This window comes from Dactylosporangium sp. NPDC005555 (assembly GCF_040605635.1).
GTDB lineage: Bacteria > Actinomycetota > Actinomycetes > Mycobacteriales > Micromonosporaceae > Dactylosporangium.
The window spans coordinates 1-113662 of record NZ_JBEXDG010000030.1; the positions used below are offsets into that span (position 1 = coordinate 1).

Below are 113662 nucleotides of genomic sequence, written 5' to 3' on the forward strand. Positions count from 1 at the left end.
AGATTCGTCTTCTTCCTCAAAGAGTGATCAGGTGGCCGCCCCGCTGTTGTCCCCCAGAAAGGGTGACAAACCAGACCCAGACGTTAAACGCCAAGACTTGAACGAGTTGCGCAGCAGGTGCACGATGCACGTCTGCACCACCGTCTTCGGCCACACGGTGGTGACCGCGTCGGGCAGGCCCTTCAGACCGTCGCAGACGACGATGCACACGTCCTGGGTGCCGCGGTTGCGGATCTCGGTCAACACACGGAGCCAGAACTTGGCGCCCTCACCGTCGCCGTGACCGCCGGCCCACATGCCCAGGATGTCGCGGTGCCCGTCCACCGTCACGGCGAGGGCGACGTAGATCGGCCGGTTTGCGACCTGACCATCGCGGATCTTGACCTGGATCGCGTCGATGAACACGACCGGATACACCCGATCGAGTGGCCTGGACTGCCACTCACCCATCGAGTCCAGGACCCGGTCGGTGATCGTGGAGATCGTCTCCTTCGACACGTCCGCGCCGTACACCTCGGCCAGATGCGCCGAGACCTCCCCGGTCGTGAGCCCTTTCGCGGTCAACGACAGCACCAGGTCGTCCACACCGGACAGCCGCCGCTGCCGCTTCCGCACGATCTGCGGCGTGAACGACCCGTCCCGGTCCCGCGGCACATCGAGCTCGACCGGACCGGCCTCGGTCAGCACCGTCTTGGCCCGCCGACCGTTGCGCGCGTTACCCGACGTGCGCCCCGCACGTTCGTGCTTGCCCGAGCCGAGATGCGAGTCCATCTCGCCCTCCAGCGCGGCTTCCAGGACCCGCTTCGTCAGCTGCTGCAACAGGCCGCCCTCACCAACCAGGCTCACACCCCGGGCCCGGGCCTGCCCAGCCAGCCGGGCGATCAGATCGTCGTCGACCAGACCCGCCAGGTCGGCGCCTCTCGCCGGCGGCTGCACATCAGGATCTGCGGTCATCGTCATCTCGGTGTCCTCTTTGTCTGAGTTACACCGTTAAAATTACAGTCCCGCCGACAAGGCGCCTTGATCAACAGTTAGTGAAAGACCGAGGCTAACAAAGCGGACGCTGCGGTACCGAGATCAGTAGTCACGACAGTTGCGGAGCAGTTGCGTTCTTTGATCGGGCGGCGATCCGGACTCGCCGACGGCGGCAGATAGCAGGGTCAAGTCGGCTGGATGCTCTGTCTTTGTTGGCTATGTCGGCTTGCGAGTGATGCGGTATTCGAGGGTGAGGAACGGTAGGCCGAACAGTGTGAAGGCGTGGTCGGCGTAAAGCTCGCCGTTGCTGACGTAGACGTCGAGGGTTTCGGTGAATCCGTGGACGGCGAGGGTGGTCAGGTCGCGGGTGTTTGCGTCGATGTAGCTGAGGTAGTGCCCGGTCTGCCCGTCACTGCCGCGGCTGGTGAGGCGGAGCCCGCCGTCGGCGCGCTGCTGGGGTGCGAGTGTGGCGGTGAAGTTTGCCTGGGGGAGTGGGAAGCCGACGCTGACGTAGCCGCGGTCGTTGTGCCGGTACGTGGTGTAGATGCCCACGTAAATTGGTTCCCCGGTGAGTGCGTTGCTACGTATCCAGCCGCGGGTCGACACAGCCGGACTGTCAGGCGCCGTGATCGTGTCAATGCGGCTGTGTACGCCCTGTTGTGCCTCCCGTTGGTTCATAGGTACGTTCGCTTGTCCGAGGGGTCGGGCGACCAGGGCGCGGTAGAGCAGGTAGCCGGGTCGGACCCAGGCGCGCCACCGCGGCACGATGTCGAGGGTGAACCGGGTGGTGTGCTCGTAGAACTCTCGCACGAGCGGGGCGACGGCGGTTGGATCGAACGTCGGCCCGGCGAGGGCGTCGAGGTCGGCGACGATGCCGACATCGGGGGTGGCCTCCTGGTATGTGCCGCCGGTCGCTTCGGCGAGTTCGCGGATGTATCCGGTGCCGACGTATCGGGTACGCGCCTCGAGCGGCACCACGAACGGCAGCCGTTCTGCGGGTACCTTGTCCGCTACGAGTGCCACCTGTGGCTCTCGGAACAGCACCTGTGACACGGTGCGGAACGCGATGACGGTCGCGGCCGCGACCTGGGCTGGCGGCTGGTTGCGCATCGCAGTGCCGACAGCGAGGCCGACGACTGGGCCGAGTGCGACCTTCTGCGGGCGGACGCCCATCGCCCCGGCGACCGTGCCGCTGGCGACACCTACGGCCAACGGGTTTGCACCGGCCTTACCGGCGACCCATCCGATCGGCGCTGCCAGTGCTCCGCTTGCGGCGATTCTGGACCAGACGGCGGGGATTTCGTTTGGCCGCTGGCGGGCCCTGGCCGCCGCGTCAACGGTCGCCAGAGCGGCGGCGCCGAGCAGTGCCCCCTTGACTGCATGACGCGGTCCTCGATGTGCACTGAGCGTCGCGCCGGCCAGGGCTCCCATCGCCGCAGCGAACCCGACAGCTTGCACCCGCTTGGCATCCACGGCGTCTGTTGTACACGCTGATGCCGTCGAACCGCATGTGTATACATGGCGGCCTACTACAAACCTGTGCCTCGAAGACCGTTGACCCACAAGGCATGTTTGATCATGAGGTCTGGGTTGCCGTGGTCCACGAGCAGTGGAGCTCCGATGAGCGGTGGCGGCGTGCCGGGCGTTGGTAGCGCGTCGCACAGAGGTGACAGAAACGCATGCGCGCCAGCACCGCCACTGGTGCAGTAGGTACGGACATCAAGGATGACTGGCGGGATGGGTAGCCAGGCGCCATCAGCCAGAGCTGCGTAGATGGCGTCGATGGCCCGTGGTGCGTGCCGCGGTGAGGTAGGACGGCGACCTCGGCGAAGCTGCGGATCCAGCCGCGGGTCTGGACGCCGCCGACGGTGACGGTGTCGATGCGGCTGCGGACGCCACGCTGTGCCTCGCGCTGGGTTCATCGGCACGTTCGCCTGCCCGAGCGGCCGGGCGACGAGGGTGCGGTACAGCAGATACCCGGGCCGCACCCAGGTCCGCCACCGGGGCACGATGTCGAGCGTGAACCTGGTGGTGTGCTCGTAGAACTCCCGCACCAGCGGGTGCACCCGCGACGGGTCGAACCCGGGCCCCTCGATCGCGTCGAGGCTCGCGACGATCCCGACGTCGGGCGCCGCCTCGCGGTACTCGCCGCCGGTCGCCTCCGCGAGGGCCCGCACGTAGCCGGTCCCGACGTACCGCGTCCGGGCCTCGAGGGGCACGACGAACGGCAGCCGCTCCGCCGGCACCCGCTCGGCGAGGAGGCTGACCTGCGGGTCCCGGAACACCAGCTGCGACACGGTCCGGAACGCCACGACGCTCGCCGCCGCGACCTGCGCCGGCGGCCGGTCGCGCATCGCCAGCCCGACGGCCGCGCCGACGACCGGCCCGAGCGCCACCTTGTGCGGCCGGATGCCCATCGCCCCGGCCGCCGCACCGCTCGCGATCCCGACGGCGAGGGAGCTCGCGCCCGCCTTGCCCGCCGCCCATCCGGCGGGTGCGGCGACGGCGCCGCTGGCCGCGATCCGTGACCAGACCGCGGGGATCTCGCCCGGGCGCTGCCTGGCCCGGGCGACGGCGTCGACGGCGGCGAGGGCACCCGCGCCGAGCAGGGCTCCGGTCACCGTGCCGCGCCGCCCGCGGTGGGCGCCGAGGGCCGCACCGGCCACCGCGCCCATCGCCGCGGCGAACCCGATTCCCTGTGCCCGCTTCGCATCCATGGCGTCTGTTGTACACGCCGAGCCGCGCCGCCCTTGCAGTGAAGAAAAATAGTCTGATTTTTCGGAAATACGCATTTTGTCGTGCAGGTGCCATAGCGTCCCGCTGGAGTAGATCAACCAAATCGCATCAGGACCAGGGGCATGATGTCGCCGACGAACTTCCGATCGCATCGTTTGGCGGCTGCATGCGTCGCCGCGTCATTGCTCGCACTGATCGGGCTGTCCGCACCCGCCGCGGCGGACCCCGGCGGCACCGGCCGCGGCCCGCTGAGCACGGCGAGCGCCGGTCCTTCGCCACGCACCGGCGAGCACGCCGAATCCCGCGCCGGCAAGCCCAGCGGGACACCGGGCCCTGGCAGATCCGGCAGCGGCAAGCCCGGCGCCGCCGGCACGAGCACGGCGGCCAAGAGCACGGCAAGCACGAGCACGGCAACCAAAAGCGCGGCAGGCAACAGCGCGGCCGCCGGCGCCGAGGTGCGGAAGGGGCGGGCCGGCGCAGGCAGCCCGGCCGCCAAGTCCCCGTCGGGCGACGCCGCCGGCAGCGACGCCGCGGGCAGGACCGTCCACGGGTTCGCGCGGACGCTGTCGACCCACGCGCGGCCGGCCGCGCCCAGCCTGGAAGCCCCGCCACCGCCGCCCGCACCCTGGCACGGCAAGGGCCGCCCGGCGCCCCGCGACTCGGTGACCGTCGAGGCGACACCGAGCCCCGGCGGGGTCGGCGCGGCGATGTCGCCGACCATCACCTCGATCGTCGAGACCACGACGACGTTCACGGTCGCCTGGACCTCGGTGCCGGGTGCCACGGAGTACCTGGTGAGCGTCAACGGCAACGGCATCCTGTCCTGCACGGTCAGCCCGTGCACGTTCTCCAACCTGATCTTCCCCGGGGTCAACCGGGTGCTCGTGTACGCCTACGTCGGCGGCTCGTACCGGGCCAGCGCGATCTGGCTGGCGCAGCTGCTGACCGTGCCCGGCCTGCCGCAGGTGTCGACCGCCCGGACCGGCACGGCGATCACGGTCAACTACCTGCCCGCCAGCGGTGAGACCGGCATCGACGCCTACGAGGTCGAGGCCACGGTGTCCGGCAGCAACCCGGTGGTCACCGTGCCCTGCACCACGGCCACCGCCAACTCCTGCGGCTTCACCGGGCAGGGCGGCACGCAGTACCAGATCAAGGTGCGGGCCCACAACAGCGTCGGCTGGTCGAGCTTCCAGACGACCTCGGTCACCGTCCCGCCGGTGCCCGTCGCGCCGGCCGCGCAGGCCACGGTCAGCGGCACGACCGTCACCGTGACCTGGACCGAGGCGCCCGGCGCCACCGGGATCACCGGGCACACCGTCCTGGTCGACCGGACCGACGGCGGCCCGGTCCCCGTCACGTGCGTCGCCGTGCCGCCGCCCTCGATCGGCGACCCGGCCGGCTGGGTCAGCGGATCGTCGTGCACCGTCACCGGCGTCTTCGGCGCCACGTACTCGGTCGAGGTCCGCAGCTACAACGCCACCGGCCCGTCGTTGGCCGGCACCACCACGGCGGTGCTCGCCGACGCGCCCGCGGCGCCGACCGTGACGGCGTCGGCCGCAGGCACCACGATCACCGTCGGCTGGACGCCCGGCGGCGACGGCGGCGCGGCGATCACCAGCTACGTGGTGACGCTGGTCCCGCAGAGTGCCCCGATGTCGCCGACGCTGACCTGCACCCCGCCGGCCGGCCCGCCCACCCCACCGGTCGGCTGCACCGCGACCGGCGTGCCCGGCGAGACGTACGACGTCGCGGTCGGCGCGGTCAACATCGCCGGCACCTCCACCGCCGGCACCACCACGGTCGCGGTCGCGGCGGTCGCTCCGGCCGCGCCGTCGGCCACCACCGTCGTGTCCGGCACCGGGATCACGGTCAACTGGACCCCGAACGCCACCGGCGGGACGGCGATCACCGCGTACCAGGTGACCGTCACCAGGCAGGGCATGCCCGCGACGGTGCTGACCTGTGCCCCGGCCACCCCGACCGGCACCACCTGCACCACGACGGGCGCGCCCGGCTCGGTCTACGACGTCGCCGTCACCGCGACGAACAGCGCCGGAACGTCCCTGGGCGGCACCACCACGGCGACGGTGGCGGCGGTGGCGCCGTCGGCGCCGACCGTGACGCCCACGGTCGCCGGCAGCGTGATCACGGTCGCGTGGACGCCGAACTTCAACGGTGGCGCGGCGATCGCCGGCTATGTGGTGACGGTGGTCCCGCAGAGCGCGCCGATGTCGCCGACGCTGACCTGCACCCCGCCGGCCGGCGCGCCGACGCCGCCGGTCAGCTGCACCGCGACCGGCGTGGCCGGTGAGACCTACGACGTCGCGGTCGCCGCGGTGAACAGCGCCGGCACGTCCACCCCGGGCACCGCCACCGTCACCGCCGCCGCGGTCGCCCCGGCCGCGCCGACGGTGACCGCCGCGGCGTCCGGCACCACCGTCACGGTCAACTGGAGCCCGAACGCCACCGGCGGGGCGGCGATCACCGCGTACCAGGTGACCGTCACCCGGCAGGGCACCCCGGCCACCGCGCTGACCTGCTCGCCGGCGAGCCCGACCGGCACGACCTGCACCACCACGGGGGTGCCCGGCGCGACCTACGCCGTCGCCGTCACGGCGACGAACAACGCCGGCACCTCGACCGCCGGCACCGCCTCGGTGACCCTCGAGGCCGCCGCCCCGGCCGCGCCGGCGGTGACCGCCTCGGTCGCCGGCGACCTGGTCAGGGTGAGCTGGACCGCAGGGGAGACCGGCGGCGCGGCGATCTCGTCGTACACGGTGACGGTGGCCCGCTCCGCCGGCGCCGGCCCGGCCGCACCCGACTGCGTCACAGCGTCGGCGCTCGCCACGACCTGCCGGTTCGCCGGTACCCCCGGCGCCGGCTACACCGTCTCGGTGACCGCGGCCAACGCCAAGGGCACCTCACCGGCCGGCACGGCGACGGTCTCGATGCCGGCGGTCACCGCACCGGACGTGACCGTCGTGCCCGGCGACACCACGATCGACGTGACGTGGACGGTGCCCGACCCGGCCGGCGCCGTCACCGGGTACACCGTGACGGCGACCCCCGCGACGGGCGCACCGCTCACCGCGACGGTCACCGGCGGCTCCGTCACGAGCCGCACCCTGACCGGCGCGACCAACAAGGTCACCTACCAGGTGACGGTGACCGCGGTGGTGGCCGCGGGCGCCGTGACGGCCAGCGCGCCGGTCGCGGTGACACCGGCGGCGCCGGTGACGGTCCCGGCGACCGTGCCGCCGGCGGCCACCGAGGGCGACCTCAGGTCGAGCGCCGGCACCTCGCTGCCGAGCGCGGGCCAGCCGACCGTCCTGGTCGGCACCGGCTTCGCGCCGCGGACGTGGGTCCAGCTGGTGGTCTACTCCACCCCGACCCCGCTGGGCACCGCCCTCACCGACGCGACGGGCTCCTTCAGCAAGCAGGTGACGGTCCCGGCCGGCCTGACCGGCGAGCACACGTTCGTCTCGCTGGGCACCGACCCGACCGGCGCCCTGCGGGTGCTCAAACTGGAGGTCACGGTCGGCGCCGCCGCAGCACCCGGCGGCACGACGCCGGCCACCGGCGGTGGTGGCCTGCCCGTCACCGGCCCGCCGGTCACACTCCTGCTGCTGGCCGCCCTGGCCCTGATCGTGGCCGGTGCCACGACCCGGGCCGCGGGCAGCGACCTGCTCACCGACCGGCTGCGCGTCCTGCCCTTCCGCCGCCGCTGACCGGAAACACCGCTGTCCGGAAACACCGCTGTCCGGAGACGCCGCTGACCGGAGACGCCGCCGGCCGGACCTCGCACTGGGTCCGGCCGGCGGTCGCGTTGCGTGCCCGCGCTGTCAGTAGCGGGCGGCGTACGTGGTGGGGGGCTCGCCGAACATGGCGGCGAAGTCGCGGCTCAGGTGGGCCTGGTCGACGTAGCCGAGATCGGCGGCGAGGCCGGCCCAGTCGACCGGGGCGCCCGGCGCGGCGGCAAGGGTGTCGGTGACCTCCCGCAGCCGGAAGCGGCGCAGCAGCCACTTCGGGCTGACGCCGACGTGCTCGGCGAACAGGCGTTGCAACTGCCGCACGCCGACGCCGCACGCCGGCGCGTAGTCGTCGACGCGGCGCAGGTCGGGGGTGGTGGCGGCCAGGTGCACCCACACGGCGACGGTGTCACCGGTCGGATCGGGTGGTGGGAGGCGGGCCGCGAGGAACGCGTCGGCGGTGGCGGTGTCTCCCGGCGGCACCGGCGGAAGCGGGCCGAAGACCGAGGCGGCGGGCACGGTCCGGTCGGTCAGGGAGCTCACCGGCGCGTCGAGGAACCGGCGGAACGCGCCGGGCACGAACGCGACCCCGAGCACCCCGCCGGCGCCCGACAGGATCCGGGCGAAGTGACGGCGGTGGACGCCGCGCAGCAACGGCTCGCCGTCGGTGGGAAACGTCAGCTGCACGCTCGGCGACGGTGGCAGCAGCTGCCGGTAGTCCGGCTGCCCGGTCAGGTCCCAGGTGGCCCACCAGGAGCGGGCGACGACGCCGTCCAGGGCCGGAGACGGTGGGGCGGAGCCGTGCCGCTGGAACGCCGACCACGCGCCGGCCAGCTCCCTCGGATCCCGCACGAGGACCAGGGTAGCGTCGCGTTTGTCCAAGACCGGGCGCGGCGGGGACCCTACCGTTGCGGTGATGGACGGACATCTGCTGATCGGCGTCGCCGCGCCGGTGACCTTGAAGATCGTGGACGGCATCGACGACCTCGGCGCGCCGACGCCGTGCGCGGGGTGGGACGTGCGGGCGCTGGTCAACCACCTGCTGCACTGGTCGCCCGCCCTGGAAGGGGCGGCCCGGAAGGAGGCGGTGGACCCGGGGCCGGAGACCGACCTGACCGGCGGCGACTGGCGGGCGCCGCTGCGGACCCGGATCGAGGCGACCGCCGCCGCGTGGGCCGCCCCCGGGGCGTGGGAGGGCGTCACGCGGATGGGCGGGCCGATGGAGCTGCCCGCCGATCTCGTCGGCGGCATGGTGCTCGGCGAGCTGGTGCTGCACGGCTGGGACCTCGCCCGCGCCACCGGCGTCGAGCCGCACTTCGACGATGTCGTGCTGCTGCGGGTGTACGAGGAGGTCGCCCGCTCCGCCGGCATGGGCCGCGAGATGGGCGTGTACGCCGCGGAGGTCCGGGTCCCGGCGTCCGCGCCGCCCCTGGCCCGCGCCCTGGCCCTGAGCGGCCGGGACCCGTCCTGGACCCCGTGACGGACGGGGACGTGGCGGTCACTCGGCGGGGGAGGGCTCCGGGGACGCGGCCGGGGAGACGGTCGCCGACTCCGACGGGGAGGCCGACGGGGACGCGGACGGTGACTCGGACGCCGAGGGCGAAGCGGACGCCGAAGCCGACGTGGACGCGGACGCCGGCGCCGATGTCGACGGGCGGGTGGTGCCCGGCCGGGTCGCCGGGGGTCTGGTCGCCGGCTGGGTGTGCGGGGCCGGCGACGTCGACGTCACCGGCGGCGCCGGGGCCTGGGTCGTGACGGAGGGGACGGGGCTCGCGCCGGCGGTGGCGGTCTGCAGCGTCCCGCTCGACGGGGGCCGCCCCTCCGCCTGCGGCTGGCCGAGGACGGCGACCGCGGCGAACGACACGATCCCGGCGACGACCGACCCGACCGCGGCCCGGATCGCCCAGCGCCGCCCGCGCCCGGGAGCCGGCTGCTCCGGGTGCGGCCCGCGGGCGGCACGGGAGGAGCGCAGATCGACCAGGGTCACATCGTTGAGGTGCGCGGAGGAGCGGGACTGCACCCCGAACGGCAGCCGGGCGAGGACGGTCCGGGTGTGCGCGCCGGCGGGCCGCACCCAGGGCCGGGGCGCGGCCGGCGGACGCGGGGCGGCGGGGTCGCGGCGCAGGCGGACCGGGGGGAACGCCCGGGGCAGCGCCGACGGGCGGCGGACCGAGAACGGCAGCACGGAGAACGGCAGCGCCGACGCGCGCCGCGCGGGCGACAACGGGGCCGGTCCCACCGCGGCGTCGCCGGCCGACATCGTGTACCAGGCGGGGAGGTCCACCCTGGTGCCCGCGATCCGGGCGAACGCCAGGGCCGCCTCGTCGCTGCTGGGCCGCAGCACCGGGTCGGGGTCCAGGCACCGGCCGATGGCCGCGGCCAGGTCGTCGGGCAGGTCCGCCACCGTCAGGGCGGACCCGAGGAGCTCGCCCAGCGCGTACACGTCGAGGCTGACGTCGTGCGGGTCGTCGCCGCGGCGGTCGGTGAAGCCGAACACCTTCGCGCCGACGTCGGTGAGCGCGACCTTCGTGGCGCTGAGCGCGCCGTGCGTGACCCACTGGCCGTGCGCGTGGGCGAGGGCGGCGCCGACCTCCGCGCCGACCTGGGCGGCCTCGCCGGCGGTGAGGGGGCCGTCGAGGAGCCGGTCGGCGATGGTCGGGCCGTCGATGTACTCCATGACGACATACGGCACGTCGCCGCGGTCGGGCAGCTCGACGGTCCCGACGTCGTAGACGGCGGCGACTCCCGCGTGGGTGAGCCGGGCGGCGGCGCGGCCCTCGGCGAGGAACACCTCGGCCAGCCAGGCGCGGTCGGCGCGCAGCAGGCGGACCGCGACCTGGCGCCGCAGGAGCTCGTCGTGGCCCTGCCAGACCTCGCTGGTGGAGCCCGCACCGATCAGCCGCTCGAGCCGATACCGGCGTTGCACCATCATCGCGACCCGAGGTTCCTCACTGCTCGACCGGTGGTCCGCCCCAAGTATGCCGACCTCACGACCTCAAACGCCCTGATGAGACCGGAACGTTGCCAGAACCGCCCGAAACCTAACCCTCACCTAACCCTGGGCCTTGCGGCGGCGGGCGCGGGCGGTGGGCGGGGTGTCGGCGGCGAACTGGTCGACGACGGTGCACGCGTCGGCGAGGGGGTCGTGCTCGTCGACGCGGGTGGCGGCCTTGCGCAGCAGCGAGCGGAACAGCTCGCGCTCGGGCTCGTCCAGGGCGCTGAGCATGCGGGACTCGACGTGCGCGAGCTTGCCCTGCAGCTCGCACATGGTGGCGCGGCCGGCGTCGGTGGCGACGATGCGCCGGGCCCGGCGGTCGGCGGGGTCGGGGCGGCGCTCGATGAGGCCGGCCTCCTCCAGGTCGTCGAGCAGGTAGGTCATGACGGTGCGGTCGACGCCGAGCTTGTTGGCCAGGGCGAGCTGGGTGCCCTCGGCGCCGGACGCGGCGGCGGCGAGCACCTGATAGCCGCGGGGGCCGCCGGGGACGCCCGCGATGACGTGCGCGGCGCCCTTCGCATATGCCCGCAGCATGACGCCGAGCGCCCAGCCGAGGTCCGACTGGAGCTCGTCGCGAACCTCCGGCGCCTGCGTCATGCAGCAATGATAAGCGGCTCACTCACTCTTGCGGGAAGATGTTCTGCTGTGCAGACTATCTTCAAGACAGCCGAACACTAGTGGGGGTCAGTTCCATGCACCTGTTCCGTCTCGACGCCAGCATCCGCACCACCGGATCCGTCAGCCGCGCGCTCGCCGACACCGCCGAGCAGGCCTGGCTCGCCGAGCACCACGACGCCGTCGTGACCCGCCGCGACCTGGGCGTCCAGCCGCTGCCGGCCGACGCGTGGAGCAGCCTGGCCCGGGCCGCCGTCGACCCGGGCGCGCCGCCCGCCGACGAGGCCCGCGAGCTCGTGGACCGTCTCGGCGCCGAACTGCTCGCCGCCGACGCGTTCCTCTTCGCGGTGCCGCTGTACAACTGGAACCTGCCCGCGCAGGTCAAGAACTGGATCGACCTGATCGTGCTGCACCCCAGGCTCGGCCTGCACGGCGACCAGCCCCTGGCCGGCAAGCCCGCGGTCCTCGCGCTGAGCCGCGGCGGTGGCTACGGGCCGGGCACCCCGAAGGAGGGCTGGGACCACGTCACGCCCTACCTGCGTCGCGTGTTCGGCGAGGTGTGGGGCCTCGACCTGCACGTCGCCGAGGCGGAGCTGACCCTCGCCGAGGTCACGCCCGCGATGGAGCCGCTGCGCGGCCTGGCCGCCCAGTCGTTGAGGAGCGGCCACGAGCAGGCGGCCGCGCACGGTGTACGGGTCGCGGAGCTGATCCGCGTCTGACCCGCGTCACATGGGGGGCAGGTTGCCCGTGACCTCGATGGCGGTGGTGATCAGCGACTGCAGCCGGGCGGTGAGAGCGAGCAGCAGCTGGTGGGCGGCCGGGCCGGAGTGCGCGGCCGCCTCCCGGAGCGTGTCGAGGTCGATCTGCAGCTGCGACAACTGCCCGGGAAGGTCGCCGGCCAGGTCGCCGCCGCCGGAGCCCAGGGCGCCGGCCATGTCGGCCAGGCTGACCCCGTTGGCCTCCAGGGCCTTGATCGCGGCGATCCGGTCGGCGCAGTCGGAGCTGTAGAGCCGGAAGTTGCCCGCGGTGCGCTCGGCCGGCTCGATCAGGCCGAGCCCCGTGTAGAAGTCCACGGTGCGGGTGGACACGCCCGCGAGGTGCGCGAGCTCCCCGATCCGCAGCAGTCTGGACACCAGCCAACCCTACAGTGTCGCGTGTTAGTCTCCGCGAATGGTCTTCAAGAGCCTGAAGCGCGCGTTCGGTGTGGGTGGCCCGACCGTCGACACCGTCCTGGACAGCCCGGACGTGCAGCCGGGTGGATATGTGCAGGGCCAGGTCCGTTTCGCCGGCGGCGACCACGAGGTCGAGGTCGAGCGGATCAACGTCGCGCTGCAGACCCGCGTCGAGGTCGAGGGCGCCGACAGCGAGTATGACGCGACGGTCGAGTTCCAGCGCCAGCAGCTGACCGGTGGGTTCCGCCTCGGACCCGGCCAGCAGCACGCGGTGCCGTTCCAGCTGCCGGTGCCGTGGGAGACCCCGATCACGCACATGTACGGCCAGCGCCTGCACGGCATGACGATGGGCGTGCGCACCGAGCTCGAGGTCGCCCGGGCGCTCGACAAGGGCGACCTGGACCCGATCAACGTGCACCCGCTGCCGGTGCAGGGCGCGATCCTCGACGCGTTCAACCAGCTCGGGTTCCGGTTCAAGGGCGCCGACCTGGAGCGTGGCCGCATCCACGGGGTGCACCAGACGCTGCCGTTCTACCAGGAGATCGAGTTCTACGCCGCACACCAGTACTCGAGCCGCGTCAACGAGGTCGAGATCACTTTCGTCACCGACCCGCACGGCACGACGGTGATCCTCGAGTTCGACAAGCGCGGCGGCTTCATCACCGAGGGTCACGACCAGATCAGCCGCTTCCAGGTCGGTCACGCCCAGGCCGCGGGGGTCCACTGGCCGGCCGAGGTCGAGGGCTGGGTGCGCCAGGCGACGGAACGCCGGGGCTGGCATTTCTGAAAGCAAGCACCCGACCGGTACCGTTAGCGGCACATCACAGTTTGACCGTCGGACGCGGGAGGCCCGGGCATGCGAGAGCTCGTCGTCGTTGGTGTGCGGGCTCAGACCTGGCAGAGCCGTCCGATGGTGCTGCTGAAGGACGAGCAGACCGGCCGCCACCTGGAGTTCGCGGTCGAGGGTGGCCCGCGTGACATGGTCGAGCCGGTCAGCGCCGAGCTGTTCCAGCGGGCGCTGACCGCGCTGCGCGCCCCGCTGCGCGCGATCGAGGTCGTCGCCGCGCACGGCCCGTTCCAGCTCGTGCTCGGCGACGGCATCCGCGTCCCGGCCGCGCCCCTGGAGGCGATCGCGCTCGCCCGCCACTGGCGGGTGCCGATCGTGACCAGCGAGGAGCTGCTGTCGCAGGCGTCCGTCGCCGCGCCCGAGGGCGCCACGCAGCCCCTCGACCTGACCGCGCACATGGAGAAGCTGCCGTCCGGCCGGGCGACGCTGCTCATCCGCAAGGGCGCCGAGGCGGGCGCGGAGTTCGCGCTCGACGGCGAGATCTGCGGCTGCGGCCGCGACTCCGCCAACCAGATCGTCCTCGACGACAACACGGTGTCGCGCAAGCACGTCGAGTTCCACCGCAACCCGAGCGGTTTCGGCTACTCCACCCTGGACATGGGCAGCCTCAACGGCACGTATGTCAACGGCGAGCGGGTCAAGAGCGCCACGCTGAAGGACGGCGACGAGGTCCAGGTCGGCAAGTTCACGCTGTCCTACCAGCTGCGCTGACCGTCCCCCGCACCGGCCTTCCGCACCGGCTTCCTCACCAGGCTGACGGGTTGTAGTCCTTCAGGAAGCAGCCGTAGAGGTCCTCGCCCTGCTCGCCGCGCACGATCGGGTCATACACCCGCGCGGCGCCGTCGGTCAGGTCGAGCGGGGCGTGGAAGCCCTCCTCGTGCAGCCGCATCTTCGTCGGGTGCGGGCGCTCGTCGGTGATCCAGCCGGTGTCGACGGCGGTCATCAGGATGCCCTCGGTGAGCATCTCCTCCGCACTGGTGCGGGTCAGCATGTTGAGCGCGGCCTTCGCCATGTTCGTGTGCGGGTGGCCGGGTCCCTTGTACCGGCGGCTGAACTGGCCCTCCATCGCCGACACGTTCACCACGTACTTGCGCCGCGCGGGCGCCGCCGCGAGCGCCGGCCGGAGCCGGCTGACGAGGATGAACGGCGCGGTCACGTTGCACAGCTGGACCTCGAGCAGCTCCAGGGGGTCGACCTCGTGCACCCGCTGGGTCCAGCTGTTGACCGACGCGAGATCCGGCACGAGCCCACCGGCGTCGATCGCGGTCAGCGCCGCGATCCGCTCCGGCGTCGCGGACCCGGTGGTCAGCGCGAGTGCCGCGAGGGCGTGCGGCGGGATGATCGCGGCGGGACCGGCCTCGAGGGTCAGCTCGGCGTGCGGGTCAGCCTTGTGGAACGTCAGCATCTCCGGCAACGGCCCGGAAAGCTCCACGGGGACCGACTCGGCGGCCACCAGGTGCGCGTAGGAGCCTGCCGCCCGCTTCACCGTCTGCGCCGCGTTGTTGATGAGGATGTCGAGGGTGCCCTGCGCGGCGACGTCGTCGGCGAGCGCGACGACCTGCGCCGGGTCACGCAGGTCGATGCCGATGATCCGCAACCGGTGCAGCCAGTCCGCACTGTCGGGCATCGCCGCGAACCGGCGCACCGCGTCGTTCGGGAACCTCGTCGTGATCGTCGTGTGCGCACCGTCGCGCAGCAGCCGCAGCGCGATGTACATGCCGATCTTCGCCCGCCCGCCGGTCAGCAGCGCCCGCCGCCCCGTCAGGTCCGTCCGCGCGTCCCGCCGCTGCCGGTTGAGCGTCGCGCACGTCGGGCACAGCTGGTGGTAGAACGCGTCGACGTCGACGTACCGCTCCTTGCACGTGTAGCAGGACCTGGCCCGCAGCAGCTGCCCGGCGCTCGCCCCGATCGTGGGCGAGACCAGCGCGACGCCCTGTGTCTCGTCGTCGATGCGGCCGGGCGCCCCGGTCGCGGTGGCCGCCGTGACGACGCGGTCGGCCTCGGTGATCGCCGCCCGCCGGTCGCTGCGCCGTTGCCGCTTGACGCTCTTGTACAGGTGTGACGTCGCCCTGCGGACCCGTTGCACGTCGGGGTGCTCGGGCGGGAGGTCCGACAGCTCGTCGAAGACCGCGAGACAGATCGCCAGGCGCTCGGGGTCGACCCCGGGCCCGAACGGCACGCCCTCGCTGTCGACCCCGGCCACCAAGCCGTCGTCGAGCGTGCCCGCGCCTGCCGCACCCGCGTCGGTGGCTTCGCCGGTCGCGGTGCCGCCGGACGCGGCGTCGGACGCCCGGGCGCCGTCGAAGGCGCCGCTCAGGTCGTCGGCGTGGTCACCGGAGGGGGCGGGGGCGGACGGGTCGACCCTGGGGGAGGGCGCGTCGGCCCTGGCCGCGGGGGCGGAGACGAGGGTGGGGTCGTGCGGGGTCACCCCGGAACTGTACGCGAAACGCCGAACGGGCCCGGGTGGCGCCATTGCCGCCCCGGACCCGCCGCTGCCGCGACGTCCGCCGTCCCCCGTTGTACTTGCCGGTGGCCGCCGCGCTGCTTTCGACACTATCCAGTAAACCCGATGATTCGGCTATTTCGGACAAATTAGCTCTTCTCTGCTCGAACGTGTCTGGCCAGGGGGATCAGCAGCGGGGCGGCGAGGACGATGACCAGCGGAGACAGCAGAAAGCCGATCCGCGGGCCGGTCGTGGCGTCCAGGATCGCGCCGTCGACGGCCGCGCCGGTGGCGGCGCCGACCGAGAACGCGGTCGCCACCCAGGCGAACGCCTCCGCCGCGGTCCCGGCCGGGGCGATCCGGTCGACGGTGACGAACGTCGCGGCCAGGAACGGGGGCAGGAACAGACCCGACAGGACGGCGAGGAGCAGGAGCAGGACCGGGGACGACGGGGTCAGCAGCAGCGGGGCGTAGCCGAGACCCAGGCACAGCGCGAGCAGCGGCAGCCGCCGCCCGTCGACCTTGACCCTGGTGTTGACGAGGCCGCCGATGAGGGCACCGGTCGCCTGGGCCGCCAGGATCCAGCTGGACCAGCCCCGGCTGCCGACGGACTCCGCGTAGTCGATGACCGCGACGGGAAGGCTGCCCACCCCCGTACCGACGAGGACGACCGCGACAAGCAGCAGCCGGAGCCGGCCGGAGCGCAACGCACCGGCCCAGTGCCGCTCGGCGTGCTCACCGCGCCATCCACGGACGACCGGGGTGGTGACGAACCAGAGGGTGCCGAGCAGTTGCAGGGCGGCGGTCACGTAGAGGCCCGCGACGGGGCCGCCGGCCGCGACGGACGCACCCGCGACGAGCGGCCCGAAGATGAAGATGAGCTCCTGCACCGCGATGTCCAGGGTGTACGCCGTGGGCACCTGCTCCTCGTCGAGCAGCGACCGCCACAGGACACGCAGCCCGGCCTCGAACGGCGGGGCGCCGAGCCCGGCGAGGAGCGCGGCGAGCAGACCCGCCCACAGCGGCACGCCGGAGGCGAGGAGCAGGAACCCGGCGGTGGACACGGCGGCGCCGGCCAGCATGACGGGTGGCTGGCGGAGCCGGTCGGCGACGCGGGCGAGGACCGGGCCGCCGACCGCGATCCCGGCGGTGTACACGCCGACGAGCGCCCCGGCCGCGCCGATCGACAGGGTCTCGCGGGCGAAGAGCAGCAGCGCGACAGGTGCCGCGCCGAGGGGCAACCGGCCGAGCGTGCTGGCGGCGAGGACCCTGGCGACCTGTGCGGTCCGCAGCACGACGGTGAGCATGGAAGGGATCATGCGCGGCGGGCGTGGGCCGGGTCCAGACGGGTATCGCGGTGTGACGCTCATGACGCACCCTCAGGGGAGGCACGGATGGCACCGCACATCGTGGTGGTCGGCGGCGGGTTCGCGGGATTCCGCGCCGCGCGGCGGCTGGCCCGGACGTCCCGCGGCCGGGCACGGATCACGCTGCTCAACCCGACCGACTACTTCCTGTACCTGCCGCTGCTGCCGGAGGTCGCGGCCGGGGTCCTGGAGCCGCGCCGGGTGGCGGTGTCGCTGCCCGCGGCGCTGCCGGGGGTGCGGGTCGTGCTCGGGGAGGCGGTCCACGTCGACCCGGACCGGCGCGAGGTCCGCCACCACGACCCGGAGGGCCGGGCCGGGGTGCTGCGGTACGACCGGCTCGTCCTGGCCGCGGGCAGCGTCAACAAGCTCCTGCCGGTCCCGGGGATCGCCGAGCACGCGCACGGCTTCCGCGGCATCCCGGAGGCGCTGTACCTGCGCGACCACCTGATCCGGCAGGTCGAGCTGGCCGCCGCGACGGACGACCCGGCGGAGCGTGCGGCCCGGCTGACATTCGTGGTCGTCGGCGCCGGGTACACCGGCACGGAGGTCGCCGCGCACGGCCGGCTCGCGGTCCGCGAGCTGCTGCGCCACCAACCGGCGCTCGACGGGGCGCAGGTCCGCTGGCTGCTGCTGGACACCGCGCCGCGGGTCCTGCCGGAGCTGTCGCCGCGGCTGTCCCGCACCGCCGACCGGGTGCTGCGCGACCGCGGTGTCGAGGTCCTCACCGGGTGCACCGTCGCGGAGGCCCTCGACGACCGGGTGCGGCTCACCGACGGCCGGGTCCTGCCGACCCGGACCCTCGTCTGGTGCGTCGGCGTGCGGCCCGACCCGCTCGTCGAGGACCTGGGCCTGCGCACCGAGCAGGGGCGGCTCGTCGTCGACGAGTACCTGACGGTGCCCGGGTATCCGGACCTGTTCGCCTGCGGCGACGCCGCCGCCGTGCCCGACCTGACCCGGCCCGGCCGGCTGACCCCGATGACCGCCCAGCACGCCGTGCGTCAGGGGGCGCTCGCCGCGCACAACGTGGTCGCGTCGTTCGGGATCGGGCGGCGGCGCCGGTACAAGCACAACGACCTCGGCTTCCTGGTCGACCTCGGCGGCCCGGACGCGGCGGCGAACCCGCTGCGCATCCCGCTGTCGGGTGTGCCGGCCAAGGCGGTCACCCGGGCATACCACCTCATCTCGCTGCCGGGGAACCGGGCCCGGGCCCGGGTCGCCGCCGACTGGCTCCTCGACGTCGTCGCCGGGCGGCCCGCGACCGGCTTCGGACTCCTCCCGGACACCTCGCTTAAAGCCGCCATAAATGCGCGTTAGGCGAGATTTGCAAATCGCAGAAGGGCTCGTTAAGCGCAGCTCAGATACGTTTTCCACACCCGCGAACAATGGTGTGGAAGGTAGTTTCCGATGCGTAGATCCGTGCTCTATCCGCTGGTTGCCCTGGGTGCGACGGCCGGGACCCTGTGGTTCGGCTCGCCCGCGTCCGCACACGGATACGTGTCGTCCCCGCCGAGCCGGCAGGCACTGTGCGCGCAGAAGAAGGTCGCCGACTGCGGCCCCATCCAGTACGAACCGCAGAGCGTCGAAGGGCCGAAGGGGCAGAAGAACTGCAACGCGGGGAAGCCCGAGTTCGCGGTCCTCAACGACAACGGCCGCAACTGGCCGGCCACCTCCGTCGGCTCGTCGGTCACGTTCAACTGGGTCCTGACCGCCCGGCACTCGACGAGCACCTGGGACTACTTCATCGGCAACACGCGTATCGCGCAGTTCAACGACGGCGGCAAGCAGCCGAACGCGACCGTGTCGCACCAGGTGAGCCTCGCCGGGTACTCGGGGCGGCAGACGGTCCTCGCGGTGTGGAACATCGCGGACACGGTGAACGCCTTCTACAACTGCGTCGACCTGCAGATCGGCAGCGGCGGCGGCGGTTCGACGCCCACACCCACCGCGACCGCCTCACCCAGGCCGACCACCACGACGGCGTCACCGAAGCCGACGGCCACCGCAACCGCCTCGAAGACCCCGACCAAGGCGCCGACCACCACGAAGCCGCCCGCGCCGAGCGGCGCCGCCTGGGCCGCCGGCGTCACCTACCGGGTCGGTGACACCGTCACGTACGACGGCCGCAGGTACCAGTGCCGCCAGGCCCACACGTCGATCTACACCTGGGAACCGATCTACACCCTCGCCCTCTGGCTGCCGGTGTGACCGCCGTGACCCGTGTCCTGCTCGCCGCCCTCGTCGCCTCGGCGCTGCTGCTCACCGGCTGCAAGGACGTCGGCGCCCCCGCGGCCCCCGCCGCCGCCGTCCCGCAGGGCGTCGCGGCCGTCGCCGAGGGCCCGCACAACGCGTACGACGTGCTGTTCCTGCAGATGATGATCGGCCACCAGCGGCAGGGCCTGGAGATGCTGAAACTCGGCAAGACCAAGGGCGTCCGCGAGGACGTCGTCAACCTCGCCGGCGCCGTCGACGTCACCGAGGCCGAAGAGGTCGACCGGATGACCGGCTGGCTCACCGGCTGGAACGAGCAGGCCACCGGCAGCGACGACCACAGCAGCCACGCCGCGCACGGCGGTCAGGCGGCCACCGGCGAGGAACAGCTCCAGGCCCTGCGGGACGCGTCCGGCGCCGACTTCGAGATGAAGTTCCTCAACCTGCTCATCGCCCACCAGCACAACGCGGTCGAGATGGCGCAGCAGATGAGGACCAACGGTCAGAACACGACCGTGAAGCAGTTCGCGGAGCGCATCGAGCTGTCCCGCACCCAGCAGATCCAGCAGATGCTGGTGCTGGTCAGCGGCTGACACGCTGCGGCCGGCATGTTCGAACGGGCCGGACGAGGGGAATCAGACCCTCGTCCGGCCCTACCTGTCGAAAGGATGCCCGCCATGTCTTCCGAAGCCACCAGCCGTTGCCCGGTCTGCGACGCGAAGGTCCACGTCAACGCCGGCGCCCCCGCCCCCTCGCACCACGCCGACGGTGCCTCCGGCCAGTGCGCCGGGACCGGCAAGCCGACCCACTGAGCACCACCGGGTGATCGGCCGCACGCAGGTCTTTCACCCGATTTGTGACGACGGCCGGCGGCGGTACCAGCGGCAACATCATCGGCATGTTGCACCTCGACCCTGACAGCGTCCTCGTCACGACCGCCGCCGAACTCCAGACCCGCCACCTCGAGCGCGATCCCGACGACCCGGCCCGCTGCGGCGCCTGCGGCGCGCTCCTGCCCTGCCCCGTCGAGGCCGCGGCGGCGCTGGTCTGCCGCGCCGGCGGCCTGTGGCTGGAGGGCGACACGCTCGTCGACGCCCTGGAACCCCCCACGCAGTTGATCGCGATCCTGCCCGCTGCCGTGTAGATCGGTTACGCCCGCGGCGGAACGGCCGTCGCAGTGGTATTGGCGCGCCGCCGGGCGTGGGTATGGTGACCGCGTGGCGGATGTGGCACACCTCGGGCCCGGCGGGCGGCGCACCCGTCCGCTGCTGCGCGCGCTCGTCGGCGACGTGCTGCGCCGCCACCGTCTGGCGCAGGGCCGCACCCTGGCCGAGGTGGCCGGCGACGCGTGCGTCTCGATGCCCTACCTGTCGGAGGTGGAGCGCGGCCGCAAGGAGGCCAGCTCCGAGGTCCTCGCCGCGGTGTGCGACGCGCTGCGCATCGACCTCGCCGACCTGCTCGCCGAGGTGGGGCGCGACCTGCTCGACGACCGCGCCCCCGTCGTCCGCCTCCGGCCGCTGCTCGGCACTGTCGCACCGCCACCGGCCCTCCGGCCCGCCGCGCAGCGGCCCGGAGGGGTCGTCCTGCTGGCCGCCTGATCAGGCTTTGGCGCTTGCGGCGGTGACCGGCTCGCGTGGTCACGCTTTTGGCGCTTGCCGCCGGCTCGCGTGGTCGGGCTTTTGGCGCTTGCCGCCGGCTCGCGTGGTCGGGCTTTTGGCGCTTGCCGCCGGCTCGCGTGGTCAGGCTGCCAGGGCCTGTTGCAGGGGGCGGGCCGCGCGGTTGGTGACGACCTGGTCGGCGATGCCGTAGGCGACGGCGTCGGCCGCGGACAGGGTCATGCTCCGGTCGGTGTCGGCGCGGATCTTGTACGCCGGCTGACCGGTGTGCTCGCTGAGGATCTCGTTCATCTCGGCTCGGACCCTCGCCAGCTCCCTGGCCTGCACCGCCAGGTCGGGCAGGGTGCCCCGGGCCTGGCTGGACGGCTGGTGCAGCGTCACCTTCGCGTGCCGCAGCACCGACCGCCGCCCCGGCGCGCCCGCCGCGAGCAGCACCGCGGCCGCCGACGCCGCCTGCCCGACACAGATCGTCGAGATGTCGCACCGCACGAACTGCATCGTGTCGTAGATCGCGGTGAGCGCGCTGAACGAGCCGCCCGGCGAGTTGATGTACAGCCCGATCTCCCGCTCGCTGTCGGACTCCAGGTGGATCAGCTGCGCGATGACCACGTTGGCGACGCCGTCGTCGATCTCGGTCCCGATGAAGATGATCCGCTCCGAGAGCAACCGCGAGTAGATGTCGTACGCCCGCTCCCCGTTCGGCGTCTTCTCCACCACCGTCGGAATCGTGTACTGGCTCATCGGTGCACCTCCGCCGTGCTCCGGCACCGGCCTGAAGCGACCGCTGCGCCGCTCATGCGCCCAGCCCCGCCATGCGCTGGGCGACCGCGGGCCGTACATCGGCGACCTCTTCCAGAATGTGGTCGATGAGGCCATAGCCCAGCGCCTCCTCCGCGGTGAACCAGCGGTCCCGGCGGCTGTCCCGCTCCACCGTCTCCACCGGCTGCCCGCTGTGCTCGGCGATCAGCCTGATGAGCGTGGCGCCGATCCGCTCCAGCTGCTCGGCGTAGATCTCGACGTCGGCCGCGGTGCCCCCGAACCCCGCCGACCCCTGGTGCATCAGGATCTGCGCGTGCGGCAGGCTGAACCGCTTCCCGGGCGCCCCACCGGACAGCAGGAACTGCCCCATGCTGCCCGCCAGGCCCATCGCGAGCGTGCTCACGTCGTTGGGGATCAGCCGCATCGTGTCGTAGATCGCCAGCCCCGCGCTCACCGAGCCGCCCGGCGAGTTGATGTACAGGCTGATGTCGCTGCGCGGGTCCTCCGCCGACAGCAGCAGCAACTGCCCGCACAGCCGGTTGGCGACCTGATCGTCGACCTCCGTGCCGAGGACGATGATGCGCTGGTACAGCAACTGCGCGGCGACCTGGTCGTCGAGCGTCCCCGCGTGCATCGCGGTCAACCCGGTGGCGTACTGCATGATCTTCTCCTCGCGCTCGGACCTTGTCGATCCACCATGGGATCCCTGGACGCCCGGGGCCAAGCGCCTCTGCTGTCAGCAGAGCGGGCGGGTTCGTCGGAGCGGGCGGGTGTGCGCCGGGCCGGCGCTGGAGTGCGGTCGGCAGGCCTCCGTGGTGCGGGTGGTTGCCGCGGGGGCGTAGGGTGGCGGGCGATGTTTGCGCTGCGCACCAGGCTTGCCGGTGCCGTCGCGCTGGTGGCGCTCGGCGCCGCCGGCTGTGGCGGCGACCCTGCCCCGTCCACCGCCTCCACCATGGCGAACGCGTCCGAGTCGCCCGGACGGCAGATCGCCGAGGGCGCGTCAGGGGCCCCGTCGCAGGGCACCTCGGGCGCGCCGGGTGCCGGTGCGAGCGGCGCCGCCGGTGGGCAGGCGGTCAAACACGCGTTTCCGGTGCAGGGCAAGGCGTCCTACGGCCGGACCCACCACGACTACCCGGCGAGCGACATCATCGCCGCCTGCGGCCTGACGGCGGTCTCACCCGTCGACGGCACGGTCCTTGAGGTTGCCCGCACCGACACGTGGACCGCGAAGGCCAACGACGGCGCGACCCGCGGCGGCCTGTCCGTGTCGATCCTCGGCGGCGACGGCGTGCGCTACTACATGTCCCACTTCTCCGCGATCGACCAGGGCATCGACGCCGGCGCCGTGGTCAGGGCCGGTCAGCCGGTGGCCAAGATCGGCCGCACCGGCGACGCCAGCGCCTGCCACATCCACTTCGGCCTGTCCCCGGCCTGCCAGAAGACCGGCGACTGGTGGACCCGCCGCGGTGTGATCTGGCCGTGGTCCTACCTGGACGCCTGGAAGGCCGGCACCGCGAAGTCCCCGGTCGCCGACATCGACAAGTGGCAGCAGCAGCACGGCTGCCCCACCAAACCCCTGACCAACCCATAGGCACCCTGAACTACCCTCCGCAAATCCTCTGACTCCGTTCCGTCACGCCCGTCGATGCCGCCGGTCAGCGGGTACTACACTGGGTGACGGCTTCGAAGGTCAATTAGGTAAGCGGTATTACGCTCGGAGAAGCAGAACGCCGCCACCGACGGGGCTCGTCGTCCGCGCCGGGCTTGTCGTCCGTTGCCCGGGGTCGAATGCGCTGACGAGGTCGAGTCAAGCCTGTCGACCTGGCCAGTCGCGACCGGCCGCACCGGGCCGGCCATGGCGGGTCATGGCCGCAGCGGGCGCGAAGCGTCCATCCCTGCCAGGCACTACGGATCGGTCGTAGCAGAGGCAGAACGGCCGCGACGGGTCCGTGCAGGGGCAGGCCAGGCGCGACGGATCGGTAGGGCAGGCCAGGCGCGACGGGTCAGTCGTGCAGGGGGCAGGCCGGGCGCGGCGGGTCGGTCGTAGCAGAGGCAAGCCGGGCACGGCGGGTCAGTCGTAGCAGAGGCAGAACGGGTGGCCCGACGGGTCGCTGTAGACGCGGAAGCCGGCCTCCTTCGTGGAGAGCAGGGTCGCGCCCATGCGCAGGACCTGGGACTCGGCGGCGTCGATGTCGTCGACCTGGATGTCGAGGTGGATCTGCTGGGGGAAGTTGGGGTCGGGCCACAGCGGCGGCCGGAAGTCCGGCGCGAGCTGGAAGCTGAGCTTCGTCGTGCCGTCGCCGATGTCGACCCAGTCGCTGTCGACCCGGGTGACCGGCAGGTCGAGCAGCTCGGAATAGAAGCGGGCGAGGGCCTGCGGGTCGGGGGAGTCGAGCACCACCGAGGTGAGTTTCGCCGTCATCCCCCCATCGTGCCCGACGGGTCCGACAAAAAACCCTGAGCCTGGATGGCGGTGATCGCGACGGTGTTGACGATGTCCTTGACGGTCGCGCCGCGGGAGAGGTCGTTGACGGGTTTGCGCAGGCCCTGCATGACGGGGCCGACGGCGACCGCGCCCGCCGAGCGTTGCACGGCCTTGTAGGTGTTGTTCCCGGTGTTCAGGTCGGGGAAGACGAAGACGGTCGCCTGGCCGGCGACGGCGCTGCCGGGCAGCTTCGTGGCGGCCACCGAGGGGTCGACGGCGGCGTCGTACTGGATCGGGCCCTCCACGGGCAGGTCGGGGCGGCGGGTGCGGACGAGCGAGGTCGCGGAGGCCACCTTCGTCACGTCGGCGCCGGCGCCGGACGTCCCGGTCGAGTACGACAGCATCGCCACCCTGGGGTCGATCCCGAACTGGGCGGCGGTCGTGGCCGACGACAGGGCGATGTCCGCCAGCTGCTCGGCGTCGGGGTCCGGGTTGACGGCGCAGTCGCCGTACACCAGGACACGGTCGGGCAGGAGCATGAAGAACACGCTGGACGCCACGCCCAGGCCCGGCACCGTCTTGATGATCTCGAACGCGGGGCGGATCGTGGCGGCGGTGGTGTGCGTCGCGCCGGAGACCATGCCGTCGGCGAGGCCGAGGTGCACCATCATCGTCCCGAAGTAGCTGACGTCCCGCACCACGTCCCGGGCCAGATCCAGCGTCACGCCCTTGTGCGCGCGGAGTTCCGCGTAGATCGGTGCGAAGCGCTCCAGCAGCGGCGACACGGCCGGGTCGATCACCGCCGCAGCCGAGATGTCCAGACCGAGGTCCCGCGCCTTCGCGGCGATCACAGCAGGATCACCCAGCAGCGTCAACGCGGCCACACCCCGCCGCAGCAGGATGTCCGCCGCCCGCAGGATCCGCTCCTCGGTGCCCTCGGGCAGCACCAGGTGCCGCCGCGCCGCCCGCGCCCGGTCGATCAGGTCGTACTCGAACATGAGCGGCGTGACCCGCGTCGACGCCGTCAGCTCCAGCGCCGCCGCGAGCGCCGCCGTGTCGACGTGCGACTCGAACGCCCCGAGCGCCGCCGCCACCTTCCGCGGGTTGTCCGGCCCGAGCCGGTGCTCCATCCGCGTCGACGCCGCGATGGTGTCGTAGCTCGCCGCCGGCACCGACAGCACCGCCAGACCCGTGTCGAGCCGCTCGAACAGCGCCAGGGCCGCCGGGTCCGGCGCGATCCCGAGCGTGAGCACGATCCCGGCCAGCGGCACGGTGCCCGACGCGTGCGCGGCCGCCGCGGCGACGAGCAGGTCGGCCCGGTCGCCGGGCGTGATCAGCAGACAGCCGGCGGTCAGGTGCGACAGGAGGGCCGGCACCTGCGCGGCGCCGACGACGTAGTCGAGCACGTCCCGTTCGAGGGACGCCGGCCCGGCGCTGAGGACCTTCGCGCCCAGCGCCGCCGCCACCTCCGCGACCGTCGGCGCCGCGACCGTCGCCACGTTGGGGATCGAGTAGCACGGCACCGGCAGCTCCGGCGGCTTCACGGACGACTTGTTGACCACCACCGCCGCGACGGTCACGTCATGGTCGACGAGGGCGTGGTACGCCTGCCGCGCCACCGACCCGGCCGTGTCGTCGTCCAGGTCGGCGCCGTTGACCACCGCGACGACGACCGCGCCGAACTCGTTGGCGAGGCGGGCGTTGAGCGCGAGCGTCGGGGACTGCTCGTCGTCCAGGTCGCTGCCGATGACCACCACCGCGTCGTGGTCGCGGGCGATCGGCCGGAAGCGTTCCACGATCCGCCCGACGAGGCCCTCACCGTCGCCCGCGGACAGCATCCGCGCCGCCTCGGCCGCCGTGACGCCGAAGAGCTCCTGATGGTCCATGCCGATGTGGTACCGCGACCGCAGCAGCGACAACGTCGGATCCGGCGCAGCCCCGTCCACGAACGGCCGGAACACCCCGATCCGGGGCACCTTCCGCGACAGCAGCTCGGCGAGGCCGAGCGCGACGGCGGACTTGCCGGATCCGGGGCCGTGCTCGACCAGATACACGATGCGTGCCACAGCAGTAGTCTGCCTGTCATGATCCTCGTGCTCAACAGCGGCTCGTCGTCGGTGAAGTTTCGCGTCGTCGACGTCGCGGATCCGTCGGCGGGGCAGCGCGGGACCGTCGAGCGGATCGGTGAGCCCGGTGGCGTGCCCGACCACGCGGCCGCCCTCGAGGAGATCCTCGGCGGGCTCGACACCTCCGGGATCGACGCCGTCGGGCACCGGGTCGTGCACGGCGGCTCCCGGTTCACCGAGCCGGCCCTCGTCGACGACGCGATGCTGTCGGTACTGCACGAGCTGACGCCGCTCGCACCGCTGCACAACCCGGGCGGCATCGCCGGCATCGAAGCGGCCCGCGCGGCGCTGCCCGGCGTGCCGCACGTCGCCGTGTTCGACACCGCCTTCCACGCGACGCTGCCTGCCGCGGCCCGCACCTACGCGCTGGACCGCGACCTCACGGCCCGGTTCGGGATCCGCCGGTACGGGTTCCACGGGACCTCGTGCGACATCGTGTCCCGCCGTACCGCGGAACTGCTCGGCCGCCCGCTCGCCGAGCTCAACATGATCGTGCTGCACCTGGGCAACGGCGCCAGCGCCACCGCGATCCGGGGCGGTGCGAGCGTCGAGACGTCGATGGGCCTCACCCCGCTCGAAGGTCTCGTCATGGGCACCCGCTCCGGCGACGTCGACCCGGCCGTCCTGAGCTACCTGCACCGCGCCGCGGGCCTGTCCTCCGCCGCCGCCGAGGAGCAGCTGCAACGCCACGGCGGGCTGAAGGGGCTGTCCGGCGCCAACGACATGCGCACCGTCCTGTCCCGCCGCGCCGCCGGCGACCCGGACGCGTCACTGGCCTTCGACGTGTACTGCCACCGCATCCGCAAGTACGTCGGCGCGTATCACGCCGTGCTGGGCCGCCTCGACGCGATCGTCTTCACGGCGGGTGTCGGCGAGCACGCGGCTCCGGTCCGCGCGGCTGCGCTTGAAGGCCTGTCCTCGTGGGGGATCACGGTCGACGCGGACCGCAACGCTGCGCACGCTTCGGTGATCTCCCCGGACGACGCCCGCGTGACGGTCTGCGTGGTGCCGACCGACGAGGAACTCGCCATCGCCGAGCAGGTCCACGCACGGCTGGGCCCGTAGTTGACCTTGGAGACTTTGACTCACCCTGGCGAGCCAAAGTCTCCAAGGTCAACTACCGCCGGCGCATCCCCGGCCGGCCGCTCACACCGCGCATGCCGGTCGCCGCGCTGGGTGACGTCATGGAATGGGCCGGACGCAGGGTAAACTACGGTGTGTAGCGTCGTCGGAGATCAATTTCCTGCGGCCGGGTAGGCTCGGTTGTGAAGCGGTCAGGCACGCCGGCCCCGATCTGACTCCAGTCGATGCTTCGCCGGCAGCCCGGACCTGCTCGGCTTCCAGGACGTCATCGGCAGGCCACGCGCGACCACCGAAGCGCTCGAAACGCCAACGCCGATGCGGTCGAAACGCCGTCGCCGTCGCCGTCGCCGTCGCCGTCGCCGTCGCAGATGCGGTCGCGGTCGCGGTCGCGGATGCCGTGGTGGCTGGCTTGGGTCAGCGCCAGCCGCGGGGGTGGTTGGCGGTCCTGGGGCCGCTGCCGCGGGTGGTGGCGCCGGCGGCTTCGGCGAGGACGTCGGCGAGGTCGTCGAAGCCGTCGCGGACCAGGCCCACGGTGACCCGGACGTGGTCGCTGTCGAGGTGGCTGACCTCGAACGGGGCGCCGGGGGCGACCGCGATCCCGTGCGCGGCGAGGGTCAGCATCGCCACCTGCTGGTTGGCGACGGCCATCCAGAGGTTGATGCCATCGCCGGCGGTGGCGGTCACGCCGCGGGTGTCGAGGGCGTCGAGCAGGAGGGTGCGGCGGCGGGCGTACTCGTCGCGGGCGTGCGCGATCTGGTCCACTGTGGACGGATCGGTGAGGAGCTCGACGAGGACGGCCTGGAGCAGGCGGCTGGACCAGCCCGGGCCGAGGAGGCGGCGGTCGGTGACGGCGGTGACCACGTCGGCCGGGCCGCCGATCGCGGCGAGGCGCAGGTCCGGGCCGTGGCTCTTGGAGAAGCTGAGCACGTGCACGGTGCGGTCGGGCAGGCGGCGGCCGAGGCTGACCGGGGGCGCGGTGGCGATGTCGCCGGCGTGGTCGTCCTCGATGATCGTGACGGCGGGGTGGCGGGCCAGGACGCGGGCGAGCTTGTCGGCGCGGGCCTGGGTCATGCTGGCGCCGGTCGGGTTGTGGGCGCGGGGCTGCAGGTAGACGGCGACCGGATCGTAAGCGGCCAGTGCGGAGGCGAGGTCGTCGGGGCGCATCCCGTGCTCGTCGATGGCGACGCCGACGACCGTGGCGCCGACCGCCTCGAGCAGGTCCAGCATCGGCGGGAACGCGGGGTTCTCCACCAGGACGTGGTCGCCGAAGCGGATGACGGTGCCGGTGATGCGGTCGAGGGCGTCCATGGCGCCGTCGACGACCGTGATCTGGGCAGGGGGGAACGGCCAGCGGGAACGCAGCACGGTCTCCAGTGAGGGCAGGACGGCGCCGTCGAGGTAGCTGGTGGTCAGCCGGGCGTCGCCGATGCGGCGCAGCGCGTCGGTCAGGGACGGCAGCAGGTCGTAGTCGGGCACGCCGGTCGAATAGTCCCGCACGAGACCCGCGCCGAGCTCGCCGACGCGGCCGCCGAGCTGCGCGTACCGCAGCCGCTGGCGGGGCAGCGAGGGCGTGGCGACGAACGTGCCGGAGCGGCCGCGGGTCTGGATGGCGCCGGCGCGGGCCAGGCTGCGCCACGCCTCCGACACGGTGGTGGGGCTGATGCCGAGCTCGCGCGCGACGTCCCGGACGGTCGGCAGGCGGGAGCCCGCGGGCAGCGTCCCGGCGGTCACCAGCCGGCTGACGGCGGCGGCGATTCCCCGGGCGCTGCGGTCGTCGACCGCCCCGGCGATGAGCGCGAGCAAATTACATCTCCGAAACATTCTGTAACGCTTGGACCATTGTCCGCCTAGATTTGTGTCGTTAGTGTCCTACGGCATCCGACCCGATACAAGGTCAAAGCCGCAGAAGCCGCAGCAGGACACAGTGGACTGGCCAGAGAGGGGCAGCCATGGCAGACGTCATCCGCGCCGCGATCGTTCAGACGAGCTGGACCGGCGACAAAGAATCGATGATCAAGGCGCACGAGGACTACGCCCGGCAGGCCGCAGCGCAGGGCGCGAAGGTGATCTGCTTCCAGGAGCTGTTCTACGGACCGTACTTCTGCCAGGTGCAGGACAAGGCGTACTACGAGTACGCCGAGTCCATCCCCGGCCCCACCACCGAACGCTTCCAGGCCCTGGCGAGTGAGCTGGGCATGGTGATGGTGCTGCCGATGTACGAGCAGGAGCAGCCGGGCGTGCTGTACAACACCGCCGCCGTGCTCGACGCGGACGGCCGGTACCTCGGCAAGTACCGCAAGAACCACATCCCGCAGGTGAAGGGGTTCTGGGAGAAGTTCTACTTCCGGCCCGGCAACCTCGGCTACCCCGTCTTCGACACGGCGGTCGGCAAGGTCGGCGTGTACATCTGCTACGACCGGCACTTCCCGGAGGGCTGGCGCGCCCTCGGGCTGAACGGCGCGCAGATCGTGTTCAACCCGTCCGCGACCAGCCGCGGCCTGTCCGCGTACCTGTGGCAGCTGGAGCAGCCGGCGAGCGCCGTGGCCAACGAGTACTTCATCGGCGCGATCAACCGCACCGGCATCGAGGACCTCGGCGAGAACGACTTCTACGGCACGTCGTACTTCGTCGACCCCGAGGGCAAGTTCGTCGGCGAGGTCGGCGACGCGCACAACCCCGAACTCATCGTCCGTGACCTGGACCTGGGTCTCCTCGCCGAGGTCCGGGACCGATGGCAGTTCTACCGGGACCGCCGCCCGGACGCGTACGAGGACCTGGTGAAGCCGTGAGCGGCGCGCAGCGCGGTGGAGACGCCGCTCACCGGGAAGCTCAGCGTCTTGAGCGCTGCCGGAGCGAAGCGGAGGCGGCGCGATGATCCTCATCAAGGGCGGGACCGTGATCGGTCCCACGGGTGCGATCCCGGCGGACGTCCTCGTCGTCGGGGAGCAGGTGTCGGCCGTGTTCGCGCCGGGCCAGGGTCCGGCCGAGGGTGACTTCGAGACGATCGACGCGACCGGCAAGTACGTCATCCCGGGCGCCGTCGACGCGCACACCCACATGGAGCTGCCGTTCGGCGGCACGTTCGCCAGCGACACGTTCGACACCGGCACCCGCGCCGCCGCGTGGGGCGGCACCACCACCATCATCGACTTCGCCGTCCAGCGCACCGGCGAGGTCGTCCAGGACGGGCTCGCCGCGTGGCACGGCAAAGCCGACGGTAACTGTCACGTCGACTACGCCTTCCACATGATCCTCGGCGGCGTCGACGACGAGTCGCTCAAGGCGATGGACACCCTCGTCACCGATGAGGGCATCACGAGCTTCAAGCTGTTCATGGCGTACCCGGGTGTCTTCTACAGCGACGACGGCCAGATCCTGCGGGCGATGCAGAAGGCCCGCGACAACGGCGCCATGATCATGATGCACGCGGAGAACGGCCCCGCCATCGACGTGCTCGTGAAGCAGGCCCTGGAACGCGGCGAGACCGACCCGATCCACCACGGCCTCACCCGTCCCGAGGCCCTGGAGGCGGAGGCGACCAGCCGCGCCATCTGGCTCGCCGGGGTCGCCGCCGACTGCCCGCTGTACATCGTGCACCTGTCCGCCAGCAAGGCCCTCGAGCAGGTCGCCGCCGCCCGCGACCTCGGCCGCAACGTGTTCGCCGAGACGTGCCCGCAGTACCTGTACCTGACCCTGGAGGACCAGCTCGGCGCGCCCGGCTTCGAGGGCGCCAAGTGGGTCTGCTCGACGCCGCTGCGCAGCAAGCACGGGACGCACCGCGCCGACCTGTGGCAGGGGCTGCGCACCAACGACCTGTCGGTCGTGTCCACCGACCACTGCCCCTTCTGCTTCAAGGACCAGAAGGAGCTCGGCGTCGGCGACTTCTCGAAGATCCCCAACGGCATCGGCAGCGTCGAGCACCGCGTCGACCTGCTGTACCAGGGTGTCGTCGACGGCAAGCTCAGCCTCGCCCGCTGGGTGGAGACGATCGCCACGACCCCCGCCCGGATGTTCGGCCTGTATCCGCGCAAGGGCATCATCGCGCCCGGCTCCGACGCGGACATCGTCCTGTACGACCCGGCGGCCCGCACCCGCATCGGCGTCGAGACGCACCACATGAACATGGACCACTCCGCCTGGGAAGGCTACGAGATCGCCGGGAAGGTCGACACCGTCATGTCCCGCGGCCGGGTGATCGTCTCCGGCGGCGCGTACCACGGCGCCAAGGGCCATGGGCAGTTCGTCCGCCGCGGACTCTCCGACTACCTGATCTGAGGGCAACACACATGCGTGAGATCAAGCATTGGCTCGACGGTGCCGCCGTCGAGGGCACCAGTGGCAGGCAGTTGCCGGTCTGGGACCCGGCGACCGGCGAGCAGCAGGCATACGTGGTCGCCGCCACCGCCGACGAGACGAACAGGGCGGTCGCCAGCGCCCTGAAAGCGTTCCCCGCGTGGCGGGCGGCGTCGCTGTCCCGCCGCGCCGAGGTGATGTTCCGGTTCCGCGACCTCGTCGACGCCAACCGCAAGGAGATCGCGGCGCTGGTCAGCAGGGAGCACGGCAAAACGGAAGCCGACGCCGGCGGCGAGGTCGCCCGCGGCCTGGAGAACATCGAGTTCGCGACCGGCGCCCCGCACCTGCTCAAGGGCGGCTACAGCGAGCAGGCGTCCAACGGCGTCGACGTGTACTCGATCCGTCAGCCGCTCGGTGTCGTCGCCGGGATCACCCCGTTCAACTTCCCGGCGATGGTCCCGATGTGGATGTTCGCCAACGCGCTCGTCTGCGGCAACACGTTCGTGCTCAAACCGAGCGAGAAGGACCCGTCCGTCTCGCTGCTCCTCGCCGACCTGCTGCGCCAGGCGGGCCTGCCCGACGGCGTGTTCAACGTCGTGCAGGGCGACCGGGAGGCCGTCGAGACGCTGCTGAGCCACCCGGACGTGCAGGCGCTGAGCTTCGTCGGCTCCACCCCGATCGCGAAGGCCGTCTACGAGGCCGGCACGAAGGCGGGCAAGCGGGTCCAGGCGCTCGGCGGCGCGAAGAACCACATGGTCGTCCTGCCCGACGCGGACATCAACAGCGCCGCGGACGCCGCCGTCTCCGCCGGGTACGGCTCGGCCGGCGAACGGTGCATGGCGATCTCGGTCGTCGTCGCCGTCGGCGCCGTCGCCGACCCCCTGGTCGCCGCGATCAGCGAGCGGATCGGCCGGATCGCGGTCGGCCCGGCCAGCGACCCGTCCGCGGAGATGGGCCCGCTCATCACCCGCGAGCACCGCGACAAGGTCGCCGGCTACCTGGAGAACGCCGGAACGGCCGAGGTCGTCGTCGACGGCCGGGACGCCCCGGTCAGCAGCGGCCCCGGCTTCTTCCTCGGCGCGTCCCTGGTGGACAAGGTCAGCACCGATTCCCCGCTGTACAAGGACGAGATCTTCGGCCCGGTCCTGTCCGTCGTCAGAACAGACACCTACGACGAGGCGCTGAAACTCGTCAACGACAACGAGTACGGCAACGGCACCGCCATCTTCACCCGCGACGGCGGCGCCGCCCGGCAGTTCCAGTACGACGTCGTCTGCGGCATGGTCGGCGTCAACGTGCCCGTCCCGGTGCCGGTCGCCTACTACAGCTTCGGCGGCTGGAAGTCCTCGCTCTTCGGCGACCTGCACATGTACGGGCCCGAAGGCATCCAGTTCTACACGCGCAGCAAGGTCGTCACCTCGCGCTGGCCCGACCCGGCCACGTCAGAGGTCGACCTGGGCTTCCCCAAGGTGAGGTGACGCATGGACGTAGGGGTGGTGCTCCAGTGTGACCCGCCTGCGATGCAGGTGGTGGAGCTCGCGAAACAGGCCGAGGCGGCCGGGTTCAGCCACGTGTGGACGTTCGACTCGCACGTGCTGTGGCAGGAGCCGTTCGTCATCTACAGCAAGATCCTCGCCGACACCGAACGGGTGATCGTGGGGCCGATGGTCACCAACCCCGGCACCCGCGACTGGACCGTGACCGCGTCGCTGTTCGCCACCCTCAACGAGATGTACGGCAACCGCACCGTCTGCGGCATCGGCCGCGGTGACTCCGCCGTGCGGGTCCTCGGCAGCCGGCCGACGACCCTCGCCGAGCTGCGCGAATGCGTCCAGGTCATCCGGGAGCTCGGCAACGGCCGGCAGGCCCACCTGCGCGACCGGGACCTGCAGTTCGCGTGGGCGCCGGACAGCCGCCTCGAGGTGTGGGTCGCCGCGTACGGGCCGAAGGCCCTGGCGCTCACCGGCGAGGTCGGCGACGGGTACATCCTGCAGCTCGCCGACCCCGACATCGCCGCGTGGATGATCAAGGCGGTGCGGGACGCGGCGGCGAAGGCCGGCCGCGACCCGGCCGCGATCAAGTTCTGCGTCGCGGCGCCCGCCTACGTCGGCGATGATCTCGCGCACCAGCGGGAGCAGACCCGGTGGTTCGGCGGGATGGTCGGCAACCACATCGCCGACATCGTCGAACGCTACGGCAGCGACGGCGCCGTCCCGACCGCCCTGACCGACTACATCAAGGGCCGCAAGGGCTACGACTACGCCGAGCACGGCCGGGCCGGCAACACGCACACCGACTTCGTGCCCGACGAGATCATCGACCGGTTCTGCGTCCTGGGCCCGGTCGAGGAGCACCTGAGGCGTCTCGCCGAACTCAAGGACCTCGGCGTCGACCAGTTCGCGGTGTACCTGCAGCACGACGCGAAATCCTCGACGTTGCAGGCGTACGGCGAGCACGTCATCCCGGCATTCTCCGCATGAGAAGGATCCTCGGTGCCCTCGGGGGGCTGATCGTCTTCGCCCTGTTGTGGGAGGGGTACAAGGCGGTCGGCAACCCCGAGGGCACCGCGGTCCTCGGGGTGAAGGTCCTGCCCCGCGCCGACGACCTGTCCATGCCGCACCTGTGGACGGTCGCGCAGCGCCTGGGCCGGCCCGAGCTGACCGGCGGCCGGCCCGTCTGGCAGGTGGTGTTCGACGCGTGCCTGTTCACCCTGGGTGTCACGGCCGTCGGTTTCGTCGCCGGTACGGTCATCGGCTTCGTCCTCGCGACGCTCATGCAACGGTTCCGGGTCGTGGAGCGGGGGCTGCTGCCGTACGTCGTGCTGTCGCAGACCGTTCCGCTCGTCGCCCTGGCGCCGCTCGTCGCGGGCTGGAGCGGGGCGCTGTCGTTCGGCCCCTACCCGTGGCAGGACTGGATGACGGTCGCCGTCATCGCCGCCTACCTCGCGTTCTTCCCCGTCGCCGTCGGGCTGCTGCGCGGCCTGCAGTCCCCGTCGGACGCGGGTGTCGAGCTGATGCGCAGCTACGCGGCCGGCTGGTGGCGCACCTACGGCAAGCTGCGGCTGCCCGCCGCGCTGCCGTTCCTGTTCCCCGCGCTGCGGCTCGCCGGTGCCGCCGCCGTGGTCGGCGCGGTCGTCGGCGAGATCTCCACCGGCACCCGCGGCGGGATCGGCCGGCTCGTCATCGAATACTCCAGGGAGGCCACCTCTGACCCCGCGAAGGTCTACACCGCCATGCTCGGCGCCGCCGTCCTCGGCCTCGTCGTCGCCGGCGTCGTCAGCCTGCTCGAGCTCCCCCTCATGCGTCACCGGCGTCGAGTGGAGGTGAACGTCATATGACGGCGGTCTCGATCACCGGTGTCAGCAAGGTGTTCAACCAGGGTCGTCCCGGCGAGGTCCGTGCACTGTCCGATGTGGACCTCACCGTCGGCGGTGGACAGTTCGTGTCGCTGATCGGGCCGTCCGGGTGCGGCAAGAGCACCCTGCTGCGGCTCATCGCCGACCTCATCGACCCTACCTCGGGCAGCGTCACCGTCGCCGGGAAACCGGCCGCGCAGGCCCGCCGCGACCAGGAGTACGGCATCGCCTTCCAGCAGGCCGGCCTCTTCGAGTGGCGCACGGTGCGGCGCAACGTCGAGCTGCCCCTCGAACTGCGCAAGGTGGGGCGCGCGGAGCGCCGCACCAGGGCCGAGGAGATGCTCGCGCTCGTCGGCCTCGCCGACTTCGCCGGGCACTACCCGGCGCAGCTGTCCGGCGGTATGCAGCAGCGGGTCGCGATCGCCCGTGCGCTGGCCGTACACCCGCCGCTGCTGCTGATGGACGAGCCGTTCGGTGCCCTGGACGAGATGACGAGGGAGCGGCTGCAGGGGGAGCTGCTGCAGATCTGCGCGAAGACCGGCACCAGCACGGTGTTCGTCACGCACTCGATCTCCGAGGCGGTGTTCCTGTCCGACAAGGTCGTCGTCATGTCCGCCCGGCCCGGCCGGATCACCGCGACGATCGACATCGACCTGCCCGGCCGCGACGAGGCGGCCAGGCAGTCCCCGGCCTACTTCGAACACGTCACCGCCGTGCGGAAAGCGCTGCGGGCGTGAGCGGCCAGCGGAGCGCCTCGGGCCGCGAACCGGTATGGCAGGTTGGCTCAGGCCGACGCTGGAGCGCAGCGGAGGTGGCGGCATGAAATACGTCAGATCGGTCCTGCCGCCGGTGCTGGTCGGCGTCCTCGGCCTCGCGCTGTGGGAGCTGATCGTCAAGGCCGGCCGGGTCGCGCCGTTCATCCTGCCGGCGCCGTCGGCGATCTGGGCGCAGCTGGTCGAGCAGCGCGGCAACGTCGTCGACGCCGCCCTCGCCAGCGGCGCCAACGCCCTCGTCGGGCTCATCGGCGGCACCGTCGTCGCGGTCCTCGCCGCGCTCGCCACGAGCCGGTCGAAGCTGCTCAGCGACGTCGCGGTGCCCTACGCCGCCGTCGTCAACGCGCTGCCGATCATCGCGCTCGCCCCGATCCTCAACAACATGTTCGACTCCACCAGCAGCCTGCCGCGGCGTCTCGTCGCCGGGATCATCGTGTTCTTCCCGGTCTTCATCAACACGCTGCGCGGGCTCCGGGAGGTCGACCCGACCCACCGCGAGCTGATGGCCAGCTACGCGGCGGGCAGCTGGACGTTCGCCCGGCTCGTGCGCCTGCCCGGCGCGCTGCCCTACGTGTTCACCGGACTGCGGCAGGCGTCCTCCCTCGCCGTCATCGCCGCGGTCGTCGCCGAGTACTTCGGCGGCCTGCAGGACGGGCTGGGGGCGCGGATCACCTCCGCCGCCGCGTTCACCGCGTATCCCCGAGCGTGGGCGTTCGTGGTCGGCGCCTGCGCCCTCGGCCTCGTCTTCTACCTGACCACGCTCCTGCTGGAGCGTCTCGCAATGCCCTGGAAGACGCGTTCATAGCTTCCCCCGGAGGAACCCCCATGAGAAGAACCAGGTCCCTCATCAGTGTCGCCGCCGTCGCCGGCCTGCTCCTGGCCGGCTGCGGTACCGCTGACACACCATCGACGACAACCACCGGTGCCGGTGGCCTCACCACCGTGAAGCTGCAGCTGCAGTGGTTCTTCCAGGCCCAGTTCGCCGGCTACATCGCCGCCGTCGACAAGGGCTTCTACAAGGAACAAGGGCTCGACGTGCAGCTGCTCGAAGGCGGCGTCGACATCGTCCCGCAGACCGTCCTCGCCACCGGCAAGGCCGACTACGCCGTCGCCTGGGTACCGAAGGCCCTGGCCTCACGGGAGCAGGGCGCCGGGATCACCGACGTCGGGCAGATCTTCGCCCGGTCCGGCACCTACCAGGTCGCGTTCGCCGGCAGCGGCATCAAGTCGCCGGCGGACTTCAAGGGCAAGAAGGTCGGCAACTGGGGCTTCGGCAACGAGTTCGAGCTCTTCGCCGGCATGACCAAGGCCGGGCTCGACCCCGGCAAGGACGTCACCCTCGTGCAGCAGCAGTTCGACATGCAGGCGCTGCTGAAGAAGGAGATCGACGTCGCGCAGGCCATGTCCTACAACGAGTACGCGCAGCTGCTGGAGGCCACGAACCCGGCGACCGGCGCGCTGTACAAGGCGGAGGACTTCTCGATCATCGACTGGAAGACCGTCGGCAGCTCGATGCTGCAGGACGCCGTGTGGGCCAACACCGACAAGCTCGGGGACAAGGCATACCAGGAACAGACGGTCAAGTTCCTCACCGGCACCATCAAGGGCTGGGCGTACTGCCGGGACAAGCCCGACGAGTGCCGCGACATGGTCGTCGCGAAGGGCTCCAAGCTCGGCAAGAGCCACCAGCTGTGGCAGATGAACGAGGTCAACAAGCTCGTGTGGCCGGCCGCGAAGGGCATCGGCATCATCGACGAGACCGCCTGGAACCAGACCGTCGACATCTCGATGACGACGAAGAACCAGGTCGGTGACACGGTCCTGAAGAAGAAGCCCGAGGGCCTGTCCTACACCAACGACTACATGCAGAAGGCCGTCGACGCGGCGAAGGCCGCCGGCGTCGACGTGCTCGGCAGCGGGTTCGCCCCGCAGACCGTCACCCTGACGGCCGGCGGCGCGTAACCATCGTCCAGTGCGGTGGTGACCGCCCGGGGTGTCCGACGACGCTCCCCGCGGCCACCACCGCACCCGTGCAGGTCCGTCACCCCCGGTCGCGGCGGCGCACGCGTCGCCGGTGGACGAGCACCGCGGCGAGCATCGCGCCGCCGACGAAGACGCACATGCTGCTGACGTAGACGACCGGGTTGGACCGGGCGCCGAACCCGGGGTCGCCCGGCGGCAGGAACGACCCGGCGATCGCGAGGGACGCGGCCACGTCCAGGTCGCGGACGCCGGCCGGGGTCCGCAGCACCTCCCGGACGCCGTCAGGGCGGATCTCGACGAGCCGGGCGCCGGACGAGCCGAGGTCCGTGTACGGCCCCCACGCCGTGGTCCAGGAGTTCTCCAGCGACACCGCGCCCGGGGCGGGGACACCGGCGACGGCGACGGCGGTGCCGTCGGCGCGCCAGCCGAGCAGCCGCAGGTAGCGGGCGTCGAAAACCGGGGCGAGCGCGCGGTCCGCGAGCACCGTGCCGTCGGCGCCGGCGTGCAGCGCGACGGTCCACACATCGTTGGTGCGCGTCGCCGTCGCGAAGGCCGAACCGTCCGGCAGCCACGCGCCGGGGCCGGTGAGCACGCCGTCGGCCCAGCGCAGCAGGTACAGCAGCCTCGACGTGCGCAGGTCGTAGACGGAGACCGCCTGATTCGTCATCAGCGCCAGCCGGTCGTTGCCGGGGGCGACCGCGGCCGAGAACCCGGGCACCACCCAGGACCCGCCGACGTCGACGCGGGCGACGTCGGTGTGCCGGGCCAGGTCGTGCACGCCGACGGTGCCGCCGGACTGGTATACGACCAGCGTGCCGTCGGGCGAGAACGCCCGCACCTCGCCCGGCACCCGGATGTCGGCGCCGCCGGTGAGCGAGCTGACCGTGCCATCGTGGGCGATGCGGGTGCCGTCGGGGGACAGCAGCACCTCGAAGCCCGGCGCGGCGTAGACGGCGCCGCCGAGGACCCGGACGCGGTCGCCGTCGGCGCTCAGCCCGGCCAGGCGGCCCTCCTGCCAGTCGCCGGTCGTCGCCGGCCCGCCGTAGACGGCGGCGGTGACCCCGAGCCCGCCGCTGCCCGTGTACCAGGGGGGCACCGGCAGCTCGGTCGCGATGCCCGGCCCGGAGCCGCCGGCCGGCACGGACGGGCCACCGCCCGCCCGGACCGCCCAGCCGGCCCCGACGACGACGAGCAGCACCGCCACGGCCGCGAGCGCCGCCGCCCGCCGCCCCCGGTGCCTGGCCCGCGCCGCCTCGTAGAACCCGTCGGGCAGCGAGCCGCGCGGCGCCCGGTCGGCCAGGGCGCGCAGCCCCGCACGGACATTGGTCATGTGGTCACCTCCAGGACCGTGGTCAGTTCGGGGGCCAGGATCCGCAGCCGGTCCAGGGCGTGCCGGGTCTGGCTCTTCACCGTGCCGAGCCGCACCCCGAGCCGCGCCGCGGTCTCCGCCTCGGTGCAGTCCTCGTAGAAGCGCAGGACCAGCACCGCCCGCTGCTTCGGGGTCAGCCGGGCCAGGGCGTGCCGCATCACCATCGCCAGCTCCGGCTCGCCGCCCGGCGGCGCGGGACGCTCCGGCGGGTCGCCGGTCAGCGTCTCCGGGACCCGTGACCCGCGCCGCCGCCACCAGCTGACCGACTGCGTGTAGAGGACCCGCCGGGCGTACGCGGCCGGGTCGTCGATCCGCTGCCAGCGCACCGCCAGCTTCGCCAGGACCGTCTGCACGAGGTCCTCGGCGTCCTGGCGGTCACCGGTCAGTAGGTACGCCGACCGGGTCAGCGCATCGAGCTCGCCCCGGACGAAATCGTCGAACGTCACCGTGTCCCCCCTCCACAGGGACAGACGCACGGGGGTGCCGCCACGGAGGGAACCGCTATGCGTTCAGGTACGCGAGGACCGCGAGGACCCGGCGGTTGTCGTCCTCCGACTGGGGCAGGCCGAGCTTGGCGAAGATGTTGTTGATGTGCTTGCCGACGGCCTTGTCGGTGACGAACAGCCGGGCGGCGATCGCCGCGTTGGACCGGCCCTCCGCCATCAGCCCGAGGGTCTCCCGCTCGCGCGGGGTGAGCGCCGCCGTCGGGGTGCTGCGGGCGAGGAGCTGGGAGACGACCTCCGGGTCCATGGCGGTGCCGCCGCCGGCGACCCGGCGGACCGCGTCGACGAACTCGCCGACCGTCGCGACCCGGTCCTTCAGCAGATACCCGACGCCGCCGCGGCGATCGGAGAGCAGCTCACGGGCGTACAACTGCTCCACGTGCTGCGAGAGGACCAGCACCGGCAGGCCGGGCACCGCGGCTCTCGCGGCGATCGCGGCCCGCAGTCCCTCGTCGGTGAAGGTGGGCGGCAGCCGCACGTCGACGACCGCCACGTCCGGCCGGTGCTCCACCAGGGCGGCCTGCAGCGCCTCGCCGGTCTCGACGGCCGCGACGACCGTGAAGCCGTAGGAGGTGAGGAGGCGGATCAGCCCGTCGCGGAGGAGGGCGAGGTCCTCGGCGATGACAACGCGCACGGCAGCTCCATGGTCAGCACGGTGGGACCGCCCGCGGGACTGTCGACGTGCAGGCTGCCGTCGAACGCTCCCAGGCGGCGCGCGACACCGGCCAGCCCGGAGCCACCGCCCGGTGCGGCGCCGCCGGTGCCGTCGTCGCCGACGGTGATGTAGAGCGCGTCCCCGAGATGCGTCAACGATACCCAGGCCGTCGATGCGTGCGCGTGCTTCGCCACGTTCGCCAGGGCCTCGGCGACCGCGAAGTACGCCGCGGACTCGACCGGCGCGTCGGGCCGCCGCCCGTCGAGGTCGGCGTCCACCCGCACCGGGATCGGCAGCGTCAGCGCGAGCGCGCGGATGCCGCCGTCGAGGCCGCGCTCGGCGAGGACCGGCGGGTGGATGCCGCGGACCAGGTGCCGCAGCTCGGCGAGCGCGAGCGAGCTCGCCTCCCGCGCCTCCGCGATGAGCGCCTGCGCGGCGGCGGGGTCACGGGCGACGAGGTCCTCGGCCATGCCGAGGCTCATCGCGAGGGACACGATCCGTGCCTGCGCGCCGTCGTGCAGGTCCCGCTCGATCCGGCGCAGCTCCGCGGCCTGCGCGTCGACGACCTGCGTCCGGGTCTCGGTGAGCCGGTCGACGCGCCGGGCGAGGGCGGCGCCGCGGGTCGGGCCGAGCAGCAGCCGGTCGAAGTGCGCCAGGCCCCACAGCAGCCACGGCCCGGCGTACAGGGCACCGGCGGTGACCAGGGCACCCTGCGGCGGGACGCTGAGCATGTCGAGGGCGTCGGAGATCGGCCAGGTGACGCCGTAGCCGTACCAGCCGGTGGCGGCGTCGATGATGACGGGGATCGCGAGGAACCCCTCCAGGCCGTACGCGAGCAGCACCGGCCCGGCGACGCCGAGGAGCAGCCCGACGGGCGCGCCGGTGAGCAGCCACAGCAGGTCACGCCACGTCGCCGGGTCGCGGACCAGCCACAGCCACCGCCGCGGCGTCCCGATCAGCGCGCCGTCCGGCAGCGGCCGGTACGGGCTGGGGATGTCGACCCACGACCAGGCGCGCGCGGCCCGCCGGTGCAGGTCCGCATACGTCCGGACGAGCATCGCGACGAGCGGCGCCACGACCAGCCCCAACCCGATCACGGTCAGCGCCAGCGACACCACGGACAGCACGAGCAGGGCGAGCTTGACCGGCGGCGACAGCAGCCCCAGCAGGGCCACCCGGCCGATCGCCAGGACGCCGGTGCGCACGAACGCCTTCACCCTCATGCTGCCATTCTCGCGGCGGCGAGGGCCGGGGTCAGTGGGCTTAACCCTACTGTCGGGTGGTCTGCCGGGCTCTGGTGAACGCGACGTCGGGGGTCGCCAGGTAGGACCACGGCCAGCGGGTCACCCGGTCGCCGAGCACGTCGAAGCGTTCCGCGGCGGCCGGCCGGTCCCCGTTGAGCGTGAACGCCATCGCGAACGCGTTGTCGGCGGCCGCCCAGCCGGGACGCCGCTCGTAGCGGTTGTGCCGCACGGACCGGTCCGCGGCCAGCCGCAGCCGCTCGCCGACCTCGGGGCTGCGCATGTACTCGCCGTCCTCGCCCTCGGGCAGGTCCAGCCAGTGCTCGATGTGCGCGTCGGCGACGAGGACCCCGAGCGGCGCCCCGGCCGGCGCCCCGGCGGCGGCCTCCTCGGCGAAGTCGTGCATCAGCTCGTGCGAGCCGCTCCACTTGCGGCACAGCGCCTGCAGCATGTGCGAGTGGGCGTCGCGGTGCCACGGATACCGGCGGACCGCCTCGTCGAACCGCCGCCGGGTCTCGTCCAGCCCGACCTGCCGGGCCCGGCCGAGCGTGACGAGGCCGACCCACGGCGTGGCGTCGTCGCCGTCGAGGCCGGTCGCGTCGTCGAGGCAGTCCTCGGCGACCTTCAACCGCTGGAAGAACACCTTGAACGCGTCCTCGCTGACCGTGACGGCCCGGCCGTTGCCGCGCGCCTGCCACGCCCGGTCGATCGCATACAGACCCTTCACCGTGAGCGGAGTGGCCGTCCTCGGATCGGCGCTGATCCACTCGTCGATCCAGGCGCCGTCGCCGGCGTGCTCGCCGAGAGTCCGGCAGTAGAAGTACCGCACGTCTGGGTGCTCGACGTCACGCAACGTCTCCGCGGCCGCCTGCCAGTCGCCCCGCTTCGCCGCCGCGATGAGCCGCGTCGCCTCGGGGTCGCCCTGCGCGGGGTCGAGCTCCAGCCGCTCGACCCTCGTCGCGGCTCTTCGCCGGAATGGCCACATCGAAACGTTCCTTCCCCCGTTGCGGTCGATCGCCTGCGAACTATAGGGTCCCGTTCGCCGCGGACGCTATCGCCGCGGTGACACAGGGAAGGACCGCCGATGGCCGTCGCGGGGCGCGCCTTCCTGTCGCTCGTCATGCTCGCGGGCTTCTACGTCCTCGCGCTCGCGCAGTTCGCCGCGGGCCTCGCCCTCGCCGTCTGGGTGGCGAGCATCACCACCGGCTTCATCGGCACGAAGATCGGCGTCGCCGTCTTCATCGGCACAGTGTGGGCGGTCGGCTACGGCACGTGGAAGGCGCTGCGCGACGACGCCGCCGGCCCGCACCCGCCGCTGTCCGCCCGGGTCGACGCCATCATGGCCGCGCCCGAGTCGTCGGACCTCATCGACCGGACACCGGCGGCCGGGCTCGTCACCGACCTCGGCGCCGCCGGCCGCGCCCTGCAGGCCCGGGCCATGCAGACCGGCGGCGCGGTCGTCCTGCCGTGGGACGAGTTCCTCGCCGCCACCAGTACCGCCGACCTGCAGGAACAGTCCGACGCGATGCTGCGCTCCTTCAGCCGCGCCGTCGGCCACCCCGTGCCGGACGCCGGCGCCGTGCTGGACCTCATCGCCGCCGGCCACCTCGACGAGCTCGCCGGCCCGCTCTTCCCCGACGCGACCCGCCGCGAGGCCCGCACCCGCTTCGCGGCGCCGCTGGAGACCCTGCTCCGCCTGGCCGCGGTCCGCTCGGGCGTCGCCCGCTGGCAGCACTCCTGGACCGGCCCCACCCGCCTCCTCGACCTGTTCGGCGCCCGGCTCGACCTGTCCACGGCCGCCGACCTCGCCTGCGACCCCGCGACCCTGCCCACCGCCCGCCGGCAGCTGCACGCCCGCGGTGTCGACGTCACCACCGCCCGCCACGTCCGCCGGCGCGTCGGCACCGAGCACGCCGGCATCCTGGCCGACATCACCACGGCCGTCGTCGACGGGTCCCGCGCCGACGTGCTCATCCTCAGCCACGGCCTGCTGCTGATGCCGGGGATGCCGCGGTACAAGACGGGGATGGCCCGCTACCGCATGCGCCGCTGGCTCGCCGAGGGCGACGCCCGGCAGCTCGCCGCGACCCCGGGCAGCCGCTTCATCCCGTTCGAGGAGATCGCCGCCGCCGAGCGGACCACGAAGCTCCGCTTCCGCTGGACCCTCACCTTCCACGACGGCACCGTCATGGAGCTGCGCAACGGCCCCCAGAGCGAGCAGCACGCCAACGCCGAAGCCGCCTTCACCGAGGCCATGCGCGACGCCACCACCTGACGCGGTGGTCCGACGCCGAGCGTCCGCACGCGGAGGAAATGTTTCAGGTGTAGAGGCGGCGGCCGTAGCTGTCCTCGGCGTAGTACGCCTCGAGGTCCTCGACCGATTCCGTCGCGCCGTGGACGGTCTTCACGAGTCTGGCGTGGGAGGGCAGGGCGTCAGGGGTCCAGGTCGAGGGTTTCCACAGCTGCGAGCGCATCAGCGACTTCTGGCAGTGCAAGAAGATGGTGTCGATGTCGACGACGAGGGCGAGCAGCGGCCGGTGGCCCTCGACGACCATGGTGGAGAACCAGGGGGCGTCGGTCAGCAGGCGGGCGCGGCCGTTGACGCGCAGGGTCTCGCGGCGGCCGGGGATGAGGAAGATCAGGCCGACGTGCGGGTTGGCGAGGATGTTGCGGAAGCCGTCGACGCGGCGGTTGCCCGGTCGTTCGGGGATCGCGATCGTACGATCGTCGATGACGTGCGTGAAGCCGGGCGGATCGCCCTTGGGCGAGACGTCGCAGTTGCCCTCGGCGTCGGCGGTGGCGACGAGGACGAAGGGGGACAGCGCCAGCCAGTCGCGGTCGGTCCGCACGAGCGCGGCGCGTTCCTTGGTCACCGCCCTGGGCATCGGCGGCCCGACCAGGGCTTCCAGCTCGGCGATCGACGTGATCCGCATGATCCCAGCATATGGCGCGTAACAAGCTGTAACAGTGAAGATATTGTACGGCCGGACGTGTGCGATTAGCGTCGGCTCATGACCGGACACACCTCCGAAGCGGACGCCTACCGTGACGACCGCGCGCACGTCTTCCACTCCTGGTCGGCGCAGCGGGCGCTGGACCCGGTCGTCGTCACCGGCGGCCTCGGCAGCACCTTCTGGGACGCCGCCGGCACGCGGTATCTCGACTTCTCCTCGCAGCTGGTGAACCTCAACCTGGGGCATCAGCATCCCCGGGTCGTCGCCGCGATCCAGGAGCAGGCGGCGCTGCTGTGCACGATCGCGCCGAGCTTCGCCAACCCGACCCGCAGCGAGGCGGCGCGGCTCATCGCGGAGGTGGCGCCCGGCGACCTGTCACACGTGTTCTTCACCAACGGCGGCACCGAGGCCAACGAGCACGCGGTGAAGATGGCCCGGCTGACGACCGGCCGGCACAAGATCCTGGCCGCCTACCGGTCCTACCACGGCGCCACCACCGGATCGATCACGCTGACCGGCGACCCGCGCCGCTGGGCCAACGAGCCCGCGATGCCGGGCGTCGTGCGCTTCTTCGGCCCGTACCCCTACCGCTCCTCCTTCCACGCGGACAGCGCCGAGCAGGAGACCCAGCGGGCGTTGGCGCACCTCGAGGAGGTGTTCACGTTCGAGGGGCCGAACACGATCGCCGCCGTGATCCTGGAGTCGGTCGTCGGGACCAACGGCATCCTGGTGCCGCCGCCCGGATACCTCGCCGGGGTCCGCGAGCTGTGCGACCGGCACGGCGCGCTGCTCATCTGCGACGAGGTGATGAGCGGGTTCGGCCGGTGCGGGGAATGGTTCGCCGCCGACCACTGGGGCGTGGTGCCGGACCTGATCACGTTCGCGAAGGGCGTCAACTCCGGCTACGTGCCGCTCGGCGGGGTCATCCTCGGCGAGAAGGTGTATGACACGTTCGCCGAGCGCCCGTTCCCCGGCGGACTCACGTACTCCGGCCATCCCCTCGCCTGCGCCGCCGCCGTCGCCACCATCGAGGTGATGCGCGACGAGCGGATCCCCGAGCGGGTCAAGGACCTCGGTGAGCGGGTCGTCGGCCCGCGCCTGGAGAAGCTGCGCGACCGGCACCCGTCGGTCGGCGAGGTCCGCGGCCTCGGCCTGTTCTGGGCGATCGAGCTGGTCCGCGACCGCGACACCCGCGAGATGCTGGTGCCCTACAACGCGTCCGGCGCCGCCGCGAAGCCGATGGCCGACGTCGTCGCCGCCTGCAAGGCCCGCGGTGTCTGGCCCTTCACGCACTTCAACCGGCTGCACGTCGTCCCGCCGCTGATCATCACCGAGGAGGAGCTGCTGCAGGGCATCGACGCGATCGACGACGCCCTCGACGCGGCCGACGCGCACGTGGCGTGAGCCCCGCGAAGGCCGTCAGGAACACCTACTACCTGCTCACCGCGGGCAACACCCTCGCCGGGTCGCTCATCTGGGGCATCAACACGATCTTCCTGCTCGACGCGGGCCTGTCCAACCTGGCGGCGTTCGCGGCGAACGCCTGCTTCACCGCCGGGATGGTCCTGTTCGAGGTGCCGACCGGCATCGTCGCCGACCTGTGGGGGCGGCGGGCGTCGTTCCTGCTCGGGACCGTGACGCTCGCCGCCGCCACCGGCCTGTACGTATGGCTGTGGCGGCTGCACGCGCCGTTCCTGCCGTGGGCGGTCGTGTCGCTGCTGCTCGGTCTCGGCTTCACGTTCTTCTCCGGCGCGGTCGAGGCGTGGCTCGTCGACGCCCTCGCCGCGACCGGCGACACCGGGCCCCTCGATGCGGTGTTCGCCCGCGGGCAGGTCGTCGGCGGCGTCGCCATGCTCGCCGGGTCCGTCGCCGGCGGGTACCTCGCCCAGCTGACGAACCTCGGGGTGCCGTTCCTCGTCCGCGCGGGCGTCTACGCGCTGATGTTCGCCGTCGCCGCCGTCCTCATGCGGGACCTGGGGTTCACCCCGGACCGGAGCCTGCCGCCCGTGCGGCGGATGCGCCGGATCGCCGCGGACTCCGTCGAGTACGGCTGGCGGGTCCGGCAGGTCAGGCTCCTCATGCTCGCCGCCCCCTTCACCGGCGGCGTCGGCGTCTACGTGTTCTACGCGCTGCAACCGCACCTGCTCGACCTGTACCGCGACGACACCGCCTACGGGATCGCCGGGATCGCGGCCGCCGCGGTCGCCGGCGCGCAGATCACCGGCGGCCTGCTCGCCGAACGGATCGGGCGGCTGTTCCCGCACCGGCTCACCGCCTACCTCGCCCTGGAAGCGGCCGGCGTCGTCGCGCTCGCCGGGCTCGGGCTCGCCGGGCAGTTCTGGGCGGCGCTCACGCTCATCGTGGTGTGGGCGCTGCTGGGCTCGGCCGGGATGCCGCTGCGGCAGGCGTACGTCAACGGTCTCATCCCCTCCCGGCAGCGCGCCACGATCCTGTCCTTCGACTCACTCATGGCCTCGACCGGCGGCGTCGTCACCCAGCCGGCGCTCGGCCGGGTCGCCGACGTGTGGGGCTACCCGGCCTCGTTCCTCGTGTCGTCAGCGCTGTCCGCGTGCGCCCTGCCGTTCCTCGCCAGGGCCCGCAGGGCGGCTCAGGACTGACGGCGGCGGCGCCTGGCGAGCACGACCCCGGCCGCCGTCACCAGCACCGCGATCATCGTCATCAGGCCCAGGGGCGCGCCGGTCACGGGCAGCCTCCCCGCCTCGGCGCGCACATCGGCGGCGACGTCCACGGTCGCGTCGTGCGCCGCTGCGTTTCCGGCTGCGGCGTCGGTACCGCCACCGCCACCGCTGCCCCCACCCCCGGTCTGGCCTCCGGCCGGGGCGGCAAGCCCGGCGGAGGTGTCGAGGCCGGACCCGGAACGGCCGCCCGTGCCATTGTTCGTTCCGGTGTTCGTGCCGGTGCCGACGGACACCGCGGTGCCGACGGTCACGAGCCCGGGCACTGCGGCGCCCGCTGCCACCGTGGTGCCGGTGCCGGTGCCCGATCCGCTGGTCGCCCCGGGGTTGCCCGAAGTGCCGGACCCGCCCGCCGCGCCAGAACCGCTCCCTGTGCCCGAACCGCTCCCTGTGCCCGAACCGCCTCTGGTGCCGGAACCACCGCCGCCGGTGCCAGAACTGCCGCCGTCGAAGGTGCGGCCCATCCCGCCCATCATCGTCGCCACCTGCTGCCCGGCCCGCAACGACGAGGTGCCCGGGTCGTCCACGACCCCGGTCGCCTCGATGCCCGGGACGCGCGGGAAGGTGACCCCGGAGGCGTAGCCGAGGCGGGTGTGCAGCTCGGACCGGTTCAGCCCGAACGCCTTCACCCGGATCCGCACCCAGCCGGGTGGCGGCGACGGGGTCGGGACCTCGACGACCCGCAGATTCTCGACCGGCTCCGGGCCGGACAGCACAACCGCGCGCACACGTCAGCGTAGCAACGGCTACAGTGCGGCGTGCTCACTGTGATCGAGCGACTGCGCGCCGCGGGTTGCGTGTTCGCCGAGGACGAGGCGGCGCTGCTCGCCGAGGCCGCCGCCGGCGACGGGGCCGCCCTGGACACGCTCGTCGAGCGGCGGGTGCGGGGGCATCCCGTGGAGTACCTCGTCGGGTGGGCGTCGTTCGCGGGCGTCCGGTTCAGCATCGCCGACGGGGTCTTCATCCCGCGCCACCGGACGGAGCTCCTCGCCGTCACCGCCCGCGAGATGATCCACAGTGGACAGACGGTGCTCGACCTGTGCTGCGGCACCGGCGCCGTCGGCGCGACCGCGGTGCGCGGCAAGGAGGACGTCCGGCTCGTCGCGGCCGACATCGACCCCGTCGCGGTCGCCTGCGCGCGGCATAACCTGCATGCGGCGGAGGTGTACGAGGGCGACCTGTTCGACGCGCTGCCGCACGACCTGCTGGGGCGGGTCGACGTGATCCTGGCGAACGTGCCCTACGTGCCGACCGGTGAGATCGCGTTCCTCCCCGAGGAGTTCCGGGTGCACGAGCGGCGGGCGGCGCTCGACGGTGGCGACGACGGCCTCGACGTGCTGCGGCGGGTCGCCGTGCGTGCGCCGCGCTGGCTGACGGGTGAAGGGCGGCTGCTGACCGAGGCCGGCGACGCCCAGCTGGACGCCGCGCACGAGGTCCTGCGCGACGCCGGGCTGACGCCCCGCACCGTCACCGACGCCGAGACGGAGACCAGCATCGTGGTCGGCAGTATGAGCCGGACGATATATCCATAGGCGTCGAATCGATGGATATCATCCTCCCCATCATCCAACTCGTTGGGGAGGCTCCGGATGGTAAGAAGGGTTCTGGCGGTCCTGACCGCCGTCATCGCCGCCCTCGGCGTCCTGCCGGGCGTGGCACACGCCCAGCAGGACGTCGTCGGCGGCACCCGAGCGGCGCAGGGCGAGTTCCCGTTCATGGTGCGGCTCTCGATGGGCTGCGGCGGCGCGCTGTACAGCCCGCGGCTGGTCCTCACCGCCGCCCACTGCGTCGGCGGGACCGGCACGAACACCGGCATCACCGCGACGCTCGGCGTGGTCGACCTCCAGTCGACGACCGGCCGGATCCAGGTGAAGTCGAACTACGTGTACCGGGCTCCCGGGTACAACGGCAACGGCAAGGATTGGGCGCTGATCCGGCTCGCCTCGCCCGTGAGCGGCATCGCCACGCTGCCGATCGCGACGAACACCACGTACGACACCGGCACCTTCACCATCGCCGGGTGGGGCGCGGCGCGTGAGGGTGGCGCGCAGCAGCGGTACCTGCTCAAGGCGACCGTGCCGTTCGTGCCGGACTCGACCTGCGACAACTCGTACCCCGACCTGATCCCGGGCGACGAGATCTGCGCCGGGTACGCGGCCGGCGGCACCGACACCTGCCAGGGTGACTCGGGCGGCCCGATGTTCCGCCGCAACGCCTCCAACGCCTGGATCCAGGTCGGCATCGTCAGCTGGGGCAACGGCTGCGCCCGCCCGAACTACCCCGGCGTCTACTCCCAGGTGAGCACCTTCGCCTCGGCCATCGCCTCGGCGGCGGCCAGCCTCGGGGGTTGAGAGACACCGGAGGGGGCCCGATGTCGGGGCCCCCTCCGGCCGGCAGCGCGAACGGTCACACCTGCATCGCCACGCGCTGGCCGAGCTCGTGGCTGATCCGCTCGAACGTGCCCGCGTTCTCCTGCTTCTGCACCAGGTTGGTCTGCAGGATCTGCGCGCACTGCATCTCGCCCATGAGCAGCGCCTTGTCGATCAGTCCGCGGTAGCCGGCGATGCCGAAGTGGGCGAGCTTCGTCTCCGCGTCCACCGCGTAGATCTCCATCGCCTCCGCGGACGGCCGCTGCCCGACGAACGCCTGGAACTCCGCGCGCATCCCGTCGAGCGTCGAGCACGGCACCTCGGCCGGCTCCATCTCCATCATCGCGAAGCACGTCTCGATGTTCTGGATCTTCTGCTGCCCCTGCTGCTGCTGGGCGCGCAGGATCTGGGCGAGCGGGCTGTGCTCGGCCTTGCCGAGGATCTCACCGACGAGGTGGTTGCTCTTGCGCTCGGCGTCGTACATGCCGGACAGCTCGTAGAGGAACAGGTCCGACGGGTTGTCGATGGTCATGGGGTTTCTCCTGCCTGGAGGTTCCGGACGGGGGCGCAGCTACCCGGCGCTGCAACTTTCACACCGTTTCGAGGCGCGACCTGCGGCGCGGCCATGACATCGTTGACGGTTACTGAAGCGCTTCATATGTTGCCGCCAACCCCTAGGAGGCAACCCATCATGAGGACGCGGATCACCCTCGCGGCGGCCCCAGTACTGGCGGTCGCGCTGGCGGTCGTGGTGTCGGTGCTCGTCGCCGTGCAACCGGCGTCGGCGGCGACCGGCTTCACCGTCAGCAACGGCCGCCTGTACGACGCCAACGGCGCCGAGTTCGTCATGCGCGGCGTCAGCCACGCGCACACCTGGTACCCGACGCAGACTGCCACGTTCGCCAACGTGAAGGCGCTCGGCGCGAACAGCGTCCGGGTCGTGCTCGCCACCGGCGACCGCTGGACGAAGAACGACACCGCCGACGTCGCCAACGTCGTGTCGCTGTGCAAGGCCAACCGGCTCATCTGCGTCCTGGAGGCGCACGACACCACCGGCTACGGCGAGCAGAGCGGCGCCGTCACCCTCGACAAGGCCGTCGACTACTGGCTCAGCGTCAAGAGCGCGCTGCAGGGCCAGGAGAAGTACATCATCGTGAACATCGGCAACGAGCCCTTCGGCAACAACGCCGCCACCGTCGCCAACTGGGCCACCGACACGAGCAACGCGATCAAGCGCCTGCGCAGCAACGGCTTCGAGCACACCATCATGGTCGACGCGCCCAACTGGGGGCAGGACTGGTCGTTCACCATGCGCGACAACGCGGCCGGGGTGTTCGCCGCCGACCCGATCAAGAACACCGTGTTCTCGATCCACATGTACGGCGTGTTCGACACCGCCGCGGAGGTCAACGACTACCTGAACAGGTTCGTCACCGCGAAGCTGCCGATCGTCGTCGGCGAGTTCGGCTTCAACCACTCCGACGGCAACCCCGACGAGGACACCATCATGGCGACCGCCCAGTCGCTGAGGATCGGCTACCTCGGCTGGTCGTGGAGCGGCAACGGCGGCGGCGTCGAATACCTCGACATGGCGACCGCGTTCAACCCGGCCCAGCTCACCAGCTGGGGTGAGCGCATCTTCAACGGCGCCAACGGCATCAAGGCCACGTCGAAGGAGGCGACCGTCTACGGCGGAGTGACGTCCCCGACGCCGTCGCGGTCGGTCTCCCCGTCGCCCTCACGTTCGGTGTCCCCGTCGCCGTCACGGTCGTCCTCCCAGCCGCCGACCGGCGGGTGCAAGGTCGCCTACGCCGTCGTCGGGCAGTGGCCGGGCGGGTTCCAGGGCGAGGTGAAGGTGACGAACACCGGCACCGGCGCGATCAACGGCTGGACGCTCGCCTGGAACTACGCGAACGGCCAGGTCCTCACCCAGGCGTGGGGCGCCACCTACACCCAGGCCGGCGCCGCGGTCACGGCGACCGGCGTCAGCTACACGGCGAACATCCCCGCTGGCGGCACCGTGAGCTTCGGGTTCCTGTCCAACTGGAACGGCACGAACACCGCGCCGGCCGCGTTCACGCTCAACGGAACCCGTTGCGCATGAGCGGCTCGGGCCGCAGCGCAGCGGCGGCGGCTTGACGTAACCTCGCCGCGTGGACCCTGTGGTGATCGTGGGGGCGGGACCTGTCGGTGCCGCCTCCGCGATCCTGCTCGCCCAGCGCGGCGTGCCCTGCGTGCTGCTGGACCGCTACGGTTCGCCGTATCCGCTGCCGCGGGCCGTCCACGTCGACGACGAGGTCATGCGCATCCTCCAGGAGCTCGGGGTCGCCGCCGCGTTCGCCGAGGTCAGCCGGCCCGGGCTCGGGCTGCGGCTGCTCGACGGCCGGCACCGGGTCATGGCCGAGTTCCGCCGCGACCCCGCGCCCGGCCCGCACGGCTGGCCGCAGGCCAACATGTTCGACCAGCCCGATCTGGAGCGGCTGCTGCGCGCCCGTGTCGCGGCGTTGCCGCTGATCTCCTTCCGCGGCGGGGTCACGGTCACCGGGGTCACCTCGACCTCCGTCACCCTGCACGACGGGACGGTGCTCGCCGCGTCGGCGGTGCTCGGGTGCGACGGGGCCAACAGCACCGTCCGTTCGCTGATCGGGGCGGACCTGGAGGATCTCGGGTTCGAGGAGCGGTGGCTGGTCGTCGACGGCGTCACCGGCCGTGACCTCGACGCGTGGGGCGGCGTGCACCAGGTGTGCGACCCGCGCCGCGCGGCGACCTTCATGCAGTTGGGGTCGCGTCGGTACCGGTGGGAGTTCCGCCTCCACGACGGCGAGCCCCCGGTCGACGTGCCGGCGCTGCTCGCACCCTGGCTCGCCGGCGTGTCCGTCACCGTGGTGCGGGAGGCCGAGTACACGTTCAAGGCCAGGCTCGCGTCCACGTGGCGGCGGGGGAGGGTGTTCCTGCTCGGCGACGCGGCCCACCAGACACCGCCCTTCATCGGCCAGGGTCTCGGCGCCGGTCTGCGGGACGCCTACAACCTGGCCTGGAAACTGGCGTCCGGCGACGTCGCGCTGCTCGACTCGTACGAACGCGAACGCAGACCGCACGTGAAGGCGCAGATCCGGCTCGCCGTCGTCGCCGGCTGGGCGATGACCGGGGGGCAGGACCGCGCGGCGGCGGTGCGGCGGGTCGTGCTCGGCGCGATCTGGCGGCTGCCCGGGCTCAAGGGCCTCGCGCTGCGCTCCACCAGTCCGCCGCTGCGGGGCGTCGGGCCGCTCGTGCCGCAGCCGTCCGTGGTCCATCACGGGCGCACGGTGCCGCTGGACGAGGCGCTCGGCCCCGGCTGGGCGCTGCTGTGCCGGCCCGGTGCCGTGTTCCAGCACGGCGGCGCCCGGGTGATCGTGGTGACCCCCGCCTTCGACCCGTCCGGGGCGCTGCGGCGGTGGATGGGGCGGCGGCGCGCGCTGCTGATCCGGCCCGATCGGGTCGTAACCCGGTTGCGGCGTGGCGGAGAATGGGACGGCGATGGACCATCAGCAGCTCGTCAAGCTCAGTAAGCGGATGTCGAAGGCGCTGCGGCACGACCCCGCGCGGGTCGGCCTGACCCTCGACCCGGGCGGCTGGGTCCCGGTCGATGCGTTCCTGTCCGCCATGGGCGTGTCCCGGGCCGACCTCGACGAGGTCGTCGCCGGCAACGACAAGCAGCGGTATGCGGTGCTGGCCGGCCCCGACGGGGTCGAGCGCATCCGGGCCAGCCAGGGCCACTCGGTCCCGGTCGACCTCGGCCTCACCCCGCGGGAGCCACCGGAGGTGCTCTTCCACGGCACCGGCGCCGCGGCGCTGCCGTCGATCCGGGAGACCGGGCTCAACCGCGGCGGCCGCCACCACGTGCACCTGTCGCCCGACACCGCGACCGCCCGCCGGGTCGGCACCCGCCGCGGCGGCGCCGTCGCCGTCCTCACCGTCCTCGCGGGGGAGATGGCCCGCGCCGGGCACGTGTTCTACGTCTCCGGCAACGGGGTGTGGCTCACCGACGAGGTGCCGCCCGCGTTCATCCGGCTGTGAGTCGTCGCTCCAGGAGCTTCGCCAAGGGGATCGACTCGCCGTCCCGCGCGCCCTCGCCGACGATCAGCCTGGGCGGCTGCGGCTGCGGCGTCACACCCGTCAGCCAGCCCGCCGCGCTCGGCGGCACCAGCAGGGAGTAGTAGCGGCCATCGTCACCCACCGCTATGCTGCGGTCACTGTTGAGGTACCAGCCGCGCAGGGGCGTACGGTAGGAGCGTCCGCTGTAGGAACGGGCACGCAACGGCTCGACCGGCACATTCCTCGTCCGGGCGTCGGCCACGAACTGCTCGATCAGGGCCGTCGCCTGCTCCGCCTCCGCGGCGCGGCGCCGGTCGAGCTCGGCTCCGTGGTGCGCGACCGCGCGGGCCCGCTGCTGCTGCCAGTCGTCGTCGGTCACCCGCTCGTTGTACCAGTCGGCTAGTCCCAGGTCACATCCAGGCGCACCGCCACGGCAGCGGCGGAGCGGGCCTGGGATGCTAGTAGATGCCCGAATGCCACGATTGAGGAGCTCCGCCGTGACCGAAGACACCGGCTTCGCCGAACTTGGCCTGCGGGACGAGCTGCTCAAGGCGTTGACCAACCTCGGCTACGAGGAGCCCACCCCGATCCAGCGCGAGGCGATCCCGCCGATGCTGGCCGGCCGTGACCTGCTCGGCCAGGCCGCGACCGGCACCGGCAAGACCGCCGCGTTCTCGCTGCCGCTGCTGCAGACGATCCCCTCACCCGGCGGCGACAACCCGTCCGCGCTCATCCTCGTGCCCACCCGTGAGCTGGCCGTCCAGGTGTCGGAGGCGATCCACCGTTACGGCAAGGACCTCGGCACCCGCGTCGTGCCGATCTACGGTGGCCAGCCGATCGGCCGGCAGCTGCGCGCCCTCGAGCAGGGGGTCGACGTCGTCGTCGCCACCCCCGGCCGGGCCCTGGACCACATCAGCCGTGGCACGCTGCGCCTGCACGACCTGCGCGTCGTCGTCCTCGACGAGGCCGACGAGATGCTCGACATGGGCTTCGCCGAGGACATCGAGGCGATCCTGCAGGAGACCCCCGAGGACCGGCAGACGGTGCTGTTCTCCGCCACCATGCCGCCCCGCATCGACGGGCTCGCCCGCAGCCACCTCAACAACCCCGTGCGCATCCAGATCGGGCGGGAGCCCACCGCCGCCGGCGAGACCCCGCTGGTGCGTCAGGTGGCGTACATCGTCAGCCGCGCCCACAAGTCCGCCGCTCTCGGCCGCATCCTCGACGTCGAGGCGCCCGGCGCGGCGCTCGTCTTCTGCCGCACCCGCGACGAGGTCGACCAGCTCACCGAGACGCTCAACGGTCGTGGGTATCGTGCCGAGGCCCTGCACGGCGGCATGGGCCAGGAGCAGCGCGACCGGGTCATGGCCCGCCTCCGCAACGGCACCGCCGACCTGCTCGTCGCCACCGACGTCGCCGCCCGCGGCCTCGACGTGGAGCACCTCACCCACGTCGTCAACTACGACGTGCCGTCGGCCCCCGAGTCCTACGTGCACCGCATCGGCCGGGTCGGCCGCGCCGGTCGCGAAGGCATCGCGATCACCCTCGCCGAGCCCCGCGAGCACCGCATGCTCAAGACCATCGAGCGCGTCACCAAGCAGCGCATCCTCATCGAGAAGGTCCCGACGGTCGCCGACCTGCGCGCCCGCCGCCTGGAGCTGACCCGTGCCGCCCTGCACGAGCTCCTCGTCGCCGACGAGGCCGCGCTGTCGCAGTTCCGCGTCGTCGTGGAGACCCTCAGCGACGAGTTCGACCTGATGGAGATCGCGATCGCCGCCGTCAAGATCGCGCACGACGCCGCCGGCATCGGCGAGGGCGACCAGGAGGAGATCCCCGAGATCACCCTCCGCGCGCCGCGCGAGTCCACCGGCCCGGGCGTCGGTCAGGGCCCGGCCGACCGTCCCGGCCGCCGGGTCGCCGTCCGGGACGCCGACGGCCGTGGCCGGGGCCGCGAGGCGGCTGGCCGCCGCGTCCCCGCAGGCGGCATGACCAGGCTCTTCGTCGGCGCGGGCCGCGCCGCGGGCATCCGCCCCCAGGACCTCGTCGGCGCGATCACCGGCGAGTCGAGCCTGAGCGGCCGCGACATCGGCGCCATCGAGATCACGGACCGGTTCGCCCTGGTCGAGGTCCCGGAGGGCGCCGTCGACGAGGTCATCGACACCCTGCGCCGCACCACCCTCAAGGGCCGCCGCCCCGTCGTCCGCCGCGAACGCTTCAGCGGCTGACCGGCGCCGGCCGGCACCGGTCCTCGACGCCCGCCGTGCCGGGTCAGAGGGGGAGGGTCTCGCCGGGGACGTGCAGCGTGAGGGTGGCACCAGGCGGCGGGGTGTCGAAGTCGAACGTCGACGTGACGCTGCCGCCGGGGCGGATGTCCGTGGCGCTGGTCGCACGAGGACGCAGGACGACCGGTCCGGCGGACACCGAGATGTCCGTCGCGGCGATGTGGCGCGGGGCGGTGCCCGTGTTGCTGAAGCGGACCGTGATGGTCATGTGGTCGGCGGCGAGCACGTCCACGTCCGTGACGACCGTCGCGGGCGGGCGGGGACGCGGGTCCGCGGGGCCGGCCTCGGCGAACGTCGGGGAGACGATCCCGATCACGCCCCCGATCGCGAGGCCCGCCGTGGTGGCGAGCAGGACCGCGTTGAGCGCGCCGCGATCGAATCCCATGCCGTGTCCCCTCGAAGCCTCAACCGGTGCTGGTCGTAGCGTCACACGGTGGGCTGAGGTTCAACTGTGGTGCGACTGAGGTGCCGGCCTCAGCATGTCAGCCGGACGGGGCCCGCCGCCGCCGAATCGGTGGACTTCTTGTCCTCCGAGCGCGGGCCCCACGATTCGAGCACCACGGCCGTCGACAGCTGCTCCTGCACCGCTGCGGTCCAGTTGTCGACGTCGGTCAGCCGCGGCCGGCTCCCGAGCAGCGACTTCGCTAGGCGCTCCTGGCGGTCGAGGTCGCCGGTGACCCCGCGGGTCGGGGTCACGCCGTCGTACCCGACGCACATCCGCAACCGTGGATTGTCCGCGGCGGTGTCGAGGTGGGTGAGGGCGAGCCCGTCGACGCCCCCGCAGACGTCGAGGGCGTAGCGGTGCGCGACGGCGTCGAAGTGCCCGACCCGGAACGCGCCCTGCCACGGGTTCGCGGGGTTGTTGGGATCCGAGATGGGCAGCGACGGGTCCTCCGTGACCAGCGGGCCGGCGCCGTGCCGGGTGGTGAACGTGCGCAGCACGCCGAGCCGGTAGGCGGGCTCACCGGCCAGCAGTGTCTCCGCGTTGGCGAACGTCGTCGTGCTCCAGGTGGTGTACGGGTGGAAGCCGTGCCACTCGTCCAGGAGCACCCCCTGCGCGCCCTCGAACACGCAGGGCCCCTCGATCCGCAGACCGTCCACGATGGACACCGTCGCGGCGAACGCCGCGTAGGCCTCGACGCAGGCGTCCACCGGTGGGCCGTCCACGTCGAGCGTGGCGCGCAGCCGCGTGAGCTTCGCGCGCAGGACCGTGGGCGAAAGGCAGTCGCCGACCCGCGGGGCATCGTCCACGTGCGACAGGGCGTACTCCATCGTCGCGCCGACGCCCATCCCGCACGAGCCGTGCCGGTCGGCGCCGCGAGCCAGCTCGGCCGCCCGGTTGGCCGCCCGGTGATAGGGCGTGGACAGCAGCGCGGCGCGGTCGACGGTGAGCCGCCGCCATACGTCGTGGACGCCGAGACCGATCAGGTGGTCGGCCTCGGCGGCCAGCGACAGGGGATCGACGACCATGAACCGCGACAGGTGGGTCCGCACGCCGGGCCGGAACGTGCCCGACCCGAACTGTGCGAACGTGTGCTTGCGCCCGTCGCCGAGCACGACGGTGTGCGCGGCCTGGGCGCCGCCGTTGAAGCGCACCACCGTGTGCACGTCACGCGTGGCGCAGAGGTGGTCGACGACGGTCCCCTTGCCGCAGTCCCCGTATCCGAGGTCCACCACGATGACGTGCCCCATGGTTACAGCCTTTCCACGCTGGTGGTGCCGGTCATCGTGGGCGCCGTGCCGGTCGCGACGGGCGCGCGGCCGCCGCCGATGCGGGCCAGGGCCTTGCCGACGGTCGCGGTCGCCGCCGAGCCGACCTCGCGCAGGTCCTCGAGACCCTCGTCCAGGTCGATGCTGTCCTCGCCGAGGCCGACGGTGAGCGCGATCGTCTCGCAGACCGCGTCGAGGTCGTCCAGCGAGATGACGTTCTGGCCCAGCAGGTCCTTCCAGAAGTCGAGGATCGTGGTGTTGCCGGCGTACGACGAACCGGCGGGCAGGATGTAGTACGTGTCGTACATGCGGCGGACCTCGTCGACGATGGCCCGCAGCCCGATCGGCTCACCGAGGTTGTCGCCGATGACGTCGCGGACCTCGTTCGGCTTGACCCGCGAGTAGGCCTGCTCGTCGCCGATGATGAACAGGTACCCGCGCTTGCCGCGTTTGGTCCAGCAGTCGATGTCGGTGTGCCGGGCCATGAAGTACATGGCGAGCTCGTAGGACTCGGTCATCTGCCCGCCGCCGCCACCTTCGAGCACGAAGCGGCCGAGGTCCTCGTCGAGCCGGTTGTCGGACTCGAACTGCCCGACCTGCAGCGGCACCCGGTCGCAGGTGGCGTCGCCGATCGCGCCGAACAGGATCTGCGGGTCCTTCACGTATCCCTTGCGCAGCAGCAGGCCGAGCAGCTGCGGCAGCTTCTGCTGCAGCACCCGGGGCACCGAGCCCATCGAGCCGGTCACGTCGAACATGACGGCGATGGCGACCGAGTCGGGGTGCTCGTCGGAGTCGCGGCTCTCCCGCTTGCCGACGCCCTTCGGGTCGAGTGCACTGTGGACGGTGCGGGCGCCGGAGTCGCTGTAGGCGAACGCACTGGCGCCGGTGGCGCGACGGTAGCGGTCTGCGGCGTCGTAGACGTCGGTCGACCAGATCCCACTTCCCATGGTGGTCTCCCTTGTTAGAGGACGAACGGTCGGAACTTGCGGGGGCCGTACAGGCGGTGCAGCAGGTCGTCGAGCTCGCCGAGCAGCTTCCAGGCGTCGTCGGGGCGTTGCCTCGGCGAGCTGAGCCGGCAGCCGTCGGCGAAGCGCCGCAACGCCTGCGGGGCGCGGTCGCCCATCAGGTCGGCCATGACCCGGGCGGCCATGGCCAGGTCGGTGTACGGGCCGGGGGTCTCGCGGTCGAGGACCTCGGCCGGGTAGTGGTCGCGCCGGTGCGGCACGATCGCCGGGATCCGGTCGCCGGGCTCGCTGACGCTGTAGCACCAGTCGACGAGCACGACGCCGTGGTCGTCGGGCTGGATCAGGACGTGCTCCGGGACGATCGCGCCGTGCACGACACCGGCGCGGTGCGCGAGGCCGAGCGCGGCGAGCAGCCGCCGCCACATCCACGCGGCGTCGCGCGGATCGAGCCCGTTCGGGCGGAGCCGCGCGACCTCGGCGAGGCTGTGCAAGCCTTTTGCGGAGGTCGCAATGACATTCCCTCGTCGTCTTGCTGTCCCCTCCTGGTGGCGGAAGGAGTCCACAAGCCTTGGCACGTAGGGCAGGTAGCGCGGGTCGCCCCGGTCCGCGAGCTGCCGCAGCGCGGTCGCCTCGCGAGCCATGAGGTCGTTGCACGCCGGGTCCCGCACCAGCTTCAGGTGGCCCTCGGGGACGGCGTACAGATTGGCGAGGTCACCCTCGAAGGCGAGGGCCGCGGTGGAGTAGACGCCCTCGGCGCTGCGGATCGTGCCGCGGTTGTGCCACAGCTCGCTGAGCCTGGCGAACGCCGCCGCCCCCTGCGGCCCGGCGGTGTCCGGGTGGGTGAGGCGGGCGAGCCGGCGGTAGGTGTCGGCCGGGTCGTCGCCGTCGAACAGCGCCCCGCCCCCGTTGGTGATCAGCTCGATCGCCTCGGCCGTGGTGGTCGCCGTGACCGTCATCGGACCGTCTCCTCTCGGCTGGGCATGAGCAGGGCGGGGTGCAGCAGCCGGGCGTCGCCGGCGCGGTAGAGCTTGGCCCGTGGCCCGCCCCGGGCGCCGCCGCGTTCGGTGGTCGTGTTGGTGCTCTCCACGAACCCGGGGACCGACAGCACCTTGCGGTGGAAGTTGCCGGCGTGCAGCGGCTCGCCCCACACCGTCTCGTACACCGCGCGCAGCTCGGCGATCGTGAACTCCTCGCCGACGAACTTCGTCGCGAGGGGCGTGTATTCGAGCTTCGACCTGGCTCGTTCGAGACCGTCGGCGACGATCGTGCCGTGGTCGAACGCGAGCTCGGCGGGACGCTCGTCCATCGGCACCCAGGCCGCCTCGCGGGCGTCGGTGCCGGAGACGGGGTCGGGCAGGTCCGGCGCGAACGCCACGTACGCGACCGAGAACACCCGCATCCGGGGGTCGCGGTCGGGCGTGCCGTAAGTGCCGAGCTGCTCCAGGTGCAGCCGCCGGTGTGCGGTGGCGACGCCGGTCTCCTCGGCGAGCTCCCGGGCGGCGGCGGTCGGCAGGTCCTCCCACTGGCCGACGAACCCGCCGGGCAGCGCCCACATGCCTTCGCTGGGCGGGCAGGCGCGGCGCACGAGCAGCACGTTGAGCACGCTGTCGCGGATCGTGAACGCCACGATGTCCACGGTCACCGCCACCGGCGGGTAGGCGCGCGGGTCGTAGCCGGCGAGGAAATCGGCGTCGTCCACCGTGGAGTCCTTCTCAGTTAGAGTATTTCTCGATCTGAGAACAACATACGACGGGGCGCGACGGGACGCAACGACGTTTTCGTGTCGCGTTTGCGGCAGGTGTACCGGCGGCGCTCGGTCCTCCGGCGCCGGCCTCGCGTGGCCTTCTGTCCGGCTGTTTGTCCGGCTATGCGGTCTTCTTGTCCGGCTGTGCGGTCTTCGTGGAGGTGAGGCGCTCGCGGAGGTGATGGCCGTGGGCCGCGGAGATCTGGGCCGCGACCGCTGAGCGGACGAGGTCGCTGCGGTGCCGGACGCTGCCACCGGGCCCCTCGACGAGCAGGTGCGCGTGCACGAGCCGGTCGACGGCGCCGAGCACCTCGTCCAGTTCGAGGCCGCCGGCCGCGGCGAGCTGCTCGACCCGCAGCGTGCCGAGCGCCGCGGTCAGCCGCAGCACCTCCCACGCCGCGGGTGGCATCCACCGGGTCCGCTGTCGTGCCAGGTGCATGGCGACCTGCTCACCCTGCCCGCTGCCGGGCGACACGAGTGCGGGGATCCCGCCGCTGGCGGCGAGCACGTCGACCGGCAGGTCGCCGTCGCCGAGGGGGCCGAGCCGCAGCACCAGGTCCGCGTCGAGCGCGTGCAGGGGCCGGTCCACGATGGCCGACGGGTAGCGGTACGACACCACCACCCGGGGACCGCGCTCCCGCAGCCACCGCAGCTCACTGACGGAATCCGCGTCGAGATGCTCGGCGTCGTCGACCGCGATGACACAGCCGCCCAGCCCCGCGGCGATCATGTCGAGCTCGGCGGGGCGCAGAGTGCGCCGCTCGCCCATCGCCGCGTCGAGCGCACGGTCGTCCGGCTGTCCCAGCTGGTGCAGCACCGTGCGCAGCCAGCCCAGCCGCAGCGCGCCGCCCGGCCCTGGCCCCCGCCCCAGCCCGACGCGTGCCGGCTGCTCGTCGCGCAGCCGGGCCAGGACCGCCGACTTCCCGGCCCCGGCCGGCCCGACGACGTGGACGACCCCGGGTCCTCCGGCGAGGAGCGCGAGCTCCGCCTCCCGTCCGACGAACCCGTCCCGCGGCTCGTGGCCCTCCGCCGCCGGCTCCCTGACCACGGTGAGCCTCTGAGCGGTGGTGTGCGTGGCGTTGTGGTTGACGGTGTCGGGGCGGCTGGTCGCGGCGCGGCGGTCCGCCCTGCGCCGGTCGCCGCCGCCGCGCCGCTCCACGGGCGTGCCTTCGGTGGTGCCGGCGACGGGTGGGGTGGCGGTGTGGAGCTCACCCAGGAGACGGTCACGCAGCGACGTGGTGTCGGCGGAAGGCGCGATGCCGAGATCGTCGGCGAGCGCCCGCCGGCACAGGTCGAACCAGCGCACGACCTCGTCGGCCCGCCCCAGCCCTGCCCCGGCGAGCATGGCCAGCCGGTACCCGCGCTCGGTGAACGGCTCCAGCTCCGTCGCCTCCCGGGCCAGCCGCAACGCTCTGGCCGGGTCCGCGGCGGCCGCCGGCTCGGCAAGATCGAGCAGCGCCGCGACGAGGACCGCCTTGACCTCCGCCCGCGCGGGTGCCGCCCAGTCGGCGTACTCGTCCTCGGTGAACGGCAGCTCCGGCGCCAGCTCGACGATCCGCTCCCGCACGTCGAGCTGCCCGGGCCGCCGCTCAGCGATCTTGGCCGCCGCCCGCAGCTCGGCGAGGTCGAGCCGGGCCCGGTCGGTTGCGAACACGTACCCACCGGCCCTGGTCACGATGAACGACCGCGCCGTCGGCACCCCCGGCTGCAACGCCCTGCGCAGCACCGACACGTAGTGCTCCAGCGCCGCCGTCGCGTTCCCGGGAAGGTCCGCTCCCCAGACCGCGTCGGCGAGCGCGTCCTTCGACTGGACCCGGTCGTGCCGCGCCGCGAGGACCCCCAGCACCTGCCGGGCCCGCCGCGGCAGGTCGTCCCCCGTCATCCGCCGGCCGTCACCGTCGATGATCTCGATCTGCCCCAGCACACGCACGTCCACAGCCGCCGCAATCGGCAGCCCCCGCCAGCCCTTGAGCGGTTCCCCTCACCAGCACCCGACCACCCTGAGCCCCCGGCGTCAGCAGCCTCGGGCGCGGCATGAGAGGCCGTTTCGCCGTGGCCCGCTCCTGCGGCGGCGACCCGGCGGTGCCCCGGGGCGTCCCGTGTGGCTCGAGCGGGTCGCGGCAGCGGCGTTCTGCCCGGCTTGGGCGGGGTGCTTCAGGTGGGCCACAGGCAAGCTTCAGGACGCCGTGGTTTCCTGCGGCGTATGAAGATCATGGCCAATGTCGCCCCGGTCGTCCGGTTGTCGTCGCGGATCGTGCTCGCGACGGTGCTCATCGCCGCGCTGAGTGCTGGTCTCGTCATGATGGTGGCTTCCGCGATGCGGTAGCTCCCCTCTGCGCACACAGCTCAGCTCAGGGCGAGATCCAGTCGTGCCACGATCGGCCTCGGGGCGGTCATCCGCCATGCCTCGGTGATGAGGTCGGCGAGCTCGTCCTCGTGCGCCTTGCGCAGGCGCACCTGCACCCAGCCGAACCGGCCGGACGCGTGCGATTTCTTGTAGGCGCGCGGGTCGTCCTCGACGAGGGCCGCCTGCTCCTCGCGGGACGTCTTGACCAGCATGGTCCAGTCGTCCTCGCACAGGTAGGCGAACCCCCGGTCGCGCACCCGGAAGCCGAGATGGTTGCCGTGCAGGCGTTGCTCGACCTCAGGCAGTGTCAGGACCATCCGGAGCGCCTCGTCGACGCTCACCCCGCGGCTGGTTCGGATTCCCATGCCTGTAGGTGTAACAGGAGGGTCCGACACTTTTCCGAGGATCCGATTTTCCCCATTTGATCGGATTCATGATCAAATGCGTTCCCGCAGCGTGCGGGCGTGCGCCGAAACTGTCGGGGGGCGTCGCTATGGTGACGGCCAACCGCAATCGGGGCACGGGGAGCCGCCACATGAGCACGTTCGACGTTGCGTCCTCATGGCCGCGCGACGTCCTGCCGCGACGCGGCGGCGCACCCGCCCGCACCGCCTCGGCGGCGACATGGGCCACCCGCGTCGCCACGCTGGTTGCCACGCGCCCCAGCCGGCGCTCCGCGCTCATCGGCACCGCCACTCCCGCCGACCTCAGCACCCACGGCTTCGCTCACCCCGGCGTCGGTGACGTCACCGAGCCGGCCGAGCAGGTGCTGCGCGACGTGTGGATCGCCGGGCCGGGCCAGTGGACGTGGACCGGGGACCGGCCGCACGTGTCCGGTGAGCTCGACCCCGTTACCGTGTCCGAGATCATCAGAGACCTGCGGGAGGTCATGCAGTGAGCGCCGCCGAAAGCCTGTCGCACGACGCGGCCACGGTGCAGCGGCCGCCGGCCGAGGTCCGGTATGCCGACGAGCTGGCCACACTGCGCGACACCGACAAGGGGGAGCGGCCGCCGGGGTGGGCGCTGAGCCTCACGGCCGCGCGCCGGTTCATCGTCGGTGACCCGGCCGTGGGGGTGAGCCGCAAGTTCGTCGGCGACCCGTCGCTCATCGACCGGGCGCTCGTGTCGCTCGCCACCAGCCGCGGGCTGATGCTCGTCGGCGAGCCCGGCACCGCCAAGTCGCTGCTGTCGGAGCTGCTCGCGGCCGCCGTCAGCGGGGACTCGACGCTGACCGTCCAGGGCGGCGCGGCGACGACAGAGGACCAGATCAAGTATTCGTGGAACTACGCGCTGCTCGTCGCCGAAGGGCCGAACCAGCGCTCGCTCGTGCGGGCGCCGCTGCTGCGCGGGATGGCAGAGGGCAAGGTCGTGCGGTTCGAGGAGATCACCCGCTGCCCCCTGGAGGTCCAGGACTGCATGCTGTCGCCACTGTCGGACCGGGTCCTCGCGATCCCCGAGCTGACCGGGCCCGCCGCGATGGTGTTCGCCCGCGACGGGTTCAACGTCATCGCGACCGCGAACACCCGCGACCGCGGCGTCAACGAGATGAGCGCCGCGCTGAAACGGCGGTTCAACTTCGAGACCGTGTTCCCGATCGCCGACTTCGACACCGAGCTCGCGCTCGTCGAGGCGGAGGCGGGCGCGCTGCTGCGCAGGTCCGGGGTCACCGCCGCGCCCCGCCGTGACGTGCTCGAGGTGCTCGTCACCACGTTCCGGGAGTTGCGGACCGGGCAGTCCGCGCGCGGCGACACGATGGAGCGGCTGTCGGCAGTGATGAGCACCGCCGAGGCCGTGTCCGTCGCGCACGCCGTCGGGCTGCGCGGCTGGTTCCTGCGCCGGGAGCCGGGCACCGCCGAGGACCTCGTCACGTGCCTCGCCGGCACCGCCGCGAAGGACAACACCGACGATCTCGCGAAGCTGCGCCGTTACCTGGAGCAGCAGCTGACCTGGCGGCCGGGCGCGCAGTGGAAGGCCCTGCACGCCGCCCGCCACCAGCTGCCGGGCTGACGATGGCCACGACGTTCATCGGCGTGCGGCACCACAGCCCCGCCTGCGCCAGGCTCGTCGCCGGCACGATCGCGGCGCTGCGGCCGGCACACGTGCTGGTCGAGGGTCCCGCCGACATGAACGACCGCCTCGGCGAGCTGCTCCTCGACCACGACCTGCCGGTCGCCGTGTTCAGCAGCTACCGCGACGAGGAGCGGCACTCCGGCTCGTGGGCGCCGTTCTGCGCGTACTCGCCGGAATGGGTCGCGCTGCAGGAGGGCCACCGTGCCGGCGCCGAGGTCCGCTTCATCGACCTGCCCGCATGGGACAAGGCGATGGTCGAGCGGGAGAACCGGTACGCCGACGCCGAGCAGCGGTATGCCGACGTCGTCGACCGGCTCTGCGTCGAGTTCGCCGTCGACAACGTGGACGCGCTGTGGGACCACCTCTTCGAGATCCCGCCCGACGACGGGATCGCCGAGCGGCTCGCCGTCTACTTCGACCTGATCCGCGGCGAGACCCCGGCCGGCGACGGCGACAGCAGGCGGGAGGCGTACATGGCCCGCTGGATCCGGGCGGCGGCCGCCGACGCGGGGGAGCGGCCCGTCGTCGTGGTCACCGGCGGCTTCCACCGGCCGGCCCTGATGCGCCTGCTCGACGGCGATGCCGCATGGCCTGACGTGCCAGTGCTGCCCGACGGTGATGCCGCATGGCCTGACACACCGGTGCTGCCCGACGGCGCGGTCGGCGGCAGCTACCTGGTGCCGTACTCGTTCCGCCGGCTGGACGCGTTCGACGGGTACCAGTCGGGGATGCCGTCGCCGGAGTACTACCAGCAGCTGTGGGACGGCGGGCTGCGGCACGCGGCCGGCCACCTGACGGGTGCCGTCGTCGGTCGGCTCCGGGACCGCAACCAGCGGGCCTCGACCGCCGACCTCATCGCCGCGACCGCGACCGCGGCGGGGCTGGCGCTCGTGCGCGGGCACCACCGGCCCGGCCGCACCGACGTCCTCGACGGGCTCGCCGGCGCGCTCGTCCACGACGCGCTCGACGAGCCGCTGCCCTGGTCGACCCGCGGCCGGCTGCGGGCCGGCACCCACCCGGTCGTCGTCGAGATGGTCGCCGCGCTTAGCGGCTCCCGCGTCGGCCGGCTGCACCCCTCGACCCCGCTGCCGCCGCTCGTCCACGACGCCGACGCCGACCTCGAACGGGAAGGACTCGGCGGCGAGCGCACCGTCGAGCTCCCGCTGACCACGGACGACGGCCTGCGCCGCAGCCGCCTCCTGCACCGGCTCCGGGTGCTGGGCATCCCCGGCTTCACCCGCCGCCGCGGCCCACGCACTGGCGTCGACCCCGTCCTGGCCGAGCAGTGGGACATCACCGTCCACGAGCACCGGCTGGTCGCGTTGATCGAGGCCGGCGCATACGGGGCGACCCTCGACGAAGCGGCCGCGGCCGCCCTGGCCGAACGCATCCGCGGCGCCGACGTCGCCGGACTCGCCGACGCCCTGTTCGACGCCGCGTTGTGCGGCACCGTCCGGCTGTCCGGCCGGGTGTTGCACGATCTGCGTGCCGCCGTCGGTGCCGCCGCGGACCTCGGCGCCCTGGGCAGGCTCCTCGCGGTCGTGCTGACCCTGTGGCGCCACGACCGTCTCCTCGGGACCGCCGGCAGCGCCCCCCTCGGCACCGTCATCGCCGCCGCGCAGCAGCGGGCGCTGTGGCTCGCCGAGGGCGTCCGGGGCAGCACGTCCCCGGCGGAGCCGGCCCGCATCGCCGCGGTCGTCGCCGTCCGGGACACGATGCTCCACGCGGGGCGCCGTCTCGGCCTGGACCCGGACGTCGCCCTCGCCGTGATGCGCCGCGTCGCCGCGGACCCCGGCACCCCACCCGACCTGCGCGGCGCCGCCTTCGGCTTCGGCTGGTCCGCCCCCACCTCCGCCACCGCCGCGCCCCTGTCCGGCGGTGGCGCGTCCGCCGTCCCCGGCGTCGCAGGGCCGGCGGAGTCATGCAACGACGGCACCGGCGAGCCCGGCGGCGCGTCCGCGGAGACCGGCCGCGTGCCGTTCGGGAGTGGCGATGCGTCCGTGGAGACCGGCGGTGTGCCGCCCGAGCCCGGCGATGCGTCTGCGGAGACCGGCGGTGTGCGGTTCAGGAGTGGCGGCGCGTCCGCGGAGATCGGCGGTGTGCCGTCCGAGCCCGGCGGCGCGTCCGCGGAGACCGGCGGTGGTGGGACGGCGGGTGGCAAGGTGACGGAGGCCGGCCGCGGCGGGTTCAGCGGGGCGGGCGGCGTTGCGGCGGACGATGCTGTGCGGGCGGTGCGAGGGGCGGCGGCTCCCGAAACCGTGGGGGACTGGCTGGCGGGGCTGTTCGCCGTCGCGCGGGAGGAGGTGCTGCACGCGCCGCGGGTGCTCGACGTGCTCGACGACATGGTCAGCGGGATGGGCGAGGCGGAGTTCCTGATCGCGTTGCCGGCGTTGCGGCAGGCGTTCACGTACTTCCCGCCGCGCGAACGGGAGACCGTCGCCGGGCATCTCCTCGCCCGGCGCGGGCTCGGCGGGACCGGCCGGGCGCTGCTGCGGTCCAGGGTCGCCGATCCAGCGCTCGCCGCCGCGGCGGCCGACCTGGAGGCCCGCGTCGACGCCGCCCTGACCCGCGAAGGACTGCTGACAATGACGGCCCCCGACCAGGACCCGGCCCTCGAGCAGCACACCGCTGTCGATGCCGCCCAGGACGTCGGGCAGCACGCCGCGCAAGGCGCCGGTCACGCCGCCGCGCACGAGCCCGAGCCGGGCGCCGCGCTGGACGGCGAGTCGGGTGCCGCGCTGGACGGCGAGTCGGGTGCCGCGCTGGACGGCGAGTCGGGTGCCGCGCTGGACGGCGAGTCGGGCGCCGCGCTGGACGGCGAGTCGGGTGTCGCGCTGGACGGCGTGCTCCACGTCGCGCTGGACGGCGAGTCGGGCGTCGCGCTGGACGGTGTGTCCGGCGTCGCGCTGGGTGGTGTGCCCGGCGTTGCGCTGGGTGGTGGAGAAGGCGACGCCGGGCAGGGGCATGTCGCGCGCGAGGGCGGGGTGATGGGGGAGACGGCGTTGGAGCGGTGGCGGCTCGTGCTCGGGGAGCCAGGGCAGTCCGTCCTGGCCGGCGGGCGGCTCAGCGAGGAAGGGGCGGGGCGCGACGCCGCGCTCGACTGGCTGTACGGGCGCGACGAGGACCTGGAGCGCCGCGGCATCCGCCCGCAGACCCGGCACGGCGGCGACGGTGCGTCGGTCGTGACCACCGTCGACTGGCTGGACGGGATCACGGCGCTGTTCCCGAAGGAGACGATCGAGCGGTTGCAGCGCGACGCCGTGGAGCGGTACGAGATCCATGACGTCGTCACCGACCCGGCGGTGCTGGGCAGGATCGAGCCGAACCCGACGCTGCTGAAAGCCGTGCTGCGCACGAAGCATCTGATGAACCCCGACGTGCTGCTCCTCGCGCGCAGGATCGTGGAGACGGTCGTACGGCAGCTGATGGAGAAGCTGGCGACGCAGGTGCGGCACGCGTTCTCCGGGACGCGGTCCCGCAGCGCGAGCAGGTTCAAGGTCGCGAGGAACTTCGACATCAGGCGCACGCTGCGGGCGAACCTCGGGCGGTACCGGCCGGGGGAACGCAAGGTGTACGTCGAGACGGCGTACTTCGTCGCGCGGACCCGCCGGCACCTGGACCGGTGGCAGGTGATCCTGCTCGTCGACCAGTCGGGCTCGATGACGGGCAGCGTCATCCACTCGGCCGTCACGGCGGCGTGCCTGTGGGGGCTGCCGGGCGTGAAGACGCACCTGGTCGCGTTCGACACCGCGGTCGTCGACCTGACCTCGGACGTCGACGATCCGGTGGAGCTGCTCATGAAGGTTCAGCTCGGCGGCGGCACCGACATCGCGAAGGCCGTCGAGTACGGGGCCGGACTGATCGAGCAGCCGAGGCGCGCGATCGTGGTGCTGATCAGCGACCTGTACGAGGGGACCGGCGGCGAAGGGCGGCTCGTCCACCTGGTGCGGGAGCTCACGGCGCAAGGGTCGAAGGTGCTGTGCCTGGCGGCGCTCGACGAGGACGCCGACCCCGCCTTCGACCGCGACATGGGCGGCCGCCTCGCCGACGCCGGCGCCTCCGTGGGCGCGATGACCCCGGGGCAACTGGCGGAGTTCGTGGCCGAACAGGTGGGCAGATGAAGCGCCGAACAGGTGGGCAGACGATGCGCCGGGCAGGTGGGTGGATGAGCGCCGAGCAGGTGGGAACGTGAGAGCCGACCTCAGCGCGCTCACCCCGGACGGTCTCGCCGCGCTCACCAACCGGGGGCTGGTGAAACGCGCGACCCGCGAGGTCGGGGCGGCGCCCCCGGCGATCACCGAGGACCCCGACGGCACGGTCCACGGCACCTACGCGGACGGTCCCGAGGCGACCCTCCCGTCCGGCGGGCTGGAGCGCGGCACCTGCACGTGCGGCGCCACCGGCATCTGCCGCCACATCGTCGGGCTCGTCATCGCGTACCAGACAGGCAGCGAACCCACGACGGGCGGCGAACCCACGACGGGCGGCGAACCCATCACGGGCGGCGAGCCGGGCACGGGCGGCGAACCCAGGACAGGCGGCGAACCCAGGACAGGCGGCAGTGGACCGGAACAGCGGCAATGGTCGCCGGGCGCCTTCACCGACGAGCAGCTCGAGGCGCGCATCGGCGCCCGCCGGCTGAGCGCCGCCAGGAAACAGCACCGGGCCGGCTACGTCGCCCGCGTCCACCGGCCCTCGGCCAAGGACCCCGCGCCGCGGGTGGAGCTCGGCTCGGCGACGGTGCGGTTCCTGGTCCCGGACGACCTCGGCTTCGTGCACACCGACGCGGTCGCCGGGACCCGCGACGACATCATCGCCCTGGCCGTGTGGGCGTTCCGGGAGGCCGACGCCAAGGCGCCCGGCGAGCCCGACGCGCAGGTCGACGTCGGCGGCACCGGGACCGGGGAGGGCGGCGGCGACGCGTCCCTCGACACGGCGGTCCGGCTCGCCGACGAGGTGCTGCTGACCGGCGCCACCCACGTCGGCCCCGGCCTCGCCGCCGCGGTCGCCGAGGTGCGGCAGCGCCTGGACAAGGCCGGGCTGCGCTGGCCGCTGCTCGCGGTCGGCGACCTGGAGGAGCAGCTGACCGCATACGAGCGGCGCGCCGGCTCGTACAGCCACGAACGGCTCGCCGGGCTGATCACGGAGCTGCACGCCAGGCGGCGGGCCGTCGCCAACCGGGGCGCGAGCCTGCGTGCCAGGGTCCTCGGCACGCAGGAGGCCGCGGAGACGCCGATGCGCCGAGCCCGCCTCGACGGCCTCGGCTGCCGGGTCCGCGCGGTCGGCGACGACCGGCAGGTCGAGATCTACTTCGCGCACGCCGACAGCGCCACCGTCCTGGTGCTGCGACGAAAATTCCAGGAAGGAGCGAGGATCGGCGGCGCGACGGTCGCGCAGCTCGCGGGTGGCACCGTCGTCACCGAGTCCGCGGTCCGCAGCGCCAGTCGCACCGTCCGGCTCGCCACCGGCAGGATCGCGAAGACCACCGTCACCCCGTCGCAGGGCGCGTGGACGTCGCTGCCGGACGCGCTCGTCGTGCGGGACCTGCGGGAGCTGCGGGCGCAGCTGGACAAGCTGCCGCCGCGCGTCGTGCGGCCCAGGATCGAGGCCGAGCTCGTCCGGGTGATCACGGTGGCCGAGGTGCGGTCGCTGCGGTACGCCCCCGGCGCCCAACGGCTCGACGCGGTGGTCGCCGATGAGGCCGGCGCGGTGGCGACGATCACCGCGACCCACTCCGCGGCCGCGCCCGGCGCCCTGGACGCGATCGCCGCCGCGCTGGACGGTCCGGTTCGCGCCGTCGCCGGCACCGTCGGCAGAGTCCGCGGCGAGATCCTCGTCGAGCCGCTCGGGCTCGCGGTCGGTGACGACGCCGTCGTGGTGCCGGACCTGGCACCGGCGGGCGGCTTCCGGGTCGGCGGCGGCGAGGCCGGTGCCGGCGATCCGCTCCGGCGAGCCGTCGACGCCGCGGTGGCGCTGCTCGCGGAGGTCCCGCACCGCGGGCTGCGGATGCTCCCGCCGACGTTCGCTGGCCGGCTCAAGGACGCGGAGGCGGGCCTCGCGGGGGCGGGGCTGCGCCGCGCGGCCGCCGCCGTCGGCGCCCTGCGGGCCGGGCTCGGCCCCGACCCGGACGACGCGACGGTGGCGTTGTGGGCCGACGCGTACCTGCGCCTCCTGGTGACCGCTGAACTGCAGTGACCCGCCCGTGACGGACCGTCGAAGCGCAGTCGTTTTGCCCGGTCTGCGTGTGCCGAAAAGCTCGACGCAAGTGGGATCACATCAACTCGACGGCGTGTCGATCATGAACCGTGGTTAGGCTGACCCGCCGGAACCGTAGGACAGCTCAATAGGGGGGCGCAGCATGGCCGACTCGTTCGTGCATCTCCATGTGCACACCGAGTACTCCATGCTCGACGGAGCGGCGCGACTGAAGGACATGTTCAAGGAGGCGAACCGTCTCGGCATGCCCGCCGTCGCGATCACCGACCACGGCAACATGCACGGCGCGTATGACTTCTACAACAAGGCGATCGCGGCCGGCGTCACCCCGATCCTCGGCGTCGAGGCGTACGTCGCGCCCGAGTCGCGGCTGGTGAAGAAGCGCGTCAAGTGGGGCCGGCCGGACCAGAAGGACGACGACGTCTCCGGCAGCGGCGGCTACACGCACAAGACCATCTGGGCGCGCAACCGCACCGGCCTGCACAACCTGTTCCGGCTCAACTCGCGGGCGTCGATCGAGGGACACTTCGTGAAGTGGCCCCGGATGGACATGGAGATCATCGCCGAGCACGCCGACGGTCTGATGGCCACCACCGGCTGCCCGTCCGGCGAGGTGCAGACCCGGCTGCGGCTCGACCAGTTCGACGAGGCCCTGGCGGCCGCCGCGAAGTACCAGGAGATCTTCGGCAAGGAGAACTACTTCCTCGAGGTCATGGACCACGGCCTGGACATCGAGCGGCGGGTCCGCGAGGGCCTGACCGAGATCAGCAAGCGGCTCAACATCCCGCCGGTGGTCACCAACGACTCGCACTACACGCACGAGTCGCAGGCCGAGGCGCACGACGTGCTGCTGTGCGTGCAGACCGCGGCCAACATCAACGACCCGAACCGGTTCCGGTTCGGCGGTTCGGGCTACTACCTGAAGTCCGCCGACGAGATGCGCGCCGTCGACAGCTCCGACCTGTGGCAGGCCGGCTGCCGCAACACCCTGCTGGTCGCGGAGAAGGTCGACACGACCGGGATGTTCGAGAAGCGCAACCTCATGCCGCGCTTCCCGGTGCCCGAGGGCGAGACCGAGGCGTCGTTCTTCCGCGCCGAGGCGCACCGCGGGATGGCCCGCCGCTTCCCGGGCGGGATCGACGAGGAGCACGCCAAGCAGGTCGAATACGAGATCGACATGATCATCGAGATGGGCTTCCCCGGCTACTTCCTGGTCGTGTCCGACTTCATCCTCTGGGCGAAGAACCAGGGCATCGCCGTCGGACCCGGGCGTGGCTCTGCCGCGGGCAGCCTCGTCGCGTATGCCATGGGCATCACCGACCTCGACCCGCTGCCGCACGGCCTGATCTTCGAGCGGTTCCTCAACCCCGACCGTGTCTCCATGCCCGACGTCGACATCGACTTCGACGAGCGCCGGCGCGGCGACGTCATCCGGTACGTCACCGAGCGGTGGGGCGAGGACCGGGTCGCGCAGATCGCCACGTTCGGCACGATCAAGGCCAAGGCCGCGATCAAGGACTCCGCCAGGGTGCTCGGCTACCCGTTCGCGGTCGGCGACCGGATCACCAAGGCGATGCCGCCCGCCGTGATGGGCAAGGACATCCCGCTCACCGGCATCTTCGACCCCAACCACCCGCGCTACAGCGAGGCGGTCGAGTTCCGCGCGCTGTACGACAGCGACCCCGACGTGAAGAAGGTCGTCGAGACCGCGAAGGGCATCGAGGGCCTGATCCGGCAGACAGGTGTGCACGCCGCCGGCGTCATCATGTCCGCCGAACCCCTCATCGACCACGTGCCGCTGTCGCGCCGCGACGCCGACGGGGCGATCATCACCCAGTTCGACTACCCGACGTGTGAGGACCTCGGGCTGCTCAAGATGGACTTCCTGGGCCTGCGCAACCTCACCATCATCGACGACGCGCTGAAGAACATCGAGAGAACCCACGGCACGAAGGTCGACCTGCTCGCCCTGCCCCTGGACGACAAGGCCGCCTACGAGCTGCTGTCCCGCGGCGACACCCTCGGGGTGTTCCAGCTCGACGGCGGGCCGATGCGCTCGCTGCTGCGGCTCATGAAGCCCGACAACTTCGAGGACATCTCCGCGGTCCTGGCGCTGTACCGGCCGGGCCCGATGGGCGCCAACTCGCACACCAACTACGCGCTGCGCAAGAACAAGCAGCAGGACATCATCCCGATCCACCCCGAGCTGGAGGAGCCGCTCCAGGAGATCCTCGGCCCGACCCACGGCCTGATCGTCTACCAGGAGCAGGTGCAGCGCGCCGCGCAGAAACTCGCCGGCTACACCCTCGGCCAGGCCGACCTGCTGCGCCGGGCGATGGGCAAGAAGAAGAAAGAGGTCCTGGAGAAGGAGTTCGTGCCGTTCCGCGACGGCATGCGCGGCAACGGCTACTCCGACGAGGCGATCCAGAAGATCTGGGACGTGCTCGTGCCGTTCGCCGACTACGCGTTCAACAAGGCGCACACGGCCGGCTACGGTCTGGTGTCGTACTGGACGGCGTACCTCAAGGCGAACTACCCGGCCGAGTACATGGCCGGGCTGCTGACCAGCGTCGGCGACGACAAGGACAAGATGGCGCTGTACCTGTCGGAGTGCCGGCGGATGGGCATCGACGTGCTCCCGCCCGACGTCAACACGTCCGCGGGCCCGTTCACGCCGGTCGGCAAGGACATCCGCTTCGGGCTCGCCGCCGTGCGCAACGTCGGCCACAACGTCGTCGACGCGATCGTGCGGTGCCGGCAGGCCGCGCCGTACAAGGACTTCCACGACTTCCTGTCCAAGGTGGACGCCGTCGTGTGCAACAAGAAGACCATCGAGTCGCTCATCAAGGCCGGCGCGTTCGACTCCATGGAGCACCCGCGCCGCGGCCTGCTCGCCATCCACGCCGACGCGATCGACGCGTACGCCGACATCAAGAAGAACGAGGCCATCGGCCAGTTCGACCTCTTCGGCGACGCGTTCGGCGACGCCGGCGCGGGCGACTCCGGTCCCGCCATGACCGCCGCGATCCCGCAGATCGAGTGGGAGAAGCGGGAGCTGCTCACCTTCGAGCGGGAGATGCTCGGCCTGTACGTGTCCGACCACCCGCTGTTCGGCCTGGAATCGGTGCTTTCGAAGGCCGCCGACACCGTCATCAGCAGCCTGTCCGAGGAGGGTGCCGTGCAGGACGGTGCCGTCGTCACCCTCGCGGGCATGCTCACCGGCGTGCAGCGGCGCATCACCAAGCAGGGCAAGCCGTGGGCGTCGGCGACCCTGGAGGACCTCGGCGGTGCCGTCGAGGCGTTGTTCTTCCCCAACACGTATGAGCTCGTCGGCCAGTACATCGCCGAGGACGCCATCGTCGTGGTGAAGGGCCGCGTCGACCGGCGCGACGAGACGCCGCGCCTCATGGCGATGGACCTGTCGATGCCCGACATCACCGTCGCCGACGAGAACCGGCCCGTCGTGCTGTCGCTGCCCGCGACCCGGTGCACGCCGCCGCTCGTCGACCGGCTCAAGGAGATCCTGCTCAACCACCCGGGCAAGGCCGAGGTGCACATCAAACTGCAGAACGGATCGAAGATCACCCTGCTGCGCCTCGGGCCATACCATGTCGCCCCCACCACCGCGCTCAAGGGCGACCTGAAGGCGCTGCTGGGCCCGAACAGTTTTTCCTGAACCGCTCACGGTAGGGTCGGCGGGTGCATACGCACGCCTTAGCCGACGGCCTGCGCCCGCGTCGGTCGCTGTGGCTCTCGCGGCGTGCCCGGTGGTCCGCCGCGGTCGTCGCGGTCCTCGTCGTGGCCGTGCTCGTCGGCGCGTTCGTGTATCGGCTCAACCAGCGGCCCTACGCGTTCGACCGGCTCACCCGCGTCGGTGAGGCCGGCCTGCCCGGCGCGGTCGAGGGCCCCGGCCTGCGCGCGGTCCTGGACAGCAGCCGGGCTTTCGTCGGTTACCAGGCGGGCCCGGGAGCCACTGGGCGCTTCCACCTCAACGCCGTCGACGTCGACAAGCCCGGCGGCCCGCCGATCTGGACCAACACGGCGCTCACCGGCGTCGAGTCGTTCAGTTTCGCCCGCGGTTCCGTGATCGTCACCGGCGCCCCGGACGGCGCGGGCCGTCGCACGATCACCCTGCTCAACGCGTCCAACGGGGTGCCGTTCATCAAGTTCGAGGTCGTCGCCGGGGACCGCTGGGAACTCGTCGGCAAGTACTTCGTGCGGTACCGCGGCGCAGACCACAAACTCGTCGTCACCGACGTCGGCACGCAGAAGGAGATCGCCGTCCTCGACCAGCCGGGTGGCCCGGAGAGCTTCTGGCTGACCGACAACTGGAGCCACCAGCAGGTCCCGACGTCACCGGACGGCGCCGCCATCGACGAGCCTTTGACCGTCGACCCGCACCTCGTGCGTACCGTCGCCGACCGCGGCATCGAGGTGCTGAGCCTGTCCAGCGGCAAGCCCGACGACTCGGCGCCGGGCGTCGCCGGGCCCGAGGACCTCGTGTACCCCTACGAGGAGCAGGTCTTCGTCGCCGCGCCCGGGCCCGGGTACCGCGTCCAGGCGCACGACCGGTTCGAGCTCGGCAAGGTCCAGTGGACGTGGACGTCACCGGACGCGCAGGCCCGCGTCGGGTTGCTCACCGCGTGCGGGGAGCGGCGCGTCTGCGCGGTCGAGCCGCACCGGGTGACCGCCCTGGACATCCGCACCGGCGAGGTCGCCTTCCGCGTCGACGTCGACGGCGCCACGACCCTGCTGCCCGTCGGCGACCGGGTCATGCTCGGCGACGACAGCGGCGCGGTGCTGCTCGACGACACCGGTCGTGTGGTGCGGCGCTGGCCCGGCAGGCGCGCCGCCCGCCTCGACGAGGGCAGCTATCTGCTGCTGCCCGCCGAGGCGCCGACCGGTCCGTTCAGCCTGCTGGGTGTACAGGCGGGCAACGGCGCGACCCGTGACCTGGGCGCCCTCGAGGTGGCCCTCGGCACGTGCACGTGGAGCCACACGTATCTGGCGTGCGCGTCGGCGCCGGGCCGGTTCGTCTTCTACCGGGTCAGGACGCCCTGGTATTCGGGGCGGCTCTGACGCTGCTTCTCCCGGCGCTGCCGCCTCGCCAGGCGGAAGATCGCCACAGCGCCGATCGCGACCCACACGACGTTGAGCACGGCCGAGGGCCAGGCGCCGTTGACGGCCGAGTTGAGCGCGAGCGCCGCGCCGCCGGCGATGTTCAGGCCCTGGAAGACGGCGCCGTCACCGGTGATCCGTTTCGTGGAGACCAGCGCGTACGCGGCGAGGAGACCGGCGGCGCCCGCCCAGCCGATCACCGCGATCATGAGGTCACCGCGTAGGCGCGGACGGTGAACGTGCCCATGCCCGCGATCCGCGGCGGCACGGCCGTGAACTTCCACCCGTCGAGGGGGAGCCGGTCCAGGTCGGTGAGATGCTCGACGACGAAGATCCCGGCGTCGAGCAGCCCGGTGTGCGCCGGGCGGGTCAGGTCCGCGACGTCGTCGATGTTGACCGAGTCGATCCCGACCAGCGCGGGCCGCCGCGCCACCAGCCACTCGACGGCGTCGCGGGTCAGGAACGGCGCGGCCGGGTCACCGTACGCCGGTGTGCCGAAGTGCCTCGACCAGCCCGTGCACACGAGGACGGCGCGATCGGTGACGTCCGTGGCGGCCTTCTGGAGCAGCGCCGCGTCGATCGCACGCTCACCCGTGGCGTCGACGAGGACGCCGGGCAGGTCCGCGACCCGTTCGAGCGGGACGTCGGTGAGGTCGCCGCGGCCCTCGAACCGGTGCGCGGGTGTGTCGAGGTATGTGCCGGTGTTGGCGATCAGGTCGATGCGGCCGATCTGGAAGTCGGTGCCGGGCGCATACCTGCCGCGGGCGTCCTCCCGGGACAGGTAGTCGCTGATCACGGGGCCGGGCATGCCCGGATAGGTGACCAGCCCGGCGTGGATGGGGTGGCTCAGCTCGATGAAACGACTCACGCCTCGCATCGTGGCAGACAGCGCAGCTAACGTGTGAACGAGATTTCCTACAGTTGGACTGAAGCGGGACTGCATTGAACCTCGATCCGCGCCGTCTCGCGGTGCTCGCCGCGATCGCCCGGCGCGGGACCCTCGCCGGCGCCGCGGCCGCGCTGCACGTCACCCCGTCGGCGGTGTCGCAGCAGCTCGCGCAGCTGGAACACACCGTCGGCCGCCCCTTGGTGGACCGGTCCGGGCGCCGCGCGGTGCTGACCGCGGCCGGGCGGGTCCTCGCCGCCCGCGCCGAGGCGATCGGGCGTGAGCTCGCCGAGGCGGAGCGGGAGCTGGCCGCCATGTCCGGCCGCGCCGCCGGCCTGGTCCGGGTCGGGGCGTTCGCGACCGTGATCCGGCACATGCTGATCCCGGCCCTGGCCACGCTCGCCCGCGACCATCCGGACGTGACCTGCTCGATCACCGAGCTCGACGGCCCGCCCGCGCTGCGCGAACTGCGCCTCGGCGGCCTCGACGTGACGATCACCGAGCGGGACGCCACGCTGGGCCTGGAGTCGCGGCGGCAGGTCAGCGCCGTGCCGCTCGGCGAGGACCCGTACCGGGTCGTGGTGCCCGCAGGCTGGCCGCCCGTGCACTCGTACAGCGACCTCGCGGACCGGCCGTGGGTCGCCGGGCCGCCGTCCTCGACGACCGGACAGATCCTGGACCGGCTCGGCCGCGAGCGTGGCTTCACCCCGCGGCGGGTGCACGCGTGCGTCGACTATCCGGTCGTCCTCGCGCTCGTCGCGGCGGGTCAGGGCGCCACGATCGCGCCGGACCTGGCGCTGCGGGACGTGTCCTCGTTGAACCTGCGGGTGACCGATCTCCCGGTCGCCGGTGCGCGCCGGCTGGACGCGCTGGTCACCGCCGGCAGAGCGGCCCTGCCGGCGGTGTCGGCGCTGCTGTCGGTGTTAGTAGATTGACATGTGCACGTGGTTGGTGTGGTCGCTGCTCGGGTCGCCCTGACCGCTGCCGTACGAGTGCCAGCCGCCCGCCGGCGTCCAGATCTGCTTGAACCAGATCACGTACATGACGCCGAGCGCCTGGGCGTTCTTCACCAGCCAGGCGGCGAGCTGCGTGCCGTACTCCTTCGACGCGCCGGTCGCCACGCCGCCGAAGTCCTTCGCGTCGGCGGCGAAGTCACAGGCCCGGCCCTTGGGGTGCTCATACGGCTCGCCCGGCGGCCGCCAGCACGACACGAAGTGGCCGAAGCCCGCCTTCTGCACCTGCTGCAGGGCGTGCAGCGTCCGCGGGGTCAGGCAGCCCTTCGTCGTCGGGTCGGCGGTGCCGCACGACTCGGCCGGCCAGGAACCGTCGGCCCGCCGGGGTGCGGGCTCAGCGGCCTTGCCGGTGGTGTTGCCGCTCCACGTGGTGGACGCGTCGACGGCGTTCTTCGACTGGGCGAGGGCCTCCTCGAGCTCGGCCTTCTGCTTCGTCATCACCGCCATGCTGGCCTGCTGCTTGGCGACCTCGGCGTCGATGGTCGCCTTCGTCCTCGTCAGCTCCTCGCGGGCCTTCGTCACCTGCTTGAGCTGTTCGGCGTTGCCGCGCGCGATGACCTCCAGGGTGCTCACGCGGTCGGCGAACACTCCGGGTGTGCCGCTGTCCAGCAGCGTGGCCGCGCTGCGCAGGCCGCCGCCGTTCTGGTAGGCGGCGATCGACATCGACTGGGTGTCGTCGCGGAGCTCGGCGTACCGCGGCTCCAGCTCGTCCTGCTGCCGCTTCAGGGTCGTCTGTCGTGCGAGCGACGCCGTCAGGACGTTCTGCGCGTCGATGTACGCGCGGTTGGTCTCGTCGAGCTTCTTGATGAGCGCAGGGTCGCCACCCTCACTGGCGTACGCCTGTGAGGCCGTGCCGAGCACCACGGCCGGGGTCAGGAGGATCGCGAGCGCCGTCAGGGCGGCGACGATCCACGGAGGTCTGGACATACTGTTCCCTCCATCGGCCGCCTACCGGGTGAGCTGACGGATTCGGGACGGAACAGTCGCCCCTACCGCTCCGATTCGAGCGGATTCACCCCAAGAAACGTGGTTCCCCGGCCCGCTGGGCACGGCTCGCCGCCGGCCCTCGCCGGCGCGGTCAGCACCTACGAACGGGGCCGCCGCCGACCCTAACCACCTGCGCATTCATCCTTTTCACGGACCTTCGGTAACGGCCCGGTGGCGGTCCGCTCGGGGGCTCTGCGGGTGGCTCGAGGAGGTGGTAGGCTAGCCTCCTAGGAAGGTTTGGGGGACATGAACAGGGTCATTGCGGGGTAAGCGGTGATGGTCAAGGCAAGCAACGGAAGGGGTCTCGGACATGTCGAGAAGTGCTACGAGCACACCGGCCACAGTCGAGGACTGCCTGCGCGTCGGCGCCGGCTTCTCCCAGGGGGACAGGGTCTGGATCGCCGAGCAGTTCGCCACGCTCGACAGTCACCTGGCCGGGTTTCCTGTCGACTCCACCGAGTTCGAGGTGTCGGTGAAGGACCGGTCCGCCCGTGGGCAGAAGGTGACCCTGGAGTGCTGGATCGCCGGCCACCAGAAGATCGTCGCGACATCGTCGGAGGAGGACCTGCACGCCGCGATCAACGAGGTCCGCGACGACCTCCGCCGCCTGCTGAGCGACGCGAAGACCCGCCAGGAGCCGCGGCACAACCGTCGCCTCCGCGAGACCACCATCAACGACGTCATCTCGCCCGAGCTGACCCCGGCCCTGGACGCGGCCTCCGTCGGCGCCGACGCCGTCGTCCCGGATCGGCAGGAGCGGAGCGTCTGACGCACGGTTCGATCGCGGGGCGCGGACGTTGGTCCGTGCCCCGCGGTGTTCCATCGTTCGGTGCCGTGTTCGGTGCCGTGTATCGGTGGCTTTGTTCGGTGGCGCCGGCTGTCAGGCGGTGGCTTCGCGGTAGAGGAGCCTTGTGGTGGCGTGTTCATCGAGGGTGGCTCTGACGATGAGACGTTCGAGGCCGGCCAGGAAGCCGAGGGGGCCGCGTTCGCCGAGGAAGCCGTGTTCCGCGCACAGCATCAGTTCCGCGGTGTCGCCGAGGTCGGTGAGGAACATGAAGAAGTTCGCGCCCTTCGGCGTGCGGTCGATGACGGGGGCGCGCAGCTTCGTCGCCGGGAGTGCCGCGTGGATCGCCTCGGGGAGGTCCGACGGGAGCGCGGGCGGGGACTGGTCCTGGGCGGAGAAGCGGGTGTCGTTGAAGAAGCAGTAGCCGTCGGGCGTGATCCCCCGATCGGCGGCGACGTCGGCGAACAGGGCTTCGAGCTTGCCCGGGTCGTATTCGCAGTGGGCGTATGCCAGGAGTGCGGCGTCCGAAGCGCGGTGCAGCAGCTCGCCGACGGTCTCCTCGGCACTTCCCGCAGGGCGGGCGTCGCGTTGCTCGGGGTGGATGTCGAAGGCGAGTCTGAAGAGGGCGTTCTGGTTGAAGGCGCCGACCAGAGCCCGGCTCGCCGGGCGGAAGCGGGTCGCCACGATCATGCGCAGGAGGGCATCGGTCCCGCCGGTGTATGCGGCCAGCTGCAGCGTGATCCCCGCCAGAAGGACCGTCGCCGGCGGGACGCCGAAGCGGGCGGCCAGGCTGTTGGTCGCCAGGGCCAGGGCGGGGGACTGGATCTGGCCCCAGTCGAGGTTGGGCGGGCGGCCGTCGCGGATGCTCTCGATCATGCGGGTGGGGACGCCGGTGAGGTGCTTCGACCAGTAGCTGAGCGCTTTCGCCTCGCGGCGCAGGCCGACGGGGGAGGTCTCGTAGTCGACGCGTTGCAGCGGCTGCTGGCCCGGGTCGACGACGACCGGCGGGTCCTGGAGCAGGTTGAGCAGGTCGCCGCGGACGATCGCGAGGCTCGTGCCGTCGACGGCCATGTGGCTGGCGGCGAGCAGCACGGCGACCGGCTCGTCGTCGCGGACCAGCACCGCGGCCCGCAGCGGCAGGTCGGCGCCGATGTCGAACCATGGTCTGCGCAGCTGCTCGCCGAGGTCGGCGGCGGCCTCGTCGGTGCCATGGTCGCCGATGTCGTGGACCCGCAGCGGGATGTCGCCCTCGCCGACGACCCGTTGCCGCGGCCCTTCGGGGGTGTCGACGTAGAGGGTGTGCAGGGAGTCGTGCCGTTCGACGAGGTGGCGCAGGGCCTCGGCGACGTCGCCGAGGCCGCGGCCGGTGGGGACGGGGCACTGGACGAGGAGGTTGAGGGTCGAGTCGTCCGGTGGCAGCCAGCGGAACACGTCCCAGATCGCGGCCTGCGCCCAGATGAGCGGGCCTTCGGCGGCGCGGCCGGAGCTGAAGTGCACGGTGGTGGGAGGTAAGGGCATCGAGTCACCTTCTGCCGGAACTGGGTCAGGGTGAGCGCCTAGAAGCTACGACCGTCGTTGAACTTTTTCAATCGTCCGTACGAATCTTGCCAACTCCGGTAAAGGCAGCAAACAATGGCGGAGTTCGATAGGTTGGTTCACATGTGGCGGATCACCGTGGACCACACGTGCATCGGGTCGGGTAGCTGTGCGGGCATCGCCCCGGACCGCTTCGAGCTGGACGATGTGCAGGGCCGGGCGCACCCCGTGCGCCAGGACGTCGCACCCGACGACGAAGCCGTCCTCGACGCGATGGCCTCCTGCCCCATGGAGGCGATCAGCGTCGTCGACCTTGCCACCGGCCGGTCCGTCGAGATCTGACCCGCCGCCGCTGGAGGCAGACGGTCGTCAGCGCCGCGCCGGGGGTGGAAGGCGGCGAGTCAGCGCTGCGCCGGGGGGTGGAGGGCGGCGAGGAGGGCGTCGGCGGCCTGGCCGGGGGTCATGGTGCCGGCGCGGACCTGGGCTTCGAGGTCCGGGGCGAGGGCGCGGACCGCAGGGTCGGCGTGCAGGCGGTCCAGCAGTGTGCCGCGGGCGGTCTCCCAGATCCACGCGACCTGTTGCGCCTCGCGGCGGCGGGTGAGGTCGCCGGACGTCGACAGGTGGTCGTGGTGGGCTTCGAGGCGGGACCACAGGTCGGGCAGGCCGGCGCCGGTGAGGCCGCTGCAGGTCACGACCGGCACCTGCCAGGCGGGGCCGGGGCCGGAGCCCTGCAGGAGCCGCAGCGCGCCGGCGAGCTCGCGGGCGGCCTTGCGCGCGTCGGGCTCGTGCGGGCCGTCGGCCTTGTTGACGGCGATGACGTCGGCGAGCTCCAGGACGCCCTTCTTGATGCCTTGCAGCTGGTCGCCGGTACGCGCGAGCGCCAGCAGCAGGAACGAGTCCACCATGCCGGCGACGGCGGTCTCGGACTGGCCGACGCCGACGGTCTCGACCAGGACGACGTCGTAGCCGGCCGCCTCGACGACGGTCATCGCCTCGCGGGTCGCGCGGGCCACCCCGCCGAGGGTGCCGGAGGTGGGGGAAGGGCGCACGAACGCGGCGTCGTCGACGGAGAGCCGGGCCATGCGGGTCTTGTCGCCGAGGATGCTGCCGCCGGTGCGGGTCGAGGAGGGGTCGACGGCGAGGACCGCGACCCGGTGGCCCGCGCCGGTCAGGTGGACGCCCAGCGCGTCGATGAACGTGGACTTGCCGACGCCGGGGACCCCGGTGACACCGACGCGCCTGGCCTTGCCCGCGTGCGGGGTCAGCGCGACGAGCAGCTCCTGGGCGCGGGCCCGGTGGTCGTGGCGGGTCGACTCCACGAGGGTGATCGCCCGCCCGATCGACGCCCGGTGCCCGGCCAGCACCCCGTCGAGCAGGGTCTCCGTCACGAAGACACCGCCGTCGTCATGGGCGCAGCTGGGCGAGGAGGTCCAGGGCCGCGTCGGCGATCACCGTGCCCGGCGGGAAGATGGCGGCGGCGCCGGCGGCGCGGAGCTCGTCGAAGTCCTGCTGGGGGATGACGCCGCCGACGATGACGAGGATGTCGTCGCGGCCGAGGGCGGCGAGGGCGTCGCGCAGCGCGGGGACCAGGGTGAGGTGCCCGGCGGCGAGGGAGTTGACGCCGACGATGTGCACGTCCGCCTCGACGGCCTGGCGGGCCACCTCGTCCGGCGTCTGGAAGAGCGGGCCCACGTCGACGTCGAAGCCGAGGTCCGCGAACGCGGTCGCGACGACCTTCTGCCCGCGGTCGTGCCCGTCCTGGCCCATCTTCGCCACCAGGATGCGGGGGCGGCGGCCCTCCGCCTCGGCGAACTCGGCGGTCGCGGCTCGCACCCGTTCGATGTTTCCGGCGTCGCCGGCCTCGTCGCGGTACACCCCGGAGATGGTACGGATCTGCGCCGTGTGCCGCCCGAACACCTTCTCCAGCGCGTCGGAGATCTCGCCGACGGTGGCGTGCGCGCGGGCCGCGTCGACGGCCAGGGAGAGGAGGTTGCCGTCGGACGCGGCGCCGGCGGTCAGGGCGGCGAGCGTCGACTCGACCAGGCCGGTGTCACGTTCGGCGCGCAGCCGGGCCAGCTTCGCCAGCTGCTGGGCGCGGACGGAGGAGTTGTCGACCTTCAGGACCTCGATGGGTTCGTCGGCGTCGGGCCGGTACTTGTTGACGCCGATCACCGGTTGCCGGCCGGAGTCGATGCGGGCCTGGGTGCGGGCCGCCGCCTCCTCGATCCGCAGCTTCGGGATGCCCTCGTCGATCGCGCGGGCCATGCCGCCGGCGGCCTCGACCTCCTGGATGTGCTGCCACGCGCGGGCGGCGAGGTCGTGGGTGAGGCGCTCCACGTAGGCGCTGCCGCCCCACGGGTCGATGACCCTGGTCGTGCCGGACTCCTGCTGCAGCAGCAGCTGCGTGTTGCGGGCGATCCGCGCCGAGAAGTCGGTCGGCAGGGCCAGGGCCTCGTCGAGGGCGTTGGTGTGCAGCGACTGCGTGTGGCCCTGCGTGGCGGCCATCGCCTCGACGCACGTGCGGACCACGTTGTTGAACACGTCCTGCGCGGTCAGCGACCAGCCCGACGTCTGGCAGTGCGTGCGCAGGCTCAGCGACTTCGGGTTCTTCGCGCCGAACTCGCGCACGAGCTTCGCCCACAGCAGCCGCCCGGCGCGCAGCTTGGCGACCTCCATGAAGAAGTTCATGCCGATCGCCCAGAAGAACGACAGCCGCGGCGCGAACACGTCCACGTCGAGGCCCGCGTCGCGACCGGCGCGCAGGTATTCCACGCCGTCGGCGAGGGTGTAGGCGAGCTCCAGGTCGGCGGTCGCCCCGGCCTCCTGGATGTGGTAGCCGGAGATGGAGATCGAGTTGAACTTGGGCATGTGCGAAGAGGTGTACCGGAAGATGTCGCTGATGATCCGCATCGACGGCGTGGGCGGGTAGATGTAGGTGTTGCGGACCATGAACTCTTTGAGGATGTCGTTCTGGATGGTGCCGGACAGCTGCTCCGGCGCGACGCCCTGCTCCTCCGCGGCGACGATGTAGAGCGCGAGGACCGGTAGTACCGCACCGTTCATCGTCATGGAGACGCTCATTTTGTCCAGCGGGATGCCGTCGAAGAGCTGCCGCATGTCGAGGATGGAGTCGATGGCGACGCCCGCCATGCCGACGTCGCCGGCGACCCGCGGGTGGTCGGAGTCGTAGCCGCGGTGCGTGGCGAGGTCGAACGCGACGGACAGGCCCTTCTGCCCGCCGGCGAGGTTGCGCCGGTAGAAGGCGTTGGACTCCTCGGCGGTGGAGAACCCGGCGTACTGGCGGACCGTCCACGGCTGCGTCGTGTACATCGTCGGGTAGGGGCCGCGCAGGTAGGGCGCGATCCCCGGGTACGTGTCGAGGAAGTCGAGCCCGTCGAGGTCCGGCGGCCCGTAGACCCCGGCGACGTCGATGCCCTCGGGGGTCTGCCAGGCCTCGCCCGGGTCCACGGGGGTGGCGTCGACGCGGGGGGTGCCGAGGGCGACCTCGGTGAAGTCGGGGATCACGGCGCCACCAGTCCCAGGTCCGAGTGCGTGCGGCGGAGCACCTCGAGGGCGTCGCAGCCGGTGTACAGGTAGTCGTCGACGTGCTCGTAGCCGGCGGGTCTGCCCGCCAGCCACACGGTTTTGACGCCTTCGGCCTTGAGCCGGCGCGCGGTGTCCTCGGCCTGCTCGGCGTAGGAGCGGTCGGAGCCGCAGATGCAGGCGACCTCCGGCGAATCTCCATTGTGGACGGTGCGGATGCCGCCGGCCGCGAACAGGTTCGCCGCGAACGACGCCCGCGCGGTGTGCGCCGCGACCGGACCGAGGGTCACCAGGCTCACGACCTTGTCCGAGCCGTCGGCGGCGTCCCTGAGGGTTTCGTACGCCTCGGCGTACCGGCGCCGCGGCAGCCCACCGGAGGGTGCCTGCGGTGCGGGGGAGCGGACCGGCCGCCGCTCCTCCAGGGACGCGAACTCGCTGACGCCGGTGATCGGGTCCTGCCGGTGCGCGATCCGGTCGGCGCGGCGCTGCCAGGTCGCCGCGACCCGGTCCGCGACAAGCCCGCTGTCGAGCGCCGCGCGCATCCCGCCGGCCCGCTCCACGTCGACGAACACGTCCCAGGCGGCGTGCGCGAGGGCGTCGGTGAGCGACTCCACGAACCAGGAGCCGCCCGCCGGGTCCAGGACCCTGGCGACGTGGGCCTCCTCGACCAGCAGCGTCGAGGTGTTCCGGGCGATCCGCCGGGAGAACCCGTCGGGCAGGCCGAGCCGCGCGTCGAACGGCAGCACCGTCACCGCGTCCGCGCCGCCGACCCCGGCCGCGAAGCAGGCGACGGTGGTGCGCAACAGGTTCACCCACGGGTCGCGGGCCGTCATCATCGCCGGGCTCGTCACCGCGTGCTGCACCTGCGCGCCGAGGTGCGGCACGTCGCAGACCGTCGCGATCCGCGACCAGATCCGCCGGGCCGCGCGCAGCTTCGCGATGGTGGCGAACTGGTCCTGGCCGGCCGCGTAGCGGAACTCCAGCTGCCGCAGCGCCATGCCCGCGCTCAGGCCCGCGTCGACGAACGCCCGCAGGTACGCGACCCCGGTCGCCGCGGCGAAGCCCAGCTCCTCGGCGTCACTGCCGCCGGCCTCGTGATACGGCGTCGCGTCGACCGTCGCGGCTCGCACCGACGCCGGGGCCAGCTTCGAGAGCCTTCCCAGCATGCCGAGGTCCGCGGGCGCCCCGGTCCTCGCCTGCCGGCCGAGCGGGTCGGCGCCGAGGTTGCCGAGCTTGTCCTCGCCGGGCAGCCCGAGGAACACCTTCGCGGCGTCCTCCGTGTGCTCGCCGCAGTCGAGCACGACGGGAGCGAGGTCGAGGTACACGCCGTCGAGGACCTCGGGGATGCTGCCGGGCGCGATCCCGTCCAGCCAGATCGAGGTCGCCCCGTTCTCCAGGTCGGCGAGGATCGCCTCGCGGGTCGCCTTCGTGTCGGGGTCCGCGTGCCGCTGCCGCACGTCCCAGGCCCTCGGCTGTCCGTGGCCGCCGCGGATGTACGGCGACTGCCCCGGCCACCCGACCGCGGGCAGCCCTTCGGTGTCACCGGCGGTGAACAGCGGCGCCACCGCGATCCCGTCGTAGGACACGCTGCCGAGCAGCTCCGCGACGGCCTCCGGCGGCGTGTCGTCGCCGGCGGCGCCGGACTTGCGCAGCACCGCGAGCGCCAGCCGCCGCCACTGCTCCGGTCCGCCGCCGTCCTCGAAGCCGGCGCCCAGCCGCAACACAGCGTCACTCATGAGCGGATGGTAAGGGCCTGTGACGGCGGCCCGGCAACCGTTGTGAAATGGTCCACCCGTTGAATATCTCACCGATTCACCCACTTCGCCCCCGCCCCGGCACTCCGTCCGGAAGGTCTAGTCGAATCAGGACCCGCGCGCCATCGCTTCGATCGTGATCGATCACCGGGTCGTCGGCGTGGGGCTGTTCCGCGACGACGACGCATGCGCCCGGCGGGTGGCCGCGTCCCGTCCGGGGACCGGCCGGAGACGACGGGACCGGCAGGCCCCTGGACCCCCGCGAACCTGACCGCTTACCCATACCGGGCGCGGCGCGCACACGAGTCCCGCAGTACATGCTGATAAATCCGGACAAGTCGGGCGAGATGTCATCCAGATGGGTGACCGGTGCGTCACCACGGGCGGTCGGCGTCGTTCCTGGGGCAGCTAGGTCTCCCCCATGCCGAGCGAACGGACCGACGCGATGAAGCCGGGTATCGGTGGCGCGCACAGATCACGAGGCCGGGTGCTCATGGCCTCGGCACCGCTCACGCTCGCCGTCGCCGCGGCCGTGCTCGTCGGCGGGCCGCCGCTCGGGCTGCCACCCGGCGTCGCCGTGCTCGTCGCCGCCGCGGCCGCCGCGACCCTCCACGCCGTCTGGCTGCTCCGGCTCGCCGCCGGTGCGGGACCGCGGACCGGACGCCCGGAGCTGCCGCGCGAGACGGTGTTCAGTCTCGCCGCGCTCGCCGCCGGGGTCTTCGCGGCCGGGGTGTCCGCGGTGGTCACACCCGTCGCCGCCTACCTGGCCCCGGTCGCCGGGGTCGCGCTCGTCGCGGGCCTGCTGAAACTCCCCGGCGTCACCACCGGCACGGCCGGGGCGCTGCGACGGGCCCTGGACGGGATCTGCGTCGCGCTGTGGAAGTTCCTGACGCTGCTCGTCCTCGTCCTCGAACAGCCGCGCCACCCGAGCCCGGCCGTCTTCACCACCTGCCTCCTCGCCGTCATCGGCATCACGATCGCCGTCGTCAGCGGGGTCCGCGCGCCGTTCCCGCGCATGCCCGCCGTCACCGCCGCCGGTGGCGTGGCGCTGCTGGTGCTCGGCCTGGCGGTGCTGCCGCTGCGGCCCGGCGGCGACGGCGGGTGGCTGCTCGTCGCGGGCGGGCTCCTCGTCCTCGGGTCGGTGCTCGTGTGGGCCGGGGCGTGCCGGTCGGCGTACGTGGACCGCCGCCCCGCCCGGGCCGCCACCGACGGCACCCTGATCGGCGACCCGCTGCTCGTCGCGCCCGTCCTCGCCGGCGCCGCCGCCGTGCTCTACACCCTCGTCAGCCGCGGGCAGCTCGGCACCTCCGCCATGGTCGTCGGCGCGCTGGCCGTGCTCGCCGTCGCGGTACGGGAGCTGCAGGAGACCCTCGCGCTGCGGCGGTACAGCGGCCAGCTCGACGCGCAGGAGGCGACCTTCCGCACGCTGGTCGCCGGGTCCAGCGACGTGATCGTGGTGCTCGACCAGGACCTGTCGGTGCGGTGGCAGTCGGCCGCCGCGGCGCGCCAGTTCGGGCTGTCCGACCAGGACGTCGTCGGCCGCCCGTTCCGGCACCTCGTGCACCCGGACGACATCGGCGCGGTGACCCTCGACCGGACGGCGCAGCAGCCCGTCCGGGCGCGGATCCAGGACGGGTTCGGGGTGTGGCGGCCCGTGGAGGTCGCCGTCACCGACGAACGCGACAACCCCCGGGTCGAGGGCGTCGTCGTGCATCTGCGGGACGTCAGCGCGCAGCTGGACCTCGAGGACAGCCTGCAGCGCACGAAGCGGGCCGACCCGCTGACCGGCCTGGCCAACCGCGGCGCCCTCCTCGCCCACCTACGGGACAGGCGCGGGCACCTGATGACGATCGGCCTGGACGGCTTCGCGGGCGTCAACGACCTGCACGGACCCGACGTCGGCGACGCGCTGCTCGTCGAGGTCGCCGCCAGGATTCGCGGCGCGATCGGCCGGGACGACCTGGCGGCGCGGCTCAACGGCGACGAGTTCGCGGTGCACACCGGCGCCGACGAGGTGCACGCGTTCACGCTCGCCACGCGACTGCTCGGGGAGCTCGGCGAGCCGTACCCGTTGCCCGGCGCCGACCTGCAGCTGTCCGCGGGGATCGGCCTCGCCCCGGCCGCCGGCGGGGCCGAGGAGTCGCTGCGCCGCGCGGGGCTGGCGCTGCGCCGGGCGAAACGCGGCGGTCGCGGCAGGGTCGAGTGGCACGACGCCGCCGTCGAGGACGCGTACGTGCGGCGGGCCACGCTCGAGCAGCACCTGCCGCAGGCGGCGGACCGCGGCGAGCTGGACCTCGCCTACCACCCGGTGTACGACCTCGTCGAAGGCCACCCGGTCGGCGTGGAGGCGCTGCTGCGCTGGCGGCACCCGACGCTGGGCACCGTCCCGCCGAAGGAGACCCTGGAGGTCGCGCGGGAGCTCGGGATCACCCACGAGCTGCACGACTGGGTGCTCAACAAGGCGTGCCGGCAGCTGTCGTCGTGGCAGCACGAGGGGTACCGGCTGTGGATGTCGGTCAACGTCGCGATCGACGACCTCGTCGCCGACGGGTTCGCGACCCGGCTCAGCCTGACCCTGGACAGTCACCAGATCGACCCGGCGGACCTGGTCGTCGAGCTGTCGGAGCGGGAGCTCGGCGCCGACCTGGAGCGGGTCGTCGAGCCGCTCGCCACGGTGCGGGCGGTCGGGGTGCGCACGGCGCTGGACGGCTTCGGCACCGGCACCACGTCGCTGGCGCATCTGCGGCGCCTGCCGACGGACGTGCTGAAGGTCGACGGCTCACTGTTCGCGTCGCAGCCCACGGCCGGAGCGACGACGGCGCCGATCATCGACGTCGTGGTCCAGCTGGCGCGGCGGCTCAACGTGACGGTCGTCGCCCACGGTCTCGAGGCGGAGCGGCACCTGGAGGTCGTGCGGACGGCGGGCTGCCGGTACGGCCAGGGCCACTACTACGGCACGCCGGCACCGGCGGAACGCATCGAGGCCGCCCTGGTGCGGCAGCGAGCCTGGTAGGGGAGTTCACGCCGTCCTGGCTGGAACGGGGCGGTCACGGTGGACTTCGAGGCGCATTCACGCCGTCCTGGCTGGAACGGGGCGATCGCGGTGGACTTCGAGGCGCATTCATGCCGTCCTGGCTGGAACGGGGCGGTCACGGTGCACGTGCAGGACGCTGAAGGTGATCGGCTGGTCGGGCTTGCCCTGCCAGCCGACGGCGAGGCGGTGCGTCTCCCGGGTCGACGGGAAGAGCATCTTGCCGGTCGCGACGACGGGCAGGCCCAGCTTCGCCGGCTGCGCCCCGCGGTTCTTGAGGTTGCCGCCGACGACGTTGATGAGCTCGCCCATGGCGTCCGTGACGTCCTGGTCCGTGACCTCGTCGGGGTCCATCGCCAGCATCAGCCCGGTGATGTCGGTGGCGGCCATCGCCGGCACCAGCACCCGCACGTGCCCTTCCCAGGCGCCGGTGATCGACACGGCGGCGGTGATGGGCCGCGTGTCCAGCGCCGGCTCATGATCGGTCGTCTGCGCGTCCGACTGCTGCAGGTACGCGTCCCAGACCTCGTTCACGATCTCGGCGAGGTCCCGTTCGGCGAGGCCGGACTCGGTGATCGAGTCGTCCACCATGCGCACTCCAGAGGTCGTGAGGCGGCTGTACCTACCCCCGCATGGTGACAGCCGAAAGTGGCAGTTCGGCAGAAACCGGAAAACTCGTCGTCATCCTGCGATTCTCGCCGATGCCAGGTAGGCTTCCGGGTTCATCGAGCGAGGGGGAGGTGTGGGATGAGGACCTCGGCGACGTTGCGCGCGACCGCGGTGAGCCTCGCGCTGAGCGTCTGCGCGATGCTGCTCGGCCTCACCCACGCCCATTACGCCCTGCCCGGCGACATGTTCCAGGTCGCGCGCACCGCGAGCGTCACGTCCGCCGTGCCGGGCGCCGACGCCCCGCAGGGTCGCAAGCTCCCGCGGGCGTCCGGGAGCTCCGACACCCACACCGACGGGCCGCACTGGCTCGCCGTGCTGCCCAGCGTCGTCGAGATCGTCCCGCCGCAGGCATGGTCGCCCGCGGCGGCGGTCCCGGCCACCGTCCATCGTGGACGGTGCATCGTCGCGCCGGGCTGCCGGGGACCGCCCAACTCCTGAAAGTTCTTCGTGTCCGCAGCCGTGACCCAGCCGGGTCGACGGTTTCGTTTGCGTTGCCCTTTTCTGGAGGTCGTTCGTCATGTTCCGCATACCGCCGCACCCCCGTCAGCTCGCCACGCCGCACGGCCCGCCGGGCCGCCGGTGAGCGCCCTGGCAGCGATCGCGATCTTCACGATCGCGTTCGTCCTCATCGCCACGGAGAAGGTCCACCGGGTCGCCGTCGCCCTGTTCGCCGCCGGCATGATGGCCCTGCTGGGCCTGGTGCCGGGCAAGGACGTGTTCTTCTCCGAGCACGCCGGCATCGACTGGAACGTCATCTTCCTGCTGCTCGGCATGATGATCATCGTCGGCGTCATCAAGCAGACCGGCGTGTTCGAATTCCTCGCCATCTGGGCCGCGAAACGGTCCGGTGGCCGCCCGTACAAACTCCTCGTGCTCCTCATGGTGATCACCGCGGTGGCGTCGCCGTTCCTGGACAACGTCACCACGATCATGCTGGTCGCCCCGGTGACCGTCCTGGTCTGCCGCAAGCTGGGGATCCCGGCCGCGCCGTACCTGATCGCGGAGGCCCTCGCCTCCAACATCGGCGGCGCCGCCACCCTCATCGGCGACCCGCCGAACATCATCATCGGCAGCCGCGCCGGGCTCACGTTCAACGACTTCATCGTGCACATGGCGCCGATCGTCGCGATCGTGTTCGTCCTGTTCGTGCTCCTGGCCTGGGTCATGTTCCGCAAACGCTTCGAATACCACCCGGAGCGGGTCGCCGAGGTCATGGCCCTGGACGAGCGCGCCTCGATCAAGGACCATCGCCTGCTGGTCCGCTGCCTGGCGGTGCTCACGCTCGTCGTCATCGGGTTCGCGCTGCACGCGGTCATCCACGTCGAACCGGCCATCATCGCGCTGCTCGGCGCCGGCCTCATGGTGCTCGTGTCCCGCGTCTCGACCGAGGCCTACCTGGAGGAGGTCGAGTGGTCGACGCTGGTCTTCTTCATGGGCCTGTTCGTCATGGTCGGCGGCCTCGTGGAGACCGGTGTCATCCACCGCATCGGCGCTTGGGCGACCGGCCAGGTCGGCGACAACTACTTCGCCGCGGCGACCGGGCTGCTCTTCGGATCCGCGGTGCTGGGCGCGTTCTTCGACAACATCCCGTACGTGGCGACGATGGCTCCGATCGTCGAGGACATCGTCGCGACCACTCCGGACGCGGCCACCGGCCAGTCGCTGTGGTGGGCGTTCGCGCTCGGCGCCGACTTCGGCGGCAACGGCACCGCGATCGCCGCGAGCGCCAACGTCGTCGTCCTGGGCATCGCGGCCCGCTCCGGCGAGCCGATCAGCTTCTGGCAGTTCACCCGCTACGGCATCGTCACCACCGTGATGACCACGATCATCGCCTGGGGCTACGTCTGGTTGCGGTACTTCTCCTGACGCTCCGCACCGGTGACCGCCCCCGCCGGGGGTGGTCACCGGTGTCCGGCGTGCCGTCAGGATGTGCGGATGGGGAGCGTCGGCGAGGAGCTCAGGGAGCTGGTCGTCGACGCGTGGCGGATGGTCGTGCCGAAGCGGGTGTACGCCGGCCGGCAGCGGCGCGTCCCGTAGCGGGCGTTGCGCTCGTGGCGGAAACGAGGGCCGGGAGCTGCTGAGGGGCGGGGTGGTCGCCTAGGGTCGGGCGGATGGAGCACAGTTCGCGGTTCCGGCCCGATTGGCGACCCGACGACGAGCCGCGGCAGCCGCCGCAGCACGCGCCGTGGCTCGATGAGCAGCTGTTCGGGCGGCGCATGGTGTTCCTGCGCGGCGCGATCGAGCCGGAGATGGCCGGGCGGGCCGCGGCGACCCTGCTCGCGCTCGACGCGATCGGGCAGGAGCCGATCACGTTGCACCTGTCGGCCGAGGAAGGCCAGCTCGCGGCGGTGTTCACGCTCGTCGACGCGCTCGACTCGGTGCACGCGCCGGTCCACGCGACGGCCGTCGGTCAGGTCGGGGGCGCGGCGATCGGGGTGTTCTGCGCGGCGCAGGCCAGGTCGGCGTTCGCGCACGCGCGGTTCCGGCTGTCCGAGCCGAAGGTGACCAGTCCGGGCGGCACGGCCGACCAGGTCGTCGCCGAGGCCGGGCGGTATCTGCGCGACCTGGAGGACCTGGTGCTGCGCATCGCCGCGGCGACCGGCCAGCCGAGGTCCCGGGTCGAGGACGACCTGTCGACCGGGCGGGTGCTGTCCGCCGAGGAAGCTGTCGAATACGGCCTGATCGCGTCGATCACGTCCCGTTGAGGCCCAGGCCCGCCTCGCGGGCTCTGACGATGGCCTCGGAACGGTCGGCGACCTGGAGCTTGGCGAAGACGTTCGAGACGTTGTTGCGGACGGTCTTCTGGGACAGGAACAGGGCCTGGGCGATCTGCGCGTTGGAGCGGCCCGCGGCGAGCAGGTCGAGGATCTCCCGCTCGCGGGCGGTGAGCTCCGGGAAGGCCGTGGTCGCCGTCGGTGGGCCGGCGGCGAAGAACTCGGCGATGCGCCGGGCGAGGGTCGCGCCGAAGACGGCACCGCCGGACGCGACGGTGTTGATGGCGCGGACGATCTCCTCCTGCTCGGCGCCCTTGACGAGGTAGCCGCGGGCGCCGGCGCGGACGGCGCTGAAGACGGTGCCGTCGTCCTCGGACATGGTGAGCACGACGACGCCGACCGACGGGGCCTCACCGGCCAGGCGGCGGGTGGCCTCGATGCCGTTCAGGCCGGGCATCTGCACGTCCATGACGACGACGTCGGGGAGCAGGTCGACGGCGAGCGCGACGGCCTCCGCGCCGGTGGCGGCGGTGCCGACGACCTCGATGCCGGCCACCGAGCCGAGGAGCACGGCGAGGCCGTCGCGGAAGATCGGGTGGTCGTCGGCGACCAGGACCCGGACCGGCTCATCGGCCATCGGGCACCTCCTGCAAAGAAGAAGATCCTAGCGGCAGCGTGGCGCGGACCGTGGTGCCGCCGCCGGGCGGGCACTCGATCTCGCACCGCCCGCCGAGCTCGGCGGCGCGCTCCCGCAGCGAGACGAGCCCGACCCCGGACGGGGTCCCCGGTGCGATCCCGCACCCGTCGTCGGTCACCGACACCACGAGCGTGTCCGAGACAATCGAGAAGTCGGCGCAGGCGACCCCGGCCCGCGCGTGCTTCGACACGTTCGCCAGGGCCTCCGACGCGATCCGGTATGCGGCCACCTCCACCGCCGCTGCCAGCCCCACGGGCGGCGAACCCGTGACCCGGATCGTCAGCGACGGCGTGCGGAGACGGTCCGCGACCTGGTCGACGGCGCCGATCAGGCCCACGTCGTCCAGGGCCGGCGGCCGCAGGTCGTGCACGAGCCGCCGCACATCGGCCAGGGCCGTCGACACGTCCTCCCGCGCCTGCTTCAGCATCTCGTCGGCGCGCGCGGGCGACGACCGCAGCAGGTTGCGGGCGGTGTCGATGCGCAACGCGACGCCGCCGAGCGCCGGGCCGAGGCCGTCGTGCAGGTCCCGGCGCACCCGGCGGCGCTCCTCCTCGCGCGCCCCGACCAGGCGCTCCCGGCTGCGCTGCAGCTCCGCGGCGAGGTGGCTGGAGCGTGCCGCGGCGGCCGCCTGCCGGACCACGTCGGCGAGGAGCCGTTCGTCGCGCGGGGACAGCACGGTGCGCGGGCCACTGGCCGGCAGGATCAACCGGCCGACGGTTTCGCCACGGTACGTGATGGGCAGCGTCGACACGTCGGGCACCGGCTGCCCGTGCTCGGCGAGCAGCGTCGGGTCCCCGCCACGGTGGACCTCGACGGCGACGTACGGCGCCTTGAACGCCTCGGCGACGCTGCGGGCCACGGCGAGGAGCTGGTCCTCGGGGCTGTCGGTGCGTTCCAGCTGCTCGGCGAGGCCGGAGACGACACGGTACGGGTCGTGCCGCCGGCCCAGCACCACCCGCTGCACGAGGTGCCAGAGGCGGTGCCGCAGCGGCCCGTACACCAGCATCACGACGAGCAGCCCGGCCAGTGCGGCACCCTGCTGGCCGAGCAGGGTCGTCGCCGCGGCGAGCAGGACCGCGTCGACGGCGACGACGAGCGTGGCGAGGGCGCCGTAGAGGACGGTGCCGCCGAGGAGCCGGTCGATGTCGACGAGACGGGGACGCAGGATGCCGACCGCGATCGCGCCGCCGGTGACGACGATCGCGACGACCAGGCCGAGGGACAGCGCCGACTGGGGCAGCAGCAGCGACGACAGCATCACCAGCAGGTCGACGACGCCGGCCCACAGCAGCCACCGCATCCGCGTCTTCCCGAGGCCCTGCGCCATGCGGTACCGGCGGAACACCACCGCGAACGGGACCAGCATGCTCAACGGCAGCGCCGCGTAGCCCACCCGCAGGAGCACCTGCCACGCGCCGTCGGGCAAGGGGAGGCTGAGCAGGTCCGCGGACAGGTGGTCCAGCGGGCCCGAGTCCTGCGCGCCGGCGATGCGGGCAGGCACGAACAGCAGCGTCAGCGGCAGGATCGCGGTGCAGCCGAGGCTGATGTACGCCGCCCAGCGCCACCGACCGGCGGGCGGGCGGCCGTCGGGGTAGAACACCAGCAGCAGCGGCAGCGAGAACAGCAGCGACGCGCCGAGCCGCTGGTACAGCCACCAGGCGATCGTGGCGCCGGGCAGCGCGGGGTCCTGGGCGGTGGCGTAGCTGGCCCACGAGGCGCAGGTGCCGTCGGCGGCCCAGTGCAGGCCGGTGACGCACAGGATCCAGGCGACCGCGTTGCGGGGGACCTTGCGGGCCAGCAGCGCGCCGGGCACGGCGAGGGCGAGGCCGGCGAGGCCCGGGATCCAGCCCGCCTCGATGCCGTCGGCGGCGCGGCGCCCGGCGCCGAGCGCGACCTCCAGGACGATCGAGGCGACCGTCGAGGCCAGGGTGAGCAGGACGAAGAGCCCGCCCGCCAGGGTGGGGAGCCGCATGCGCATGCGGCTCATCGTGACAGCAGCGCAGTCCCGCGGTCCCGAGGACGCGGGTCCCGTTGCGGCCGGGACTTTTCCGGGGACCCGAACGGGGGCGCTCGGCCCTGCCGCCCGGGTCGGTGCGGGGCGCAGGATTCCCGGCATACCCGGCGACCTGCGCCGTTCACATAGAAGGACCTGTCATGTCGATCCGCACCGAGCCCGTCCCCGCCCGCACCGACGACCTCACCGGCCAGCCGGCACCCGCCGCGATCACCGCCGGCTGCGTCCGCGGGCTGGGCCTCGTCCTGGCCCTCGGGACCGCCGCATGGGCCACCAGCATGTTCACCGTCGGCAACAACCCCACGGACTCCCTGGGCCGCACCATCACCGACGTCACCGGCGGCCTGTTCCAGCTGGGCCTGTTCGCGCTCCTGGCGATCCAGGTCCGCACCCGGGCGACCGGCCTCACCAGGGTCGCCCGCGGCATGCTCGTCGTCGAGCACGTGCTGCTCGCCGTCGCCACGCTGTGGAGCTTCCTGCACGCGGTGCCGGCGCTGCGGGACTCGGCGTGGCTCGTCCCGATGGACGTCTTCTGGCCGCTGTCGATGCTCGGCATGGCCGTCATCGGCGTGAAGCTCGCCGTCGCGGGCCGCTGGAAGGGTTCGCTGCGGGTGTGGCCGGTCGTCGCGGAGAGCTGGGCCGTCGTCACGGTCCCCGCGTTCGGCATCTTCGGCTCGCCGGTCGCGGACTACATCGGCGGCGCCCACCTGGTCATCGGCTACCTGACCCTGGGCGTGCTGCTCATGCTGCGCCCGCGGCTGACCGGCGCCCGCTGACGCTCAGCGCTCCCGGAAGCCCTCGCCCGTCGTGGCGAGGGCTTCCCGTATGACGTCGATGAACGGTGCGCCCTCGGTGCGGTCCGGATACGCCTGCACCGCCACCCGCAGCGACGTCATGAACGCCGCCGCCATCAGCCGGGCGCGGACCGGGCCGGTCACGCCGCGCGCCGACAGCTCCGCGGTCAGGCCGTCCTCCATCGACGTGTACGTGGTGACCTGCTGCGCGGCCAGTGCCGGGTGCCGGCGGACGAGCCGCACCTGGGCGATCCACTTCGGGTCGCGGGTGCCGAGGACCTGGAACACCTCGACGGCGGCGGCGGTCAGCACCGGCCACGGCGCCTCGTCCGCCGGGCGGGCCCGCACCGCCTCCAGGAGCAGGCACATGCGGGCGTGGTCGCCGTAGAGGAGCGCCTCCTCCTTGCTGGCGAAGTAGTTGGAGAACGTCCGCCTGGACACCTCGGCGGCGTCCGCGATCGCCTCGACGGTGACCCGGTCGAGGCCGTGCTCGATCGCCAGCCGGACGGCGGCCTCGTGCAGGGCCTGCCGGGTGGCGGCCTTCTTGCGCTCCCGCAGGCCGGTGCCGACGCTGTTGCCGCTGCTCACGCTCGAATGTTACCCACTTCTCACCGGGAAAACTTGCGCACTGGGCAACGTTTCTAGATGCTTGTAGAAGGCAAGTATCTGGGAGGTGTCCGATGGAGCTGCGCGACGATCTGTACGAGCTGATGAAGGTCCTCCGCGTGCTCAAGCAGCGGCGGCACCCCGTCCTGCCGGCGGGGACGGTCGGGCTGCTGCAGGCGATCGAGCGCTCCGGCTCGTGCCATCTCAAGGACGTCGCCGCGCGGTGCGCGCTGGACCAGTCGACGACCAGCCGGGCGGTCAGCGCCGCCTCGCAGGCCGGTCTCGTCCGGCGGGTCGCCGACCCGAACGACGGGCGGGCGTCGCTGCTCGAGCTCACCGAGTCCGGCCGCCGGACCCTCGCCGAGGCCGAGGCCTGGTACGACGCCCTGCTCGCCGGCGCGCTCCAGGACTGGAGCGCCGCCGACATCGAACAGTTCGGCGCCCACCTCCGCCGTTTCACGAACGCATTGAGCGTTTCGCCGTTGTCGCCTTTGGAGGCATCCCGATGAGTCAGGTCAAAACCGAGGAGCCGATGAGCCATCGGCAGATCCTCGAGGCGTTGAGCGGGCTGCTGCTCGTGCTGTTCGTGGCGCTGGTGAGCTCCACGATCGTCTCCACGGCCCTGCCGAAGATCATCGGGGCGCTCAACGGCACGCAGGGGCAGTACACCTGGGTCGTCACCGCGACCCTGCTCACCGCGACCGCCACCACGCCGATCTGGGGCAAGCTGTCCGACCTGTACAGCAAGAAGCTCCTCGTCCAGATCTCCATCGTCATCTTCGTGGTCGGCTCGATCCTGGCCGGTCTCTCGCAGAACGCCGGAGAGCTGATCGCCGCCCGCGCCTTCCAGGGCATCGGCGTCGGCGGCCTGCAGGCCCTCGTCCAGGTCGTCATCGCGGCCATGATCCCGCCGCGGGAGCGTGGCCGGTACAACGGCTATCTCGGCGGCGTGATGGCGGTCGCCACCGTCGGCGGCCCGCTGCTCGGCGGCGTCATCGTGGACACCTCGTGGCTCGGCTGGCGCTGGTGCTTCTTCGTCGGCGTCCCGGTCGCCATCATCGCGCTGTTCGTCCTGCAGAAGACCCTGCACCTCGTCACCGTCAAGCGCCCGGCCAAGATCGACTACCTCGGTGCGTCACTGATCGCCGCCGGCGTCAGCGTCCTGCTCATCTGGGTGTCGTTCGTGGACGGCTCGTTCGCGTGGCTGTCGTGGCAGACCTTCGCGATGGTCCTCGGCGGGCTCGCGCTGCTCGCGATCGCCGTCTGGGTCGAGTCCCGCGCCGCCGAGCCCGTCGTCCCGCTGGACATCGTCCGGCAGCGGACCACCGCCCTGTCGATCATCGCCAGCCTCGCGGTCGGCATGGCCATGTTCGGCGGCGCCGTCTTCCTCGGCCAGTACTTCCAGATCGGCCGCGGCTACACCCCGACCGAGGCGGGCCTGCTCACCATCCCGCTCATGGCCGGCGTCCTCGTCGCGTCCATCGTCGTCGGCCGGCTCATCACCCGCTCCGGCAACATCAAGCCGTACATCGTCGCCGGCACCGTCGTGCTCGTGCTCGGCTTCGCCGCCCTGGCCACCATCGACCACGAGACGTCGCTCGTCTTCGTCGGCGCGGCCATGCTCCTGGTCGGCATCGGCGTCGGCTCCTCCATGCAGAACCTCGTCCTCGCCGTCCAGAACACCGTGCCGCTGCGCGACATCGGCGCGGCGAGCTCGACGATCGCCTTCTTTCGCTCCCTCGGCGGCACCATCGGCGTCTCGGTCCTCGGCGCCGTCCTCGCCCGCCGTGTCACCGACAACATCACGCACTCCCTCGCAGCGGCTGGTGTCCCGGCCGGCTCCGGCGGCACCACCAGCAACCTCAACCTGGGCGCCCTCCCGCCCGCCCTGCAACACATCGTCCGCGCCGCTTACGGCGACGCGACCGGCCACATCTTCCTCATCTCGGCCGGCATCGCGGTCATCGGCGTCGTCGCCGCGGCCCTGATGCGCCCCACCAAACTCCGCAGCACCCTCGACCTGGCCACCCCCGACCCGGTGCCGACGGAGAAGGTCCCGGCCACCCGCTGAGCCGCCCCGGTCGACAACCCGGTGAATCCTGGGGCTCTGACACCAGCGATCCACCGGGTTGTCGCGGTCCACAGCGGAACGCCGGCCGGCCCGAAGGCCGACCGGCGTTCCTAGCGCAGTCGAGACGCACCCGAGCCGGGTGGTCAGGCGCTGCTGTCGGAGATCTCGTAGTTCGGGCCGTCCATGACGTTGCCGAGGAAGCTCTCGAAGCGCTCCGTGAGCGACATGACCTGCGAGTCCGACGCCTCGGCACCCTCGATCTCGGCGGCGCCGAAGCCGGCGGAACCCTCCTGGCCGTACGCGGCGAAGGTGTGCTCCGACTCGATCTCGGTGTGCTCGTAGCGCGTGTACTCGGTCACCTCGTAGTGGTTGCCCGCGGCGTCCGTGTACTCGATGTGCTTGACGTTCTCGTACTCGGTGTGCTCGATGCTCTGGTGGTCGGTCTCGAGGATCCCGTACTGCGAGTTGTAGTCCTGCTCGCTGCCGCTCTCCGCGTGGGCCTCCGCGAGGCCGCTGTGGGACTCGCCGGTCTCGATCTCGCCGTACTCGCTCATGGGGGTGGTCCTCTCGGATGTCATCTCGGTGTCGCGCTGTTGGACCTAACGGTACGGGCGTCCGCCAGACCCAAAATCCCGGAAACGTGCCACCCGCGCATCAGCGAATCGGGCCGTTCTCGCCCCTCCCGGGATCGCTCATCGACTTCTTGCGATCTTCCCGCCATTTCTTGCATGTGCGGGTCCGGCGCCCCTTTGGCACACTGCTGCCGATGATGACGCTTGACGAACGGGTGCGGCCGAACGAGACCACCGTGCCGCTGATGGGGTGCGTCGCGCCCGAGGAGACCACCGCGTTCTGGCGGTCGCTCGGGTTCGCCGTGACGTACGAGCAGCGCAGGCCCTACCTGTATCTGGCGTTCGAGTGGCGCGGGATCGCGCTGCACTACAAGCAGGCGCCGGGCGGCATCGAGGACGCGCGGGAGGACCTCGGCGGGTGCCTGGTCATGGTCGACTCGGTCGCGCCGTACCACGCCGCTTTCACGGAGGCGATGCGCCGCTCGTACGGCAAGGTGCTGGCCAAGGGGCTGCCGCGCATCACGAGGTTCCGCCCCGGCGCCTCCCGGTTCACGGTCATGGACCCGTCCGGGAACTCGGTCATCTTCATCCAGCGCGATGAGCCGGTCGAGGTGGAGTACGGCGGATCCAAACGGCTTGAAGGGCTGGCGAAGGTCCTGGACAACGCGCGGATCCTGCGGGAGTTCAAGCAGGACGACAAGGCCGCGTTCCGGGCGTTGAACTCGGGCCTGCGCCGCCACGGCGACACCGCGACGACCGTCGAGCGGGCCCTCGCCCTGGCGGCGCTCATCGAACTGTCCACGGCCCTGGAGGAGCCCGAGCGGGTCGCCGAGTGGGGCGATCGGCTCGGGCGGCTCGAACTCACCGCCGACGAGCGGGCCCTCGTCGAGGCCGCCGTCGCGGACCCGGGACTGCTTCAGCCGTTCATGAAGTCCTGACCGGCGGCGGTGAGACGCTCCAGGAAGCCGAGCAGGAGTCCGCACGCCAGGTGCACGAGGCGAGAGGCCCCCGGATGATACCGGTCGGAGGTGTCGGGTGGGTGACAGGGCGGCGCAAGTGTTCGCCAAGTCCACGCCAAGTCCGGGACGGCACGCTCTTCCCAGCAGCAACTGAAAGGGTCTTCCTCGAGGCCCTCGCAAGGACTAGCTCGAAGGACCCCCCTTCGATACACATATATCGCTGGACCGGTAGAGCGGCGCTCCTCCCTCGCGCCGCTCTACCAAGCGTTACGGGCGCCTCAGCCGGTGAAGAGCAGGAGCAGGCCGGCGACCGTGTACGCCACCATCAGGCCCAGCAGCGGCACCTGGCCGGTCATGGCCTGGGCGCGGGGGAAGAGTTTCAGGGCGCGGTCGTGGGCGAGGACGGTGCCGACGAGGTGGCCGAGGATGATGGCGGTGATCTGGACGTTGGCGACGCCCGTCGGGGTGATCACGCCGGTCCACGGGTCGAAGTCCGGTTTGTCCAGCAGCAGGGCGACGGTGCGCTGGCCCTCCAGGACGAACAGCGAGTAGTAGTGCGCCACGACGTAGCCGACGACGATCGGCACGATCGAGTGGGCCAGCTCGCCGGGCGTCCGCTCCGCCGACGTGTGGCCGCGCCGACCGGCCGTGCGGGTCGCCACGGTGTACGCCAGTGCCACCGCGCCGATGACGGCGAGCAGCCCGAGGGTGCCGGTCACGGGTGCCGGCAGCCCGTTCTCCTGGGTGAACCGCAGCCAGAACAGGGCGCCGGACATCGCGTCGTAGAAGGTGGCGCCGAGCAGCACCACGACGACGGCGACGAGCCCGGGTGCGGGGCGCAGGCCGGCGATCCCGTCGAGGGGGTTGCGCAGCACGCGGGTGCCGTCGGGGCGGCGGCCGATGATCGCGAGCCGCCCGGCGAGGTCGCTGAGCACCTCGAACGCGTCACCGCGCGTGTGCCAGTCGGGGCCGTAGACGAAGGCGCCGATCAGCATGGCGGCGGCGTACACGAGCAGCCAGGCGCCGAGGACCGGCAGGGTGGCCCGGTCCGGCGCGACGAGCTCCAGCCACGCGAACGCGAACAGCCCGGCCGCGGCGGGCCAGTAGCCGAACCCCTCGGGCAGCGGACGGCGGGCCGTGAAGCCCATCGACAGCGTCCGCAGCGGGTTCAGGGAACGCCAGACCGGGCCGAGCAGCAGCGACAGCGGCACCAGTCCGACCCAGAACAGCACGTACACGATGCCGGCCGCGGGATTCTCGGCCGTGTCGGGCCGCGTGAACGCCCACGCCAGGACGGCGAGGAGCGCGATGCCCACCAGGCGCGGCACGACTGCGGGCACGGTCCGTGCAAGGACGGGCCGGCCCGCGGACGGGTCCAGGCGGGGGGTGCGCCACGCGACGCCGAGCACGAGGAACGACACGATCAGCGCGGCGGCCGCGCCGGCGAGCAGCTGCCCCAGGGTGAGCGGCAGGTCCTGGCGGCCGCCGACCCCGTGGGCCAGGATCGTGTTCAACGGACCACGAGCTGGAAGAGCACCAGGTGCGACGAGTGCGTCTCCACCTCGAACAGCCCGGTCCGGTCGACCCGCAGCTCGATCGACGCGGGCGTCCCGGCCGGCAGGGCCAGGCTCTTGTCGTAGCCGTGGACGTGCAGCTCGTCGGCGACGTCGGAGGTCACGGTGATCCGCACCAGGTTGCCCTTGGCGACCTCGACCCGCCCGGTCGGCGGTGTCACCTTCCGTTTCGCGACGGAGACGACGATCTCCTTGTCGAAGGTCGGAACCGGCGACGGCGGCATGGAAGCGGCCCCCGCGGTCGGTGATGCCGCGTCGGTGCCGGTGGCGGTCGCGGTCGTCACCGAGGGTGCGGGAGCCGGCGCCGAGGCGGACGTCGAGGGGGACGAGGAGCACCCGGCCAGGGCGAGGATGACCGTGGCGGTGAGGACGGCGGCACGAACTGCAGGCACGAAGAGGCTCCCGGAGCGGCGGGGGTTTGTCAGGGCTGTGAATTTAGCGTCTTGTCGCTCATGGGGGAACCCGGCATCATGTGCCGATGCGATGGGTCCGCGTCAGTTTGATCAGAATCGCGGCGCTGACGCTCGTCGCCGCACTCGGCCTCGTGCTGCCGGCGTCGCCCGCATGGGCCCACGGGCAGCTCGCCATGTCAGACCCGGTCCAGGACAGCACCGTGGACAAGCCGCGGGCCGACGTGACGCTCTACTTCACGGAGCAGCCCGCGTCGTTCGCCTGGTTCACGGTCACCGCGCCGTCCGGGCTGCGGGTCGACGGCGGGTGGCGCGGCGGGGAGCCGAAGCGCCTCGACAAGCCGGTCCAGGAGTATTTCCTCGTCGACGGGAAGTTCGAGCCCAGGTCGTACAACACCGGCTTCCCGGCGATCGTGCCGGTGTCGCACTGGCCTGAGCAGGGGCTCTACACGGTCGCCTACCAGTCGGTCGCCTCCGACGGCGAGGCGGTCAAGGGGCAGCTGCGGTTCACCTACAGCGGGGCGGTGACACCGGCCCCGGCGGGCTGGACCGCCCCGACCGCCGGCCCGCCCGAGGCGCTGGCCCGCGCCGGCGACAAGGAGAGCGCCCCGGCGGTGCCGCAGCAGACGCGGGCCGCCGTCCCCGAGGCACAGCCGACGGTGCCGAAGACGCCGTTCGTGCTCACCGACTGGCTCATCCCGGCCCTGATCATCGCGGGCGTCGGCGCCATGGTGTGGCTCGCCGCCAGACGGGCACCAGTGCAGCCGGAGAAGAAGCGCCGCAAGGCCGCCCTCCGGTAGGAGGACGGCCGGTGCGGTCGTGCGTCACCTGGTGGCGGCAGGGGTGGCTCCGCAGGTCTTCTGGATCTGCCCGGTGAGCCGGCCGGCGAAGTCCTTGTCGCTGATGGTCCGCTTCTGGTATTGCTCGACCTGCGCGTCCGTCAGCCCGCTGTAGATGGGCTTGCTGGCGTACGCGTCGGCCATCGCGCCCGGATCCGTGTAGACCCTCGACTGGACCGAGCACAGGTGCGCGGCCGTCGTGTCCAGGTAGATCGTCTCCATCCGTTCGGGCGTCAACGACCCGCTGACGGTCGGGCCGGCCGTCGCCGTCGGCGCGGACGGGGCGGAGATCTTGGCCGGGGTTCTCGCCGGCTCGTCACCGCAGCCGGCGGTCAGACCGGCCGTGAGGGCGACGGTGGCGAGCGTGAGCAGCGCTCTGGAGCGGATCATGACGATGTCCTTTCCTTGCGCGGGGAAGGATCTGACTAGACGACGACGAGCGTCAGGGTGTTGGTGTCGACGTTGGTGCCGTAGGCGAGCTTCACGGTGAGCGTGTAGGTGCCGGCGGCGACGTTCGTGGCGTCGAACTTCACCGACGCGTAGTCGTCGGCGCCGACGGGCAGCCCCGCCGCGTCGTTGAGCTGCGTGTACGTCCGGTCGCCGGGGTAGCTGACGCCCAGGCCGGTCGGGCCGCCGGAGACGGTGATCTTCAGGTCGTCGACGCCGGCGCGGCGCGCCTGGAACACCAGCTGGCTCCAGACCGGGGTCTTCTTCGGCACGGTCACCGTGCTGGTCTTCTGCGTGAGGCCGGCGCCGCTGACCAGGACGATCGGCAGGGTCGCGGTCGAGGTGCCGGTGCGGGCCGTGCCGACGCAGGTCGTCGCCCCGGCGGTCTTCTCGGTGTACGTGTAGTTCAGCGTGATCGGCGTGAGCGAGACGAGCGTGTTCGAGGTGACGGTCATGTTGAACGCGGCGTAGTCGATGCTGCCGGCCGAGAGCGAGTCGCCCTTCGACAGCGACGAGTAGGTGCTCGTGTTCGTGGGGTAGTTGACGGTGACGCCGGGGCCCGAGGCGGTGACCTTGACGTTGCAGATGTCGGTGGCCGCGCCCCACAGCGTGCTCACCCAGCCGGTCTGGCCCAGCACCATCGGCGCGAGCAGCGGGATGGTCAGCCCGAGGCCGGGGGCCGCGGCGCTGGCCGGCGCGGCGGCGGGCAGGACGGCGGCCGCACCGGCGGCGCAGGCGATGGCGATGGAGGCTGAGCGGCGCATCGGAGAGGTCCTTCTCTGTCGGGACTTGGTGACGTCTGCCAGATCGGCGGCGCGGGGAGCGTGTTGAGCTACCCGGTGAGCGCCATCCAGGTGACGTACTGGTGCACCGCGATTCCCTCGAACGCGGCGTAGCGCTGCGCCGCGCGGTCGACGTCGCTGAGCGTGGCCCGCATGGCGCTGCCGGTGCCGCCGTGGAAGGTGCAGTAGGCGCAGTCGCCGAGCGCCTGCGTCTCCGCGCCGAGCCGGGCCGGTTTCGCCGCTTTCCCGGCGCGTCGCAGCAGGTCGTCGGCGACGCCGAGCATGGAGTTGCCGCCGGTGGCGGTGTTGCGGTAGCTCATCACCGTGACGCCGTCGACCCGGGCGAGCACGGCGTCGGCGAGATTCTCCCCGCCGACCTGCACGGTGGGCAGCCAGAACGGCACGTCCAGCTCGAGGGGCGGCCCGATCCGCGCCAGCTCGTCGAGCAGCCGCAGCAGCTGCGGTACGAGCACCGCCTGCTCCTGCTGCCAGGCGGGCAGCAGGTAGGGCTCGACGTCGACGTGCAGCCCCCGGAACAGGCCGGTGGCGGCGGCGGCACGGGCCCAGGCGAGCGCGGCCGCGTGGTCGGTCGTCCAGGCCGGCTCGCCGCCGAGCGCGTCGAGCGTGATCCCGGCGTCGTCGCACAGCGCGCGGAGCCGGGTCAGCTCCGTGACGTCGGCGCGCGGGTCGTAGTACGCGAAGATCGTCGACACCGAGTGGGCGGTCGCCCAGGCGACGACGGTCTCCGGCGGCTCCCGCTCCCACAGCCACATGGCCCTGGTCCCGGGCGGGGCGACGCTGGTCTCCGGCGCGAGCGGCGGCAGCACCCGGTGCACCGACGCCACCAGCAGTCCCACGCTCAGGACGAGACACAGGACGGGCCGCAGGACGGCGTCCATCACGCCGCGCACGCGTGTCAGGACGCCACGCGGGTCCGCCGGCGCCCGGTGCGATGAGCCCGCCCCCACGTCATCTGTTCGGCCGGTCGCGCCCGGCCCGAAGGATTTGGGTCACGTTGACGTCACTGGGAGCCGTGGGACACGATGAACCCCGAGCGGCCACAGGGAGGAACCCAGTGCGAGTCTGGGACGGTCCCGCCACTGTGACCGGGGAGTCACGGTCCAATGCACGGGCCACGGCGGCGCTCCGGGAGTCAGACACTCCAGCCGCTCGTGCTTGTTGACCCAGTGGGCGCGGACCCGCTCGATAAGGAAGTGCCCGTGACGTCGCCGTATCCGTTCTCGGCCGTGGTCGGCCTGCCAGACCTGCGCCTCGCCCTGCTGCTCACCGCCGTGTCGCCGGCGATCGGCGGGGTCCTCGTGCGGGGTGAGAAGGGCACCGCCAAGTCGACCGTCGTGCGGGGCCTCGCCACCCTCCTGCCCGAGGTCGACGTCGTCGCCGGCTGCCGCTTCGCCTGCGACCCCGCCGCCCCCGACCCGTCCTGCCCGGACGGCCCGCACTCCCTGGACGCGCCCGCCGCCAGGCGCCGGTCCGCGCTGGTCGAGCTGCCCGTCGGCGCCACCGAGGACCGGGTCGTCGGCACCCTCGACCTGCAGCGCGCCCTCGGCGACGGGGTCAAGGCCTACGAGCCCGGCCTGCTCGCCGCCGCGCACCGCGGCGTCCTCTACGTCGACGAGGTCAACCTCCTGCCCGACCACCTCGTCGATCTGCTCCTCGACGCGGCGGCGATGGGCCGCGCCCACGTCGAACGCGACGGCGTCTCCGTCAAGCACGCCGCCCGCTTCCTCCTCGTCGGCACCATGAACCCGGAGGAGGGCGAGCCCCGCCCACAGCTCCTCGACCGGTTCGGCCTGGTCGTCGGCGTCGCCGCGCCCTCCACCGCGGCGCCCAGGGCCGAGGTCGTGCGGCGGCGGCTGGCGTACGAGCTGGACCCCGGCACCTTCGCGGCGCGGTACACGGAGGAGGACGCGGCCCTGGCCGCCCGGATCGCCGGCGCGCGGCGGGTGCTGCCGGCGGTGACATTGCCCGACCGGCAGCTGGACCGGATCGCGCGGATCTGCCTGGCGTACCGGGTGGACGGCCTGCGCGCCGACATCGTCGTGGCCCGCACCGCGGTGGCCCTGGCGGCCTGGCACGGCCGGACGGTCGTGACGAAGGACGACCTGCGGGACGCCGCCCGGCTCGCGCTGCCGCACCGGCGCCGCCGCGACCCTCTGGACCCGCCGGGCGCCGACCAGGAGCGCCTGGAGGAGATCCTCAACCATGAGCTCGACGACCTGGACGACGACCAGGACGGCGACGACGGTCCGGACGACGGCGGCCCTGACGACGACGGCCCGGATGGCGGCGACCCGCTCCCGCCCGGCGCTCCCGACGACCCGAGCGCTTCGCCCGGCAGTTCGGATCTGTCGGAAGGGAGGGGGAGCGGCAACCGCAACCCGGCCGGCAGTGGCCCACCCCCGCCCGGCGCTTCAGCCGACCCGAAGCCCGACAATTCGGATTTGTCGGGAATTGGGGAGGACGGGGATGGTGACCCGGGCGATCGCGCCGCCGGATCACCGGGCACGCAGCCTCCGGGTGAGCTGGCGTTCGCGCAGGCGCCGTACAAGACGCGGCTGCTGCAGATCGGCGGCCGGGCGAACCGGCAGCAGGGCGCCCACGCCGGCCGGCGCTCGCCCGCCCACGGACGGCACGGCCGGGTCGTCCGGTCGCGGCAGCCCAGCGGCGGCAAACTCGTCAGCCTCCACCTGCCTGACAGTGTCCGCGCCGCCGCGCTGCGCGGGTCCCGCAGCGTCGACGCCCGCGACCTCCGCGAGGCCGTCAAAGTGGGCCGCGAGGCGAACCTGGTCCTGTTCGTCGTCGACGCGTCCGGGTCCATGGCGGCCCGCCGGCGGATGACCGTCGTGAAGACCGCGGTGCTGTCGCTGCTGCGCGACGCGTACCAGCGCAGGGACAAGGTCGGCATGATCACCTTCCGCGGCGCGGAGGCCACCACCGTCCTCGAGCCGACCGCCAGCCACGAGGTCGGCGTCCTGCGCCTGGCCGAGCTGCGCACCGGCGGCCGCACGCCGCTCGCCGCGGGGCTGCGCCAGGCCGCGCGCACGCTGCACGGCGAGCAGCGCCGCGACGCCCGCCGCCGCCCGCTGCTCGTCGTCGTCACCGACGGCCGGGCGACCAGCGGCCCCGACCCGCTGACCGTCGTGCCCGCGCTCGCCGGGATCCCCGCCGTCGTCGTGGACTGCGAGTCCGGACCCGTGCGGCTCGGCCTCGCCCAGCGCCTCGCCCGTGCCCTGTCCGCCGACTGTCTTCCGCTGTCGGCACTGTCCACAGTGGGGAGCTGAGCCATGCCGCAGGGCAAGGTCGAGAGCGTGCCGGACGACGGGCTCACCACCCGCCAGCGCCGCCGGCAGCACATCCTGGCCGTCCACACAGGACAGGGCAAGGGCAAGTCGACGGCGGCGTTCGGGATGGCGCTGCGCGCGTGGAGCGCCGGCTGGCCGATCGCCGTGTACCAGTTCGTGAAGAGCCCGAAGTGGCGCGTCGGCGAGGAGACCGCCCTGAAGGCGCTCGGCGAGACCGGCAAGGGCGGCCCCGTCGTGTGGCAGAAGATGGGGGAGGGCTGGTCCTGGATCCAGCGTCCCGGCACCGACCGCGACCACGCCGCCGAGGCCGCCGAGGGCTGGGAGCAGATCAAACGCGACCTCGCCGCCGAGGCGCACCGGTTCTATGTGCTCGACGAGTTCACGTATCCGATGAAGTGGGGCTGGGTCGACGTCGCCGACGTCGTCGCCACCCTGCGGGACCGGCCCGGCAACCAGCACGTCGTCATCACCGGCCGGGACGCGCACCCCGACCTCATGGAGCTCGCCGACCTGGTCACCGAGATGACGAAGGTCAAGCACCCGATGGACGCGGGACGCAAGGGCCAGCAGGGCATCGAGTGGTAGCCAGGCTCGTCATCGCGGCACCGGCCTCCGGCCAGGGCAAGACCACCGTGGCGACGGGGCTCCTCGCCGCGTTCGCGGCGCGCGGCCTTCGCGTGGCGCCGTTCAAGGTAGGGCCCGACTACATCGACCCCGGCTACCACGCCCTCGCCGCCGGCCGCCCCGGCCGCAACCTCGACCCGGTCCTCGTCGGCGAGGAGCGGATCGGGCCGCTGTTCGCGCACGGCGCCCGTGACGCCGACATCGCCGTGGTCGAGGGCGTCATGGGGCTGTTCGACGGGCGCACCGGCGCGGGCGAGTTCGGCTCGACCGCGCACGTGGCGAAGCTCCTCGACGCGCCTGTCGTCCTCGTCGTCGACGCCACCGCGCAGGCCCGGTCGATCGCCGCGGTCGTGCACGGCTTCCGGTCGTTCGGGTCCGGCGTACGCATCGCCGGCGTCGTGCTCAACCGGGTCGGCTCGGACCGGCACGAGCAGATCCTCCGCGACGCGTGCGCCGAGGTCGGCACCCCCGTCCTCGGAGTGCTGCGCCGGCACGACGCGGTCGCCGCCCCGTCCCGCCACCTCGGCCTGGTCCCCGTGGTGGAGCGGCACGCCGAGGCCCTGGAGTCGGTGCGCGCCCTGGCATCCGTGGTGACCGCGGGCGTCGACCTCGACGCGGTCCTCGCCGTCGCCCGGTCCGCGCCGCCGTCGACGTGCGAGCCGTGGTCGCCCGCGTCCGCCGAACCGGTCGCCGGGCGGCCCGTCGTCGCGGTCGCCGGTGGTCCCGCGTTCTCGTTCAGCTACGCCGAGACGGTCGAGCTGCTCACCGCCGCCGGCGCCGAGGTGTCCACAGTGGACCCGTTGCGGGACGAGGCGCTGCCGCCCGGAACGCGCGGACTCGTCGTCGGCGGTGGCTTCCCCGAGGTGTACGCCCAGCAGCTGTCCGACAACACGCCGCTGCGCGCGGCGGTGGCGGCGCTCGCGGCCCGCGGCGGCCCGGTCGCGGCGGAGTGCGCCGGGCTTCTGTGGCTGGCCCGCACCCTCGACGGCAGACCGATGTGCGGCATCCTGCCGGTCGACGCTGCCATGACCCCGAAGCTGACCCTCGGCTACCGCGACGCCGTCGCCGTCGCCGACAACGTCCTCGCCGCGGCCGGCACCAGGGTCAGCGGCCACGAGTTCCACCGCACCGCCGTCACCCCGGCGTTCGGCGTCGATCCCGCGTGGGCATGGCGGGGCGAGGGCGGCGCGGTGCGGGAAGGGTTCACCGTCGGGTCGGTGCACGCGTCATACCTGCACCTGCACTGGGCCGGCGCCCCGGAACTGGCCCACCGGCTGGTCGCCGCATGCGCGTAGTCATAGGGTTCGGCGCCCGTTCCACCGCCACGGCGGACGACGTCGAGGCGCTCCTGCCGCCGTTCGACGGTGACGTCGTCGTCGCGCTGTCCACGGTGGACGGACGAGCGGACCTCGCCGAGGAGGTCGCGGCGCGGCACGGCTGGGACGTCGTCACCCACCCGGCCGGGGTCCTCGCCGGGGTCGCCGTTCCGAATCCGTCCACAGTGGTCGCCTCCCACGCCGGGACGCCGAGCGTCGCCGAGGCCGCGGCGCTGCTGACCGCCCGCGCGGTCGCCTCCGACGCCGGGTCGCCGAGCGTCGCCGAAGCCGCGGCGTCGCTGACCGCCGGGTCGCCGAGCGTCGCCGAAGCCGCGGCGCTGCTGACCGCCGGGTCACCGGTCCCGCCGGCGGCGGTCCTCGTGGCCGCCAAGCGGTCGTCGGACGTCGCCACCGTGGCCGTCGCCGCGATCGCGCCCGGGGTGACCGTGGTCGGGATCGGCGCCGACGGCCTGGCATCCGTGTCCGCCGAGGGCCACGCCGCCATCGCCGCCGCCACCGTCGTGTTCGGCGGCGCCCGGCAGCTCGACCTCGTCACCGCCGTGCGCAAGGTCGCCTGGCCGTCGCCGCTCGTACCGGCGCTGCCGCGGCTCCTTGCCGAACACCACGCCGACCGGGTCGTGGTCCTCGCCAGCGGCGACCCCATGTACCACGGCATCGGCACCACGCTCGTGCGGCTCCTCGGCGCGGGACACGTGCACGTCGTGCCGCACCCGTCGTCGGTGTCCCTCGCCTGCGCGCGGCTCGGCTGGGCGCTCGACGACGTCGAGGTGGTCAGCGCCGTCGGCCGGTCCGTCGACGCGCTGCGCCGGGTCCTCCACGACGGACGGAAGGTGCTCGTCCTCAGTTCCGGCGCCGCCACCCCGCCCCAGGTCGCCGCGATCCTTGCCGAGACCGGGTTCGGCGGCAGCGCCGTCACCGTCCTCGAGTCCCTCGGCGGACCGGACGAGCGCGTCCACCGGGACGTCACCGCCGCCGGGCCGCTCAACGTCGTCGCCGTCGACTGCCGCGGCACCACGGGGACCCCGGTCGTCGCCGGGCTCGCCGACGACTCGTACGCCAGCGACGGCCAGATCACGAAGCGCGAGATCCGCGCCGTCACCCTCGCCGCGCTCGGACCGCGCCCGGGCGAGCTGCTGTGGGACGTCGGCGCCGGATCCGGCAGCATCGCGATCGAATGGCTCCGCGCGCACCGCTCGTGCCGTGCCGTCGCCGTCGAACGCGACCCCGTCCGCGCCGGCCGCGTCACCGCCAACGCCCGCACCCTCGGCGTCCCGCAACTGTCCACAGTGCTCGGTGCGGCGCCCGATGCCCTCGACGGCCTGGAGACCCCCGACGCCGTTTTCATCGGCGGCGGCTTCACCGCGGCGGGGGTGTTCGAGCGCTGCTGGTCGGCGCTGCGCCCCGGCGGGAGGCTCGTCGTCAACGCGGTCACCGTCGAGTCGGAGCGGCTCGTCGCCGACCTCCACGCGACGCACGGCGGCTCCCTGGTCCGGATCGCGGTCCAGCGCGCCGCGCCCGTCGGCGGGTTCCTCGCCTGGCGGCCGATGATGCCGGTGACGCAATGGGTGGTGTGGAAATGACGGTGTACTTCGTCGGTGCCGGACCGGGCGCCGCGGACCTCATCACGGTCCGGGGCCGCGACGTGCTCGCCCGCACGCCGGTCTGCCTGTACGCGGGCAGCCTCGTGCCGGTCGAGCTGCTCGACGTGTGCCCGCCGGGCGCGCGGCTCGTCGACACCGCGAACCTCGACCTCGACCAGATCCTCGCGGAACTGACCGCCGCGCATGCCGCCGGCCACGACGTCGCCCGCCTGCACTCCGGCGACCCGTCCTTGTTCAGCGCCATGGCCGAGCAGCTGCGCCGCCTCGACGCCGCGGACATTCCCTACGAGATCGTGCCGGGCGTGCCCGCGTTCGCCGCCGCGGCCGCGTCGCTGGGCCGCGAGCTGACCGTGCCGGGCGTCGCGCAGACCCTGATCCTGACCCGCACCGCGGCCCGCGCGACCCCGATGCCGCCCGGCGAGGAACTGTCCACCCTGGCCGCCGGCCGCGCCACGATCGTGCTGCACCTGGCCGTGCAACGCATCGCCGTCGTCGTCGAGGAGCTCATCCCCTGGTACGGCGAGGACTGCCCGGTCGCCGTCGTCGCCCGCGCCAGCCGCCCCGATGAGGTCATCCTGCGTGGCACCCTCGCCGGCATCGCCGAGCAGGTCCGCGAGGCCGGCATCCTGCGTACCGCCGTCATCGTCGTCGGCCGCGTCCTCACCGCCGAGGAGTTCCCCGACAGCCACCTCTACTCCACCACCCGCCCCCGCTAGCCCGTTCGGCCCTGTCGGGCGGCGTCCGCGTCCGTATCATCCTCGATGATCATCGGGGAGGATGTCTTGTCGTTCGCACTCTCGCGGCGCGCCGCCATGCGCGGTGCCGTCGCCGCGGCCACCGCGGCGGTCGTCGCGCCCACCGTCCTGGGCCGGCCGCGACCGGCGCGGGCGGCGATGCCGGGCCTGGCCGGGAAGATCACCTTCCGGAAGGTCAGCTCGGTCTGGATCGCGAACGCCGACGGCTCCGACGCGCGCGAGCTGATCCCGAGCGCCTGGGCCGGCTCCGGCGACTGGGCACCCGACGGCAGCAGGTTCGTCTTCCCGCACAGCCCTGACGGTCCCCAGTCGGTCCGGCCCGACGGCACCGGGCGCTATGCGCTGACCCCCGGCTACACCGGACACGGCGACGAACCGGTCTACACGTCCGGCGGCCGGTACGTGATCTACTCGAACTCAGGGCGGATCCACATCGCCAGCACCAGCGGAACCTGGTCGTCCGGTGTCCCGCTGTTCGACGCGCCCGGTGACTACGGGACGTGGGACACCCAGCCCGCGGTCGCCGGCGACGGCACGGTCGTCTTCCAGCGCCACTTCGCGAACACCTCGGACGCCTATGAGGCCGGCGACATCTACCGGGTCGACAGCGACACCGCCGTCACGAAGATCATCACGAATGCCTGGGGCGCCGACTTCGCTCCCGACAGCACCCGGATCGCGTTCGTCCGCACGTACGGGCGGAACCGTCAGATCTGGATCGCCGACGCCGACGGCGGCAACCAGGCGCAGCTGACCACCGAGGAGAACACCGGCGGCAGCATCCGCAACCAGGAGCCGGCCTGGTCCCCGGACGGCGGCTTCATGCTGTTCACCAGCTACGGCCCCGGGGGCGCCGGCGACCCGAAGATCCTGCGGATGAACCTCGCGACCAAGGAGGTCGTCACGGTCGCCGAGTACGGCACGCTGCCGACCTGGCAGCCGGTCACCACCAACGTCGTCGAACGGGTGTGGGGCGCCACCGCGCTGGACACCGCGGTCGCCACCTCCCGCTACAACTGGGCCGACCATGACGCGGGGGGCGTCGACGAGAGCTTCCGCCCGCCCGCGAAGGTCGTCGTGCTGTCCCGCGACGACGTGTACCTCGACGCGCTCGGCGGGTCCGCGCTCGCCGTGCGCAAGCAGGGCCCGCTGCTCATCACCCCGCCCGGCGGTCTGCACGGCAGTACCAGGGCCGAGATCCAGCGCATCCTCGCTCCCGGCGGCAAGGTGTACCTGCTCGGCGGCACCGTCGCGCTGTCGGCGAAGGTCGAGAGCCAGGTCAAGGCCCTCGGCTACCAGACCGTCCGGCTGTGGGGCGCCACGGAGTACGACACCGCCATCGCCATCGCCAAGGAGATCGAGCCCAGGCCGAGAGCGGTCATCCTGGCGACCTCGCTGAAGTACTACGACGCGCTCGCCGCCGGTGCCGCGGCCGGCGCGAACCCCCGCACCGTCATCGTCCTCACCGCCGGCGACACGATGCCCGCCGCGACCGCCGCCTACC

At 72.6% G+C, this 113662-nt stretch carries 100 protein-coding genes, 2 pseudogenes and 2 riboswitches (1 of these 104 cut by a window edge); of the genes and pseudogenes, 55 read left to right on the forward strand and 47 right to left on the reverse strand.

The annotated features are described in order from the left end of the window. Positions 1–96 precede the first annotated feature (96 nt). From ABZS58_RS29490 to ABZS58_RS29500, 3 genes and pseudogenes are all read right to left on the reverse strand, one after another. A pseudogene (locus tag ABZS58_RS29490) lies at positions 97–954 on the reverse strand (IS256 family transposase); the annotation flags it as partial. Between the two features lie 237 nt (positions 955–1191). After that, positions 1192–2187: a hypothetical protein gene (locus ABZS58_RS29495; RefSeq protein WP_354786478.1), complete on the reverse strand. Its 996-nt coding sequence runs from the start codon at positions 2185–2187 to the stop codon at positions 1192–1194. 317 nt (positions 2188–2504) lie between these two features. Next, on the reverse strand, positions 2505–3692 hold the full coding sequence (locus ABZS58_RS29500) for a hypothetical protein (protein ID WP_354786479.1): 1188 nt from the start codon (positions 3690–3692) through the stop codon (positions 2505–2507). 174 nt (positions 3693–3866) lie between these two features. Here ABZS58_RS29500 and ABZS58_RS29505 point away from each other — a divergent pair, with 174 nt between their 5' ends. Further along, a complete protein-coding gene (locus ABZS58_RS29505; protein ID WP_354786480.1) occupies positions 3867–7442 on the forward strand; it encodes a fibronectin type III domain-containing protein in 3576 nt (1191 codons plus the stop codon). Between the two features lie 114 nt (positions 7443–7556). Here ABZS58_RS29505 and ABZS58_RS29510 read toward each other — a convergent pair whose 3' ends face one another. Then, positions 7557–8315 carry a helix-turn-helix domain-containing protein gene (locus ABZS58_RS29510; RefSeq protein WP_354786481.1) on the reverse strand — a complete coding sequence of 253 codons (759 nt, stop codon included), beginning with the start codon at positions 8313–8315 and terminating at the stop codon, positions 7557–7559. A 64-nt stretch (positions 8316–8379) separates the two neighbouring features. On the opposite strand from ABZS58_RS29510, the gene ABZS58_RS29515 reads away from it, so the two are divergent. Further along, the gene (locus tag ABZS58_RS29515; RefSeq protein ID WP_354786482.1) at positions 8380–8943 is read left to right on the forward strand and encodes a TIGR03086 family metal-binding protein; all 564 of its coding nucleotides are present in this window, start codon (positions 8380–8382) and stop codon (positions 8941–8943) included. 18 nt (positions 8944–8961) lie between these two features. On the opposite strand, the gene ABZS58_RS29520 is transcribed toward ABZS58_RS29515, so the two are convergent. Continuing rightward, positions 8962–10395 (reverse strand): hypothetical protein, encoded by a 1434-nt coding sequence (locus ABZS58_RS29520; RefSeq protein ID WP_354786483.1) that lies wholly within the window; start codon positions 10393–10395, stop codon positions 8962–8964. 120 nt (positions 10396–10515) lie between these two features. Then, positions 10516–11055, reverse strand: a complete 540-nt coding sequence (locus tag ABZS58_RS29525) for a MarR family winged helix-turn-helix transcriptional regulator (RefSeq protein WP_354786484.1) — start codon at positions 11053–11055, stop codon at positions 10516–10518. Between the two features lie 95 nt (positions 11056–11150). Between ABZS58_RS29525 and ABZS58_RS29530 the strand changes: the two genes are divergently transcribed. After that, positions 11151–11792, forward strand: a complete 642-nt coding sequence (locus tag ABZS58_RS29530) for an NAD(P)H-dependent oxidoreductase (RefSeq protein ID WP_354786485.1) — start codon at positions 11151–11153, stop codon at positions 11790–11792. Positions 11793–11798: 6 nt separating this feature from the next. Here the strand turns inward: ABZS58_RS29530 and ABZS58_RS29535 are convergent, their stop codons facing one another. Next, complete coding sequence (locus ABZS58_RS29535; protein ID WP_354786486.1) at positions 11799–12206, reverse strand: MerR family transcriptional regulator; 408 nt, start codon at positions 12204–12206, stop codon at positions 11799–11801. Positions 12207–12243: 37 nt separating this feature from the next. On the opposite strand from ABZS58_RS29535, the gene ABZS58_RS29540 reads away from it, so the two are divergent. Next, positions 12244–13032 (forward strand): sporulation protein, encoded by a 789-nt coding sequence (locus ABZS58_RS29540; protein WP_354786487.1) that lies wholly within the window; start codon positions 12244–12246, stop codon positions 13030–13032. Positions 13033–13101: 69 nt separating this feature from the next. After that, a complete protein-coding gene (locus tag ABZS58_RS29545) occupies positions 13102–13803 on the forward strand; it encodes a bifunctional nuclease domain-containing protein (protein ID WP_354786488.1) in 702 nt (233 codons plus the stop codon). Between the two features lie 34 nt (positions 13804–13837). Here the strand turns inward: ABZS58_RS29545 and ABZS58_RS29550 are convergent, their stop codons facing one another. Both ABZS58_RS29550 and ABZS58_RS29555 read right to left on the reverse strand, forming a co-directional pair. Beyond that, on the reverse strand, positions 13838–15295 hold the full coding sequence (locus ABZS58_RS29550) for an SDR family NAD(P)-dependent oxidoreductase (protein WP_354786588.1): 1458 nt from the start codon (positions 15293–15295) through the stop codon (positions 13838–13840). 389 nt (positions 15296–15684) lie between these two features. Next, positions 15685–16842, reverse strand: coding sequence for an MFS transporter (locus ABZS58_RS29555; RefSeq protein WP_354786489.1), 1158 nt, complete (start codon positions 16840–16842; stop codon positions 15685–15687). A gap of 87 nt (positions 16843–16929) precedes the next feature. Here ABZS58_RS29555 and ABZS58_RS29560 point away from each other — a divergent pair, with 87 nt between their 5' ends. The 6 genes and pseudogenes from ABZS58_RS29560 to ABZS58_RS29585 all read left to right on the forward strand — a co-directional run. Beyond that, entirely contained in the window at positions 16930–18216 is a 1287-nt protein-coding gene (locus ABZS58_RS29560) for an NAD(P)/FAD-dependent oxidoreductase (protein ID WP_354786490.1), read from the forward strand. Between the two features lie 90 nt (positions 18217–18306). Further along, positions 18307–19107: a lytic polysaccharide monooxygenase gene (locus tag ABZS58_RS29565; RefSeq protein WP_354786491.1), complete on the forward strand. Its 801-nt coding sequence runs from the start codon at positions 18307–18309 to the stop codon at positions 19105–19107. A gap of 5 nt (positions 19108–19112) precedes the next feature. Continuing rightward, complete coding sequence (locus tag ABZS58_RS29570) at positions 19113–19703, forward strand: DUF305 domain-containing protein (RefSeq protein WP_354786492.1); 591 nt, start codon at positions 19113–19115, stop codon at positions 19701–19703. Positions 19704–19787: 84 nt separating this feature from the next. Next, positions 19788–19922 carry a hypothetical protein gene (locus ABZS58_RS29575; protein WP_354786493.1) on the forward strand — a complete coding sequence of 45 codons (135 nt, stop codon included), beginning with the start codon at positions 19788–19790 and terminating at the stop codon, positions 19920–19922. Positions 19923–19966: 44 nt separating this feature from the next. Then, positions 19967–20254, forward strand: a complete 288-nt coding sequence (locus ABZS58_RS29580; RefSeq protein WP_354786494.1) for a hypothetical protein — start codon at positions 19967–19969, stop codon at positions 20252–20254. A 121-nt stretch (positions 20255–20375) separates the two neighbouring features. Then, positions 20376–20576 (forward strand): annotated as a pseudogene (locus ABZS58_RS29585) (helix-turn-helix transcriptional regulator); the annotation flags it as partial. A gap of 273 nt (positions 20577–20849) precedes the next feature. Here the strand turns inward: ABZS58_RS29585 and ABZS58_RS29590 are convergent. Both ABZS58_RS29590 and ABZS58_RS29595 read right to left on the reverse strand, forming a co-directional pair. Continuing rightward, on the reverse strand, positions 20850–21467 hold the full coding sequence (locus ABZS58_RS29590) for an ATP-dependent Clp protease proteolytic subunit (protein WP_354786495.1): 618 nt from the start codon (positions 21465–21467) through the stop codon (positions 20850–20852). Positions 21468–21519: 52 nt separating this feature from the next. After that, positions 21520–22146: an ATP-dependent Clp protease proteolytic subunit gene (locus tag ABZS58_RS29595; RefSeq protein WP_354786496.1), complete on the reverse strand. Its 627-nt coding sequence runs from the start codon at positions 22144–22146 to the stop codon at positions 21520–21522. Between the two features lie 192 nt (positions 22147–22338). On the opposite strand from ABZS58_RS29595, the gene ABZS58_RS29600 reads away from it, so the two are divergent. After that, positions 22339–23076 (forward strand): M23 family metallopeptidase, encoded by a 738-nt coding sequence (locus ABZS58_RS29600; protein WP_354786497.1) that lies wholly within the window; start codon positions 22339–22341, stop codon positions 23074–23076. Between the two features lie 480 nt (positions 23077–23556). Here ABZS58_RS29600 and ABZS58_RS29605 read toward each other — a convergent pair whose 3' ends face one another. Together ABZS58_RS29605 and pta are read right to left on the reverse strand one after the other, a co-directional pair. After that, positions 23557–23907 (reverse strand): VOC family protein, encoded by a 351-nt coding sequence (locus tag ABZS58_RS29605; RefSeq protein WP_354786498.1) that lies wholly within the window; start codon positions 23905–23907, stop codon positions 23557–23559. Then, positions 23904–25976 (reverse strand): phosphate acetyltransferase, encoded by a 2073-nt coding sequence (pta, locus tag ABZS58_RS29610; protein WP_354786499.1) that lies wholly within the window; start codon positions 25974–25976, stop codon positions 23904–23906. The genes ABZS58_RS29605 and pta overlap by 4 nt, the downstream gene beginning before the upstream one ends. 18 nt (positions 25977–25994) lie before the next feature. Here pta and ABZS58_RS29615 point away from each other — a divergent pair, with 18 nt between their 5' ends. Next, positions 25995–27101, forward strand: a complete 1107-nt coding sequence (locus tag ABZS58_RS29615; protein ID WP_354786500.1) for an acetate kinase — start codon at positions 25995–25997, stop codon at positions 27099–27101. Between the two features lie 432 nt (positions 27102–27533). Here ABZS58_RS29615 and ABZS58_RS29620 read toward each other — a convergent pair whose 3' ends face one another. Then, positions 27534–28922, reverse strand: coding sequence for an aminotransferase class I/II-fold pyridoxal phosphate-dependent enzyme (locus ABZS58_RS29620; protein ID WP_354786501.1), 1389 nt, complete (start codon positions 28920–28922; stop codon positions 27534–27536). A gap of 146 nt (positions 28923–29068) precedes the next feature. Here ABZS58_RS29620 and ABZS58_RS29625 point away from each other — a divergent pair, with 146 nt between their 5' ends. The 8 genes from ABZS58_RS29625 to ABZS58_RS29660 all read left to right on the forward strand — a co-directional run bounded on the left by ABZS58_RS29625 (position 29069) and on the right by ABZS58_RS29660 (position 37502). Continuing rightward, positions 29069–29908: a nitrilase-related carbon-nitrogen hydrolase gene (locus ABZS58_RS29625; protein WP_354786502.1), complete on the forward strand. Its 840-nt coding sequence runs from the start codon at positions 29069–29071 to the stop codon at positions 29906–29908. A gap of 82 nt (positions 29909–29990) precedes the next feature. Then, the gene (gene hydA / locus ABZS58_RS29630) at positions 29991–31394 is read left to right on the forward strand and encodes a dihydropyrimidinase (RefSeq protein ID WP_354786503.1); all 1404 of its coding nucleotides are present in this window, start codon (positions 29991–29993) and stop codon (positions 31392–31394) included. Positions 31395–31405: 11 nt separating this feature from the next. Further along, complete coding sequence (locus ABZS58_RS29635; RefSeq protein WP_354786504.1) at positions 31406–32890, forward strand: CoA-acylating methylmalonate-semialdehyde dehydrogenase; 1485 nt, start codon at positions 31406–31408, stop codon at positions 32888–32890. Between the two features lie 3 nt (positions 32891–32893). Continuing rightward, the gene (locus ABZS58_RS29640; RefSeq protein ID WP_354786505.1) at positions 32894–33892 is read left to right on the forward strand and encodes a TIGR03842 family LLM class F420-dependent oxidoreductase; all 999 of its coding nucleotides are present in this window, start codon (positions 32894–32896) and stop codon (positions 33890–33892) included. Then, complete coding sequence (locus ABZS58_RS29645; protein ID WP_354786506.1) at positions 33889–34749, forward strand: ABC transporter permease subunit; 861 nt, start codon at positions 33889–33891, stop codon at positions 34747–34749. The genes ABZS58_RS29640 and ABZS58_RS29645 overlap by 4 nt, the downstream gene beginning before the upstream one ends. Beyond that, a complete protein-coding gene (locus ABZS58_RS29650) occupies positions 34746–35504 on the forward strand; it encodes an ABC transporter ATP-binding protein (RefSeq protein ID WP_354786507.1) in 759 nt (252 codons plus the stop codon). Before ABZS58_RS29645 ends, ABZS58_RS29650 begins: the two co-directional genes overlap by 4 nt. A gap of 82 nt (positions 35505–35586) precedes the next feature. Further along, positions 35587–36345, forward strand: coding sequence for an ABC transporter permease (locus ABZS58_RS29655; protein WP_354786508.1), 759 nt, complete (start codon positions 35587–35589; stop codon positions 36343–36345). Positions 36346–36365: 20 nt separating this feature from the next. Then, positions 36366–37502 (forward strand): ABC transporter substrate-binding protein, encoded by a 1137-nt coding sequence (locus tag ABZS58_RS29660; RefSeq protein ID WP_354786509.1) that lies wholly within the window; start codon positions 36366–36368, stop codon positions 37500–37502. A gap of 79 nt (positions 37503–37581) precedes the next feature. On the opposite strand, the gene ABZS58_RS29665 is transcribed toward ABZS58_RS29660, so the two are convergent. From ABZS58_RS29665 to ABZS58_RS29685, 5 genes are read right to left on the reverse strand one after another with little or no spacing between them, the layout of a single operon-like run. Next, the gene (locus tag ABZS58_RS29665; protein ID WP_354786510.1) at positions 37582–38853 is read right to left on the reverse strand and encodes a hypothetical protein; all 1272 of its coding nucleotides are present in this window, start codon (positions 38851–38853) and stop codon (positions 37582–37584) included. Beyond that, complete coding sequence (locus ABZS58_RS29670; RefSeq protein WP_354786511.1) at positions 38850–39338, reverse strand: SigE family RNA polymerase sigma factor; 489 nt, start codon at positions 39336–39338, stop codon at positions 38850–38852. The genes ABZS58_RS29665 and ABZS58_RS29670 overlap by 4 nt, the downstream gene beginning before the upstream one ends. 55 nt (positions 39339–39393) lie before the next feature. After that, positions 39394–40029, reverse strand: coding sequence for a response regulator transcription factor (locus ABZS58_RS29675; RefSeq protein ID WP_354786512.1), 636 nt, complete (start codon positions 40027–40029; stop codon positions 39394–39396). Beyond that, positions 39981–41273: a sensor domain-containing protein gene (locus ABZS58_RS29680; RefSeq protein ID WP_354786513.1), complete on the reverse strand. Its 1293-nt coding sequence runs from the start codon at positions 41271–41273 to the stop codon at positions 39981–39983. Before ABZS58_RS29680 ends, ABZS58_RS29675 begins: the two co-directional genes overlap by 49 nt. A 46-nt stretch (positions 41274–41319) precedes the next feature. Then, positions 41320–42276: a hypothetical protein gene (locus ABZS58_RS29685; protein WP_354786514.1), complete on the reverse strand. Its 957-nt coding sequence runs from the start codon at positions 42274–42276 to the stop codon at positions 41320–41322. Between the two features lie 99 nt (positions 42277–42375). Between ABZS58_RS29685 and ABZS58_RS29690 the strand changes: the two genes are divergently transcribed. Next, positions 42376–43566, forward strand: coding sequence for a hypothetical protein (locus tag ABZS58_RS29690; protein WP_354786515.1), 1191 nt, complete (start codon positions 42376–42378; stop codon positions 43564–43566). Between the two features lie 43 nt (positions 43567–43609). On the opposite strand, the gene ABZS58_RS29695 is transcribed toward ABZS58_RS29690, so the two are convergent. After that, positions 43610–44224 (reverse strand): pyridoxamine 5'-phosphate oxidase family protein, encoded by a 615-nt coding sequence (locus tag ABZS58_RS29695; protein WP_354786516.1) that lies wholly within the window; start codon positions 44222–44224, stop codon positions 43610–43612. Between the two features lie 78 nt (positions 44225–44302). Between ABZS58_RS29695 and ABZS58_RS29700 the strand changes: the two genes are divergently transcribed. Then, positions 44303–45649, forward strand: a complete 1347-nt coding sequence (locus ABZS58_RS29700; RefSeq protein ID WP_354786517.1) for an aspartate aminotransferase family protein — start codon at positions 44303–44305, stop codon at positions 45647–45649. Then, positions 45646–46863 carry an MFS transporter gene (locus tag ABZS58_RS29705; RefSeq protein WP_354786518.1) on the forward strand — a complete coding sequence of 406 codons (1218 nt, stop codon included), beginning with the start codon at positions 45646–45648 and terminating at the stop codon, positions 46861–46863. Before ABZS58_RS29700 ends, ABZS58_RS29705 begins: the two co-directional genes overlap by 4 nt. Here the strand turns inward: ABZS58_RS29705 and ABZS58_RS29710 are convergent. Further along, entirely contained in the window at positions 46854–47669 is an 816-nt protein-coding gene (locus ABZS58_RS29710) for an alcohol dehydrogenase catalytic domain-containing protein (RefSeq protein ID WP_354786519.1), read from the reverse strand. The two genes, ABZS58_RS29705 and ABZS58_RS29710, sit on opposite strands and share 10 nt — an antisense overlap. 30 nt (positions 47670–47699) lie before the next feature. Here ABZS58_RS29710 and ABZS58_RS29715 point away from each other — a divergent pair, with 30 nt between their 5' ends. Beyond that, complete coding sequence (locus ABZS58_RS29715) at positions 47700–48473, forward strand: putative protein N(5)-glutamine methyltransferase (protein WP_354786520.1); 774 nt, start codon at positions 47700–47702, stop codon at positions 48471–48473. A 57-nt stretch (positions 48474–48530) separates the two neighbouring features. Next, positions 48531–49292, forward strand: a complete 762-nt coding sequence (locus ABZS58_RS29720) for a serine protease (protein WP_354786521.1) — start codon at positions 48531–48533, stop codon at positions 49290–49292. 55 nt (positions 49293–49347) lie between these two features. Here the strand turns inward: ABZS58_RS29720 and ABZS58_RS29725 are convergent, their stop codons facing one another. After that, entirely contained in the window at positions 49348–49842 is a 495-nt protein-coding gene (locus ABZS58_RS29725) for a DUF892 family protein (protein ID WP_354786522.1), read from the reverse strand. A 159-nt stretch (positions 49843–50001) separates the two neighbouring features. Here ABZS58_RS29725 and ABZS58_RS29730 point away from each other — a divergent pair, with 159 nt between their 5' ends. Genes ABZS58_RS29730 through ABZS58_RS29740 form a run of 3 tightly spaced genes read left to right on the forward strand, consistent with a single transcriptional unit; the run spans position 50002 to position 53366 of the window. Then, positions 50002–51414 (forward strand): cellulase family glycosylhydrolase, encoded by a 1413-nt coding sequence (locus ABZS58_RS29730; RefSeq protein ID WP_354786523.1) that lies wholly within the window; start codon positions 50002–50004, stop codon positions 51412–51414. Between the two features lie 49 nt (positions 51415–51463). Further along, positions 51464–52858, forward strand: coding sequence for a bifunctional 3-(3-hydroxy-phenyl)propionate/3-hydroxycinnamic acid hydroxylase (locus ABZS58_RS29735; RefSeq protein WP_354786524.1), 1395 nt, complete (start codon positions 51464–51466; stop codon positions 52856–52858). Continuing rightward, positions 52827–53366, forward strand: coding sequence for an RNA 2'-phosphotransferase (locus ABZS58_RS29740; protein ID WP_354786525.1), 540 nt, complete (start codon positions 52827–52829; stop codon positions 53364–53366). Before ABZS58_RS29735 ends, ABZS58_RS29740 begins: the two co-directional genes overlap by 32 nt. Here ABZS58_RS29740 and ABZS58_RS29745 read toward each other — a convergent pair. After that, positions 53353–53763 carry a hypothetical protein gene (locus tag ABZS58_RS29745; protein ID WP_354786526.1) on the reverse strand — a complete coding sequence of 137 codons (411 nt, stop codon included), beginning with the start codon at positions 53761–53763 and terminating at the stop codon, positions 53353–53355. The genes ABZS58_RS29740 and ABZS58_RS29745 overlap by 14 nt on opposite strands. A gap of 118 nt (positions 53764–53881) precedes the next feature. On the opposite strand from ABZS58_RS29745, the gene ABZS58_RS29750 reads away from it, so the two are divergent. Then, entirely contained in the window at positions 53882–55609 is a 1728-nt protein-coding gene (locus tag ABZS58_RS29750) for a DEAD/DEAH box helicase (RefSeq protein WP_354786527.1), read from the forward strand. Between the two features lie 43 nt (positions 55610–55652). Here the strand turns inward: ABZS58_RS29750 and ABZS58_RS29755 are convergent, their stop codons facing one another. From ABZS58_RS29755 to ABZS58_RS29780, 6 genes are all read right to left on the reverse strand, one after another. Next, positions 55653–56051: a hypothetical protein gene (locus ABZS58_RS29755; protein WP_354786528.1), complete on the reverse strand. Its 399-nt coding sequence runs from the start codon at positions 56049–56051 to the stop codon at positions 55653–55655. Positions 56052–56140: 89 nt separating this feature from the next. Further along, on the reverse strand, positions 56141–57358 hold the full coding sequence (locus ABZS58_RS29760) for an adenylosuccinate synthetase (RefSeq protein ID WP_354786529.1): 1218 nt from the start codon (positions 57356–57358) through the stop codon (positions 56141–56143). A gap of 2 nt (positions 57359–57360) precedes the next feature. After that, complete coding sequence (locus tag ABZS58_RS29765; RefSeq protein ID WP_354786530.1) at positions 57361–58323, reverse strand: hypothetical protein; 963 nt, start codon at positions 58321–58323, stop codon at positions 57361–57363. 14 nt (positions 58324–58337) lie between these two features. Next, on the reverse strand, positions 58338–59297 hold the full coding sequence (locus ABZS58_RS29770; RefSeq protein ID WP_354786531.1) for a serine/threonine protein kinase: 960 nt from the start codon (positions 59295–59297) through the stop codon (positions 58338–58340). Beyond that, the gene (locus ABZS58_RS29775) at positions 59294–60040 is read right to left on the reverse strand and encodes an NUDIX domain-containing protein (RefSeq protein ID WP_354786532.1); all 747 of its coding nucleotides are present in this window, start codon (positions 60038–60040) and stop codon (positions 59294–59296) included. The genes ABZS58_RS29770 and ABZS58_RS29775 overlap by 4 nt, the downstream gene beginning before the upstream one ends. A 166-nt stretch (positions 60041–60206) precedes the next feature. Beyond that, the gene (locus tag ABZS58_RS29780; RefSeq protein ID WP_354786533.1) at positions 60207–62015 is read right to left on the reverse strand and encodes a BTAD domain-containing putative transcriptional regulator; all 1809 of its coding nucleotides are present in this window, start codon (positions 62013–62015) and stop codon (positions 60207–60209) included. A gap of 273 nt (positions 62016–62288) precedes the next feature. Here ABZS58_RS29780 and ABZS58_RS29785 point away from each other — a divergent pair, with 273 nt between their 5' ends. Continuing rightward, positions 62289–62411: a hypothetical protein gene (locus ABZS58_RS29785; protein WP_354786534.1), complete on the forward strand. Its 123-nt coding sequence runs from the start codon at positions 62289–62291 to the stop codon at positions 62409–62411. 20 nt (positions 62412–62431) lie between these two features. On the opposite strand, the gene ABZS58_RS29790 is transcribed toward ABZS58_RS29785, so the two are convergent. Then, the gene (locus ABZS58_RS29790) at positions 62432–62797 is read right to left on the reverse strand and encodes an MmcQ/YjbR family DNA-binding protein (protein ID WP_354786535.1); all 366 of its coding nucleotides are present in this window, start codon (positions 62795–62797) and stop codon (positions 62432–62434) included. Positions 62798–62967: 170 nt separating this feature from the next. Between ABZS58_RS29790 and ABZS58_RS29795 the strand changes: the two genes are divergently transcribed. The 6 genes from ABZS58_RS29795 (at position 62968) to ABZS58_RS29820 (ending at position 75797) form a co-directional block, all read left to right on the forward strand. After that, positions 62968–63330: a hypothetical protein gene (locus tag ABZS58_RS29795; RefSeq protein ID WP_354786536.1), complete on the forward strand. Its 363-nt coding sequence runs from the start codon at positions 62968–62970 to the stop codon at positions 63328–63330. Then, positions 63327–64439, forward strand: a complete 1113-nt coding sequence (locus tag ABZS58_RS29800) for an AAA family ATPase (protein ID WP_354786537.1) — start codon at positions 63327–63329, stop codon at positions 64437–64439. Before ABZS58_RS29795 ends, ABZS58_RS29800 begins: the two co-directional genes overlap by 4 nt. A gap of 2 nt (positions 64440–64441) precedes the next feature. Then, positions 64442–68623: a DUF5682 family protein gene (locus ABZS58_RS29805; RefSeq protein ID WP_354786538.1), complete on the forward strand. Its 4182-nt coding sequence runs from the start codon at positions 64442–64444 to the stop codon at positions 68621–68623. Positions 68624–68690: 67 nt separating this feature from the next. Next, on the forward strand, positions 68691–70697 hold the full coding sequence (locus tag ABZS58_RS29810) for a hypothetical protein (protein WP_354786539.1): 2007 nt from the start codon (positions 68691–68693) through the stop codon (positions 70695–70697). A gap of 163 nt (positions 70698–70860) precedes the next feature. Beyond that, on the forward strand, positions 70861–74394 hold the full coding sequence (gene dnaE / locus ABZS58_RS29815; protein ID WP_354786540.1) for a DNA polymerase III subunit alpha: 3534 nt from the start codon (positions 70861–70863) through the stop codon (positions 74392–74394). 23 nt (positions 74395–74417) lie between these two features. Continuing rightward, a complete protein-coding gene (locus tag ABZS58_RS29820) occupies positions 74418–75797 on the forward strand; it encodes a hypothetical protein (protein WP_354786541.1) in 1380 nt (459 codons plus the stop codon). Here the strand turns inward: ABZS58_RS29820 and ABZS58_RS29825 are convergent. Then, positions 75758–76045 carry a hypothetical protein gene (locus tag ABZS58_RS29825; RefSeq protein ID WP_354786542.1) on the reverse strand — a complete coding sequence of 96 codons (288 nt, stop codon included), beginning with the start codon at positions 76043–76045 and terminating at the stop codon, positions 75758–75760. The genes ABZS58_RS29820 and ABZS58_RS29825 overlap by 40 nt on opposite strands. Beyond that, a complete protein-coding gene (locus tag ABZS58_RS29830; protein WP_354786543.1) occupies positions 76042–76704 on the reverse strand; it encodes a cyclase family protein in 663 nt (220 codons plus the stop codon). The genes ABZS58_RS29825 and ABZS58_RS29830 overlap by 4 nt, the downstream gene beginning before the upstream one ends. A 74-nt stretch (positions 76705–76778) precedes the next feature. Between ABZS58_RS29830 and ABZS58_RS29835 the strand changes: the two genes are divergently transcribed. Continuing rightward, positions 76779–77657 carry a LysR substrate-binding domain-containing protein gene (locus ABZS58_RS29835; RefSeq protein WP_354786544.1) on the forward strand — a complete coding sequence of 293 codons (879 nt, stop codon included), beginning with the start codon at positions 76779–76781 and terminating at the stop codon, positions 77655–77657. Here the strand turns inward: ABZS58_RS29835 and ABZS58_RS29840 are convergent. After that, positions 77646–78662 (reverse strand): hypothetical protein, encoded by a 1017-nt coding sequence (locus ABZS58_RS29840; RefSeq protein ID WP_354786545.1) that lies wholly within the window; start codon positions 78660–78662, stop codon positions 77646–77648. The genes ABZS58_RS29835 and ABZS58_RS29840 overlap by 12 nt on opposite strands. Positions 78663–78664: 2 nt before the next feature. After that, positions 78665–78804, reverse strand: a riboswitch (cyclic di-AMP (ydaO/yuaA leader). A gap of 228 nt (positions 78805–79032) precedes the next feature. Here ABZS58_RS29840 and ABZS58_RS29845 point away from each other — a divergent pair. Further along, complete coding sequence (locus ABZS58_RS29845) at positions 79033–79491, forward strand: HPF/RaiA family ribosome-associated protein (protein ID WP_354786546.1); 459 nt, start codon at positions 79033–79035, stop codon at positions 79489–79491. Positions 79492–79602: 111 nt separating this feature from the next. On the opposite strand, the gene ABZS58_RS29850 is transcribed toward ABZS58_RS29845, so the two are convergent. Continuing rightward, entirely contained in the window at positions 79603–81024 is a 1422-nt protein-coding gene (locus tag ABZS58_RS29850; protein ID WP_354786547.1) for a condensation domain-containing protein, read from the reverse strand. A 141-nt stretch (positions 81025–81165) separates the two neighbouring features. On the opposite strand from ABZS58_RS29850, the gene ABZS58_RS29855 reads away from it, so the two are divergent. Next, a complete protein-coding gene (locus tag ABZS58_RS29855) occupies positions 81166–81384 on the forward strand; it encodes a ferredoxin (RefSeq protein WP_354786548.1) in 219 nt (72 codons plus the stop codon). A gap of 59 nt (positions 81385–81443) precedes the next feature. Here ABZS58_RS29855 and meaB read toward each other — a convergent pair whose 3' ends face one another. From meaB to ABZS58_RS29870, 3 genes are read right to left on the reverse strand one after another with little or no spacing between them, the layout of a single operon-like run. Further along, positions 81444–82430: a methylmalonyl Co-A mutase-associated GTPase MeaB gene (gene meaB, locus ABZS58_RS29860; RefSeq protein ID WP_354786549.1), complete on the reverse strand. Its 987-nt coding sequence runs from the start codon at positions 82428–82430 to the stop codon at positions 81444–81446. A 16-nt stretch (positions 82431–82446) separates the two neighbouring features. Beyond that, positions 82447–84510, reverse strand: coding sequence for a methylmalonyl-CoA mutase (gene scpA, locus ABZS58_RS29865; RefSeq protein ID WP_354786589.1), 2064 nt, complete (start codon positions 84508–84510; stop codon positions 82447–82449). A gap of 53 nt (positions 84511–84563) precedes the next feature. Beyond that, positions 84564–86321: a methylmalonyl-CoA mutase subunit beta gene (locus tag ABZS58_RS29870; RefSeq protein ID WP_354786550.1), complete on the reverse strand. Its 1758-nt coding sequence runs from the start codon at positions 86319–86321 to the stop codon at positions 84564–84566. Between the two features lie 439 nt (positions 86322–86760). Between ABZS58_RS29870 and ABZS58_RS29875 the strand changes: the two genes are divergently transcribed. Continuing rightward, positions 86761–89352 carry an EAL domain-containing protein gene (locus tag ABZS58_RS29875; protein WP_354786551.1) on the forward strand — a complete coding sequence of 864 codons (2592 nt, stop codon included), beginning with the start codon at positions 86761–86763 and terminating at the stop codon, positions 89350–89352. Positions 89353–89460: 108 nt separating this feature from the next. Here the strand turns inward: ABZS58_RS29875 and ABZS58_RS29880 are convergent, their stop codons facing one another. Beyond that, positions 89461–89961, reverse strand: a complete 501-nt coding sequence (locus tag ABZS58_RS29880) for a chemotaxis protein CheX (RefSeq protein WP_354786552.1) — start codon at positions 89959–89961, stop codon at positions 89461–89463. Positions 89962–90117: 156 nt separating this feature from the next. Between ABZS58_RS29880 and ABZS58_RS29885 the strand changes: the two genes are divergently transcribed. The 3 genes from ABZS58_RS29885 (at position 90118) to ABZS58_RS29895 (ending at position 92744) form a co-directional block, all read left to right on the forward strand. Continuing rightward, entirely contained in the window at positions 90118–90477 is a 360-nt protein-coding gene (locus ABZS58_RS29885) for a hypothetical protein (RefSeq protein ID WP_354786553.1), read from the forward strand. A 141-nt stretch (positions 90478–90618) separates the two neighbouring features. Continuing rightward, positions 90619–91905, forward strand: a complete 1287-nt coding sequence (locus ABZS58_RS29890) for an ArsB/NhaD family transporter (protein ID WP_354786554.1) — start codon at positions 90619–90621, stop codon at positions 91903–91905. Between the two features lie 245 nt (positions 91906–92150). Further along, complete coding sequence (locus tag ABZS58_RS29895) at positions 92151–92744, forward strand: ATP-dependent Clp protease proteolytic subunit (protein ID WP_354786555.1); 594 nt, start codon at positions 92151–92153, stop codon at positions 92742–92744. On the opposite strand, the gene ABZS58_RS29900 is transcribed toward ABZS58_RS29895, so the two are convergent. Both ABZS58_RS29900 and ABZS58_RS29905 read right to left on the reverse strand, forming a co-directional pair. After that, on the reverse strand, positions 92731–93390 hold the full coding sequence (locus ABZS58_RS29900; protein ID WP_354786556.1) for a response regulator transcription factor: 660 nt from the start codon (positions 93388–93390) through the stop codon (positions 92731–92733). The genes ABZS58_RS29895 and ABZS58_RS29900 overlap by 14 nt on opposite strands. Beyond that, entirely contained in the window at positions 93380–95428 is a 2049-nt protein-coding gene (locus tag ABZS58_RS29905) for a sensor histidine kinase (RefSeq protein ID WP_354786557.1), read from the reverse strand. Before ABZS58_RS29905 ends, ABZS58_RS29900 begins: the two co-directional genes overlap by 11 nt. Positions 95429–95604: 176 nt before the next feature. Between ABZS58_RS29905 and ABZS58_RS29910 the strand changes: the two genes are divergently transcribed. Next, entirely contained in the window at positions 95605–96240 is a 636-nt protein-coding gene (locus ABZS58_RS29910) for a hypothetical protein (RefSeq protein ID WP_354786558.1), read from the forward strand. Between the two features lie 3 nt (positions 96241–96243). On the opposite strand, the gene ABZS58_RS29915 is transcribed toward ABZS58_RS29910, so the two are convergent. Continuing rightward, positions 96244–96846 (reverse strand): helix-turn-helix domain-containing protein, encoded by a 603-nt coding sequence (locus ABZS58_RS29915; protein WP_354786559.1) that lies wholly within the window; start codon positions 96844–96846, stop codon positions 96244–96246. A gap of 92 nt (positions 96847–96938) precedes the next feature. On the opposite strand from ABZS58_RS29915, the gene ABZS58_RS29920 reads away from it, so the two are divergent. Together ABZS58_RS29920 and ABZS58_RS29925 are read left to right on the forward strand one after the other, a co-directional pair. Continuing rightward, complete coding sequence (locus ABZS58_RS29920) at positions 96939–97373, forward strand: MarR family winged helix-turn-helix transcriptional regulator (protein ID WP_354786560.1); 435 nt, start codon at positions 96939–96941, stop codon at positions 97371–97373. Beyond that, positions 97370–98935, forward strand: a complete 1566-nt coding sequence (locus ABZS58_RS29925) for an MDR family MFS transporter (RefSeq protein ID WP_354786561.1) — start codon at positions 97370–97372, stop codon at positions 98933–98935. The genes ABZS58_RS29920 and ABZS58_RS29925 overlap by 4 nt, the downstream gene beginning before the upstream one ends. Before the next feature lie 143 nt (positions 98936–99078). Here ABZS58_RS29925 and ABZS58_RS29930 read toward each other — a convergent pair whose 3' ends face one another. Beyond that, positions 99079–99489: a hypothetical protein gene (locus ABZS58_RS29930; protein WP_354786562.1), complete on the reverse strand. Its 411-nt coding sequence runs from the start codon at positions 99487–99489 to the stop codon at positions 99079–99081. A gap of 212 nt (positions 99490–99701) precedes the next feature. Here ABZS58_RS29930 and ABZS58_RS29935 point away from each other — a divergent pair, with 212 nt between their 5' ends. After that, positions 99702–100445, forward strand: a complete 744-nt coding sequence (locus ABZS58_RS29935; RefSeq protein WP_354786563.1) for a glyoxalase — start codon at positions 99702–99704, stop codon at positions 100443–100445. Positions 100446–100744: 299 nt separating this feature from the next. Here ABZS58_RS29935 and ABZS58_RS29940 read toward each other — a convergent pair whose 3' ends face one another. Both ABZS58_RS29940 and ABZS58_RS29945 read right to left on the reverse strand, forming a co-directional pair. Further along, positions 100745–101980 carry a hypothetical protein gene (locus ABZS58_RS29940; protein WP_354786564.1) on the reverse strand — a complete coding sequence of 412 codons (1236 nt, stop codon included), beginning with the start codon at positions 101978–101980 and terminating at the stop codon, positions 100745–100747. Beyond that, positions 101977–102432 (reverse strand): hypothetical protein, encoded by a 456-nt coding sequence (locus tag ABZS58_RS29945; RefSeq protein WP_354786565.1) that lies wholly within the window; start codon positions 102430–102432, stop codon positions 101977–101979. Before ABZS58_RS29945 ends, ABZS58_RS29940 begins: the two co-directional genes overlap by 4 nt. Positions 102433–102518: 86 nt before the next feature. Between ABZS58_RS29945 and ABZS58_RS29950 the strand changes: the two genes are divergently transcribed. Beyond that, positions 102519–103250, forward strand: a complete 732-nt coding sequence (locus ABZS58_RS29950; RefSeq protein WP_354786566.1) for a copper resistance protein CopC — start codon at positions 102519–102521, stop codon at positions 103248–103250. Positions 103251–103274: 24 nt separating this feature from the next. On the opposite strand, the gene ABZS58_RS29955 is transcribed toward ABZS58_RS29950, so the two are convergent. The 3 genes from ABZS58_RS29955 to ABZS58_RS29965 form a co-directional block, all read right to left on the reverse strand. Then, positions 103275–103679, reverse strand: coding sequence for a hypothetical protein (locus ABZS58_RS29955; RefSeq protein WP_354786567.1), 405 nt, complete (start codon positions 103677–103679; stop codon positions 103275–103277). A gap of 35 nt (positions 103680–103714) precedes the next feature. Continuing rightward, on the reverse strand, positions 103715–104500 hold the full coding sequence (locus tag ABZS58_RS29960) for a hypothetical protein (protein ID WP_354786568.1): 786 nt from the start codon (positions 104498–104500) through the stop codon (positions 103715–103717). Between the two features lie 68 nt (positions 104501–104568). Then, positions 104569–105429, reverse strand: a complete 861-nt coding sequence (locus tag ABZS58_RS29965) for a hypothetical protein (RefSeq protein WP_354786569.1) — start codon at positions 105427–105429, stop codon at positions 104569–104571. Positions 105430–105556: 127 nt separating this feature from the next. Continuing rightward, a riboswitch (cobalamin riboswitch) is annotated at positions 105557–105704 on the forward strand. A gap of 34 nt (positions 105705–105738) precedes the next feature. On the opposite strand from ABZS58_RS29965, the gene ABZS58_RS29970 reads away from it, so the two are divergent. From ABZS58_RS29970 to ABZS58_RS29995, 6 genes are all read left to right on the forward strand, one after another. Then, positions 105739–107820: a VWA domain-containing protein gene (locus ABZS58_RS29970; protein WP_354786570.1), complete on the forward strand. Its 2082-nt coding sequence runs from the start codon at positions 105739–105741 to the stop codon at positions 107818–107820. A gap of 3 nt (positions 107821–107823) precedes the next feature. Continuing rightward, positions 107824–108426, forward strand: coding sequence for a cob(I)yrinic acid a,c-diamide adenosyltransferase (cobO, locus tag ABZS58_RS29975; protein ID WP_354786571.1), 603 nt, complete (start codon positions 107824–107826; stop codon positions 108424–108426). Then, positions 108420–109760 (forward strand): cobyrinate a,c-diamide synthase, encoded by a 1341-nt coding sequence (locus ABZS58_RS29980; RefSeq protein WP_354786572.1) that lies wholly within the window; start codon positions 108420–108422, stop codon positions 109758–109760. Before cobO ends, ABZS58_RS29980 begins: the two co-directional genes overlap by 7 nt. Next, on the forward strand, positions 109751–111382 hold the full coding sequence (gene cbiE, locus ABZS58_RS29985; protein ID WP_354786573.1) for a precorrin-6y C5,15-methyltransferase (decarboxylating) subunit CbiE: 1632 nt from the start codon (positions 109751–109753) through the stop codon (positions 111380–111382). The genes ABZS58_RS29980 and cbiE overlap by 10 nt, the downstream gene beginning before the upstream one ends. Continuing rightward, the gene (cobM, locus tag ABZS58_RS29990) at positions 111379–112119 is read left to right on the forward strand and encodes a precorrin-4 C(11)-methyltransferase (protein ID WP_354786574.1); all 741 of its coding nucleotides are present in this window, start codon (positions 111379–111381) and stop codon (positions 112117–112119) included. Before cbiE ends, cobM begins: the two co-directional genes overlap by 4 nt. 66 nt (positions 112120–112185) lie before the next feature. Further along, on the forward strand, positions 112186–113662 hold the 5' portion of the coding sequence (locus ABZS58_RS29995) for a cell wall-binding repeat-containing protein (RefSeq protein WP_354786575.1). 581 nt of this gene lie beyond the right edge of the window; only the first 1477 of its 2058 coding nucleotides appear in the window; its start codon is at positions 112186–112188; its stop codon lies beyond the right edge, outside the window.

Coding starts and splice junctions, on each gene's coding strand:
- ABZS58_RS29740 (WP_354786525.1), top strand. CDS start 52,827: ATGGACCATCAGCAGCTCGTCAAGCTCAGTAAGCGGATGTCGAAGGCG.
- ABZS58_RS29665 (WP_354786510.1), bottom strand. CDS start 38,853: ATGACCAATGTCCGTGCGGGGCTGCGCGCCCTGGCCGACCGGGCGCCG.
- ABZS58_RS29695 (WP_354786516.1), bottom strand. CDS start 44,224: ATGCGGATCACGTCGATCGCCGAGCTGGAAGCCCTGGTCGGGCCGCCG.
- ABZS58_RS29605 (WP_354786498.1), bottom strand. CDS start 23,907: ATGACGGCGAAACTCACCTCGGTGGTGCTCGACTCCCCCGACCCGCAG.
- ABZS58_RS29525 (WP_354786484.1), bottom strand. CDS start 11,055: ATGACGCAGGCGCCGGAGGTTCGCGACGAGCTCCAGTCGGACCTCGGC.
- ABZS58_RS29795 (WP_354786536.1), top strand. CDS start 62,968: ATGAGCACGTTCGACGTTGCGTCCTCATGGCCGCGCGACGTCCTGCCG.
- ABZS58_RS29660 (WP_354786509.1), top strand. CDS start 36,366: ATGAGAAGAACCAGGTCCCTCATCAGTGTCGCCGCCGTCGCCGGCCTG.
- ABZS58_RS29850 (WP_354786547.1), bottom strand. CDS start 81,024: ATGCCCTTACCTCCCACCACCGTGCACTTCAGCTCCGGCCGCGCCGCC.
- ABZS58_RS29600 (WP_354786497.1), top strand. CDS start 22,339: ATGTTTGCGCTGCGCACCAGGCTTGCCGGTGCCGTCGCGCTGGTGGCG.
- ABZS58_RS29520 (WP_354786483.1), bottom strand. CDS start 10,395: ATGATGGTGCAACGCCGGTATCGGCTCGAGCGGCTGATCGGTGCGGGC.
- ABZS58_RS29650 (WP_354786507.1), top strand. CDS start 34,746: ATGACGGCGGTCTCGATCACCGGTGTCAGCAAGGTGTTCAACCAGGGT.
- ABZS58_RS29720 (WP_354786521.1), top strand. CDS start 48,531: ATGGTAAGAAGGGTTCTGGCGGTCCTGACCGCCGTCATCGCCGCCCTC.
- cbiE (WP_354786573.1), top strand. CDS start 109,751: ATGCGCGTAGTCATAGGGTTCGGCGCCCGTTCCACCGCCACGGCGGAC.
- ABZS58_RS29685 (WP_354786514.1), bottom strand. CDS start 42,276: ATGTGGCCATTCCGGCGAAGAGCCGCGACGAGGGTCGAGCGGCTGGAG.
- ABZS58_RS29565 (WP_354786491.1), top strand. CDS start 18,307: ATGCGTAGATCCGTGCTCTATCCGCTGGTTGCCCTGGGTGCGACGGCC.
- ABZS58_RS29885 (WP_354786553.1), top strand. CDS start 90,118: ATGAGGACCTCGGCGACGTTGCGCGCGACCGCGGTGAGCCTCGCGCTG.
- ABZS58_RS29590 (WP_354786495.1), bottom strand. CDS start 21,467: ATGAGCCAGTACACGATTCCGACGGTGGTGGAGAAGACGCCGAACGGG.
- ABZS58_RS29955 (WP_354786567.1), bottom strand. CDS start 103,679: ATGATCCGCTCCAGAGCGCTGCTCACGCTCGCCACCGTCGCCCTCACG.
- ABZS58_RS29615 (WP_354786500.1), top strand. CDS start 25,995: ATGATCCTCGTGCTCAACAGCGGCTCGTCGTCGGTGAAGTTTCGCGTC.
- ABZS58_RS29530 (WP_354786485.1), top strand. CDS start 11,151: ATGCACCTGTTCCGTCTCGACGCCAGCATCCGCACCACCGGATCCGTC.
- ABZS58_RS29700 (WP_354786517.1), top strand. CDS start 44,303: ATGACCGGACACACCTCCGAAGCGGACGCCTACCGTGACGACCGCGCG.
- ABZS58_RS29840 (WP_354786545.1), bottom strand. CDS start 78,662: ATGTCCAGACCTCCGTGGATCGTCGCCGCCCTGACGGCGCTCGCGATC.
- ABZS58_RS29635 (WP_354786504.1), top strand. CDS start 31,406: ATGCGTGAGATCAAGCATTGGCTCGACGGTGCCGCCGTCGAGGGCACC.
- ABZS58_RS29880 (WP_354786552.1), bottom strand. CDS start 89,961: ATGGTGGACGACTCGATCACCGAGTCCGGCCTCGCCGAACGGGACCTC.
- ABZS58_RS29930 (WP_354786562.1), bottom strand. CDS start 99,489: ATGAGCGAGTACGGCGAGATCGAGACCGGCGAGTCCCACAGCGGCCTC.
- ABZS58_RS29900 (WP_354786556.1), bottom strand. CDS start 93,390: ATGGCCGATGAGCCGGTCCGGGTCCTGGTCGCCGACGACCACCCGATC.
- ABZS58_RS29960 (WP_354786568.1), bottom strand. CDS start 104,500: ATGCGCCGCTCAGCCTCCATCGCCATCGCCTGCGCCGCCGGTGCGGCC.
- ABZS58_RS29765 (WP_354786530.1), bottom strand. CDS start 58,323: ATGGGAAGTGGGATCTGGTCGACCGACGTCTACGACGCCGCAGACCGC.
- ABZS58_RS29875 (WP_354786551.1), top strand. CDS start 86,761: ATGCCGAGCGAACGGACCGACGCGATGAAGCCGGGTATCGGTGGCGCG.
- ABZS58_RS29540 (WP_354786487.1), top strand. CDS start 12,244: ATGGTCTTCAAGAGCCTGAAGCGCGCGTTCGGTGTGGGTGGCCCGACC.
- ABZS58_RS29950 (WP_354786566.1), top strand. CDS start 102,519: ATGCGATGGGTCCGCGTCAGTTTGATCAGAATCGCGGCGCTGACGCTC.
- dnaE (WP_354786540.1), top strand. CDS start 70,861: ATGGCCGACTCGTTCGTGCATCTCCATGTGCACACCGAGTACTCCATG.
- ABZS58_RS29560 (WP_354786490.1), top strand. CDS start 16,930: ATGGCACCGCACATCGTGGTGGTCGGCGGCGGGTTCGCGGGATTCCGC.
- ABZS58_RS29500 (WP_354786479.1), bottom strand. CDS start 3,692: ATGGATGCGAAGCGGGCACAGGGAATCGGGTTCGCCGCGGCGATGGGC.
- ABZS58_RS29545 (WP_354786488.1), top strand. CDS start 13,102: ATGCGAGAGCTCGTCGTCGTTGGTGTGCGGGCTCAGACCTGGCAGAGC.
- ABZS58_RS29645 (WP_354786506.1), top strand. CDS start 33,889: ATGAGAAGGATCCTCGGTGCCCTCGGGGGGCTGATCGTCTTCGCCCTG.
- ABZS58_RS29925 (WP_354786561.1), top strand. CDS start 97,370: ATGAGTCAGGTCAAAACCGAGGAGCCGATGAGCCATCGGCAGATCCTC.
- cobO (WP_354786571.1), top strand. CDS start 107,824: ATGCCGCAGGGCAAGGTCGAGAGCGTGCCGGACGACGGGCTCACCACC.
- ABZS58_RS29845 (WP_354786546.1), top strand. CDS start 79,033: ATGTCGAGAAGTGCTACGAGCACACCGGCCACAGTCGAGGACTGCCTG.
- ABZS58_RS29935 (WP_354786563.1), top strand. CDS start 99,702: ATGATGACGCTTGACGAACGGGTGCGGCCGAACGAGACCACCGTGCCG.
- ABZS58_RS29655 (WP_354786508.1), top strand. CDS start 35,587: ATGAAATACGTCAGATCGGTCCTGCCGCCGGTGCTGGTCGGCGTCCTC.
- ABZS58_RS29770 (WP_354786531.1), bottom strand. CDS start 59,297: ATGACGGTCACGGCGACCACCACGGCCGAGGCGATCGAGCTGATCACC.
- ABZS58_RS29555 (WP_354786489.1), bottom strand. CDS start 16,842: ATGCTCACCGTCGTGCTGCGGACCGCACAGGTCGCCAGGGTCCTCGCC.
- hydA (WP_354786503.1), top strand. CDS start 29,991: ATGATCCTCATCAAGGGCGGGACCGTGATCGGTCCCACGGGTGCGATC.
- ABZS58_RS29730 (WP_354786523.1), top strand. CDS start 50,002: ATGAGGACGCGGATCACCCTCGCGGCGGCCCCAGTACTGGCGGTCGCG.
- ABZS58_RS29755 (WP_354786528.1), bottom strand. CDS start 56,051: ATGGGATTCGATCGCGGCGCGCTCAACGCGGTCCTGCTCGCCACCACG.
- ABZS58_RS29825 (WP_354786542.1), bottom strand. CDS start 76,045: ATGATCGCGGTGATCGGCTGGGCGGGCGCCGCCGGTCTCCTCGCCGCG.
- ABZS58_RS29805 (WP_354786538.1), top strand. CDS start 64,442: ATGGCCACGACGTTCATCGGCGTGCGGCACCACAGCCCCGCCTGCGCC.
- ABZS58_RS29920 (WP_354786560.1), top strand. CDS start 96,939: ATGGAGCTGCGCGACGATCTGTACGAGCTGATGAAGGTCCTCCGCGTG.
- ABZS58_RS29690 (WP_354786515.1), top strand. CDS start 42,376: ATGGCCGTCGCGGGGCGCGCCTTCCTGTCGCTCGTCATGCTCGCGGGC.
- ABZS58_RS29785 (WP_354786534.1), top strand. CDS start 62,289: ATGAAGATCATGGCCAATGTCGCCCCGGTCGTCCGGTTGTCGTCGCGG.
- ABZS58_RS29595 (WP_354786496.1), bottom strand. CDS start 22,146: ATGCAGTACGCCACCGGGTTGACCGCGATGCACGCGGGGACGCTCGAC.
- ABZS58_RS29640 (WP_354786505.1), top strand. CDS start 32,894: ATGGACGTAGGGGTGGTGCTCCAGTGTGACCCGCCTGCGATGCAGGTG.
- ABZS58_RS29855 (WP_354786548.1), top strand. CDS start 81,166: ATGTGGCGGATCACCGTGGACCACACGTGCATCGGGTCGGGTAGCTGT.
- ABZS58_RS29725 (WP_354786522.1), bottom strand. CDS start 49,842: ATGACCATCGACAACCCGTCGGACCTGTTCCTCTACGAGCTGTCCGGC.
- ABZS58_RS29515 (WP_354786482.1), top strand. CDS start 8,380: ATGGACGGACATCTGCTGATCGGCGTCGCCGCGCCGGTGACCTTGAAG.
- ABZS58_RS29680 (WP_354786513.1), bottom strand. CDS start 41,273: ATGAGGGTGAAGGCGTTCGTGCGCACCGGCGTCCTGGCGATCGGCCGG.
- ABZS58_RS29895 (WP_354786555.1), top strand. CDS start 92,151: ATGGAGCACAGTTCGCGGTTCCGGCCCGATTGGCGACCCGACGACGAG.
- ABZS58_RS29910 (WP_354786558.1), top strand. CDS start 95,605: ATGTCGATCCGCACCGAGCCCGTCCCCGCCCGCACCGACGACCTCACC.
- ABZS58_RS29575 (WP_354786493.1), top strand. CDS start 19,788: ATGTCTTCCGAAGCCACCAGCCGTTGCCCGGTCTGCGACGCGAAGGTC.
- ABZS58_RS29905 (WP_354786557.1), bottom strand. CDS start 95,428: ATGCGCATGCGGCTCCCCACCCTGGCGGGCGGGCTCTTCGTCCTGCTC.
- cobM (WP_354786574.1), top strand. CDS start 111,379: ATGACGGTGTACTTCGTCGGTGCCGGACCGGGCGCCGCGGACCTCATC.
- ABZS58_RS29760 (WP_354786529.1), bottom strand. CDS start 57,358: ATGGGGCACGTCATCGTGGTGGACCTCGGATACGGGGACTGCGGCAAG.
- ABZS58_RS29790 (WP_354786535.1), bottom strand. CDS start 62,797: ATGGGAATCCGAACCAGCCGCGGGGTGAGCGTCGACGAGGCGCTCCGG.
- ABZS58_RS29625 (WP_354786502.1), top strand. CDS start 29,069: ATGGCAGACGTCATCCGCGCCGCGATCGTTCAGACGAGCTGGACCGGC.
- ABZS58_RS29870 (WP_354786550.1), bottom strand. CDS start 86,321: ATGAGTGACGCTGTGTTGCGGCTGGGCGCCGGCTTCGAGGACGGCGGC.